General features: G+C 74.3%; 86 protein-coding genes, 7 pseudogenes and 1 riboswitch (1 of these 94 only partly in view). Of the genes and pseudogenes, 40 read left to right on the plus strand and 53 right to left on the minus strand.

Annotation, left to right across the window (positions count from 1 at the left end; genetic code table 11):
• The 3 genes in view from ABD343_RS09750 to ABD343_RS09760 are tightly spaced (at most 11 nt apart) and all read right to left on the minus strand, a layout consistent with a single transcriptional unit that may run on beyond the window.
• A protein-coding gene (locus ABD343_RS09750; protein ID WP_344526192.1) for an ABC transporter ATP-binding protein crosses the window boundary here: on the minus strand, window positions 1–6 show its 5' portion. 768 nt of this gene lie to the left of the window's left edge; 6 of the gene's 774 nt are visible here — the first part of the coding sequence; its start codon is at window positions 4–6; its stop codon lies beyond the left edge, outside the window.
• Complete coding sequence (locus tag ABD343_RS09755; protein ID WP_344526193.1) at window positions 3–1,064, minus strand: peptidoglycan-binding protein; 1,062 nt, start codon at window positions 1,062–1,064, stop codon at window positions 3–5. Before ABD343_RS09755 ends, ABD343_RS09750 begins: the two co-directional genes overlap by 4 nt.
• 11 nt (window positions 1,065–1,075) lie before the next feature.
• Entirely contained in the window at window positions 1,076–1,591 is a 516-nt protein-coding gene (locus tag ABD343_RS09760; protein WP_344526195.1) for a hypothetical protein, read from the minus strand.
• A gap of 136 nt (window positions 1,592–1,727) precedes the next feature.
• On the opposite strand from ABD343_RS09760, the gene ABD343_RS09765 reads away from it, so the two are divergent.
• Together ABD343_RS09765 and ABD343_RS09770 are read left to right on the plus strand one after the other, a co-directional pair.
• The gene (locus tag ABD343_RS09765; protein ID WP_344526198.1) at window positions 1,728–2,393 is read left to right on the plus strand and encodes a response regulator transcription factor; all 666 of its coding nucleotides are present in this window, start codon (window positions 1,728–1,730) and stop codon (window positions 2,391–2,393) included.
• Window positions 2,390–3,574 carry a sensor histidine kinase gene (locus ABD343_RS09770; RefSeq protein WP_344526200.1) on the plus strand — a complete coding sequence of 395 codons (1,185 nt, stop codon included), beginning with the start codon at window positions 2,390–2,392 and terminating at the stop codon, window positions 3,572–3,574. Before ABD343_RS09765 ends, ABD343_RS09770 begins: the two co-directional genes overlap by 4 nt.
• Window positions 3,575–3,812: 238 nt before the next feature.
• On the opposite strand, the gene ABD343_RS09775 is transcribed toward ABD343_RS09770, so the two are convergent.
• The 7 genes from ABD343_RS09775 to ABD343_RS09805 form a co-directional block, all read right to left on the minus strand.
• Window positions 3,813–6,842 (minus strand): helix-turn-helix transcriptional regulator, encoded by a 3,030-nt coding sequence (locus tag ABD343_RS09775; RefSeq protein ID WP_425578144.1) that lies wholly within the window; start codon window positions 6,840–6,842, stop codon window positions 3,813–3,815.
• 86 nt (window positions 6,843–6,928) lie between these two features.
• The gene (locus ABD343_RS09780) at window positions 6,929–7,087 is read right to left on the minus strand and encodes a hypothetical protein (RefSeq protein ID WP_344526204.1); all 159 of its coding nucleotides are present in this window, start codon (window positions 7,085–7,087) and stop codon (window positions 6,929–6,931) included.
• Window positions 7,088–7,244: 157 nt separating this feature from the next.
• A complete protein-coding gene (locus ABD343_RS09785; protein WP_344526206.1) occupies window positions 7,245–7,742 on the minus strand; it encodes a GNAT family N-acetyltransferase in 498 nt (165 codons plus the stop codon).
• Window positions 7,743–7,751: 9 nt separating this feature from the next.
• Window positions 7,752–8,270, minus strand: a complete 519-nt coding sequence (locus ABD343_RS09790) for a hypothetical protein (protein WP_425578131.1) — start codon at window positions 8,268–8,270, stop codon at window positions 7,752–7,754.
• 108 nt (window positions 8,271–8,378) lie between these two features.
• Window positions 8,379–8,876, minus strand: coding sequence for an LURP-one-related/scramblase family protein (locus ABD343_RS09795; protein WP_344526210.1), 498 nt, complete (start codon window positions 8,874–8,876; stop codon window positions 8,379–8,381).
• Window positions 8,873–10,201: a cytochrome P450 gene (locus ABD343_RS09800; protein ID WP_344526212.1), complete on the minus strand. Its 1,329-nt coding sequence runs from the start codon at window positions 10,199–10,201 to the stop codon at window positions 8,873–8,875. Before ABD343_RS09800 ends, ABD343_RS09795 begins: the two co-directional genes overlap by 4 nt.
• Before the next feature lie 4 nt (window positions 10,202–10,205).
• Window positions 10,206–11,630 (minus strand): FHA domain-containing serine/threonine-protein kinase, encoded by a 1,425-nt coding sequence (locus ABD343_RS09805; protein ID WP_344526214.1) that lies wholly within the window; start codon window positions 11,628–11,630, stop codon window positions 10,206–10,208.
• Between the two features lie 211 nt (window positions 11,631–11,841).
• Here ABD343_RS09805 and ABD343_RS09810 point away from each other — a divergent pair, with 211 nt between their 5' ends.
• The 11 genes from ABD343_RS09810 to metE all read left to right on the plus strand — a co-directional run bounded on the left by ABD343_RS09810 (window position 11,842) and on the right by metE (window position 24,853).
• Entirely contained in the window at window positions 11,842–12,495 is a 654-nt protein-coding gene (locus tag ABD343_RS09810) for a tetratricopeptide repeat protein (protein WP_344526216.1), read from the plus strand.
• A 118-nt stretch (window positions 12,496–12,613) separates the two neighbouring features.
• Window positions 12,614–13,558: a GntR family transcriptional regulator YhfZ gene (gene yhfZ, locus ABD343_RS09815; RefSeq protein ID WP_344526218.1), complete on the plus strand. Its 945-nt coding sequence runs from the start codon at window positions 12,614–12,616 to the stop codon at window positions 13,556–13,558.
• 100 nt (window positions 13,559–13,658) lie between these two features.
• On the plus strand, window positions 13,659–14,033 hold the full coding sequence (locus tag ABD343_RS09820; protein ID WP_344526220.1) for a PRD domain-containing protein: 375 nt from the start codon (window positions 13,659–13,661) through the stop codon (window positions 14,031–14,033).
• Window positions 14,034–14,105: 72 nt separating this feature from the next.
• Window positions 14,106–14,465, plus strand: a complete 360-nt coding sequence (locus tag ABD343_RS09825; RefSeq protein WP_344526222.1) for a DUF2620 domain-containing protein — start codon at window positions 14,106–14,108, stop codon at window positions 14,463–14,465.
• 35 nt (window positions 14,466–14,500) lie between these two features.
• Window positions 14,501–15,865, plus strand: a complete 1,365-nt coding sequence (locus tag ABD343_RS09830) for a YhfT family protein (protein WP_425578132.1) — start codon at window positions 14,501–14,503, stop codon at window positions 15,863–15,865.
• A gap of 34 nt (window positions 15,866–15,899) precedes the next feature.
• Window positions 15,900–16,862, plus strand: a complete 963-nt coding sequence (locus ABD343_RS09835; RefSeq protein ID WP_344526224.1) for a phosphotriesterase family protein — start codon at window positions 15,900–15,902, stop codon at window positions 16,860–16,862.
• A gap of 1 nt (window position 16,863) precedes the next feature.
• A complete protein-coding gene (locus tag ABD343_RS09840) occupies window positions 16,864–17,985 on the plus strand; it encodes an aminotransferase class V-fold PLP-dependent enzyme (protein ID WP_344526226.1) in 1,122 nt (373 codons plus the stop codon).
• Between the two features lie 123 nt (window positions 17,986–18,108).
• The gene (locus ABD343_RS09845) at window positions 18,109–19,275 is read left to right on the plus strand and encodes an alanine racemase (protein WP_344526228.1); all 1,167 of its coding nucleotides are present in this window, start codon (window positions 18,109–18,111) and stop codon (window positions 19,273–19,275) included.
• Window positions 19,272–20,504 (plus strand): phosphopentomutase, encoded by a 1,233-nt coding sequence (locus ABD343_RS09850; RefSeq protein WP_344526230.1) that lies wholly within the window; start codon window positions 19,272–19,274, stop codon window positions 20,502–20,504. The genes ABD343_RS09845 and ABD343_RS09850 overlap by 4 nt, the downstream gene beginning before the upstream one ends.
• Window positions 20,505–20,540: 36 nt before the next feature.
• On the plus strand, window positions 20,541–22,076 hold the full coding sequence (locus tag ABD343_RS09855) for an oxidoreductase (RefSeq protein WP_344526232.1): 1,536 nt from the start codon (window positions 20,541–20,543) through the stop codon (window positions 22,074–22,076).
• A gap of 43 nt (window positions 22,077–22,119) precedes the next feature.
• A riboswitch (cobalamin riboswitch) is annotated at window positions 22,120–22,358 on the plus strand.
• A gap of 161 nt (window positions 22,359–22,519) precedes the next feature.
• On the plus strand, window positions 22,520–24,853 hold the full coding sequence (metE, locus tag ABD343_RS09860; RefSeq protein WP_344526234.1) for a 5-methyltetrahydropteroyltriglutamate--homocysteine S-methyltransferase: 2,334 nt from the start codon (window positions 22,520–22,522) through the stop codon (window positions 24,851–24,853).
• A gap of 114 nt (window positions 24,854–24,967) precedes the next feature.
• Here metE and ABD343_RS09865 read toward each other — a convergent pair whose 3' ends face one another.
• Window positions 24,968–25,312: a hypothetical protein gene (locus ABD343_RS09865; protein WP_344526236.1), complete on the minus strand. Its 345-nt coding sequence runs from the start codon at window positions 25,310–25,312 to the stop codon at window positions 24,968–24,970.
• A 34-nt stretch (window positions 25,313–25,346) separates the two neighbouring features.
• Window positions 25,347–26,735, minus strand: a complete 1,389-nt coding sequence (locus tag ABD343_RS09870; RefSeq protein WP_486387847.1) for an LCP family protein — start codon at window positions 26,733–26,735, stop codon at window positions 25,347–25,349.
• A gap of 243 nt (window positions 26,736–26,978) precedes the next feature.
• Here ABD343_RS09870 and ABD343_RS09875 point away from each other — a divergent pair, with 243 nt between their 5' ends.
• Both ABD343_RS09875 and ABD343_RS09880 read left to right on the plus strand, forming a co-directional pair.
• Window positions 26,979–28,352, plus strand: coding sequence for a hemolysin family protein (locus tag ABD343_RS09875; protein ID WP_344526238.1), 1,374 nt, complete (start codon window positions 26,979–26,981; stop codon window positions 28,350–28,352).
• Window positions 28,349–29,389, plus strand: coding sequence for a CNNM domain-containing protein (locus ABD343_RS09880; protein WP_344526240.1), 1,041 nt, complete (start codon window positions 28,349–28,351; stop codon window positions 29,387–29,389). The genes ABD343_RS09875 and ABD343_RS09880 overlap by 4 nt, the downstream gene beginning before the upstream one ends.
• Before the next feature lie 65 nt (window positions 29,390–29,454).
• Here ABD343_RS09880 and katG read toward each other — a convergent pair whose 3' ends face one another.
• Entirely contained in the window at window positions 29,455–31,680 is a 2,226-nt protein-coding gene (gene katG / locus ABD343_RS09885) for a catalase/peroxidase HPI (RefSeq protein WP_344526242.1), read from the minus strand.
• Window positions 31,681–31,951: 271 nt separating this feature from the next.
• Here katG and ABD343_RS09890 point away from each other — a divergent pair, with 271 nt between their 5' ends.
• Entirely contained in the window at window positions 31,952–32,374 is a 423-nt protein-coding gene (locus ABD343_RS09890) for a Fur family transcriptional regulator (RefSeq protein WP_344526244.1), read from the plus strand.
• Window positions 32,375–32,383: 9 nt separating this feature from the next.
• Here the strand turns inward: ABD343_RS09890 and ABD343_RS09895 are convergent, their stop codons facing one another.
• Window positions 32,384–33,121 carry a L,D-transpeptidase family protein gene (locus ABD343_RS09895; RefSeq protein WP_344526246.1) on the minus strand — a complete coding sequence of 246 codons (738 nt, stop codon included), beginning with the start codon at window positions 33,119–33,121 and terminating at the stop codon, window positions 32,384–32,386.
• 272 nt (window positions 33,122–33,393) lie between these two features.
• On the opposite strand from ABD343_RS09895, the gene ABD343_RS09900 reads away from it, so the two are divergent.
• Complete coding sequence (locus ABD343_RS09900) at window positions 33,394–34,923, plus strand: MFS transporter (RefSeq protein ID WP_344526248.1); 1,530 nt, start codon at window positions 33,394–33,396, stop codon at window positions 34,921–34,923.
• A gap of 48 nt (window positions 34,924–34,971) precedes the next feature.
• Here the strand turns inward: ABD343_RS09900 and ABD343_RS09905 are convergent, their stop codons facing one another.
• Complete coding sequence (locus ABD343_RS09905; RefSeq protein ID WP_344526249.1) at window positions 34,972–35,547, minus strand: TetR/AcrR family transcriptional regulator; 576 nt, start codon at window positions 35,545–35,547, stop codon at window positions 34,972–34,974.
• A gap of 70 nt (window positions 35,548–35,617) precedes the next feature.
• Between ABD343_RS09905 and ABD343_RS09910 the strand changes: the two genes are divergently transcribed.
• Window positions 35,618–36,511, plus strand: a complete 894-nt coding sequence (locus tag ABD343_RS09910) for an NADP-dependent oxidoreductase (RefSeq protein ID WP_344526251.1) — start codon at window positions 35,618–35,620, stop codon at window positions 36,509–36,511.
• Between the two features lie 45 nt (window positions 36,512–36,556).
• Here the strand turns inward: ABD343_RS09910 and ABD343_RS09915 are convergent, their stop codons facing one another.
• From ABD343_RS09915 to ABD343_RS09960, 10 genes and pseudogenes are all read right to left on the minus strand, one after another.
• Window positions 36,557–36,931, minus strand: coding sequence for a roadblock/LC7 domain-containing protein (locus tag ABD343_RS09915; RefSeq protein WP_344526253.1), 375 nt, complete (start codon window positions 36,929–36,931; stop codon window positions 36,557–36,559).
• Window positions 36,932–36,962: 31 nt separating this feature from the next.
• A complete protein-coding gene (locus ABD343_RS09920) occupies window positions 36,963–37,475 on the minus strand; it encodes a roadblock/LC7 domain-containing protein (RefSeq protein ID WP_344526255.1) in 513 nt (170 codons plus the stop codon).
• Window positions 37,476–37,513: 38 nt separating this feature from the next.
• A complete protein-coding gene (locus ABD343_RS09925) occupies window positions 37,514–38,350 on the minus strand; it encodes a transcriptional regulator (protein WP_344526257.1) in 837 nt (278 codons plus the stop codon).
• Window positions 38,350–38,754 carry a hypothetical protein gene (locus ABD343_RS09930; protein WP_344526259.1) on the minus strand — a complete coding sequence of 135 codons (405 nt, stop codon included), beginning with the start codon at window positions 38,752–38,754 and terminating at the stop codon, window positions 38,350–38,352. Before ABD343_RS09930 ends, ABD343_RS09925 begins: the two co-directional genes overlap by 1 nt.
• A gap of 204 nt (window positions 38,755–38,958) precedes the next feature.
• Window positions 38,959–39,981 (minus strand): glycoside hydrolase family protein, encoded by a 1,023-nt coding sequence (locus ABD343_RS09935; protein WP_344526261.1) that lies wholly within the window; start codon window positions 39,979–39,981, stop codon window positions 38,959–38,961.
• 49 nt (window positions 39,982–40,030) lie between these two features.
• The gene (locus ABD343_RS09940) at window positions 40,031–41,338 is read right to left on the minus strand and encodes a transporter (protein ID WP_344526263.1); all 1,308 of its coding nucleotides are present in this window, start codon (window positions 41,336–41,338) and stop codon (window positions 40,031–40,033) included.
• Window positions 41,339–41,347: 9 nt separating this feature from the next.
• A pseudogene (locus ABD343_RS09945) lies at window positions 41,348–41,767 on the minus strand (hypothetical protein); the annotation flags it as partial.
• A 791-nt stretch (window positions 41,768–42,558) separates the two neighbouring features.
• Window positions 42,559–44,730: a hydantoinase/oxoprolinase family protein gene (locus ABD343_RS09950; protein ID WP_344526265.1), complete on the minus strand. Its 2,172-nt coding sequence runs from the start codon at window positions 44,728–44,730 to the stop codon at window positions 42,559–42,561.
• Between the two features lie 55 nt (window positions 44,731–44,785).
• Window positions 44,786–46,414, minus strand: coding sequence for an FAD-dependent oxidoreductase (locus ABD343_RS09955; protein WP_344526267.1), 1,629 nt, complete (start codon window positions 46,412–46,414; stop codon window positions 44,786–44,788).
• Window positions 46,415–46,490: 76 nt separating this feature from the next.
• Window positions 46,491–47,564, minus strand: coding sequence for a LacI family DNA-binding transcriptional regulator (locus tag ABD343_RS09960; protein ID WP_344526269.1), 1,074 nt, complete (start codon window positions 47,562–47,564; stop codon window positions 46,491–46,493).
• 314 nt (window positions 47,565–47,878) lie between these two features.
• Between ABD343_RS09960 and ABD343_RS09965 the strand changes: the two genes are divergently transcribed.
• Window positions 47,879–48,658 carry a helix-turn-helix domain-containing protein gene (locus tag ABD343_RS09965; protein ID WP_344526272.1) on the plus strand — a complete coding sequence of 260 codons (780 nt, stop codon included), beginning with the start codon at window positions 47,879–47,881 and terminating at the stop codon, window positions 48,656–48,658.
• A 293-nt stretch (window positions 48,659–48,951) separates the two neighbouring features.
• Window positions 48,952–50,022 (plus strand): iron-siderophore ABC transporter substrate-binding protein, encoded by a 1,071-nt coding sequence (locus tag ABD343_RS09970; protein WP_344526274.1) that lies wholly within the window; start codon window positions 48,952–48,954, stop codon window positions 50,020–50,022.
• A gap of 44 nt (window positions 50,023–50,066) precedes the next feature.
• Here the strand turns inward: ABD343_RS09970 and ABD343_RS09975 are convergent.
• Window positions 50,067–50,495 (minus strand): annotated as a pseudogene (locus ABD343_RS09975) (transposase); the annotation flags it as partial.
• Between the two features lie 230 nt (window positions 50,496–50,725).
• On the opposite strand from ABD343_RS09975, the gene ABD343_RS09980 reads away from it, so the two are divergent.
• The 7 genes from ABD343_RS09980 (at window position 50,726) to ABD343_RS10010 (ending at window position 58,995) form a co-directional block, all read left to right on the plus strand.
• The gene (locus ABD343_RS09980; protein ID WP_425578146.1) at window positions 50,726–51,703 is read left to right on the plus strand and encodes a FecCD family ABC transporter permease; all 978 of its coding nucleotides are present in this window, start codon (window positions 50,726–50,728) and stop codon (window positions 51,701–51,703) included.
• Window positions 51,704–51,735: 32 nt separating this feature from the next.
• Window positions 51,736–52,746, plus strand: coding sequence for a FecCD family ABC transporter permease (locus ABD343_RS09985; protein WP_344526278.1), 1,011 nt, complete (start codon window positions 51,736–51,738; stop codon window positions 52,744–52,746).
• The gene (locus ABD343_RS09990; protein WP_344526280.1) at window positions 52,743–53,630 is read left to right on the plus strand and encodes an ABC transporter ATP-binding protein; all 888 of its coding nucleotides are present in this window, start codon (window positions 52,743–52,745) and stop codon (window positions 53,628–53,630) included. Before ABD343_RS09985 ends, ABD343_RS09990 begins: the two co-directional genes overlap by 4 nt.
• Window positions 53,627–54,250: an MSMEG_1061 family FMN-dependent PPOX-type flavoprotein gene (locus ABD343_RS09995; RefSeq protein WP_425578133.1), complete on the plus strand. Its 624-nt coding sequence runs from the start codon at window positions 53,627–53,629 to the stop codon at window positions 54,248–54,250. Before ABD343_RS09990 ends, ABD343_RS09995 begins: the two co-directional genes overlap by 4 nt.
• Window positions 54,251–54,419: 169 nt before the next feature.
• Window positions 54,420–54,713, plus strand: a complete 294-nt coding sequence (locus tag ABD343_RS10000; RefSeq protein ID WP_344526284.1) for a hypothetical protein — start codon at window positions 54,420–54,422, stop codon at window positions 54,711–54,713.
• 139 nt (window positions 54,714–54,852) lie between these two features.
• Window positions 54,853–55,674: a class I SAM-dependent methyltransferase gene (locus ABD343_RS10005; RefSeq protein WP_344526286.1), complete on the plus strand. Its 822-nt coding sequence runs from the start codon at window positions 54,853–54,855 to the stop codon at window positions 55,672–55,674.
• Between the two features lie 138 nt (window positions 55,675–55,812).
• Window positions 55,813–58,995 (plus strand): AfsR/SARP family transcriptional regulator, encoded by a 3,183-nt coding sequence (locus ABD343_RS10010; RefSeq protein ID WP_344526288.1) that lies wholly within the window; start codon window positions 55,813–55,815, stop codon window positions 58,993–58,995.
• On the opposite strand, the gene ABD343_RS10015 is transcribed toward ABD343_RS10010, so the two are convergent.
• The 3 genes from ABD343_RS10015 to ABD343_RS10025 form a co-directional block, all read right to left on the minus strand.
• Window positions 58,979–59,740 carry an ABC transporter permease gene (locus tag ABD343_RS10015; protein WP_344526290.1) on the minus strand — a complete coding sequence of 254 codons (762 nt, stop codon included), beginning with the start codon at window positions 59,738–59,740 and terminating at the stop codon, window positions 58,979–58,981. The two genes, ABD343_RS10010 and ABD343_RS10015, sit on opposite strands and share 17 nt — an antisense overlap.
• Window positions 59,737–60,675: an ATP-binding cassette domain-containing protein gene (locus tag ABD343_RS10020; protein ID WP_344526292.1), complete on the minus strand. Its 939-nt coding sequence runs from the start codon at window positions 60,673–60,675 to the stop codon at window positions 59,737–59,739. The genes ABD343_RS10015 and ABD343_RS10020 overlap by 4 nt, the downstream gene beginning before the upstream one ends.
• A gap of 125 nt (window positions 60,676–60,800) precedes the next feature.
• Window positions 60,801–61,100, minus strand: coding sequence for a putative quinol monooxygenase (locus ABD343_RS10025; RefSeq protein WP_344526294.1), 300 nt, complete (start codon window positions 61,098–61,100; stop codon window positions 60,801–60,803).
• Between the two features lie 186 nt (window positions 61,101–61,286).
• Here ABD343_RS10025 and ABD343_RS10030 point away from each other — a divergent pair.
• Window positions 61,287–61,412: pseudogene (locus ABD343_RS10030) on the plus strand (GNAT family N-acetyltransferase); the annotation flags it as partial.
• A 33-nt stretch (window positions 61,413–61,445) separates the two neighbouring features.
• On the opposite strand, the gene ABD343_RS10035 reads toward ABD343_RS10030, so the two are convergent.
• From ABD343_RS10035 to ABD343_RS40965, 6 genes are all read right to left on the minus strand, one after another.
• Window positions 61,446–62,315: a universal stress protein gene (locus ABD343_RS10035; protein ID WP_344526296.1), complete on the minus strand. Its 870-nt coding sequence runs from the start codon at window positions 62,313–62,315 to the stop codon at window positions 61,446–61,448.
• 56 nt (window positions 62,316–62,371) lie between these two features.
• Entirely contained in the window at window positions 62,372–63,334 is a 963-nt protein-coding gene (locus tag ABD343_RS10040) for a universal stress protein (protein WP_344526298.1), read from the minus strand.
• Window positions 63,335–63,489: 155 nt separating this feature from the next.
• Complete coding sequence (locus tag ABD343_RS10045) at window positions 63,490–64,344, minus strand: endonuclease/exonuclease/phosphatase family protein (protein ID WP_344526300.1); 855 nt, start codon at window positions 64,342–64,344, stop codon at window positions 63,490–63,492.
• Between the two features lie 56 nt (window positions 64,345–64,400).
• Window positions 64,401–64,946: a YceI family protein gene (locus ABD343_RS10050; RefSeq protein WP_344526302.1), complete on the minus strand. Its 546-nt coding sequence runs from the start codon at window positions 64,944–64,946 to the stop codon at window positions 64,401–64,403.
• A 214-nt stretch (window positions 64,947–65,160) separates the two neighbouring features.
• Window positions 65,161–65,634 (minus strand): carboxymuconolactone decarboxylase family protein, encoded by a 474-nt coding sequence (locus ABD343_RS10055; RefSeq protein ID WP_344526304.1) that lies wholly within the window; start codon window positions 65,632–65,634, stop codon window positions 65,161–65,163.
• Window positions 65,635–65,793: 159 nt separating this feature from the next.
• On the minus strand, window positions 65,794–66,066 hold the full coding sequence (locus ABD343_RS40965) for a hypothetical protein (RefSeq protein WP_425578147.1): 273 nt from the start codon (window positions 66,064–66,066) through the stop codon (window positions 65,794–65,796).
• Between ABD343_RS40965 and ABD343_RS10060 the strand changes: the two are divergent.
• Together ABD343_RS10060 and ABD343_RS10065 are read left to right on the plus strand one after the other, a co-directional pair.
• A pseudogene (locus ABD343_RS10060) lies at window positions 65,948–66,530 on the plus strand (amino acid permease); the annotation flags it as partial. The gene ABD343_RS40965 and the pseudogene ABD343_RS10060 overlap by 119 nt on opposite strands.
• A pseudogene (locus ABD343_RS10065) lies at window positions 66,527–67,399 on the plus strand (arginine deiminase family protein); the annotation flags it as partial. The pseudogenes ABD343_RS10060 and ABD343_RS10065, both read left to right, overlap by 4 nt.
• Window positions 67,400–67,421: 22 nt before the next feature.
• Here the strand turns inward: ABD343_RS10065 and ABD343_RS10070 are convergent.
• The 8 genes and pseudogenes from ABD343_RS10070 to ABD343_RS10105 all read right to left on the minus strand — a co-directional run bounded on the left by ABD343_RS10070 (window position 67,422) and on the right by ABD343_RS10105 (window position 86,321).
• Window positions 67,422–68,711, minus strand: coding sequence for a DUF5933 domain-containing protein (locus ABD343_RS10070; protein ID WP_344526427.1), 1,290 nt, complete (start codon window positions 68,709–68,711; stop codon window positions 67,422–67,424).
• 283 nt (window positions 68,712–68,994) lie between these two features.
• Window positions 68,995–70,872 (minus strand): ABC transporter ATP-binding protein, encoded by a 1,878-nt coding sequence (locus tag ABD343_RS10075; RefSeq protein ID WP_344526306.1) that lies wholly within the window; start codon window positions 70,870–70,872, stop codon window positions 68,995–68,997.
• On the minus strand, window positions 70,869–72,134 hold the full coding sequence (locus ABD343_RS10080) for a glycosyltransferase (protein ID WP_344526308.1): 1,266 nt from the start codon (window positions 72,132–72,134) through the stop codon (window positions 70,869–70,871). The genes ABD343_RS10075 and ABD343_RS10080 overlap by 4 nt, the downstream gene beginning before the upstream one ends.
• Window positions 72,135–72,950: an alpha/beta fold hydrolase gene (locus tag ABD343_RS10085; protein ID WP_344526310.1), complete on the minus strand. Its 816-nt coding sequence runs from the start codon at window positions 72,948–72,950 to the stop codon at window positions 72,135–72,137.
• Between the two features lie 2 nt (window positions 72,951–72,952).
• Window positions 72,953–73,204, minus strand: coding sequence for an acyl carrier protein (locus ABD343_RS10090; RefSeq protein ID WP_344526429.1), 252 nt, complete (start codon window positions 73,202–73,204; stop codon window positions 72,953–72,955).
• 85 nt (window positions 73,205–73,289) lie between these two features.
• Entirely contained in the window at window positions 73,290–77,960 is a 4,671-nt protein-coding gene (locus ABD343_RS10095; RefSeq protein WP_344526431.1) for a type I polyketide synthase, read from the minus strand.
• A gap of 8 nt (window positions 77,961–77,968) precedes the next feature.
• Window positions 77,969–84,898 (minus strand): SDR family oxidoreductase, encoded by a 6,930-nt coding sequence (locus tag ABD343_RS10100; protein WP_344526433.1) that lies wholly within the window; start codon window positions 84,896–84,898, stop codon window positions 77,969–77,971.
• Between the two features lie 403 nt (window positions 84,899–85,301).
• A pseudogene (locus tag ABD343_RS10105) lies at window positions 85,302–86,321 on the minus strand (3-hydroxybutyrate oligomer hydrolase family protein).
• A gap of 370 nt (window positions 86,322–86,691) precedes the next feature.
• On the opposite strand from ABD343_RS10105, the gene ABD343_RS10110 reads away from it, so the two are divergent.
• Together ABD343_RS10110 and ABD343_RS10115 are read left to right on the plus strand one after the other, a co-directional pair.
• A complete protein-coding gene (locus tag ABD343_RS10110; RefSeq protein WP_344526312.1) occupies window positions 86,692–87,279 on the plus strand; it encodes a hypothetical protein in 588 nt (195 codons plus the stop codon).
• 109 nt (window positions 87,280–87,388) lie between these two features.
• Window positions 87,389–88,240 (plus strand): SGNH/GDSL hydrolase family protein, encoded by an 852-nt coding sequence (locus tag ABD343_RS10115; RefSeq protein ID WP_344526314.1) that lies wholly within the window; start codon window positions 87,389–87,391, stop codon window positions 88,238–88,240.
• Between the two features lie 95 nt (window positions 88,241–88,335).
• Here the strand turns inward: ABD343_RS10115 and ABD343_RS10120 are convergent, their stop codons facing one another.
• The 6 genes from ABD343_RS10120 to ABD343_RS10145 all read right to left on the minus strand — a co-directional run bounded on the left by ABD343_RS10120 (window position 88,336) and on the right by ABD343_RS10145 (window position 95,303).
• A complete protein-coding gene (locus tag ABD343_RS10120) occupies window positions 88,336–89,229 on the minus strand; it encodes a LysR family transcriptional regulator (RefSeq protein ID WP_344526316.1) in 894 nt (297 codons plus the stop codon).
• Window positions 89,230–89,419: 190 nt separating this feature from the next.
• On the minus strand, window positions 89,420–90,703 hold the full coding sequence (locus ABD343_RS10125) for an MFS transporter (RefSeq protein WP_344526318.1): 1,284 nt from the start codon (window positions 90,701–90,703) through the stop codon (window positions 89,420–89,422).
• A gap of 150 nt (window positions 90,704–90,853) precedes the next feature.
• Complete coding sequence (locus tag ABD343_RS10130; protein WP_344526320.1) at window positions 90,854–92,755, minus strand: alkyl/aryl-sulfatase; 1,902 nt, start codon at window positions 92,753–92,755, stop codon at window positions 90,854–90,856.
• 166 nt (window positions 92,756–92,921) lie between these two features.
• On the minus strand, window positions 92,922–93,308 hold the full coding sequence (locus ABD343_RS10135; protein WP_344526322.1) for a VOC family protein: 387 nt from the start codon (window positions 93,306–93,308) through the stop codon (window positions 92,922–92,924).
• A 65-nt stretch (window positions 93,309–93,373) separates the two neighbouring features.
• Window positions 93,374–93,913 carry a TetR/AcrR family transcriptional regulator gene (locus tag ABD343_RS10140; RefSeq protein WP_344526324.1) on the minus strand — a complete coding sequence of 180 codons (540 nt, stop codon included), beginning with the start codon at window positions 93,911–93,913 and terminating at the stop codon, window positions 93,374–93,376.
• Window positions 93,914–94,076: 163 nt separating this feature from the next.
• Window positions 94,077–95,303 (minus strand): MFS transporter, encoded by a 1,227-nt coding sequence (locus ABD343_RS10145; RefSeq protein WP_344526326.1) that lies wholly within the window; start codon window positions 95,301–95,303, stop codon window positions 94,077–94,079.
• A gap of 97 nt (window positions 95,304–95,400) precedes the next feature.
• On the opposite strand from ABD343_RS10145, the gene ABD343_RS40970 reads away from it, so the two are divergent.
• On the plus strand, window positions 95,401–95,691 hold the full coding sequence (locus ABD343_RS40970) for a hypothetical protein (RefSeq protein ID WP_425578134.1): 291 nt from the start codon (window positions 95,401–95,403) through the stop codon (window positions 95,689–95,691).
• Window positions 95,692–95,698: 7 nt separating this feature from the next.
• Here the strand turns inward: ABD343_RS40970 and ABD343_RS10155 are convergent, their stop codons facing one another.
• The gene (locus ABD343_RS10155) at window positions 95,699–96,325 is read right to left on the minus strand and encodes a TetR/AcrR family transcriptional regulator (protein WP_344526328.1); all 627 of its coding nucleotides are present in this window, start codon (window positions 96,323–96,325) and stop codon (window positions 95,699–95,701) included.
• A 222-nt stretch (window positions 96,326–96,547) separates the two neighbouring features.
• On the opposite strand from ABD343_RS10155, the pseudogene ABD343_RS10160 reads away from it, so the two are divergent.
• Together ABD343_RS10160 and mca are read left to right on the plus strand one after the other, a co-directional pair.
• A pseudogene (locus ABD343_RS10160) lies at window positions 96,548–96,886 on the plus strand (alpha/beta hydrolase); the annotation flags it as partial.
• Window positions 96,887–97,055: 169 nt separating this feature from the next.
• Window positions 97,056–97,928 (plus strand): mycothiol conjugate amidase Mca, encoded by an 873-nt coding sequence (gene mca, locus ABD343_RS10165; protein WP_425578135.1) that lies wholly within the window; start codon window positions 97,056–97,058, stop codon window positions 97,926–97,928.
• Between the two features lie 8 nt (window positions 97,929–97,936).
• On the opposite strand, the gene ABD343_RS10170 is transcribed toward mca, so the two are convergent.
• The 3 genes from ABD343_RS10170 to ABD343_RS10180 are packed head-to-tail and all read right to left on the minus strand — an operon-like array spanning window position 97,937 to window position 103,408.
• Window positions 97,937–98,533, minus strand: a complete 597-nt coding sequence (locus ABD343_RS10170) for an MBL fold metallo-hydrolase (RefSeq protein ID WP_344526330.1) — start codon at window positions 98,531–98,533, stop codon at window positions 97,937–97,939.
• Entirely contained in the window at window positions 98,527–102,090 is a 3,564-nt protein-coding gene (locus ABD343_RS10175) for a protein kinase domain-containing protein (protein ID WP_344526332.1), read from the minus strand. Before ABD343_RS10175 ends, ABD343_RS10170 begins: the two co-directional genes overlap by 7 nt.
• Before the next feature lie 34 nt (window positions 102,091–102,124).
• On the minus strand, window positions 102,125–103,408 hold the full coding sequence (locus ABD343_RS10180; protein WP_344526334.1) for an amidase: 1,284 nt from the start codon (window positions 103,406–103,408) through the stop codon (window positions 102,125–102,127).
• Window positions 103,409–103,474: 66 nt separating this feature from the next.
• Here ABD343_RS10180 and ABD343_RS10185 point away from each other — a divergent pair, with 66 nt between their 5' ends.
• The 5 genes from ABD343_RS10185 (at window position 103,475) to ABD343_RS10205 (ending at window position 109,485) form a co-directional block, all read left to right on the plus strand.
• Entirely contained in the window at window positions 103,475–104,221 is a 747-nt protein-coding gene (locus ABD343_RS10185) for a GntR family transcriptional regulator (RefSeq protein WP_344526336.1), read from the plus strand.
• A 17-nt stretch (window positions 104,222–104,238) separates the two neighbouring features.
• On the plus strand, window positions 104,239–105,252 hold the full coding sequence (locus ABD343_RS10190; RefSeq protein WP_344526437.1) for an ADP-ribosylglycohydrolase family protein: 1,014 nt from the start codon (window positions 104,239–104,241) through the stop codon (window positions 105,250–105,252).
• A 54-nt stretch (window positions 105,253–105,306) separates the two neighbouring features.
• Window positions 105,307–106,830 (plus strand): purine-cytosine permease family protein, encoded by a 1,524-nt coding sequence (locus ABD343_RS10195; RefSeq protein WP_344526338.1) that lies wholly within the window; start codon window positions 105,307–105,309, stop codon window positions 106,828–106,830.
• Window positions 106,827–107,819, plus strand: coding sequence for a PfkB family carbohydrate kinase (locus tag ABD343_RS10200; RefSeq protein ID WP_344526340.1), 993 nt, complete (start codon window positions 106,827–106,829; stop codon window positions 107,817–107,819). Before ABD343_RS10195 ends, ABD343_RS10200 begins: the two co-directional genes overlap by 4 nt.
• Before the next feature lie 196 nt (window positions 107,820–108,015).
• Window positions 108,016–109,485 (plus strand): FG-GAP-like repeat-containing protein, encoded by a 1,470-nt coding sequence (locus tag ABD343_RS10205; protein WP_344526342.1) that lies wholly within the window; start codon window positions 108,016–108,018, stop codon window positions 109,483–109,485.
• The last annotated feature ends 26 nt before the right edge of the window (window positions 109,486–109,511 follow it).

Consider the following 109,511-nt stretch of genomic DNA (forward strand, 5'->3'; position numbering starts at 1 on the left):
CCTCATAGCTTCGGCACCCCCACCTTCGTCCCGGCGCGCACTCCGCCGCCGCTGATCTCGACGCGGCCCTGTGCGAAGAGGCCGGTCGTGACCCGTACGTTCCGCGCGGTGCCGTGCTCCACGACCTCGACGCCGAAGCCCTTGCCGGGCAGGGCGAGGAGGGCCTCCACGGGCACGGTCAGCACGTCCTTGCGGGTCTCCCCCTCCAGCTCCACCGTCACGGGCGCCTGGTCCAGGGCGCTCACCTTGTCCGGTTCGTCCAGGGTGACGGTGACCGGGACCTTGGGCGTGTCGTCCTGCGGGTCCTCGCCCTTCTCCGCCGTGGTGCCGACGGAACGGATCTCGCCCGGGGCCGACTTGCCGTCCGGGAGGGCGACGGTGACCTTGTCGCCCTCCTTCACCTCGCCGCTCTCGGCGACGTCGAGCTTCATCGTGACGACACGCTCGGAACCGGTCGTGGTCAGCACCGGACGGCCGGGCGCCGCGCTGTCGCCCACGGACAGCTCGGTGCTCCCGACCCGTACGGCGCCGTCCGCGAAGGCGATGTCCCGCTTGCCGACGGTGCCGGTCTGCTTGTCGCCGTTCGCCTTCTGCCAGCGCTTCACGGCGTCGGCGGTGAGGGCGGTGTACTCGTCGTCGACGGTGAAGCCGGTGTAGCCGAGCGCCGCGAGGTTCGCCTCGAACTGCCGTACGTCATCGCCCTCGGTGCCCTTCCTCAGCGTCCGGTACATCGGCTCGGAGCCGTACATCAGCCGCACGGAGTGGGCGTCGATCTCGTACAGCCTGCCGTTCCGTCTGACCGTCGAGCCCTTCCTGGGCGCCCAGGTGAGGGTGCCGGCGGTGGCGGCGTTGATCTTCCTTTCGCCCGCGTGGCCGAGGGAGCCCTCCGCCGAGGTGCGCTCGCTCAGGTCGCCCCGCTCGACGGCGGCGGTGGCCGGGGGCAGTCCCGCGTCGCGGGAGCTGCCGCCGCCGTCGCCGGAGGGGTGCAGCGCGACGAAGGCGGTGGTGCCGCCGACCACGGCGAGCACCGCCAGCGCGGCCATCAGCACGGTGCCGCGTTTCATCCTGGGACGCTTCACCGGATCTCGCTCCCGCAGGCCTTGTGCGCCTTCTCCAGCTTCTTCTTCTCCGCGGCGGTCTTCGGCATCGGGAGCGCCGCGGCCTGCCCCTCCTTGGGCACGGGCACGTCCACGCCGTGCTTCCGCAGGCACTTGGCGCGCGCGACCAGCTCGTCCTTCTCCTTCTGCGTCAGCGGGCTGCCGGGGCCGTTCTTCGGCGCCTTGTCCTTGCAGGCGTCGATGGCCTTCTTCATGGCGCCCTGGTTCTTCCTGTCGACCGTGATGCCCGCCTGTTCCTCGCCGCTCTTGGGCTCGGGCATGTCGACGCCGTTGTCGCGCAGGCACTTGCGCCACGCCACGGCCTGGTCCTCCTCGGTCTTCCCTCCGCCTTGGGCCGCGGAGTCCTTCGTGTCCTTCTCACCGGAGCTGTCGGAGCACGCCGTACCGAGCAGGCCCAGTACGGCCACGCAGGCGACGGCGGCGGCGACGCTCCGGGGAGCGGATGACCTGCGGGGAGCGGATGACTTCTGCATGACGGTGGTCTCCTCATCGACGGCGCTACGAGTGCGGGGAACCCGCACACCGGGACCGTGGCGCAGAAGCACCTTTCGTTTCTCTCAGCACATCCGTTTACGGAGACGAAACCCCCGCCTCCGGTAGACAGGGCCCATGCGTGTGCTGCTGGTGGAGGACGAGGAGTTCCTGGCCGAGATGATCGCCGAAGGGCTGCGCCGGGACGCGGTCGCCGTGGACGTGGCGCACGACGGCCTCGCCGCGCTGGACAGGCTCCGCTTCGGCGCGTACGACGTGCTGGTGCTCGACCGCGACCTGCCGCGGCTGCACGGCGACGAGGTGTGCCGCCGGGTCGTCCGGCAGCGGCTGCTCACCCGCGTGCTGATGCTGACCGCCGCCGGGGACGTACGCGACCGGGTCGAGGGGCTGGGGCTCGGCGCGGACGACTACCTCGGCAAGCCCTTCGCCTACGACGAGCTGCTCGCCCGCGTCCTCGCCCTCGGGCGCCGCGCGCAGCCCGCGCTGCCGCCCGTGCTGGAACGGGCCGGACTGGTCCTGGACACCGCCAGGCGCCAGGCCAGCCGCGAGGGCCGCTATCTCGCCCTGTCCCGCAAGGAGTTCGCCGTGCTGGAGACGCTGATGAGAGCCGACGGCGCGGTCGTCAGCAACGACGACCTGATAGAGCAGGTGTGGGAGGAGGACACCAGCTACCGCACCAACACCGTCCGCGTCACCCTCTCCAAGCTCCGCGGCAAGCTCGGCGACCCCCCGGTCATCGAGACGGTCCCGGGCTCGGGCTACCGCCTGGGGGCCGGGCGGTGAACAGCGAACGGGCCCGGCTGACCGCCCTCTACACCGGACTGCTCATGCTGGTCGGCATCCTGCTGACCGGCCTCGTCTACGTGCTGCTGGAGCAGGGCCTCGACTCCCGGCTCGGCGTGGCCGTCTCCAAGGCCGTGCCCGCGCACTCCACCACGGAGTGGAAGCAGAGCACCGCGCCGATGCGGACGCAGCCCGCCCGGCGTACCGACACCGGCGGGGCCGAGCTGGCCGCGAAGGTCGGCGACGCCGCGGGGGACGCGGCGCTGAGCCGCCTGCTGACCGTGTCCGGCGTGTCCCTGGCCGCCTTCACCGTCGTCTCCGCCGTGCTGGCCTGGTGGATGGCGGGCCGCGTGCTGCGGCCCGTCGGCGTCATCACCGCGCGGGCCAAGCGGCTCACGGGGGCGAATCTGCACGAGCGGCTCGCCCTGCGGGTGCCGCGCGGCGAGCTGAAGGAGCTGGCCGACACCTTCGACCAGATGCTCGACCGTATCGAGCACCTGGTCGCGGCGCGGCAGCGGTTCGCGGCCAACGCCGCGCACGAGCTGCGTACGTCCGTCTCCGTGCAGCGCGCGGCGGCGGAGATCGGCCTGGCGAACGATCCGCCGCCGGAGAAGGTCGCCCGGATGCGGCGCAAGCTGATCGAGAACGCCGACGCGAGCCAGCGGCTCATCGAGAGCCTCCTGCTGCTCGCCGTCTCCGACCAGGAGCTGGCGAACCGGGAGCCGGTCGCCCTGCACGAGGTCACGGCCGACTGCGCGGCGAACCTGGAGGAGGACGCGGCACGGCGCGCGGTCACCCTCGACGTGGAGGCCGGGCAGCCGCTGCCGGTCGTCGGCGACGCCGTGCTGCTGGAGCACGCCGTGCACAATCTCGTCTCCAACGGCATCCGCTACAACCACGAGGGCGGCACCGTCCGGGTGCGCGTCGGCCGGAACGCGCTGGAGGTCGTCAACACCGGGCCGCTCGTGCCGCCCGCCGATGTCCCGCTCCTCTTCGAGCCGTTCCGCCGCGCGGAGCAGCGCAGCCGCGGGGCCGGTGAGGGCGCGGGGCTGGGCCTGTCGATCGTCGCGTCGATCGTCCGGGCGCACGGCGCGGACGTACAGGCGCGCGCGAACCGGGAGGGGGGCATGGCGATCCGGGTGCTGTTCCCTCAGCCCACGGCGAACGCCCCGCGCCGGTAGCGCAGCGGGGCAGCGGGGCAGCGGGGAGAGCCGGGGGGGCAGCGGCCGGTACGCACCGGGAGGAGCCCCGCTGCCCCGGAGGCGGCCCCTGACGGGTGGTGGTCATCAGCGGGTGACCGGGACCGCCTCGTAGGCACCGGGTCCCCTCGGCACGGGGCAGGTACGGGGTGGCCCTGCCCGGCCCGAGGGTCCGATGGGCCCCTCTGGGGAGCCACTACGGCCGGATACCGCGAACGGTTCAATCGAATACGCCCAGCCGGTGCGCGAGGGCCGCGGCCTCTCCCCTGCCCGAAGCCCCCAGCTTGGACAGGATGTTGGAGACGTGCACGCTCGCCGTCTTGGGCGAGATGAACAGCTCCTCCGCGATCCGCCGGTTGCTGCGCCCGGCGGCGACCAGCCGCAGCACGTCCCGCTCCCGGGGCGTCAGCCCCAGCTCCTCCGCCGGTGCGGGCGGCGGGGCCGGAGCGGCGCCGGTGCCGCCGTCGGCCTGCCGCAGCGGGATCCGCGCGCGGCCCGCGAGCGCGGTGATCTCCTTCTCCAGCGGGGCCGCGCCCAGTTCGCGCGCCACCGCCCCGGCCTGCCGCAGCAGTTCGCCCGCCGCCTCGCGGGGCCCGGCGCCGCCCCGCGTGACCAGCGCCTCGGCGCACCGCCACCGCGCCGTGGCCAGCAGCGCCGGGCACTCCAGCGGCTCCGCGGCGGCGACCGCCTCCTCCCAGCGTTCCACGGCGTCCCGCCCCTCGGCGACGAGGAGTTCGGCCTCGGTCATCAGCGCCAGCGCGGCCCACAGCGGGGCGAACGTGGGCTGCCCCTCCCCCGCCGCGCGGATCCGCCGCACCGCCGCCGCACGCCCGGGGGCCGCCACCGCGAGGCCGCGCACGCGTGCCTCCGCCGCGGCCGCCTCGTACAGCAGCGGCCAGCCGTAGCGGTGGTGGCCGGGCGCTATGCCCTCGCCGACCGCCGTCTCCAGCAGGGAACGGGCATCCAGGATCCGGCCGTCGGCCGCCGCCACCACGAGGGCGAGCCGCGCCATGGGCAGGGTGTGCTGCGGTTCCGGGTAGGGCCCCGCGGTGGCGCCGCCGGTCTCCTCGATCCACCGTCCGACCTCGTCGTACGCGCCCCGGGCCAGGGCGAGTTCGGCGCGCTGCTCGGCGAGCTGGCCCCGGACGCGGGCGCTGACGCCGCGCCGCGTGTCGGCCCGTTCGAGGACGTCGTCGGCCTCGGCCCAGCGGCCGAGCTGGATGAGGGACTCGGCGCGGTTGCCGTCGACGAACGAGGCGATGTCCGGCAGGCCGTGCCGCTCGGCCAGCGCGCTGCCCTTCTCGGCGGTCGCGACGGCCTCGGCGTACCGGCCGATGCCGTGCAGCGCCGTGGCCAGATTGCCGTGACCGCGCAGCAGGACATGGGCGTTGCCCGGCTCCAGCTCGCGGTCCAGCACCGCGCGGGCCTGCTCCAGCCCGGCCTCGACGTCGCCCGCGTGGATCGTGAGCCAGGCCAGGGTGTGCCGCGCGGTGAGGCCGGTGACCTCGGCGCCCGTCGCCGCGCACAGCTCCACGGCCTGCTCCGCGATCTCGATCGCCTTCGGCCCCGGCCGGTGCACGACGTACCAGTGCGCCGCGTGCGTCAGCACGTCCGCGTGCACGACGGACGGCGGCAGGCCCTTCACCAGCTCCTCGGCGCGGGCGATCTCCTCCCAGCCGTCGGAGCGGGACAGGTCGCGCGTCAACTGATACCGCTCGGTCCACAGCCAGGCCGCGCGGAGGGGCTCGGCGTCCTCGTCCAGCTCGCGCAGCGCCCGCTTGCACAGGGCGAGCGCCCGCTCCCCCTCCCCCGACAGGCGCGCGGCGACGGTCAGCGCGGCGAGCAGGTCCACGAAGTCCCCCGGCACCGGCATGCCGGGCCCGAGGGCCGGGCACAGTCCGTCGGCGACGGCCTGCCGCATCGTCTCCCCGCGCAGCTCCTCCGGGGTGTCGTCCCACAGCTCCAGGGCCTGCTCCAGCAGATGGTGCTGCTCGGCGAACGCGTGCCGGCCGCGCGCGGCGGCCGCTGCGGCGAGCACGGCGGGCAGGGCCCTCGCGGGGTCGCGCGCCTCGAACCAGTACCGCGCCAGCCGCCCGGCCCGCTCCCCCGGCCGTACGAGCGCGGGGTCGGCCTCCAGCGCCTCCGCGTAGCGGCGGCTGAGCCGGGAGCGTTCGCCGGGCAGCAGGTCTCCGGCCACGGCCTCGCGCATCAGCGCGTGCCGGAAGCGGAAGGACTCGGACTCCTCGCAGGGGCGCAGCACGGCGGCGCCGACGGCGGTGCGGAGCGTCTCGACCAGCTCGTCCTCGGCGAGGCCCGTGACGGCGGCCAGCAGCCGGAACTCCACCTCGGAGCCGCCCTGCGCGACGGTACGCACCACGCGCTGCACCGCGTCGGGCAGCGCCTCGGCCCGGACGAGCAGGAGGTCGCGCAGGGAGTCGCTGATGCCGCCCGGGGAGCCCTCGCGGATGCTGCACGCCAGCTCCTCGACGAAGAACGCGTTGCCCCCGGAGCGCGCGAAGACCCGCTCCAGCACCTGTTCGGGCGGGGCCTCGCCGTCGATCGCGGCGAGCTGGCGGCGGACCTCGGCGCGGCCGAAGCGGGGCAGTTCGAGGCGGGTGACGGTGCGCAGCCGCTCGTACTCGGCGAGGGCGGGGCGCAGCGGGTGGCGGCGGTGCAGGTCGTCGGCGCGGTAGGTGGCGACGAGGAGGAGACGGCCCCCGGTGAGGGCCCGCAGCAGATAGCTGAGCAGCTCGCGGGTGGAGCGGTCGGCCCAGTGCAGGTCCTCCAGGACCAGGACGAGCGTACGGTCCGTGGCGAGGCGTTCGAGGAGACGGGCGGTCAGCTCGAAGAGCCGTGCCCGGCCGTCGGCCTCGGGCCGGTCCCGGTCCATGGCGCCCAGCTCCGGCAGCAGCCGGGCCAGCTCGCCCTCGTGTCCGTCGACGGCGGCGTCGAGCTGGGGGCCGAGGGTGCGGCGCAGGGAGCGCAGGGCGGTCGAGACGGGGTGGTACGGAAGCGCGTCGGCGCCGGACTCGACGCAGCCGCCGACGGCGACGACGGCCCCCTCCTCCGCGGCCCTGCCGAGGAACTCCTGGACCAGCCGGGTCTTCCCGACCCCGGCCTCGCCGCCGACGAAGAGGGCGCGGGGCTCCCCGGCCCCGGCGTGGGCCAGGGCGTCGCCGAGGGCGGCCAGTTCGGTCTCGCGGCCGATGAAGAGGGGACTCGTGTGGCTGTCGTGCACGAGGCCGAGCATCGCATGCCGTACGAGGAGGGGAACAGCGGTTTCGGGGGCGGAGGCCCTGCTGAGCGGGCCCCCGCCCCCGTCGCGCGCTCGCGCCGTCATGCCGCGCGGAGTGCGCGGCGGTGCCGCCGGGGCGTGGCGGCGACGGCGGTGCCGTCCGCCTTCGCGGTCTGCCGTGCCTCCCGGGCCCGGCGGCGACGGGCGGCGCGGATGAGGAGGTCGGTCCGGCGGGCGGCCTGGAATTCGTGGTGCAGCATGGGTTTCTCCTTGGACTCGCTGGCCTCTGTGGTGCTTCCAGCGTCGTTTCCAAGGAGGGGTCCCCACATCGGGAGACTTCCGCATCTTGGGACCGGTGGGGGCCTTAGGCCACGCCTCAGGCCCCCTCAGGCCCCTTAGACCCCCTCAGGCTCCGCCTCAGGGCGTACGGAGATCGCGCGCGTACCAGGTGCCGGGCTTGCCGCCGATGTTCTCCGGGTCGGCCGGGCCCTCCGGGACGAACCCGGCCTTGACCAGGACCCTGCGGGAAGCGGCGTTCTCGTGGGCGGTGGCGGCCCGGAGGGTGTGCAGCCCGTACCGGTCCGCGGCCGTCCGGCACAGCTCCCGGACGGCCGCGGTCGCCACGCCGCGGCCGGTGGCGTCCTGCGCGACCCGGTAGCCGAGCTCCGCGGCGCGGTCCTCGATGTCGATCAGGTTGAACCTGCCGAGCACCGCGCCGTCGTCGTCGACGAGCACGTGGAACGCGCAGATCCCCGCCTCCTGTTCGGCGAGCAGGGCGTCGAACCGTTCGGCGAACTCGGCGAAGTAGGCGTCACCGCGGTCGAAGACCGTGGCCGCGAAATAGGCGCGGTTCGCCCGCTCGAAGGCGAGGACCGCCGGGGCGTGGTCGGCACGCAGCCGCTGCAACTCGGGCACCGTGCGAGCCTAACCGCACCGCCGGCCCCGGTGCCGTTTCGCGTACGACCAGGTCACGGCGGTCATCAGCGCCGGTACGGCGATCAGCGGGGCGAAGGCGAGGGCCCAGACGGTCCGCGGCGTACCGCCCGCCAGGTACGTCTCGCTCTCGACGGTGAGCGCGACGACGAGCTGCCACAGCGCGACCAGGACCAGGACGCCCGAGGCGGTCCAGGCCAGCGGGGCGAGGACCCCGGGACGCAGGGGGCGCCACCGGTCGCCGACGAGCAGCAGCGGGAACAGCGCGGCCAGTTCGGCGAGGACGGCGAGGCCGAGGACGTAGGCGATGCCCCAGCCCGGGATGGCGTAGACGTCGCGCAGCACCTCGTCGCTGTAGCCCACGTAGACGCCCGAGGCCATGGCCACGCGCCACAGGCCGGACGGCACCGCGCACAGCGCGAGAGCGTGGGCGGCACGGCGCGCCCAGACGGGCGCGGGGGCCGGGGCGGGCGCGGCGGCGGCAGGGGGCGGATCGGTCGCTGTCGTCATGCCGTCCACCCTGGCCCCGGACCGGGCCGCCGCGCGTCGTCCGCAGTGCCCCACCGTCTCCGCCCCGCGGGGGAGGACACACCTGGCCGTGAGGCCCGGTCGTCCCCCTCAGTCGTCGTCCTCCTCGGCCTTCTCCAGCAGTCGGTCCACGCAGACCGCGACCGCGATCAGGAGCGCCGCGTCGGCGTCCGGGCGCTGTACGTCGATGGCGTAGGTGTCCCGGACGCGGAACCACTTGCGGGAGATGCGGGCGAGCCGCTCCCCGCCGTACTCGATGTCGTACTCCTTGCCGACGAGATCGCCGCGGATCTCCAGCTCGTCCCCGCCGGGCAGCTCCGCCCGGTAGACGTCGCGCATCGGGGTGAAGCGCTTCTTGCGGACGGTGGCGAGGGTCTCGCCGTCGCGCTCGATCTTCATGGCGTCGCCGACGCTGAGCAGCTTCTTCCGCACGACGGCGACGATCTCGCCCCGCGCGTCCTTCAGCTCGAAGGTCTCCCGCAGCCGCAGCGCCTTGCCGTCCACGAGGAACGCCTTGTCGCCATGCTCGTTCTCGACCCAGAAGTCGTCGCCGATGCCGAAGACCCGTTCGCGTACGAGGTATCTCATGCCTCCACCCTGCCACCGTTGCCGGGTTCGACGGGGAGCGCCGCGAGTCCGTCGAAGTGAAGGCTCGGCAGCCGGGGCGGCGGGAGTTCCCCGTCCCCTTCGGCCAGGGCGAGGTCCGGCAGGGCCGTGAGGAGTTCGGCGACGGCCGTACGGGCCTCCAGGCGGGCCAGGTTCGCGCCGGGGCAGGCGTGGACGCCGTGGCCGAACGCGAGGTGGCCGTGCGGAGTGGCCTCGGGGCGGTCCGGGTCGAACGTGAGGGCGTCGCGCACCCGGGTCTCGTCCCGGTTCGCGCTGCCCAGCAGGGGGAAGACCATGCTCCCCGCGGGGACGGCGTGCCCGGCCAGCGGGCACTCCCGTGTCGTGACCCGGACCAGTCCGCGGTGCGGCGCGGCGTGCCGGAAGGTCTCCTCGACGGCGTGCCGGGCCCGTTCGTGGGGCGCCTGGCGGGCCCACTCCCACAGTTCACGCCTGCGCAGCAGTTCGTAGCAGGTGCCGGAGATCGCGTGCGCCGTCGTCACGGTCCCGGCGACCCAGTGGACGAGAAGGTTGTGCACGACGTTGGCGTACGTCATCGGGGGCGCGGCGCCGGGGCCCTCGCCCTGGCCGTGGAGGTAGACGCTCAGCACGCCCTCGCCGCCGGGCGGCACCGTACGGAGGAAGGCGGCGGCCCAGCGCTCGTACTCCCGGAGCCTGCGGGCCGCTTCGGCCTTGGGCTCCTCCGGGCCGGGCGAGAGGACGGTGGCCATGTCCTGCGCCCACGCGGCGACGCGCGGCACCTCGGCCTCCGGGACGCGCATCGCGGCGGCCATGGTGCGGTGGACCAGCGGGAGGGCGTAGTCGGCGACCAGGTCGGCGCGCTCGCGCGACGCCAGGGCGGCGGCCAGTTCCCGGGCGAGGGCCCGGACCGTACCGGCGAGGGGCTTCACGCGCGGCCCCGACCACGCGGCCAGCACGGTGGCGCGCGGCGCGTCGTGGTCCGGCAGGTCGACGTCGACCACGCCGGAGACGTCCTCGCGCAGGAAGGCGGGCAGTTCGGCGACGACGGCGGGCGGCAGGGTCCGCGCGGGCGGGCCGCCGAGCGCGTACGCGGAGGAGAAGGTCTCCGGGTCGTCCAGGACCGCCCGCACCTCAGGGTGGCCCAGGACGAGCCAGGCGCCGCCCATCGCCTCGCTGCGCACCACCCTGCGTCCGTCCCGCCGCCAGGCGTCGAGCTGGGGCGTGGGGTCCTCGACGGCGGGGTCGATGTCGGCGTCCGTGCCTGTGCGCGCCATGTCCACGGCCTCCCAACGCCCCGTAGGGGGCAGCGAGTTGAGCGAGTTCTCCATGAGATCACTCTCTCGCGTCCGGGCCGCCGCGCACATCCCGGCGGCACGGGACGATTGCCGCTTCCTCCAGCGCGCGGCGCAGTTCGGCGGCGCTCCCGTAGCCGATCCGCGGCCTCTCGGTCAGCGCCCTGTCGAGCACGTCGGCCAGTGCCCCGGGGACGCCGGGGTCGCGGCGGCGGACCGGGACCGCGGGCCTGCGCAGCACCACGTGCCACGGGTCCTCGCCGGGCGGGAACTCCCGGGGCGGCTCGCCGGTCAGCATGCGGTAGAGGCAGGCGGCCAGCGCCCATACGTCCACGTCGGGCGCGGCCCCGCGGAAGTCGACGACCTGCTGCCGCGCCATGAACCGGGGCTTGCCCTCGGTCGCCCCGGTGCGGGTCAGGCCGCTGAGCCCGGCCCGGTCGAAGGCCTTGCCGATGCCGAAGTCGGCGATCTTCGCGCTGAGGGCGCCGTCGGCCTCCTCGTGCAGCAGGATGTTCGAGGGGCTCAGGTCGCGGTGGACCACGCCCTGCCCGTGCGCGTATTCCAGGCCCTTGAGCGCCTGGAGCGCCAGCGGCACCGCCTCCTCGGGCGGCATCCGGCCGCCGCGCGCGTCCAGCAGCCGGTCCAGGCTGCCGCGTGCGCAGTACTCGGTCGTCAGGTAGAAGGCGCCGTTCGCGAATCCGGCGTCGTGCAGGGCGGCGACGTGAGGGTGGGACAGTCCGCGGGTGAGGGCCACCTCGCGCAGGAAGCGGGCCCGCGCGGCGGGGCTCGCGGCCACCTTCGGCAGCATCACCTTCAGCGCCACCACCGTGCCGGTGGCCTCGTGTTCGGCGAGGTGGACCGCCCCCGTCCCGCCCCTGCCCAGCTCGCGGACCACGCGGTAGCCGCGGACGGCCCTCAGATCCTCGTGCCCCTCCCCCGCCAGCTCCAGCAGCAGGGCGAGCAGGGCGGCGGGTTCGGCCCGGCACGCGGCGCACACGATCTCGCCCGTACGGCCGTCCGCCGCGTCCCCCGCGTCCCGGCCGCACGTGGCGCAGCGGGCGCGGGCAGGGGCGGGCGGGGAGACGGGGGCGGGCTGCCGGGAGATGGCGACGCGCAGCACGGTGGCGCCGAGCCGTATCTCGTCGCCGTCGGCCAGATCGTGCTCGGGGTACGTCTCCCCCGCCGCCTCCTCGGGCGTGAGGCCCCGGCGCCGCTGGCCGATCTTCTCGCCGTTGACGTAGGTGCCGTTGAGGCTCCCGAAGTCCCGGACGCGGATGTCGGGCGGGTTGATGTCCAGCAGGCAGTGGTGCCGGGAGACGGTCCTGTGGCGCGCGTCGTCCGGCACCCGCGGCGAGCAGTCCGGGGAGCGGCCGAGCACCCGGGTGGTGCGCTCGCCGAAGACGTGCTCGCCGGGTTCGAGTCCCCCTCGGACGACCGTCAGGGTGACGGTGGCCTGCGGCGTCATCGCTCTCCTTCGCCTGGTGACGGCCCCGCGCCGACGCGCCGACTGTACCGACGCCGGGAATGGTCCTCGATGCCGCGCGGGCAGGCGTATTGCGCCGCTTCGGCGGGAGTTGTTCACTTGCCGCAGGCGCGCGGCGCGGGGGGCCGTCGCGGCCGTACGGGGGTGGCAGGGATGGTCCGTATGCGTACGTCGTCCGCGGTATCGGTCTGACATGCGGGAAGCGGAGTGGTTCCACAGGGCCGTCATCGCCCATCGCGAGGCTGCCGCCGCCTACCGGCGGGCCGGCGACCCGGGCGGCGAGGGGGCGGCGCTCGACGCGCTCGGCCTCGCGCTCCAGCAGGCGGAGCGGTACGACGAGGCGGTTCTCGCCCACACCGACGCGGCCACCGTCCTCCAGGGGGCCGGTGACCCGTGCGGCCGGGCGGAGGCGCTCGACAACCTCGGCCTCGCGCACCAGGGCGCGGACCGGTACGAGGAGGCCGTCGCCGCCCATATGCGGGCCGCCGCGCTCTACAGCGAGAACGGCGACCGGAACGGCGAGGGCCGGGCGTGCGGCAACCTCGGACTGGCCCTGCAGGGGGTAGGCCGCTTCGAGGAGGCCGTCGAGTACCACGTGCGCGGGCTGGAGGCCTTCCGCGAGACCGGCGACGCGGCGGGAGAGGCCGGGGCGCTCGACACCCTCGGCCTCGCGCTCCAGGAGGTGGAGCGCTTCGAGGACGCCATCACCGCCCACGCCCGCGCGGCCGACCTCTTCCGGGAGACGGGCGACGCGGAGGGCGAGGCCGACGCGCTGCACAATCTCGGCCTCGCGCACCAGAGCGCGGGCATCTCGCGCCGGTTCCGCCGCCGCCCGCCGCGACTCTGACCCGGCCCCGACCGCGGCCCTGATCCCGCCCCGAGTCCCTGACCTGGTCCGACGAGGCCGATGAGCCCATGCCCTCCGACCCTTGTCAAATATCCAGGATTCTGGTTACTGTGCGGTCGTGAACGCATTCGACGAGCGGTTCCTCACCCGCAACGGCCTGGCGGCGCGCCAGCTCGCGGCCCTCCTGCTGGGGCACGAGCCGGACACCCGGCTGCCCCGGGTCCGGGACCTCGCCGAGGAGCTGGGCTGCGGGAACGGCACCGTGCAGGCCGCGCTGCGGCTGCTGGAGGAGTCGGGCGCCGTCGAGACGGCCGCCCGCGGCCACCTCGGCACCTTCCTCGTCCGCTCGGACCGGTCCGTCCTGTGGCGGCTGTCCGGGCTCGGGACGCTGCTGGCCGCGATGCCGCTGCCGTACTCGCGGCGGTACGAGGGCCTGGCGACCGGCCTGCGCACGGCCTTCGACGAGGCGGGGACGCCGTTCGCGATCACCTTCATGCGGGGCGCCGGGGCGCGGACCACGGCGCTGCTGGAGGGCAAGGTCGACCTCGTCGTGCTCTCCCGGTTCGCCGCCGACCGGCTCCTGGAGGAGCACCCCGGCGAGCTGGAACTCGTCGTGGACCTGGGCCCCGCCACCTACGTGGGAGCGCACGGCCTGCTGGTCCGCGAGGGCGCCTCGCTGGACGCGCCCGGGCTGCGGGTCGCCGTGGACCACGCCTCGGAGGACCAGCGGATGCTCGCCGAGCGGGCCTTCGCGGGCCGCCCCGACATCGAGTGGGTCGAGGCCTCGTACATGCAGCTCGGTGACCTCTTCGAGCGCAAGCAGGCCGACGTGACGGTCTGGAACCTGGACGAGGTCCAGGGCCGCCCCAGCATGCGCGCCGACGTCCTGCCGCTCGGGGACGAGATAACGCGCGACCTCTCGCTGCGGAACTCGAAGGCGGCCGTCATCGGCCGCGCCGAGAGCGGTACGGCGCTGCGCGCCGTGCGGGACGCCGTCGACCCCGCCCGGGTCACCGCCCTGCAGAGCGAAGTCCTCCGAGGTGAGCGGATGCCGTCGTACTGACCCCGCGCGGGCCGCCGCGGAAGCGGTGAACACCCGCTGGGCGATGCCTCGTTGCCGCCCCGAGAATCCAGAATCCCGATTTCTGTCGAAGGAGACAGCCGTGGACGACCAGCTCGCACAGCGCATCCAGCTCTTCCGGGAGAGCGGCCAGGTCCGGCCCGAGGTGGCCGACTTCGTCACCGGCGAGCTGGCGGCGCTCGCCGACGAGGGCCGGCCCGTGACCGAGGAGAGCGCCGGGATGCTCACCAGCCATCTGATGATGGCGCTCACCCGGCTGCTGAACGGCGAGGCCATCGACGAGTTCAGCACCGACGAGCAGATCGCCGCCGAACTCGCCGACCGGCCCGAGGCCGTGGCCCGCGCCCGTACCACCGCCGAGCGCGCCCGCGCCGAACTGGGCGCCGCGCTCCCCGAGTCCGAGATCAACTTCCTGGCGATGCACCTGGCCGTCCTCGACCAGCGCGTCTCCGGCTGACCGCACGTCCCGCAACGAGCTGACCGCACGTCCCGCAACGACCATCCCTCGAAGACGAGAGAGGCATCCCCCATGACCAAGATCCTCACCGGCGGTGTCGGCAAGAACGAGGCCGCGAACGCGGTCAAGGCCCTCGGCCTCGACGGCGTCGAGGTCACCGTCTCCAGCGACATGGACGCGGCGATGAAGCTGCGCGCCGGGCAGGCCGACTACTACCTCGGCACCTGTCACACCGGCGCGGGCGCCTCGCTGGGCGTCCTGGTGGGCCTGATGGGACAGCCCGCCTGCCACACCTTCGGCCGCTCCGTACCGACCGAGGAGGAGGTCGAGGCCCTTCTCGCCGACGGCAAGAAGGTCTTCGGGTTCTCCATGGACCAGATCGACGCCGTCGCTCCCCTCATCGCCCGCGCCGCCGCACGGCGCGCGGCCTGAGGGACCGGCCACCCCGGGCTTGAGGAAGTGACCCCGTGAGTACCGTGACCGAGCTGGCGGCCTCCGCCTCCCTGGACTTCACCCTGCCGCAGGAGCTGACCGTCATCGCGCTGTGCGCGCTGACCGCGTTCATCTCCCACATGGCTCTGGCCGTCTTCAACGACGGCGTACGCCCCTTCATGCTGGACTTCATCCAGGGGCGCTCCACCCGCCCGGCCACCACGGCGGTCTCCTTCGGGCTCTCCGCCGGGTTCATCTTCGGGCTGGGGGCGCCGATGGCGCTCTCCTCCGGGGTGCTGAACCCCTGGCTGCTGTTCCTGCCCACCGATGTCCTGGGCCTGCTCTCCCCGAAGAAGTGGCTCGCGCCCCTCCTCGGCGGGGCGTGGGGCGCCGTCGTCGTCTTCGCGCTCGGCGGCGCCAACAACCTGGCGCACGACCTGCCGGTGGACTTCCTCACGGCGATGCAGCAGATGTCCACGCCGATCCTGTTCCTGTTCACGCTGTTCCCGGTGCTCGCCATCACCAAGCAGTTCGGCCGCAAATGGGGATCGGTCGCGGGCGTCCTCGAACTGGCCCTCGTCGTGATGACGATGAAGCTGTGGCCCGACATGTTCGCGGGCGCGCTGGCCATGGCCGTGGGCGTGCTGATGCTCATCGGGCTGGCCGTCCGCCGCGACCTCAAGCAGCGCGCGGCCGACCGGGCGGCGGCGATCGAGAACGGCGATCCGGACCCCGCCGAGGGCACGGAGGCCGCCGAGGACCCGATGGCCTCGCTGTTCAGCGCGAGCGCGGCGCGGCTGCGCCGCTACCTGCCGCTGTTCATGGTGCTGGGCGCCGGGGTGTGTCTGCTGGCGCAGATGCGGATATTCGGCGGCGGCGAGGCCACGAGCTTCCTCATCGCCAAGGGCCACATCTCCGAGGCCGCGCAGGTCGACTTCTACCGCGTGTTCGGCTTCATCCCGCTGATCGCGACCACGGCGCTCGCCTCCGGCGCGTACGGCATCGTGGGCTTCACCCTCGTCTACCCGATCGGGTACCTGCTGCCGAACCCGTTCCTGGCGCTCGTCGTCGGCGCGGCGGTCTTCGCCGTCGAGGTGCTGGCCCTCTCCTGGATCGGCCGGATACTCGGACGGCTGCCGAGCGTGCGGGACTCCTCCGAGCACCTGCGCAACGCGATCTCCGACTCGCTGCAACTGGCCATCCTCTTCGGCTCGCTGATGGCGGCGAACGCGATGGGAGCCGGGCTCGGCATCCTCATCGTCGGCGGCCTCTACCTGCTCAACGAGGCCATGGGGCGCCCCGTCGTCCGGATGGCGGCGGCCCCGGCGGCGGTGATCGTCGGCGGGATCCTGCTCAACGTCCTGTACTGGCTCGATCTGTTCACCCCGGTCAAGGGGTGAGCGTTCCCCTCGGCGACCGGAAAGGCACCGCACCATGAGCACACCGCACGCCTCCGGGCCCCTCGTGCGGACCGTCGCGGGACCGCTGTCCTGCGCGGCCGTCCCCGGCCCCGTGCTCGCCCACGAGCATCTCGTCCTCGACCTGGACCTCAAGGGCGACGGGGCGGCCGTCCTCGACGTGCCGCACCACGAGGAGCCGGTCACCCGCGAACTGGCCGGACTGCGCGAGCACTTCGGGCTCTCCCTCGTCGTGGAGCTGACCTGCCGGGGCATGGGCCGCGACGCGCGGGCCCTGGCGCGGATCGCGGAGCGGACGGGCGTGGCCGTGGTGGCGGCGACCGGCTGGTACTACGAGCCGTTCCACACCCCGGAGCTGGAGGGCGCGAGCATCGGACAGCTCACGGACACGCTGCTGGCGGAGGTGCGCGACGGGCTGGACGGCACGGACGTACGGCCCGGGGTGCTCGGCGAGGTGGGCAGTCACGGCGACACACCGAGCGACCCCGAGGCCCGCTCGCTGCGCGCGGCGGCCCGTGCGGCGCTGGAGTCGGACCTGTCGGTGGCCACCCACGCCCAGCTCGGGCGCGGCGGCCTGGCCCAGCTCGACCTGCTGACCGGCGAGGGGCTGCCGCCGCAGCGCGTGTGCGTCGGGCACCAGGACCTGCTCGACGAGCCCGGCGTCCACCGGGAGCTGGCGCGCTCCGGCGCGTACGTCGCCTTCGACACCGTCGGCAAGGAGAGCTACCAGAGCGACGAGACGCGGCTGCGGCTCCTGCTGGAGCTGCTGGAGGCCGGGCACGCCGACCGCGCGCTGCTGAGCTGCGACATCTCACGCCACGGCTACCTGCGTACCGAGGGCGGCCAGGGCTACGGACACCTGTTCCGCTCGTTCCTGCCCCGGCTGCGCGCCGAGGGCGTGGACGAGGACCTCATCGATCTGATGACGCGACGCAACCCGCTCCGCTTCCTGACCGGGGCGAGCACCGAGGAGATCTGACATGTCCGATCCGACGCCACCAGCCCTGCCCCGGACGTATCCGCTGGCGACCGTGGCGGTCGAGGACGCCGTGGCGCGGCAGTTCCGGCTGATCGAGGCCACCGCGGCGCACTTCGCGGGGCAGGAGCTGTTCGCGGCCGACGCCGGTGTCGTGCCCGGGCTGGGACGGCCGCGGACCACCGCCCGCGTCGAGGCCGTCCTCGCCGACTTCTTCGGTACCGAGGACGCCGCGCTCGTGCAGGGCGCGGGCACTGGGGCCATCCGGGCCGCGCTGAGCGCCGCCGTGGGCCCGGGCGAACCGCTGCTGATCCACCGCGCGCCCGTCTACCGCACGACCGCCGTCACGCTGCGCGGGCTGGGCGTCGAGACCGTCGAGGCGGACTTCAACGACCCGGCCGCGCTGCGGGAGGCGCTCGCCTCGGGCCGTTTCCGCTGGGCGTACGTCCAGCACACCCGGCAGCGGCTGACCGACTCCTACGACCCGGGCGAGGTGCTCGCCGCCTGCCGCGAGGCGGGCGTACGCACCCTGGTCGACGACAACTACGCGGTGCTGCGCGTGCCCGCCAGCGGCGTCGAACTGGGCGCCGACGCCTCCTGCTTCTCCCTGTTCAAGCTGCACGGGCCCGAGGGCGTCGGCGTCGTCGCGGGCAGCGCGGACCTCGTCGGACGGGTGCGCGGCGACAACTACTCCGGCGGCGGCCAGGTGCAGGGCCACCAGGCCCTCGACGCGCTGCGCGCCCTCACCCACGTACCGGTGATGTGGGCCGTGCAGTCCCGCACCGGCGAGGAGGCGGCCCGCCGCCTCGCGGCCGGCGAGGTGCCGGGCGTCGCGGAGGTGCGGCTCGCCAACGTGCAGGACCGCTGCCTCCTCGTACGGCTGGACCGGCCCGTCGCGCGGCGGCTCCCCGAGATCGCGGCCCGCTTCGGCGCCGCGCCCTACCCGGTCGGCTCCAACTCGCGCTACGAGATCGCGCCGCTCTTCTACCGGATGTCCAGCTCGACCCTGGACGACGCCCCCGAACTCGCCGACTGGGTCGTGCGGATCAACCCGATGCGCGCGGGAGCCGACCTGGTCCTGAACATCCTGCACCGCGCGCTGAGCCTCAGCGAGAGCGCCCCGTAAGGGGCGCGGGGAACTGCGCGACCAGCCACAACGCACCCGCAGCCTGCGGCGCACGGACAGGGGCACCCCCAATCCAGCCCCCCAGGCACCGCACCGCAACGCACCACGCGAAGGAATGGGAATTTGTTCCTCGACAGCCTCCTCGCCCGCAACCCCCGACTGGCCGAAGCGGCAACGGAGCTCCACCGGCGCGGCGAGATCCCGCCCGACACGTACGTCATGGACCGCGACGCCGTCGAGCAGAACGCCGCGCTCCTCGCCGGGGAGGCGCGCCGGCTCGGCCTGGGGCTGTGGTTCGTCGTCAAGCAGATCGGCCGCAACCCCGAGCTGATCCGGGCGATCGCGCGGAGCATCCCCGCCTACGCCGCCATCGACGCCGACGAGGCCCGCACCCTGCACGGCGCGGGCGCCCGCGCGGGCAACCTCGGCCATCTGGTGCAGATCCCGCGCCGCGCCCTGCCCGAGATGCTCGCCCTGCGCCCCGAGACGGTCACCGTCTACGACCTGGCCAACGCCCGCGCGGTCTCCGAGGAGGCCGAACGGCTCGGCCTCGTCCAGGACGTGCTGGTGAGGATCGAGGGGGCGCCCGGCGCGGTCTACCCCGGGCAGGAGGGCGGCGTGCCGCTCGACGGGCTCGACGCGTTCGCCGCCGCGCTCGAAGCGCTGCCCGGCGTACGGATCGCCGGGGTCACCGCCTTCCCCTGCGTCCTGTGCGACCCGGTCACCGGCGAGCCCGCGCCCACGCCCAACTTCGACCTCGCGCTCAAGGCCCGCGAGCTGCTCGCCGCGCGCGGGCACGGGGGCCTGAAGCTCAGCGCGCCGAGCGCCACCTCCATGGCCACGCTCCCGCTGCTGGCGCGGCTCGGCGCCACCCACGGGGAGCCCGGGCACGCGCTGACCGGCACGACGCCGCTGCACGCGCACGACATGTCCCAGCCGGAGAAGCCCGCGTACGTGTACGTCACCGAGGTCGCGCACACCCTCGCCGACGGCCGCCCGGCGCTCTTCGGCGGCGGCTTCTACCCGCGCTCCCACATCCGTACGGCGCTGCTGCCCCGCACCGGGCTGCGGCTGCCGGTGCAGGGGGCGCCCGCCGAGAACATCGACTACTACCGGCTGCTGGACGCCCCCCGGAGCGGCGACGAGGTCCGGCTCGGTGAGACCGCGCTCCTCGCGTTCCGCACGCAGGTCTTCGTCACCCGCTCCAAGGTCGCCGTCGTCGCGGGCCTCTCCTCCGGCGAGCCCCGGCTGACCGGCCTGTACGACGCACAGGGAAGGGCACTGGCATGAGCAGGACCGTCATCGTCGTCATCGACGGCTTCGGGGTCGGCGCGATGCCCGACGCGGGGGCGCTGCGCCCCGGCGACGCCGGGGCCGACACCTGCGGTCACGTCCTCGACCACGCCCGTACCCGTGGCGACAGGCCGCTGCGGCTGCCCGTCCTCGGCGCGCTCGGCCTCGGCCTGGTCCACCCGCACCCCGACCTCGCCCGGCGCACGCATCTGCCGGTGGCCGCCGGGCGGGCGGCGCTCGGCTACCCGGGCGCCGACACCTTCGCGGGCCATCAGACGATGATGGGCGCCGACTTCAGCCGCGTCACCGTCGCCCGGCTCGCCGCGCACCTGGACGAGGTGACCGGGGCCCTGCGCGCGGCGGGGCACCGCGTCGAACTCCTCGACGGGCGCCCCCTCCTCGTCGTCGACGGCGCCGTCCTCGTCCACGACAACCTGGAGGCCGACCCGGGCATCAACTGGAACGCCACCGGCCGCCTGGAGGACCTCGCCTTCGACGGGATCCTCGCCATCGCCCGTACGGTGCGCGCCGTCGCGCCCGTCGCGCGGGTGATCGCCGTCGGCGGCCACGCGGACGGCCCGCTCCGCGACTACGTACGGGACGGCGACGGCGGCACCGTCGGCCTCGACACCCCCGCGACCGGCGTGTACCGCAACGGCGGGCTGGAGGTCCAGCACCTGGGCGCTCCCCTGGACCACGCCCGGCAGCTCCCCGACCTCGCGGCGCGCGCGGGCATCCCCGTCACGCTCGTCGGCAAGGCCGCCGACATCCTGGCCTGCGAGGCGGCCGTACGGCGCCCCGCTGTGCCCACGGCCGACGTCTTCGCGCACACCCTCGAAGCCGTCCGCGCGCCCGGGGACGCGCTGGTCGTCGCCAACGTCCAGGAGAGCGACCTCGCGGGCCACCAGCAGGACCCGGAGCGTTACGGCCGCATCCTCGAACAGACCGACGCCGGGCTCGCCGCGCTCGTCTCGCTCCTGGACCGGCCCGGCGACCGCCTCGTCGTCACCGGCGACCACGGCAACGACCCGACGATCGGACACGCCTACCACACCCGCGAGTTCGTCCCCGTCCTCATCCACCGCCCCGAGGCCCCGGGCGTCGAACTCCTGCCGGACGCCGCCTCGCTCGCCGACATCGGCGCCACCGCCGCCGCCGCCCTCGCCCTCGACCCCACGGCCCTCGCCAGCGGCACCCGCATCGGCCGGACGGACGAGGTGGCCTGAGGGCGCGGATCCCGCCGGGATCACTACGCTGCACGCGTGCTCTCCTACGACGAGTTGACCGCCCCCGAGCGTGCGGTGTGGGACGCGTTCCCCGAGGGGCGCCAGGTGGATCTGCGTACGGGCGCGGCCGGGGAGGACCGGGCCGAAGAGGGCGGGCGGTGGGGCCCCGCCCGTACGGTCCGGGCCGAGGTGGTCGTGGCGCTCCTCCAGGGCGCCAACCCCGCCGGCGCGGGCGCCGTCGCCTGCCTCAAGCTCGCCGGGGCGCGGATCACGGGGCAACTCGGCCTGGCCGGTGCGCAGATCGACCACGCCCTGTGGCTCGAAGGCTGCTGGTGCGAGCAGGGGGTGGACCTCTCCGGGGCGGCGACGCGGACGCTCGTGCTCGTGGACAGCCGGGTGCCGGGCGTGGAGGCGGGGCTGATCCGGGTCGAGGGGCGCCTGGACCTGCGGCGCTCGCGCGTGGAGAGCGGCGCGCCCTCGCCCCTGAACCGCAGGGCCACCGCGCTGTCGCTCGTCAACGCCCAGGTGAGCGGCGCCGTGAACCTCAACGGGGCCGAGATCCTCGCGCCCGGGGAGTGGGCGGTGTCCGCGGGCGGACTGGTCGCGGAGGGCGGCGTCTACGCCCAGGACGGGTTCGCGGCGCACGGCGAACTCCGCTTCATGGGCGCCCAGATACCCGGCGGGCTGCACCTGCGGGACGCGCGGCTGGAGGACCCGGGGCCGCGCGGGGTGGCGCTCGCGCTGGACAACGCCGTGGCCCCGACGCTCGACTTCTCCGGCGGCTTCACCGCCCGCGGCACCGTACGGCTGCGCGGCGCGCAGGTCTCGGACAGCGTGAGCTTCGCGGGCGCCGTCCTCGACGGGCCGCCCGGCGGCCGCGGGCACGCGCTGTCCGCCCCGCTCCTGCGGGCCGCCGACCTCGATCTCGCGTTCGCCCGGCCGCCGTCCGGCGCCGTGGACCTGCACGGCGCGCAGGTGTCCCGCCTGCGCGACGACGAGCGGAGCTGGCCGGAGGTGATCGAGCTGGACGGCCTCGTCTACGGCGCCCTCGCGGGGGACGAGGCGGGCGGCCGGGACCCGGTGGCCCGCCGCCTGGCGTGGATCGGGCGGAGCCCGGGCTACAACCCGCAGCCCTACGAGCAGTTGGCGAGCTGGTACCGGCGCGACGGCCACGACGACGACGCGCGGCGCGTGCTCCTGGACAAGCAGCGCCGCCGCCAGCACACCCTGCCGCCGGTCGCGCGCCTGTGGGGGTATCTGCTCGACGCGACGGTCGGCTACGGCTACCGCCCCTGGCTGGCCGGGGTGTGGCTCGTCACGCTGACGGTGCTGGGCGCGCTGGTCTTCGGGGCGCACTCCCCCGTCCCGGTCAAGCGCGGCGAAGGCGCCCCGTTCCAGCCCCTCGTCTACACGCTGGACCTCCTGGTCCCCGTCGGCGGCCTGGGGCAGCGCACGGCCTGGTACTGGCCGCAGGACGGGCCGCAGTGGCTGGCCTACGCGCTGATCGCCCTCGGCTGGGTGCTGACGACCGCCGTCCTCGCGGGCGTGACCCGCGTCCTGCAGAAGAACTGACGGCCGCCGCCGGGCGCACTACCCACGCGCGGGGATCTCCGTCTAGGCTGACGGTGCAACTGGTTCGCCCCGCCCGCCAGGTGGGACGCGTCGTAAGAGGGAACCCGGTGCGATTCCGGGACTGCCCCGCAGCGGTGAGTGGGAACGACCGCCGTCATGAGCACTGGGCCCGACGAACGGGGCCTGGGAAGCGACGGCCAGTAGGAGCCCGCCGGGACCGGAGATCCGGCCCGGCACGGTGTGCCCATGAGTCCGAAGACCTGCCCGTTGTCCGTGCGCGCTCCTGCGTGTGCGGTCCATCCCGGTGACCTCGAGGGCAGGTCGGCGCACACAGTTCAGGCGGACAGGCGCATGCCGCGCGTCGCATCCCCGCCGTTCTCCGCCCCCTTCGCGCTCTCGTCCCGTCCCGGGATCCGACGAGACATCTCGCGAAGGAGATCTCCGTGACAGCGAAGTCCGCAGCCGCGGCAGCACGGGCCACCGTGGCCACCGTGTACGGCTATCCCCGCCAGGGCCCCGACCGGGAGCTGAAGAAGGCCGTCGAGGGCTTCTGGAAGGGCCGCGTCACCGCCGACGAGCTGGCCCGTACGGCCGCCGGCCTGCGCGAGGCCAACTGGCGACAGCTCGCAGAGGCCGGTGTCCACGAGGTGCCGACCGGCGACTTCTCGTACTACGACCACATGCTCGACACCGGCGTCATGGTCGGCGCCGTGCCCGACCGGCACCGCGAGGCCGTCGCGGCCGACGCGCTGGGCGGGTACTTCGCGATGGCCCGCGGCACCCAGGACGTGGCGCCCCTGGAGATGACCAAGTGGTTCGACACCAACTACCACTACCTCGTGCCGGAACTGGGCCCGGACACCGTCTTCGCCGCGAACCCCGCCAAGCAGGTGTCCGAGCTGAGGGAGGCCCTGACGCTCGGCCTCACGGCCCGGCCGGTCCTCGTCGGCCCGGTCACCTTCCTGCTGCTGGCCAAGCCCGCGCCGGGGGCCGCCGCCGACTTCGAACCGCTGAGCCTGCTGGAGCGGCTGCTGCCGGTCTACGCGGAGGTGCTCGCCGATCTGCGGGCCACGGGCGCCGAGTGGGTGCAGCTCGACGAGCCCGCGCTCGTCCAGGACCGCACGCCGGAGGAGCTGGAGGCGGCGGCGCGCGCCTACCGTGCGCTGGGCGGGCTCGCGGACCGCCCCAAGCTGCTGGTCGCCTCGTACTTCGACCGGCTCGGGGACGCCCTCCCCGTCCTGGCCAAGAGCCCCGTGGACGGCCTGGCCGTCGACTTCACCGGCCCCGCCGCCGCGAACCTGGACGCCATCGCCGCCAACGGCGGCCTGCCCGGCAAGCGCCTGGTCGCCGGGGTGGTCGACGGGCGCAACGTCTGGATCAACGACCTGGAGAGGTCCCTCTCCACCCTCGGCACCCTTCTCGGCCTCGCCGACCGGGTCGACGTGGCCGCCTCCTGCTCGCTGCTGCACGTCCCGCTCGATGCCAGGGCCGAGCGGGACATCGACGGCGAGGTGCTGCGCTGGCTGGCGTTCGCCCGGCAGAAGACCGCCGAGGTCGTCACCCTCGCCAGGGGTCTCGCCCGGGGCACCGACGCCATCGCCGGGGAACTCTCCGCCAACCGCGCGGACCTGGCCTCGCGCAGCGCCTCCTCCCTGACCCACGACCCGGCCGTACGGGCGCGGGCCGCCGCCGTCACCGAGGCCGACACACGGCGCTCCCAGCCGTACGACCGGCGCGTCGCCGCGCAGCGCGCGCACCTGGGCCTGCCGCTGCTGCCCGTCACCACCATCGGCTCGTTCCCGCAGACCACCGCGCTGCGCACCGCGCGCGCCGACCTGCGCGCCGGGCGGATCGGCACGGAGGCGTACGAGGACCGGATCAAGACCGAGATCCGCGACGTGCTGGCCTTCCAGGAGAAGGCGGGCATCGACGTCCTGGTGCACGGCGAGCCCGAACGCAACGACATGGTGCAGTACTTCGCCGAGCAGCTCAGCGGCTATCTGGCCACGCGGCACGGCTGGGTCCAGTCCTATGGCACCCGTTATGTGCGCCCGCCGGTCCTGGCCGGTGACATCTCGCGCCAGGAGCCGATGAGCGTGCGCTGGACGGCGTACGCCCAGTCGCTGACCACCCGTCCCGTCAAGGGCATGCTGACGGGGCCGGTCACGATGCTGGCCTGGTCCTTCGTCCGCGACGACCAGCCGCTCGGCGACACGGCGCGGCAGGTCGCGCTCGCCCTGCGCGACGAGGTGAACGACCTGGAGGCGGCCGGGACGTCCGTGATCCAGGTCGACGAGCCCGCACTGCGCGAGACGCTCCCGCTGCGCGCCGCCGACCGTGACGCGTATCTGGCGTGGGCCACCGAGGCGTTCCGGCTGTCCACCGGCGGCGTGCGGCCCGACACCCAGATCCACACCCACATGTGCTACGCCGAGTTCGGCGACATCGTCCAGGCCATCGACGACATCGACGCCGACGTCATCAGCCTGGAGGCCGCCCGCTCGCACATGCAGGTGGCCCACGAACTGGCCGATCACGGCTACCCGCGGGAGGCGGGGCCCGGGGTGTACGACATCCACTCGCCCCGCGTCCCCGGCGTGGAGGAGGCGACGGCGCTGCTGCGCAAGGGCCTTGAGGCCATCCCGCCGGAGCGGCTGTGGGTCAACCCGGACTGCGGGCTGAAGACCCGCGGCTGGCCGGAGACCCGGGCGTCGCTGGAGAACCTGGTCGCCGCCGCGCGCGCGGTCCGCCGGGAGCTGCCCGGCCGCGCGGACTGACGCCCGCCCCGAGACCGTGGCCCGGGGCGGTGGGCAGGTGGCCCTTCCACCGCCCCGGGCCACACCCTCCCGTACGCGCGTGCGCTCGCGCCCGTACGCGCGTGCCGCTCGCGGTCAGCCGCCCTCCAGGGCGTCGGCCCGTCGTTCCAGGTCCGCCGCGACGCCGTCCCAGTCGGGGCCGTGCAGCCACAGGCTCCGGGCCGCCTCCCGCATCAGCTCCGGCTCGTCCGGGCGTTGCAGGAGGACCAGCCGGTAGGCCAGGTTGCGGATCCAGACGGGCAGCAGGCCGTCGACGAGGTGGGGGCTCAGCTCCCGCAGCATCGCCAGGATCGCGTCCGGGTCCGCGAAGGTCAGCTCCTCGACGAAGAGGTGCTCGCGGTGCTCCGCCGCGCACGCGGGCGTGTCCCGGTACTCGTCGCCGTAGAGGCACCGGGCGTGCTCCGTGAGGGTGCTGTGCATGCGGCGGAGCTTACGGAGCCCGCGGCCCGGGTCCTCAGCGCAGCCCCTCGTAGTCCGGCCCGACGGTGAGGGTCACGGCTCCCGGGACCACTCCCCCTTCGCCTCCCCGTGTCGCCGGGTCCGGCAGGCGGGAGGCGAGGACCTGGGCGGGGCGCCGCAGCCTCTCGGGGTAGCTCACCGTCGTCCTCCCGACGCGCTTGGGGGCGTTGCCGGTCGTCGTCACGGTGAATCCGAGGGCCCGCAGGTCCTTGGCGACCTCGGCCGCGCGCCCGGAGACGCCGGTCCCGTTGAGGACCTGGACGCGGACGGAGCGGGTGGGGATCGGCTTCTTGCTCGCGGCCTTCAGCCGCTTCTTGTCGACCTCCTTGTCGTGCGCGAGCTTGTCGAACAGCTCGGCGGCCTGCGGGTACTGCCACACGACGTTGGCCCTGTCGCTGGGGACATCGGCCTGGCGCGGATAGTTCGGCACGGTCAGGAAGGTGAGCCGGTCCTTGGGGATGCCCTTGACCTCGTTGGCCAGGTCGTAGAGCGGCTTGAGCCCGGCGAGGTCCTTGTCGGTGGTCAGCGACTTGGTCGTCTCGTCGAGGAAGTCGTAGAGGTCGTCGGGGCTGGTGAGCTTCTTCTGCGCCTTCTCGGCGAGGGCCCGCATGAACTCCTGCTGGCGGCCTATGCGGCCCAGGTCGGAGCCGTCGCCGACGCTGTAGCGGGTACGGACGTAGCCCAGGGCCTTCTCGTCCTTGACGGTCTGGCAGCCCGCCGCCATGTCGAGGTGGGCCTTCTTGTCGTGGATGGGCTCCTTCGGACAGACCTCGATGCCGCCGAGGGCGTTGACCATGCCCTTGAAGCCCTGGAAGTCCACCGACATGAAGTGGTCCATGCGCAGTCCGGTGTTCGCCTCGACGGTCTTGATGGTGCAAGCCGCCGCGCCCGCGATGTCTCCCTTGCTGCCGCCTATCGCGAACGACTCGTTGATCTTGAAGGAGTGCGGCGCGGACTTCTTGCCGTCGCCCCGTTCGCAGGACGGGATGCGGACGTAGGAGTCGCGGGGCAGCGACATCACCGTCGCCCACTTACGGTCGGCCGCGAGGTGCACGACCATCAGGGTGTCGGACTGCATCGTCTCCAGGCCCTTGCCGTACTTCGCGTTCGCGCCCGCACGGCTGTCCGATCCCACGACGAGGATGTTCTTCGACCCGGGGCTGAGATTGTCCGGCCGGTCGTCGCCGAGCCGGTGTTCCAGGTCCGTGGAGGTGATGTTCCCGTCGAGGTGCCGGTACATCCAGAAGCCCGCCCCCGCGACGCCGAGCACCAGCGCCGCCAGCACGCCGCCCGTCCACGCGAGGATCCGCCCGCGACGGGTCAGCCGGGTCTTCGGGCCCTTCTTCTTTCTGCGGCGTCCGCGACCCGGACGCTCGTCACGCACAGCCGGGCTCCGCCCCGGCGCGGCGTATCGCGCTCACGTTCATGAGATCGCACTCTACATAGCTGTAGAACGGTCGCACAGGCTCCCGGGCGCGCCTTCCTCTACAGTGACTGTCGAAGTTACGGTGTCCACCCGGCATGCCGAGCCCCCGCATGCCCAGCAAAAGGAGCGACGGCCCGCGATGAGTGAGCCGCCAAGTACCCGCACCACCACCCCGACGAACGCCTCCCGCGGCGACCACGGATGAGCGCCGTCCTCGGCCTGCTCGCCGTCCTGGTCCTCACCGCGGGCACCGGATACTTCGTCGCCCAGGAGTTCGCCTACGTCGCCGCCGACCGGCTCGCGCTCGCGCGGGAGGCCGAGGCGGGCGACAAGAGGGCCGCCCGCGCCGTACGGGTGCTGGAGAAGCTCTCGTTCATGCTCTCCGGCGCCCAGCTCGGCATCACGGTCACCGGCCTCGTCGTCGGCTTCCTCGCCGAGCCCTCGGTCTCCGCGCTGCTGCGGCCCGCGCTGGAGGGCACGGGCCTCGGTGACGGCGCCGTCTCCGGCATCTCCGTCGTCGCGGGCTTCCTCGTCGCCACCGTGCTCCAGATGGTGCTGGGCGAACTGGCCCCCAAGAACCTCGCCCTCGCCGTCCCCGAGCGGCTCGCGAAGTCCCTGGCCGCCTCCACCCTGGCGTACCTCAAGGCCGTCGGCCCGCTCGTACGGGTCTTCGACAGCGCGGCGAACGCCCTGCTCCGCAGGGTCGGCATCGAGCCCGTCGAAGAGCTGCACCACGGGGCCACCCTGGAGGAGCTGAGCCATCTCATCGACGCGTCCCACGAGCAGGGCGCGCTGCCCCGGCACACCGCCGAACTCCTCGACCACGCCCTGGAGTTCTCCGAGCGCACCCTCGGCCGGGTCATGGTGCCGCGCGCCGAGGCGGTCTTCGTCCGCGCGGACGCCTCCGCCGCCGAGGCCGTGGAGCTGATCGCCGCGCACGGCCACTCCCACTACCCCGTGCTCGGCGGCCACCCGGACGACGTCGCCGGAGTGCTGGGCGTACGCGAGCTGATGCGGCTGCCCGCCGGCCGGTTCGGCGACAGCACGGCCGCCGCGCTCGCCCGCCCCGCGCTGCTGCTGCCCGACTCCCTGCCGCTGCCCGAGGCGGTGGCGCGGATGCGCGAGCGCGACGACGAGTTCGCGGTCGTCCTGGACGAGCACGGCGGCCTCGACGGGATCGTCACCTACGAGGACATCGCCGAGGAGCTGGTCGGCGACATCGCGGACGAGAGCGACACCGTCGTCGAACCCGCGGTCGCCGACGGCAGCGGCTGGCTGGTGGACGCCGGGCGCCGGCTGGACGAGATCGCCGCCGCCACCGGCATCGTGCTGCCCGAGGAGCAGGACTACGAGACGGTCGCCGGACTCGTCGTCGACCGGCTGGGCCGCTTCCCCGCCGTGGACGACCGGCTGACCGTGGACCTGCCCGACGGGGACCGCGCCGCGCTCCACGTACGGACGCTGGACCGCCACGTGCCCGACCGCGTACGCCTCGAACGCCTCCCGGGGCCCGGCCCGTACCTGGAGTCCGGGCCCGAGGCCGACTCCGGCCCCGAGGAGGAGACGACCTCATGAGCTTCCCCCTGGCCCTCCTCGTCACCGTCCTCCTGCTGATCGGCAGCGGCTTCTTCGTCGCGGCCGAGTTCGCGCTCGTCGCCGCCAAGCGGCACCGCGTCGAACAGGCCGTCGCCGAGGGCCGGCGCGGCGCGAAGGCAGCGCTCGCCGGGATGCGCGAGCTGTCCCTGATGCTGGCCGGGGCCCAGCTCGGCATCACCGTCTGCACCCTCGGCCTGGGCTCGATCTCCAAGCCCGCCGTCTCGCACGCGCTGGACCCGCTCCTGGAACGGCTCGGCCTGCCCGCGGGCCTCAGTTACGGCATCGCCTTCGCCGTCGCCATGGTCGTCGTGGTCTTCCTGCACATGGTGATCGGCGAGATGGCCCCCAAATCCTGGGCCATCGCCCACCCCGAGCGCTCGGCGATGCTGCTCACGCCCGCCTTCCGCGCCCTCGTCACCGTCGTACGCCCGCTGATCCGGCTGTTCAACACGGTGAGCAACGCCCTCGTACGGCTGTGCCGGGTCACCCCGCGCGACGAGCTGGCCTCGGTCCACAGCCGCGAGCAGCTCACCCAGCTCGTCGCCGAGTCCGCGCGCCTGGGCCTGATCAGCGCCACCGACTCCGGGCTGCTCACCAGCTCCCTCACCCAGCCCCTGACGCCGGTCGGCGACCTCCGGGTGCCCGCCGCGCGGATCACCTCGGTGCCCGCGGACGCGGACCTCGACACGGTGCTGGGCATCGCGGCCGAAAAGGACCGCACCCGCCTCCTCGTACGCGACGGGGACGCGGTCACCGGCTCCCTCCACGCGCGCGACGCCCTGGTCGCCCGGTCCCGGGGCCGCCGGCTCACGGCCGCGGAACTGGCCCGGCCGGTACCGGAACTCACCGAGGCCACCACCGTCGCCCTCGCCGTCGAGACCCTCCGCGAGGCCCGTACGACCCTCGCCGTCGTCCGCGACGACGCGGGCGAGCTGACCGGCCTGATCAGCCTGGACGACCTCCTGTCCCGCCTCCTCGAACCGGAGCCCGGTCCGGAGCCCGCCGCCGGGCGGTGAACGGGCGTGGGCCGCGCCTCCCGGCGGAGGCGCGGCCCACGGACCGGAGCGTCGGACTCAGCGGGTCAGGACAGCTCGAAGCGGTCCAGGTTCATGACCTTGTCCCAGGCCTTGACGAAGTCCCGGACGAACTTCTTCTCCGCGCCGGCGCTCGCGTAGACCTCGGCGACCGCGCGCAGCTCCGCGTTGGCCCCGAAGACGAGGTCGGCGCGGGTGCCCGTCCAGCGGACCTCGCCGCTCGACGCGTCGCGGCCCTCGAACTCGTCCTGCGCCTCGGAGGTCGCCTTCCAGGTCGTGGCCATGTCGAGCAGATTGACGAAGAAGTCGTTCGTCAGCGTGCCCGGGCGCTCGGTGAGGACGCCGTGCCGCGACCCGCCCTGGTTGGCGCCCAGGACGCGCAGGCCGCCGACGAGGACGGTCAGCTCGGGCGCGCTGAGGGTGAGCAGGTTGCCCTTGTCCACCAGGAGGTACTCGGCGGGCAGCCGGTTGCCCTTCCCCTGGTAGTTGCGGAAGCCGTCGACGGAGGGCTCCAGCGCGGCGAAGGACTCGGCGTCCGTCAGCTCCTCGGTGGCGTCCACGCGGCCCGGGGTGAAGGGCACCTCGACGGGGTGGCCCGCGTCCCGGGCCGCCTTCTCGACGGCCGCGCAGCCGCCGAGCACGATCAGGTCGGCCAGGGAGACCTGCTTGCCGCCGGAGGCCGAGGAGTTGAAGGACTCCTGGATGCCCTCCAGCACGCGCAGCACCTGCGCGAGCTGCTCCGGGTCGTTGACCTCCCAGCTCCGCTGCGGCTCCAGGCGGACACGGGCACCGTTGGCGCCGCCGCGCTTGTCGCTGCCGCGGAAGGTGGAGGCGGACGCCCAGGCCGTGGCGACCAGTTCGGCGACGGAGAGGTCCGTGCCGAGGATCCGCTCCTTGAGGGAGGCGATGTCCGCGGCGTCGATCAGCTCGCCGGTGCGCTCGGGCAGCGGGTCCTGCCAGACCAGCGTCTCGGACGGGACCTCGGGCCCGAGGTAGCGCGCGACGGGACCCATGTCGCGGTGCGTCAGCTTGAACCAGGCGCGGGCGAAGGCGTCGGCGAACTCCTCCGGGTTCTCGTAGAACCGCCGGGAGATCGGCTCGTAGATCGGGTCGTAGCGCAGCGAGAGGTCCGTGGTCAGCATCCGCGGGCGGTGCTTCTTCTCCGGGTCGTGCGCGTCCGGGACGATCTCCGGGGCGTCCTTGGCGACCCACTGGTTGGCACCGGCGGGGCTCTGCGTCAGCTCGTACTCGTACTCGAAGAGGTTCTTGAAGAACCCGTTGCTCCACTGGGTCGGGGTGGACGTCCAGATGACCTCCAGGCCGGAGGTGATGGCGTCCTTGCCTATGCCCGTGTTGAACGTGCTCTTCCAGCCGAGGCCCATCTGCTCCATCGGCGCGCCCTCCGGGTCGGCGCCGACATTGCTGTCGGGGCCCGCTCCGTGGGTCTTGCCGAAGGTGTGGCCGCCCGCGATGAGCGCGACGGTCTCCTCGTCGTTCATCGCCATGCGGCGGAAGGTCTCGCGGATGTCGCGCGCGGCGGCGACCGGGTCCGGGTTCCCGTTGGGGCCCTCGGGGTTGACGTAGATGAGGCCCATCTGGACGGCGCCCAGGGGCTCTTCGAGGTGGCGGTCGCCCGTGTAGCGCGTGTCGCCGAGCCACTCGGTCTCCGGGCCCCAGTAGACGTCCTCCTCGGACTCCCAGGCGTCCACCCGGCCGCCCGCGAAGCCGAAGGTCTCCAGGCCCATCGACTCCAGCGCCACGTTCCCCGTGAGGACGAGGAGGTCGGCCCAGGAGATCCTCTCGCCGTACTTCTGCTTGACCGGCCAGAGCAGGCGGCGGGCCTTGTCCAGGCTCGCGTTGTCCGGCCAACTGTTGAGCGGGGCGAAGCGCTGCTGGCCGGAGCCCGCGCCGCCGCGGCCGTCGCTGATCCGGTACGTACCGGCGCTGTGCCAGGCCATGCGGATCATCAGCGGGCCGTAGTGGCCGAAGTCGGCGGGCCACCAGGGCTGGGAGGTGGTCAGCACCTCGGCGATGTCCCGCTTGACCGCCGCGAGGTCGAGGGTCTTGAACGCCTCGGCGTAGCTCCACTCCTCGCCCATCGGGTTGGTGGCGGGGGGATTCTTGGCCAGGATCTTCAGATTGAGGCGGTCGGGCCACCACTGGCGGTTGCCACCGCCCTGCGTCGGATGCGGCGCGCGCCCGTGCGCGACCGGGCAGCCGCCTTCGGTCTCCGGGGTCACCTGTGCGGCGCTTGCGTCATTGTTCTCAGGCATGGGCATCCTTCCGGGCCGGACGGTTCACTGTGCTCGGGGTCTGAGGGTGTCGGAACGGTCTCGGTGCGGCAGTGCGCCCGGACAGGCCAACTGCCCGGAGGGACACGACAGTTGAACCGTCACCGGCATGCCCTGGCCGCCGTCCTGCGTATTGGCTCACACTGGAACCGATCCTACGATGGACACAATCCAAGTCAATACGAGAATCAGGGCGCGCGGACACCGGTTTCGCAGATCTTCACGTCAGACGACGCACCGATGGGTGGTGGGCATGAGTGACCTGCTGGAACGGCTGCGCGCACGCGGCTGGCGGATGACCGCGCAGCGCCGGGTGGTCGCCGAGGTCCTCGCCGGTGAGCACGTCCATCTCGCCGCGGACGAGGTGCTGGAGCGCGCCTCCGCCCTGCTGCCGGAGATATCCCGTACGACGGTGTACAACACGCTCGGTGAACTCGTCGCGCTGGGCGAGGTGACCGAGGTGTCCACCATCGGACGTGCGAAGCTCTACGATCCGAACGCCCATCGCCCCCACCACCATCTGGTGTGCACCGACTGCGGAACGATCCGCGATGTCCACCCCGACGGCGACCTGCCCGCCGGGCTCCCGGAGTCCGAGCGCTTCGGCTTCACCGTCCACGCGGTGGAGGTGACGTTCAGGGGGCGCTGCGCGGACTGCCGCGCGCTGTCCGGGTGAGCCCGCTCCTCAGCGCAGGACGCGGGGATCGGTGCCGGGCTTGACGCCGAAGACGTAGACGCGGTCGCCGACGCGCAGCAGGCGCCACAGCGCCGCCGCGTCGGGCAGCCGGAGGTTGACGCAGCCCGCCGAACCGCTGCGGTAGAGATAGCGCTCGGTGCCGTGCAGGGCCTGGCCGCCGTCGAAGTACTGGGCGTACGGCATCGGTTCGTTGTCATAGAGGCGGGAGCGCTCGTGGCGGACGCGGCGGAAGATCTTGTGCCAGCCGCCGCGGGTCTCCTGGCCCTGCCGTCCCGTCCGCACGGGGACCGGGCTCAGGACGAGCTTGCCGGTGCGGCCCGTGTGGACCCACAGGATCTGCCGGTCGAGGTCGACGCACACCACCCGGTGGGTGCGGCGCGGGCAGCCGGCCCGGGCGCGGGGGCTGGTGCGGGCCTGCTGGACGAGGACCGTGCGGTAGGTGACGACGTCCGCCGTGCCCGTGGCGGGGATCTTGTGGCGCTGCTGGAAGGCGCGGATGGCGCGGCAGTCGGCCTCGGACTGCCGCCCGTCCACGGGGAGCCTCAGATGCCGCTCCAGCTCCCGCTGGTAGGGGCCGGTGTCGGCCTCGCACGCCGCGGCGGCCCGGCCCGCCGCGCCGCGCGCCTGCGCGGGCGCGGGCAGCAGCGGGAGGAGCAGGAGCGCGAGGAGGAGCACGGGGGCGGTGGCTATGCGGGCCTTACGGGGCCGGCGCGGTGCGGGGCGCATGCTCAACAGGTAGCGGCACGCGCGCCGCGCGACACGTCGGGCGGGGCCGGTCGGGTGTCGGACCCGGCCCCGGGGCCCGGACCCGAGTCCGGGTCCGGACGGGCGCCGGGGGGCGGGCTCACCCGGACGCCGTGTCAAGGTGCGCTTCCGGGCGCCGCCCGTAGCGTGGGTGCTGGCCGGAGCCGGTCCCGGCTTCGCGCGCGGGAATTCCCCCGGGGACCCGCGAGAACGGCACGAGAACGGCACGAGGACGTACGAGGACGGGGAGTCCGGTGGCCCACAGCGCTCGCCCGGGGGAATCGCGCACGACGGGTGGCGCCCCGGGAGCCGGGCGCTGGGCGATGCTCGCCGTGCTCTGCGCCAGCCTGCTCCTGGTGGCCATGGACGCCACGATCCTGAACGTCGCGCTCCCCTCGCTCATCGACGCCATGCACCCCAGCGCGCTGGAGCAGCTCTGGATCATCGACGTGTACGGACTGGTACTCGGCGGCCTCCTCGTCTCCATGGGTGCGGTGAGCGACCGTTATGGGCGCAAACGCCTCTTCGTACTGGGCTTCCTGCTGTTCGGCGCGGCTTCGGTCGTCGCCGCGACGGCCACCGGGCCCTGGCAGTTGATCGCCGGGCGGGTGCTGCTGGGCGTGGGCGGCGCGATGGTCATGCCCAGCACGCTCTCCCTGATCAGAACGGTCTTCCAGGATCCGAGGGAGCGGACGCTCGCCATCGGGATCTGGGCCGCCGTCGCCGGGGCGGGCGCGGCGGTCGGGCCGCTGATCGGCGGCGCGCTCGTCGGCACGTTCGACTGGTCGGCCGCCTTCTGGGTCAACGTCCCCGTCGTCGCGGTCACGGTGGTCGCCGCGGTCCGTCTCCTGCCCGAGTACAAGGACGCGGGCCACGGGCCGCCGGACCGGACCGGCGCCGTGCTCTCGGTCGTCGGCGTCGTGGCCCTGGCCTGGGGCATCAAGCATGTGGCGAAGGGCAGCGTGGCAGCGCCCGATGTGGCGGTCCTGGTCCTCGGCCTCGTCGTGCTGGGGCTCTTCGCCCGCCGCCAACTGCGGCTGCCCGACCCGCTGCTGGACGTACGCCTGTTCGCGAACCGGGCCTTCACCGCCGCCGCGCTCGCCACGCTGCTGGCCATGCTCGCCATCGGCGCCGCGCTCTTCCTCGTCTCCCTGTGGCTCCAGTACGTCCACGGCTACTCCCCGTTCGCCGCGGGCCTGCGGACCCTGCCCGCTGCGCTCGCCACCCTGGGCGGCTCGCTGCTCGCGCCCCGCCTCATGGAACGCGCGGGAGTGCGCGGGGTGATGGCCCTCGGGCTCTCGGCGCTGCTGGCGGGGTTCCTCGTGCTGGCGCTCGCCCCCGCGCCCCTCGCGTACCCGGCCGTCGCGGTCGTCCTCGTCGCGCTCGGCCTCGGCGACGGGCTGGCCATCACCGCGTCCGCCGCCACCCTCGTCTCCGCGGTCCCCGCCCGGCGTGCCGGGCAGGCCGGTGCCGTCTCGGAGACCAACTACGAGCTGGGGGTCGGCCTGGGCGTGGCGCTGCTCGGCTCGGTCCACGGGGCCGTGTACGCGCACCACATGGCGGGGTGGCCGACGCTCGCCCGGGACTCGGTCGGCGGGGCGCACGAGCAGGCCGAGGCCCTCGGCGGCGACCGGGGCGAACGCCTCATGGACGCGGCCCGTACCGCGTTCGACGACGCGCTGACCACGACCGCGTACGTCTCCGCAGGTCTCGTCGCCGCCGTCACCGTGCTGGTGGTCGCCCTGGTGCCGCGGGGCTTCACGGCGCAGTCGGGCCCGCACTAGTCACATCCGGGGCGCGGCTCAGCGGATCCCGGCGGTCTCAGCGGGGGCTCAGCGGGGCGCGGTCTCCCAGGCCGCCTCGATCATCCCGAAGATCTCGTCCACCGCGGCCTCCGGATCGGCTGCCTCCCGGGCGAGCGCGTAGGCGTCGATCGCGAATCTCGCGAGCGTCCGGCAGGCCGTGGTGGTCTGCGGGAGACCGGCGTCCGCGTCGATGGCCGCCGCGAGCGACTCCGCGTGCCGCAGCCTCATCGACTCCTCGTACTCCCGCAGCGCGGCCGAGGAGTCGATCATGTGCCAGATGGGGGCGGCGCTGTCCGCCGTGCAGTGCCGGACCAGGGCCAGGACCTCGCGGCGCAGCGCGGGGACGAGCGGCTCGTCCGGCGCCCGGCCGGTGACCGCCCGCGTGAGGCGCTGCTCGAAGTCCCGGTCCTGCTCGAAGACCAGAGCCTCCTTCGAGGGGAAGTGCGAGAAGAGCGTCGTGACGGCCACGTCGGCCTCGGCGGCGACGTCGCGGATCCCCACCGCGTCGTACCCGCGCTCCAGGAAGAGCCGCAGCGCGGTGTCGGCGATCTTCTGACGGGTCGCGGCCTTCTTGCGCTCACGGCGTCCGGGCGGGGCGGTCATGGGGTCACCCTAACAGGTGCGAATCCACAACAATTCCGAAACCCTAACGGTTAGTGTTACGGTCGGCGGCATGAAGAAAGTGAGCTTCGCCGAATTCGGCGGCCCGGACGTGCTGGAACTGGTGGATGCCGAGGAGCCCCACGCGGGCCCCGGCCTGATACGCATCGCCGTACGGGCGGCGGGGGTGAACCCCGTCGACTGGAGGGTCCGGGAGGGCCAGGTCCTCAAGGCGCACCCGCTCGAACTCCCCTCCGGGGTCGGGCTGGACGCCGCCGGGGTGGTGGACGAGGTCGGCGAGGGCGTGGAGGGCATCGCGGTCGGCGACCCGGTGTTCGGCGAGGGGGCGAGCACCTACGCCGAGTTCGCCGTGCTGTCGGCCTGGGCCCTGATGCCCGAGGGGCTGTCGTTCGAGGAGGCGGCCGGGTACCCCTCCGTGGTGGAGACCGCGCTGCGCGTCATCGGCCAGACCGGCGTCGAGCCCGGGCAGACGCTGCTGGTCAGCGGCGCGTCCGGGGGTGTCGGCTCGGCGGTCCTCCAGATCGCCCGCGAACGCGGCATCACCGTGATCGGCACGGCCGGGGCGGCGAACCTGGACTATCTGCGCGACCTGGGCGCCCTGGCCACGACGTACGGGGAGGGCTGGGTCGAGCGGGTCCGGCGGCTCGGCAGGCCCGACGCGGCCCTCGACCTGGCCGGTTCGGGCGTGATCCCCGAACTCGTCGAACTGACCGGGGACCCGGGGAGGGTGGTCTCGATCGCCGACCTCGGCGCCCCGGACCACGGCGTCCTGTTCTCCGGCACCGCCGGGAGCGTGCCGGACGCGCTCGCCGAGGCCCGCGACCTCATCGAGCGCGGGAAGCTGCACATCCCGGTCGCCAAGTCGTACACGCTGGCGGAGGCGGCGGCCGCGCACATCGACAGCCAGGCGGGGCATACGCGCGGACGCCGGGTCATCCTCGTCTGAGGGCGGAGGGGGCCGCGCGTGAGCGGCGCGGCCCCTGTGCCCCCCTCAGACCTCCAACTGGGACTCGATCCTGCGCAACTGGTGCCGCGCCATGGCGAGATTCGCGCGCTCCGCGTCCAGCACGAGGTAGAGGAAGAGGCCGTTGCCGCTCTTCGCCTGGAGCAGGCGGATCAGGTGGTACTGGCTGTCGAGGGTGATGAGGATGTCCTCGATCCGCTCCTGTATCCCGAGGTGCTCCATCGTGCGCAACTTGGCGCGTACGACATCGGTGTTGCCCGCCGCCGCGACCTCCAGGTTGAAGTCCGTGCCGCCGCCCGCCGTGCCCAGCGCCATGCCGCTGGTGTAGTCGACGAGCGCGGCGGCGAGTGTGCCGTCGACGGAGTTCATCGCGTCCTTGAGAGAGGCTTCGGTATTGGCCATGACGGGTCTCTTCCTTTGCGTTCTCGTGCGGTCAGGGGTTCTGGAGGTTGCGGCGGCGCCGCTCCAGCGGCGGGCGGGCGCCGTTCCGCCCCGGTGCCGCCGGGCGGGGGCCGGCCGCCCGCGCAGGTCCGCCGGGCGGCGGGCCGTCCGCGAGGGCGTGCGCGGCGAGTTCGCCGACGCGGGCGGCGCACCGGCGGCCTTCGAGGTGCAGCCGCCCGACGTTCAGCCGGTCGTCGGCCAGGAGCGTGAGCACGGCGGACGTGCCCGCCGCGTACGTGGCGACGTAGCCCCGCTCCCCGTGGATGAGCAGTTCGCGGAAGGCGCCGCGCCCGGCCGCCTCGTTCATCTGGAACGCCACGCTCAGCGCCGCGGCCGTGAGCGCCGCCAGCGACTCGGGCTCGGGCGGCGGCGCGTCGCCCGCCGACGGCGCGGTGTCCTCGGCGAGGACGAGGCCGTCCACGGTGGCGACCAGTGCCCCGGCGAGCTGCGGGACGTGCGTCCGCAGCCTGCCCAGCTCCTCGCGGACCTCGGCCTCGGCCGACATCAGCACTCTCCTCTCGGCACGCTGTCTGAAGCCGCGGATCACAGGGCCTCCAGGGCGTCTCTGAGCCTGCGCAGCAGGGCGACGTCGGGGTCGTCGAACTCCCGTGGCGGGCCGGGGAGTTCCCCCGGCCCCGAGGGCACGCGGGGCGGCTCCGCCGAGGACACCGCGGGCGCGACCAGCCCGGCCGCCGCGAGCTTGCGCAGGTCGATGAGCGTGTGGAAGGCCGGGCGGCCCAGCGTCCGGGCGATCTCGCAGGCCGTACGCCCGCCGTCGGCCAGGTCGAGCACGGGACGCCGGCGCGCCGGGACGCGTACGTCCGGCGGGCGCGCCGTACGGACCACCGGCAGGGTGTCGGTGCCCGCGTCCGTCCACGCACGGTCGAGGAGCGACCGCCTGCGCACGGTCTCGCGCTCCACCGCCGCGGCCGGTACGGCCCTGAAGGCGCCCAGCCAGTGCCGTACGCCGTGCCGGAAGCGCCCCGGTCCGCCGCCCGGCGCCAGGACGAAGAACGCCGCGTCGTGGAGCGCGCCGATCTGGCACAGCTCCAGCACCCCGCCGGGCACCCGTCCCGTCTCCACCAGGTGGCGGGCGACGGAGCGGCGCGGTCCGGCCTCGGCGAGGGCGGCGCGCCAGGCCTCCCCCGGCAGGGCGCCGCCGGTCGTCAGGAGGACGTCCAGTCCGGGCGCCGCGGGGCTCTCGGCGTGCGCCACCTGCCCGTCGACGAGGAAGAGCGTGCCCCCGGCACGGGTGAAGGCGCCGGTGGCGCGCTCGGCGGCGAGGCGGCGCAGCAGCGGCGAGGCGGGAGGGCCCGCGGCCGGAGGGCCCCCGGCGCCTGCCGGACGGTGGCGCGGGGAGGGCGCGACGGCGGCGGGCATCACAGCACCATCCGCGTGGCGATGTCCTCCAGCCGGAGCCTGGCCATCGCGAGGTTGCCCTCCTCGCGTCCCACGCACAGGTGCAGGAAGACGCTGCTGTCGTAGACGGCGCCGACGAACCGCAGCAGGTGGTAGCTGTCGGCGCTGGTGACGATCACGTCCTCGACCGCCGGGAGCGCACGGGCGCCGGGGCGGGCCCGCTCGTCCTCCGGCGGCGCGAACGTGCCGTGCTCGGCCACCATCCGGGCCACCTCGGCCGCCTCGCACGCCGATGCCTCATGGTCTCCGCCCGGGGCGTCCCCCGCGACGCCCAACGCGAGCCCGCTGATCCAGTCGATCACCGCGGCGCTCCGGGCACCGGGCAATCGCATGGCCTCCCCCAGGCATTCGTCGATTCCGGGCACGCTGAACTCCCCTCCCCGGGCACGGCATACGGCGACGTTCGGCGCGAGGCCCCGCACGACGGGGACCACCGAAAGTGACGCTGAGGCTACGCATCGGAGAGGGGATCAGGTGAAGCTTCCCGCACTTTCCTGTGGAACATGCCAGGTCTGCATGACAGTTGATCGCCGCGCTTACGCGTCTGCCCGTTCCGGGAACGGGAATGATCAGCCGCGGGCGACGGCGATCACGCCGGAGAGCCGCTCCCCCGCCTCGTAGACCATGTACGGGACGCCGCCGTCCGTGCCGAAGGACGGCGCCGCGGCGCGGCCGTTCTCCGGCGCCGCGCTGCCCGAGTCGTAGAGGACGCCGAGGTGGTCGCGGCGGGAGAAGTCGGCGCCGACCTCGGTGAGCAGGACGTTGCCGCCGCTGCCCTTGTCCGTGTGGTATGCGACGTACGTACGCCCGTTCCGGGTGAGCAGGTGCGCGCCGGAGACGTCGGAGGCGCCGACGTCGGCGTGGTCGATCAGCGGTTCGGGGTCGAACGTCCACGCGCGGCCGTCCGCGGACCAGCCCCAGCCGATGTCGCGGTGGTTGGCGTTGTCGTTGCGCATGAAGAGCATGACGTAGCGGGCGTCGCGGCCCGGCAGGTCGTGCCGGAAGGCGCGGGCGTAGGACGTCTCGGTGGTGCCCTTGGGCAGCATCGCGGTGGTGAGCACCGCGCGGTCGTACGTGAAGTGGACGCCGTCCTTGGAGCGGGCGAGCCGGGTCGTGGTGTTCTCGCCGTGGAAGTACAGCCACAGCTCGTGGCGTTCGGCGTGCCACATGACGTGCGGCGACGAGACGTGGCTGACCTTGTAGTGCGGGGCCCACTCGTTGCTGACGATCGGGTTGTGCGGGTACTCGGTGAACGGGCCCTCCAGCGAGTCCCCGTAGGCGAGGCAGATGCCGCCGGGGGCGTCGTGCGGGGCGTAGTAGAGGTAGTAGCGGCCGAGCGGCTTCGCGAGCTTGTCGTACACGCCGCGCACACAGGGGAAGATGATCTCGCCGGTGGGGTTGTACCTCAGGTCCTCAGGCCTCAGCAGGGTGCGGACGTGGCGGTAGTCGGGAAAGCCGCCCGGCGCGGAGACCGGGGCCGGGGCGGACGCGGACGCGGTGCCCGTGGCGCCGAGGCCGAGCAGGCTGCCGCCCGCGGCGACGGTGGCCGTCGCGGTGGCGTTGCGCAGGAAACGGCGGCGGTCGAGTGTCATGAACGTGCTCCCTTCCAGGGACTGTTCGGGGTGGGAGAGCCCGGCGGTCTCAGAGCCGGGTGGCGGCGGTGACGACCAGCCCGCCGGGCGCGACGCACCACACGTACGGCAGGGTGCGCAGCATGACCTGCTGCGGGCTGACACCGGCGTACTGCGCCGCCCACACGGTCTGGGTGCTGGTCGGGTCGGCGACGCCGAAGATCTGGTTGTAGGAGGCGGTCAGCCCCAGCACGGCGGCGGCCGGGTAGACCCCGGCGGAGATGAGGACGCCCGCGGTGCCCGCGCCCAGCCCGTACACGTTGAGCGGCCCCCGGTACAGGCAGAGCGGCGCCAGCAGCGTGAAGACGACGACGAACGCGGCGGGGTGGCCCGGGCTGACGGCCTTGACGAGCGGGTCCAGGGCCTCGATCGCGCCGGGCAGCTTCACGGCGGCCAGCAGGATGCCGATCGCCACGAAGAGCGTGATGGGCGGCGCCGCGACCTCGAACCCGGCGTACAGGGTGCGCAGCAGCCGCTTGTTCATCTCGCGGGGCCGCGTGGTGGCCACCAGGGCGTAGAGGACGCCCGCCAGCATCGAGGGGATGATCGCCAGCTCGAAGCCGAGTGCGAGCACGAGCGGGACGGCGGGCGCGAGCAGCGCGTACCAGGGCGCGTCGCCCATCCGCCGGGCCCGGCCGCGGCGCCGGTCGCCGCCGGACGGCCGGTCCGGGCGCTCGTCGAGGGAGGCCAGCGACCAGGTGTGCTCGACACCCCTGCGGCGGGTCTCGACGAGGACGTAGAGCACGGCGAACACGGCGGCGAAGGGGAACAGCCGCAGCATGAACGACTTCACCGTGTCCAGCGGCAGCTCCAGCGCGGTGGAGAAGAACTGCCACACCGGCAGTTCGAACGGCATGCCCGCCGCGATGCCCATGAGGATGGTCCCGGCCGCCGTCGTCTTCGGCACGCCGACGGCGATCATCGCGGGGATGCCGATGATGCCCGCCATCATGGCGGCGGGCGCGGAGCCGGTGACCGTGCCGACGAGCGCGGAGACGGCGAGCACGCCGAGCGCGACGACGGTGGGGCGGTCGCCGCCGAACTCCACGATCTTCCGCACGAGGGTGCCGGCGATGCCGGTCTCCTCCATCAGCTTGCCGAGCCAGGAGCCGATCAGCACGGCGAGCATGGTGGAGGCCAGCGCGACCGAGCCCTCTTCGAGGACGGTGTCGAGAAGGCTGTTCTTGCCGGTGAGCGGCGCCCCGGCGACGAGCGCGACGGCCACGCCCAGCAGCACGAGGGCGAAGGCGGTCGGCAGCTTGCGGGCGAGCATCAGCCCGACGCCCGCGAGCATGAGCAGGATGATGACGATTCCCATGGCGGTGCCTCAGTCCTCTTCGAGGGCACGGACCGCGCTCGCGAGCGCGGCGGTGAGCAGGAGCGGGGTGCGGCCGAGGCCGCAGCGGGCCGCGGCGTAGCCGTGCGCGGCGAGTTCGTCGGCCCCCGCGACGTGGCCGGTCAGGCGCCGCCGTCCGAGCCGGAGCGCGGTGTGCCCGACGCGTGCGCGCAGCGCGCGGCGCAGCGCCCGGTCGCCGTGCAGCGCGCAGTGCGCCTCCTCGTGCGCGAGCGCGGCCGCGCGCAGGGCGCCGACGGGGTACCACTCCCGCCAGCCGAGCAGTTCGACGACCTCCTCGCCGAGCGCGAGGGTGTCGACGTACAGCTCGACGGCGGGCACGGGCCGCGACACGTACCGCGCGAGCAGCAATCGCTCGACCCCGCCCTCGCGTTCGACGACCCGGAACGAAGAGTGCCCGGCATCTGCGCGAACAGCGCCCGACCGGTCCGGGCTCCCCGGCATGCGCCCGTCCGCCCCGGTACCCGGCCGCCGCGCACCGGGCGTCCCGGGAGCCGACCGGGTCCCGTCCGACGCACGTCCGGCGTCATCGCCGGGCGGCCCCGACGGGCCCGCGCCCGGCATACGCACGGCGAAGCCCCCGCGATCCACCTCCGGCTCCGCGCGCGGCCCACGGGCGGACGACGCCCCGGACACGATCGGGACCGCGCCCGCGCCGGGTCCGGCGCCTTGGCCGTGACCGTGCCCCGCGTACGGCGCCTCGGCCCCAGGCCGGACGGTGCCCGCGCCGGGCCCGTCGCCGTCACCGTCGACAAGGTCCGCGCCCAGCACGAGCCCGCGCACGGCGCCCGCCGCCGCCCGGCGCGGCCCCCGCACGTACGACGCCCCAGGCCCGGACCGTGCCGTGCCCGCACCGGGACCGTCAACGTCGCCGTCACCGTGGCCCGCGCCCGGCGTGGGCTCAATGCCGTCCGGCGCGGGGCGTGCTCCCGGTTCGGGGCGTGCCCCCCTTGTGTGCGGCTCGCCCGGGCCCGACGGGGCCACGCCCGTGGCGAGTTCGGCGCCGAACGAGGTTGCGGACTCGGCCCAGCGGAGGAGTTGGGCCGGGTCGCGGCCCTCGTGGGTCGGGGTGTCGGCGAGGAGGCGGGCGCCGAACTCGGCGTCGTCCAGCATCGCCAGCTCCGCGCAGGCGGCGCGCAGCGCGGCGCGGCGGGCACGGGTCAGCGTCCGGAGCGTGCGGGGGCTCATGCGCGGGCCTCCAGGACCGCGACCACCGGCTCGTCCCCCGCGCGGGAGCGCAGTTCGCTGCGTGCGAGGGCCAGCAGCGGTTCGGCGTCGAGCACGCCCGAGAGGTCCGCGATGCGCGAGCCGAGGAGCAGCCGCAGGGCGGGGGCGCGGACGCCGCCGTCGCCGTACGTGGTGGACTCGCGGATCAACTGCGCGAGCACCTCGGGGGCCTGGGCCGCCGTGGTGGTCGCGATACGGGCGTCGGCGGCGTGCAGCCGTACGACGCCGTCGGCGTCGAGGACGCGGACCGGGTGCCGGGACCGGCGGAAGCGGCGGCGCAGCTCGGTGCCGTAGACGGTGTGCGCCGGGGTGGCGGCGAGGATGTCGACGGCGGCGGGGTCCGTCTTGAGGCTGGCCGCGGCGGCGGAGAGGCGTTCGGCGTCGTCGGCGCGGTGGGCGCGGTCCTGGGTGCGCAGCTCGGTCGCGCCGGTGGCGATGGCCCGTACGGTGTTGGTCTGCGGATCGACCGTGACCTCGACCTCGACGGCCGCGGGGGCGGCGCCCTGCGCGACGACGGCGGCCTCGGCCTCGCTCCGTACGCCGAGGATCTGTTCCTGCGTGGCGCCGGGGATGATCCGTTCGATCTGTTCGCGTACGAGCGCCATCGCGACGCCGATGGGGCTGATGACCTCGCTGTGCGCGGCGATCCGGCCGGTGAGGCCGGTGGTGGCGGCCAGGTGCGGGGTGACGGAGGCGGCGCCGCCCCCGCCGCCGACGAGGACGGCGGTGTCGCGGTCGAGCCGGTAGTCGCGGACCATCGCGTCCACGACCTCGCGCACCTGCCGTACTCCCACGTCCAGGATCCGGGTCGCGGCCCCCGCGACGTCCGTGCCGAGGGCCTCCGCGAGCGGCGCCAGCGCCGCGCGGGCGACGGCGGGGTCGCAGGCGGCGAAGTCGCCCTCGGGCACCCGTCCGAGGGCGTTGGCCGCGCAGGTCATGGTGAGCGCGAAGCGGCCGCCGTCGGCGTCGAGGACCGCGTAGTCCTCCGGGTCGCCGTCGAGGGGGCTCGCGGTGGCGAGCCGGGCGCCCTCCAGTTCTTCGGGCTCGGCGTAACAGGCGTACGGCAGCCCGGCGATGTGCGCGCTGCGCGGCCCGACGGCGTGCACCGCACGGCGCGGCCCGCCGCCCGCGCCGCCCACGCCCCCGCCTCCCCCACCGCTCAGCCGCACCATGGAGCCGCCGCCGACGCCGACCGTGCGCACGTCGAGCGCGGACAGGTAGGAGGTCTTGCCCAGGAGCGTGGCGTGCCGGACGGCGACCTTGCCGCGGCGGATCACGCTGATGTCGGTGGACGTGCCTCCGGTCTCCAGGAAGACGCCCTCGCTGACCCGTTCGCGCATCAGCGCCCCGGCCACCCCGGCGGCCGGGCCCGACAGCACGGTCAGCAGCGGCCGCCGCCGCATCTCGTCCAGCGACATGACGCCGCCGTCGCAGCGCATCACCATCAGCGGCGCGGTCACCCCGGCGGCCGTGATGCTGGAGTCCACGAGGTCGGCGGTGGCGAGCATGCGCGGCAGGATCGCGGCGTTGACGACGGCGGTACGGGTGCGCTTGCGCAGCCCGTAGAGCGAGGTGATCTCGTGCGCGGCGGTCATCGGCAGCCCGTACGGGCGTGCCGTCTCGATCACCGCCTGCTCGCCGTCCGGCAGGTCGACGCTGAACGGCTCGCTGGCGACGAGCACTTCGGCCCCGGCCGCCGCGACCTGTTCGACGGCGGTGCGCACGGCGGCCGCGTCGCCGGGGTCGGGGATGTGCGCGTAGTGCAGCGGGAACCGTTTGCCGGGGACGAGTTCGAGGCGGGCGAGGCCCGCGAGCCGCCGGGTCGGCAGGGCGCCGGGCCCGGTGCCGATGCCGAGGAGGCCGACGGGGGCGACGTCGCCCTCCAGCAGCGCGTTGGTGGCCTGGGTGGTGCCGTGGGCGAGGAACGCGACATCGTCGGGGGCGCATCCGACCTGCTTGAGCAGCCGGTCCAGCGCCTCCACGATGCCGTGCGCGACACCGTCGGCGTGGTGGTGGCTGGTGGGGACCTTCACCTGGGCGACGAGCTCCAGCGTTGCGGAGTCGACGGCCACGGCATCGGTGAAGGTCCCGCCCACGTCGATGCCGACGCGGATGCGGTGCGGTGCCATAGGGGAACACCTCCTTGTGTTCTGCGGGACGGCGCCGGTGGCGCTGCCTGTGCCGCTAGTAGCCGCGTACGTCGGGCCAGTGGCGCTGCACGCCCGCCCGGTCGAGTACGCGGGCGAACTCCTCGAACCTCTTGTCCTCCGCCTGCACCTGGTGCGGCTGCACGCCCTCCTCCAGGCAGTGCGCGGCGAGGGCGCCGGCGGCCTCGCCGACGTTCCACTCGACGGGGTGGAGGCGGTAGCAGCCGTTGGTGATGTGGGTGGTGCCGAGGTTCTTGCCGCCGGGCAGCAGATTGCGGACCCGGCGCGGCACGAGCGCGCCGAGCGGGATCTCGAACGGCACGGAGCCGATGTCGATGTAGTTGTCGCCGCCCGTGGACGGGTGCAGGTCGATGCGGTAGCCGCCGACGCCGACGGAGTCGCGGTGCCGGGTGCCGCCGTACGGGCCGACGAGGTCGATGGCGACGTCGTGCTCGGTGACGGTGGTGACGGCCCGGATCCGCCGCGCCTCGCGTACGTACGCGGACTTGGCCAGGCCGTCGGCGGTCCCGGTGACCTCGGGGCGGAGCCGGAGGCCGGGGAAGCCGGTGCCGCCGTCGGGGCGCGGGGCCTCGGTCTGGAGCCAGTGCAGGACGGAGAGCGACAGCTCCCGTGCCCCGGCGAGCGCGGCGCGGGAGGTCTCCTCGCCCGCGCCGACGTACGGCTTGAGCCAGTAGTCGTTGAGCGGCCAGTTGACGAGGGTGACGTCGGAGTCGAAGGCCCCGGGCCGGAAGAGCTTGCGGGCGAGGACGCGGCGGAAGCCCCACAGCTCCTTGTCGCCCGCGTCGGCGCTCTGGTCGGCAGTCACGTCGAGCGGGTCCACGTCCGGGTTGGGCACGAAGGTCCGCTCGACGGGCGCGAGGGAGCGCGGGTCGGGGGCGAGGAAGCCGAGGAGCGGGCCGGGCCAGAAGTCGGGACGGTAGGAGCGCCAGAAACCGTAGGTGTCCGGGCGGTCGACGGTGTGGTCCTCGCCCTCGTGGTGGGAGAGCGCGAAACAGACGGTGATGCCCTGCTGGTTGAGCGGGTCGGCGGTCTCGGGGGCGTGCGGCTCGCCGTGCTCGGCGTGGGACTCGGCGCCCAGCGCGTGCTCGGCGCCCGCGAGTTCGAGCAGCTCGCCGGTCTCGGTGGCGTCGATGACGTAGGGCGCGGCGACGGTGTGCCGGGCGCCGTCGCGTACGTCCTCGACGGTGACGGCCCGTACGGTGTCGCCGTCGGTCTCGGCGGCGACGGGCCGGTGCTCGGTGAGGACGGTGAGGCGTCCCGCGGCGCGGTGCGGCGCGAGCATGGCCTCCAGCACGGCGAGCGCGACGCGCGGCTCGTGGCACAGCTTGCTGACCCGCCCGGCGCCCGGGTTGAGCCGGGTCAGTTCGCGGGCCTCGGCGCGCAGCGGGTACCAGCGGCGGTAGTGCTCGCGTATCCCCTCGCGCAGCGCCCGGTAGGTCGCGGTGACGCCGAACTCCTCGACCCAGGGGTGCTCGTCGGGCGGCACCGCCTGCGCGGTGAGCTGACCGCCGATCCAGTCGGTCTCCTCGGTGAGGACGGCGGTACGTCCGGCGCGGCAGACGCCGAGCGCCGCGGCCACGCCGCCGAGACCGCCGCCCACGATGAGGACGTCGCACTCGGCGGGGAGGACTGTGGGGTGGGACATGGGGGTGCGTGCTCCTTGCTGGTGTCGTACGGGACTTGTCGGGCGTACGGGCGGATCCGTGCTGGTCAGGTGCCGGTCATGTGCCGGGCGGCGGTCCCGCCGTGTGCCCGGCGCGGAAGGCGCAGGCGACCAGGGGCGGGGAGCCGGGCCCGTCCTCGGCGAGGAGGCCGGTGAGCGTGCGTACGGCGGCGGCGCCCAGCTCGGCGCGGGGGATGTCGAAGCCGGTCGGCGCGGGGCGTCCGGCGAGGTCGGCGGGCGGCGAGCCGAGGAGCGCGAGCGAGACGTCGCCGGGAGCCGACAGCCCGGCCCCCTCCACGGCGCCGAGCAGGGCCCGCCAGGCGGCGCCGGTGTCGGTCTCCTCGGCGACGAAGGCGGTGACGCCCTCCTCCCACCGGCCGCGCACCCACTCCGCGGTGATCCCGGCGGCCGGGTCGGCGGCCCGCACGACGGGTCCGGCGGCGCCGGGCGGGCCCGCGAGGCCGGTCTCCGCGAGCGCCTCGTGGAAGCCGCGTTCGCGGTCGGTGGAGGCGGGCGCGTCGTCGTCCTCGCGGACGAGGACGGCCCGGCGGTGGCCGAACGCGGCGAGCCGGCGCACGACCTCGGCGCTCGCGTCCACGTAGTCGGCGCCGACCCAGGCGAGGCCCGCGAGTTCGTCGCGGCGGCCGATGTGCACGGCGGGGTAGCCGTCGTCGACGAGCCGCCGCAGCCCGGCGGCGGGCGCGTGGCGGCCCAGGAAGAGGCAGCCGTCGGCGAGCCGCACCCGCTCCAGCGCGCCGCCGGGGCTGGACCCTGTGAACAGCACCAGGTCGAAGCCGCGCGCCGCGGCCTCCTGCTCGACGCCGACGAGGAACGGGTAGTACGAGTGCTCCACGGCCGTCGGGAAGGTCGCGGTGAAGCTGAAGACGCCCAGCAGGTTGTTCCGCGCGGCGGCCAGCCGCCGCGCCGCGGGATCGGGCACGTACCCCAGCTCCCGCGCCGCCTCCAGCACCCGCTCCCGCGTCTCGGCGTGCAGCGCGATGCCCTGCTTGTTGCCGCCGAGCACGAGCGAGACCGTCGTCTGCGAAACCCCGGCGAGCCGCGCGACCTCCGCCTGCCGGGGCCGCCCCCGCCTCCCCTTCGCAACCCGCTGCTGCGAACGGTTTTCGGTCATGATCGACTCCTCCAGTCCTCCGCTACTAATACGCATTAGCCCGGGGTATTGGGGAACAGGTGGAGTGCTAATGCGGATTAGCCAGCACCTTGCCCCCGCCCGACAGAGCCGGTCAAGGGTCTTCACGGGCTAATACGGACTAATACGTCAGGGCGCGAGGGTGGCCGGTTGACCGCGCAACCTCGGAGCGGGCGGGCGGCGGCCGAGGAGCGCACGCGCCCGGACCCGCGGCACCGGGCGCGGATAGCCTGGCTGCCGGACGGTGAGCGGCGAGCGGCGAGCGGCGACAGGTACGGAAGGCAGGCGGGCGCGGCGTGGCGAAAGAGGTGCGCGAGCTGCCCGTTGTCGAGGCCGGGGCGGTGGAGACGCCGTTCGGGATCGTGGGGTACGAGGAAGTCGTCGCGTGCGACACGACGTGGGGCGAGCACTCGCACGCGTTCCACGAGCTGCTCTGGAACGAGCGCGGGGCCTCGACCGCCGTCGTCGGGGCGCGGGTCTGGACGATCACGCCGTCGCTGGGGCTGTGGATGCCCGCGGGCACGCTGCACTCCGCGTCGGCCGTGGCGGGGACGTGGCTGCGCGCGGCGTTCTTCGGGTTCCGCACGAAGCCGTCCCTGCCGGACGTGGACCTGCCGGTGACCGTCGAGATCACCCCGCTGCTGCGGCTGCTGCTCGAACGGCTCGACGACCCGGAGCTGCCCCCCGACTCCCGCGCGACGACCGAGGCGATGATCCTGGACGCGCTCGAACCGTCGCCCCGCGAGCTGCTCGTCCAGGCGCCCGCCTCGGCGTTCCTGCGGCCGATAGCCGAGGCCCTGCGGGAGAACCCCGGCGATCAGCGCACGCTCGCGGACTGGGCGGCGGAGCTGGGCGTGAGCACCCGCACGGTGACCCGGGCCTTCAACGCCGAGACCGGGACCAGCTTCGCGCGCTGGGTCGCGTCGGTCCGCGCCCAGCACGCCGTGGCGCTGCTCACGCGCGGCTGGGAGGTGGAGGCCGTCGCGGAGCAGGTGGGCTACCGGTCGGCGAGCGCGTTCGGCGCGGCGTTCCGGCGGACGACCGGCCTCACCCCGGGCGCGTTCCGGGCCGGTTGACGGCCGCGCTTCCGACCGCGCTCCCGGTAGCACTTCCGGCCGCACTTCCGGCCACCCGCGCCCTTTCTCGGAGCGTCTCCTCGCCCCCGTACGCCGGGCTGGATGTCCCGATCGCTACATCCGTTGTCTCATAAGGCTGATTGCGACACCCGCATTACTCTCCCTAGGATGGCAAGGCAAGCCTTACCTAAGTGCTTGTGCAGTGTGGTGCGCACTCCACGACGGCATTCCCGGGACCCAGACGTGCGAGGACCGGCACCTACGGCATACCGGACAAGTGGAGATTCGAGTTCATGCGTACACATCGCCTTCGCCCGCGTCACCTGCGGGTGTTCGCCGCGGCCGCCGCTCTCCTGACGCTCGCGGCGTGCGGCAGCACGTCCGCCGACGACAAGGACGGGGACGGCGGCAGGGGATCGGGCTCGGGGAGTTCTTCGGGGAGCTTCCCGATCACGATCGAGCACGCGCTCGGCAAGACGACCGTCGAGGAGAAGCCGAAGCGCGTCGCCACGGTGAACTGGGCCAACCAGGAGGTCCCGCTGGCCCTCGGCGTCGTCCCCGTCGGCATGGCCTCCGCCGACTTCGGCGACGACGACGGTGACGGCGTCCTGCCCTGGGTCGAGAAGCGGCTCGAGCAGCTCCACGCGAAGACGCCGAAGCTCTTCGACGAGACCGACGGCATCGACTTCGAGGCCGTCGCCGACACCAAGCCCGACGTCATCCTCGCCGCCTACTCCGGGCTGACCAAGAAGGACTACGACACCCTCAGCGAGATAGCCCCCGTCGTGGCCTATCCGGACGCCCCCTGGTCGACCCCGTGGCGCGATGTGATCCGCATGAACAGCAAGGCGATCGGCCTGGGGGACAAGGGCGACAAGCTGGTCGACAGGCTCGACGGCGAGATCGAGCGGACGGTCGCCAAGTACCCGCAGCTCAAGGGCAAGTCGGCGATGTTCATGACCCACGTCGACCCCGGCGACGTCAGTAAGGTCGGCTACTACACGGCGCACGACACCCGTGTGCAGTTCCTCAACGACCTCGGCCTGAAGACGCCGGGCAGCGTCGCGAAGGCCTCCAAGGGCACGAAGAAGTTCGCGCTGACGCAGAGCGCCGAGAAGATCGACACCTTCGACGACGTGGACATCGTCACCGGCTACGGCGACAAGAGCGGCAAGCTGCTCAAGACGCTCCGCAAGGATCCGCTGCTGTCCAAGATGCCCGCCATCGAACGGAACTCCACCTACCTGCTCCCCGGCAACACCTCTCCCCTCGCCACCGCCGCCAACCCCACGCCGCTCTCCATCTCGTGGGTCCTCGACGACTACGTCAAGGCCCTCGCGAAGGCCGCGGACAAGGTCAATTGAGTCCTCCCCGGACTGATGTGGGGACTCCTGGCTCACGCCGCCGGAACGGGCAGCGCGTCGTGGGCCGGGACCACGGACTTCGCCCACCTGCGACCGGTGTCCCGCCGCTGCCGTGCCACCTTCTTGTGGGCCTTGACACGAAGCCGCTTCGCATTGCCGTAGCCCCTCGATCCCGCCTGTCCCTTCTTCGGCCTGCGACGGGCCATCATCCGGTCGTACCTGGCCGGCTTCGCCTGCGCCTTCCGGCCGTGCGCGGCATGCGGAAGGTCGTAGCCGTCGCCGGTGGTGGTGGCGGTCTCCTGCACGCCCCAGTCGATCCCGATCACACGCCCGGTCTCCGCTACGCATTCGTTCCACACCCACCGGCACCGATCCCACTCGTTCGTCAGGGCCGTGCGGGCAGTGGACGACACACGCAGCCTGAAGGTCCACCGGACATGCCCATGGGCCTCCGAGACCACCGCGATCGCCATGCACAGCAACCCGCCCGGGAGGACTGACAGTTGAAGGCAATCCGACCTACCCCTCCTCTGCCCCGCAGGAGCCCGGCTCGTCCTCGGGCTCACATCCAACGCGCCTTCAGAGGAATCCAGTGACACGGTCCGGCATCCGCGAACGGACCCCGGAGGCCGCCCCGCCGCCGGACGCCGATGGCGCCGCCGCACCCTCGCGGCGTCCGGCGCGGGAGCGGGCGCGGACGCGGGTGGGGTGGCTCGGCGGCGCGGTCGGGGTGCTGGCCGTTCTCGTGCTGGTCTCGCTCGCGTTCGGGGCCCGGGACGTCCCCTGGTCGGACGTCTGGGCCGCGCTCGGCGGGGCCGACTCGACGCTCGGGGAGGCGGCGGCGAGCAAGCGGATCCCCCGTACGGTCCTCGCCCTGCTCATCGGCGCGGCGCTCGGGCTCGCGGGGGCCGTGATGCAGGGCGTCACGCGCAATCCGCTGGCCGACCCGGGCGTCCTCGGCGTCAACATGGGCGCCTCGCTCGCCGTCGTCGTCGCGGTCGCGTACTTCGGGCTCACCTCCCCCACCGGCTACATCTGGACGGCGATGACGGGCGCGGCGCTCACCGCCGGGTTCGTCTACGCGGTCGGCAGCCTCGGCCGCGGCGGCGCCACACCGCTGAAGCTGGCGCTCGCGGGGGCGGCGATCTCCGCCGCGTCCGCCTCGCTCGTCACGGCCGTCGTGCTGCCCCGCAACGACATCGCGGGCGGCTTCCGGCTCTGGCAGATCGGCGGCGTGGGCGGTGCCTCGTTCGAACGTACGGGGCAGGTGGCGCCGTTCCTCGCGGCGGGCTTCGCGCTCTGCCTGCTGTCGGCCCGGGGCCTCAACTCGCTCGCCCTCGGCGACGAGGTCGCCGCCGGGATCGGCGAACGCGTCGCCGTGGTGCGGGGCGTCGCCGCGCTGGGCGCGGTGGTGCTGTGCGGTGCCGCGACCGCCGTGGCCGGGCCGATCGGCTTCGTCGGCCTCGTCGTCCCGCACACCTGCCGGCTGCTGGTCGGCGTGGACCACCGGTGGCTGCTGCCGTTCTCCGCGCTGCTGGGCGCCTCGCTGCTCACGGCCGCCGATGTGATCGGCCGGGTGGTCGCCCGCCCGGCGGAGGTCGACGTGGGCATCGTCACCGCCCTGCTCGGCGCCCCCTTCTTCATCTGGATCGTCCGCAAGCAGAAAGTCCGCGCCCTGTGAGCAGCGCCTCTCCCCCGTTGTCCGTCCGCGATGTGGCACGCGGCCGTGTGCGCCGCGCGCTGCGGCGGCGTACGGTCGCCGCGGTGCTGGCCCTGCTCGTGGCCGGCACGTTCCTCGCGTATCTGATGGTCGGCGACACCTTCTACCCGTTCGACGACGTGATCCGGGTGGTGTCCGGCGAGCGGGTGCCGGGGGCCTCCTTCACCGTCGGGCGGCTGCGGCTGCCGCGCGCCGTGCTCGCCGTCGTGGCGGGCTTCAGCTTCGGCCTGGCCGGGGCGACGTTCCAGACGATGCTGCGCAACCCGCTCGCCAGCCCCGACGTGATCGGCATCAGCTCGGGCGCGAGCGCGGCCGCCGCCCTGGCGATCGTCACGCTGTCGCTGGACGAGACGCAGGTGTCGGTCCTCGCGGTCGTCGCGGCGCTCGCGGTGGCGCTGCTCGTGTACGTCCTCGCGTTCAAGGACGGCGTGGTCGGCACCCGGCTCATCCTGATCGGCATCGGGATCTCCGCGATGCTCGACAGCGTCATCTCCTACGTCCTCTCGCAGGCCGCCGAGTGGGACCTGCAGGAGGCCTCGCGCTGGCTGACCGGCAGCCTCAACAACGCCGCGTGGCGCGAGACGGTGCCCGCCGCCGTCGCCCTGGCCGTGCTCGGCCCGGTGCTGCTGGGCCGGGCGCGCCACCTGTCCGCGATGCAGTTGGGCGACGACACGGCCGCGGCCCTGGGCGTCCGCACCGAACGCACCCGGATCACGGTGATCGTCGCCGCCGTCGGGCTGATCGCCTTCGCCACGGCGGCGGCCGGGCCCATCGCGTTCGTCGCGTTCCTGTCCGGCCCCATCGCGGCGCGGCTCGTCGGGCCCGGCGGCTCGGTGCTGATGCCCGCGGGGCTCGTCGGCGCCCTGCTCGTCCTCGTCGCCGACTTCACCGGCCAGAACGCCTTCGGCACCCGGCTGCCCGTCGGCGTCGTCACCGGGGTGCTCGGCGCCCCCTACCTCGTCCATCTGATCGTCCGCAGCAACCGGACGGGAGGGTCCCTGTGACCACGCACCACACGCTCTCCGCCGAGAGGCTCAGCCTCGGGTACGGCGACCGCACCGTCATCGAACAGCTCGACCTGACCGTCCCGCCCGGCCGGGTCACCGCCATCGTCGGCGCCAACGCCTGCGGCAAGTCGACGCTGCTGCGCTCGATGTCCCGCCTGCTGGCCCCGCGTACGGGCCGCGTCGTCCTGGACGGCAAGGAGGTGCACAGGATGGCCGCGCGCCAGCTCGCCCGTACGCTCGGGCTGTTGCCGCAGTCGCCGGTGGCGCCCGAGGGCATCGTCGTCGGCGACCTCGTGGGGCGGGGCCGCCATCCGCACCAGGGGATGTTCTCGCGCTGGAGCGCGGAGGACGACGCGGCCGTGGCCGAGGCGCTGGAGGCGACGGCCACCACCGCGCTCGCCGACCGCAGCGTGGACGAACTGTCCGGGGGCCAGCGCCAGCGAGTGTGGATCGCGATGGCACTGGCCCAGCACACGGACATCCTCCTGCTGGACGAGCCCACCACGTTCCTGGACGCCAGCCACCAGGTCGAGGTCCTCGACCTGCTGACCGACCTCAACCAGACGCGCGGCACGACCGTCGTCATGGTCCTGCACGACCTCAACCTCGCCGCGCGGTACGCGGACCACATCCTCGCGCTCGCGGACGGCAGGCTCCACGCCGCCGGTCCCCCGGCCGAGGTGCTGACCGAGGAGTCCGTCCGCACGGTCTTCGGCCTCGACAGCCGCATCATCGAGGACCCGGTCTCGGGCCGCCCGCTGATGCTGCCGATCGGCCGCCACCATGTGCGGCCGTCGCGGTCCTGCCAGGAGCGGTCCTCCCGGGAGCGGTCCTCCCGGGAGCGGTCCTCCCGGGAGACGGTGCGGGAGGCCCGTACGTGAACCCCGAACCGCCCCTCCGACCACAGGAGTCCCCCGTGTCCCGCGTCTCACCGGACGGTCTCGTCCCGCTGCGCAGCCGGAGCGAACTGCGGGAGGTGCTGGGCGAGCCGCACCCCCTCGTGATCGACAAGGTGCACTCCCGGCTCACCGGGCAGGACACCGGCATCCTCGCCCGTTCGCCGTTCTGCCTCCTCGCCACGTCCGACGCGCGGGGCGCCTGCGACGTCTCGCCGCGCGGCGGCGTCCCCGGCTTCACCCACGTCGTGGACCCGGGCACGCTGGCCCTGCCCGACCACCCCGGCAACCGGCGGGGCGACAGCCTGCACAACGTCCTCGACAACCCGCGCGCCGGGCTCCTCTACCTCGTCCCCGGCAGCCGCGAGGTCCTGCGCGTCAACGGAAGGGCGCGGATCCTCTGCGACGCCCCGTTCTTCGACGCCATGGCCGAGGGCGGGCGGCGCCCGCGGCTCGCCCTACTCCTCGACATCGAGGAGATCTATCTGCACTGCGCCCAGTCGCTGCACCGCTCCCGGCTGTGGGACGCGGGGGCGTACGACCGTCCGGCGGGCGTCCCAGGAGGTGCCGCGCCGGACGGCGTTCCCGCAGGCCGGCGGGGGTGACGTCCCGCGATGTCCCCGGCCGGGGGCTTCCCGTGGCTCCCGGGTCGCGGCCGGGGGAGTCTCGTCGTCGGGCAGGCGGCGCGGGGTCCGCGCCGGACCGTGCCCCACGGCAGACAACGGAGGGACCTCATGAGCGTGAAAGGGGCTGACCCTGCGCTCCAAGACGGAGATGGACTTCAGGGACACCACGGCGGGCGACTTCCTCTGGGGCGTCGAGGGCAAGGAGGGCAAGCTCGTCTACGACATGGCCCAGCCGCACTTCTTCGCCCTGCGGCAGTCGGCCGACTTCAAGTCCTGCCTGGCCACGGACCAGTCGCCGGTGTGTTTCCACAGCACCGTCAAGTTCGAGGTCCACATGCAGCCCGGCAAGCCCATCCTCATCCCGCAGGCCGAGATCTACCAGGGCGACGGCGGCGACGAGCAGCCCGCCGACTGGGACCTGGTCTACAAGGGGGTGGAGTGACCTGACGGCCCGGCGCGGCCCTTCCGGGGCCGCGCCGGGCCCGTACGGGAATCGGGGCTTCCGGGGCCCGGGGAGGCGCTAACGTCTGGACCTGTCGTACCGGTGACGTACTGGTGATTCCCGGAGAGGGGACGGACGGATGGCGCAGACGGCGTTTGACGAGTCCGAGCGTCGGACATGGGCAGGGCGGGCCGACGCCTACGCGGGAAGCTTCGCCAGACTCTGCGCGTATCCGGTGCCCCTCCTCCTCGACGCCGCCGGGGTACGGGAGGGCGCGCAGGTCCTCGACGTGGGCACGGGCACCGGGAGTGCCGCCGCCGCGGCGTGCGCGCGGGGCGCGAAGGTGACGGCGGTGGACGCCGATCCGGGTATGGTCGAGCGGGCGGCCCGGACGGTCCCGGGCATCGATGTGCGGCTCGCCGCGCTGCCCCGGCTGCCGTTCGCCGACGCCGCGTTCGACGCCGTGGTCGGCAACTTCGTCCTCAACCATGTCGGACGCCCGCGCGAGGCCCTGCGGGAGTTGCGCCGGGTGCTCTGTCCGGGCGGCCGGGCGGCGCTCACCGTCTGGGCGGCGCCCCCGGCCCCCGGGCAGGCACTGCTCGGCAGGGCCGTGCGGGCGGCAGGCGTCGGCCGCCCCGCCCATCTGCCCTCCCTCGCCCCGGAGGAGGACTTCCCGCGCACGGAACGGGGCTTCGCCGGGCTGCTGGCCGAGACGGGGCTGACGGGTGTCGAGTGCGACACCCTGGTCTGGGAGCACCGGGCGTCCCCCGAGGAGTGGTGGAGCGGCCCCGCCGCCGGGGTGGCGACGATCGGGCAGGTCGTGACGAGCCAGCCACCCTCGGTCGTCGCGGAGATCAAGGGCCACTTCGAGGCGCTCGGCGCGGAGTTCACCGACCGGGACGGCATGCTGGTGCTGCCGCACACGGCCCTGATCGCCCACGGCCGCTCGCCGTCGGAGTGAGACGCCGCCGGACGCCCCCGGGCAGGCCCGCGCGACTCCCCCGCCCACGGCGCCCGCGAGAGCGGTGACGGCGGGAGGGGCGGCGGCCTACGAACGATCGCTCGGCCCGGCTCCGAACGCCCGTGGCAAAATCGGCGGGTGCGGATCGGGATGCTGGGACCTTTCGAGGTGCGCGCGGGCGACGGCTCCCCCGTCGACGTGCCGGGCGCGCGGCTGCGCGCACTGCTGGCCGCCCTCGCGCTCAGGCCTGGCCGGGCGGTCCCGAAGGCGGCCCTCGTCGACTGGATCTGGGGCGAACACCCGCCCGCCGACGCGGCCAACGCCCTCCAGCGGCTGGTCTCCCGGCTGCGGAAGGCGCTGCCCGGCGGCGCGGTCGAGGGACGCACCGACGGCTATCTGCTGGCCGTCGGGCCCGACGCCGTCGACGCCGTACGGTTCGAGCGGCTCGTCCGCGCGGCCCGGGCCCGCACCGGGGACGTTCCCCGGCGGGCGGCGCTGCTGCGCGAGGCCCTCGGGCTGTGGCGCGGCGCGGCCCTGCAGGACATCGGGCTCCAAGGCGGCGCCGCGTGCGAGGCCGCGGCCGTACGGCTGGAGGAGCTGCGCCTGAGCGCCGCCGAGGAGCGGTTCGACGCGGAGATCGCCCTCGGGCGCGGCGCGGAAGCCGTCCCGGAGCTGACCGACCTGGTGGCCGCGCATCCCGTACGGGAGCGGCTCGTCGCCGCGCTGATGCGCGCCCTCGTCGCCGCCGGGCGCGACAGCGAGGCGCTGCTGGCGTACCAGCGGGCGCGGGAGGCCCTGGCCGACGCGCTGGGTGCCGACCCCTCGCCGGACCTGGCGGCACTGCACGCCGCGCTGCTGCGGGGCGGTACGGGGCCGGGGCGCGCGGGGGCGGCGCGGGAAGAGGTCCGGAGCACCAATCTGCGGGCCGAACTCACCTCGTTCGTCGGCAAGGAGCGCGACGTAGCCGCCGTGCGCGCGCTGACCGCCGAACACCGGCTCACCACCGTGGTCGGGCCGGGCGGCGCCGGGAAGACCAGGCTGGCCACGGAGACCGCCCGCACGCTGCTCGGCGAACTCCCGGACGGCGCCTGGCTGGTGGAGCTGGCCGCGCTCGGCGCGGACAGCGACGTGTCCGACGTGGCGCAGGCGGCCCTCACCGGGCTCGGCCTGCGCGACACGCTGCTCGGCGGCACGCCGCACGCGGAGCCCATGGAGCGGCTCGTCGCCGCGGTCCGCGGGCGGGACGCGCTGCTGGTCCTGGACAACTGCGAGCACGTCGTCGGGGCCGCCGCGCTCTTCGCCCACGAACTCCTCGGCGAGTGCCGCCGGTTGCGGATCCTCACGACGAGCCGCGAGCCGCTCGGCATCACCGGGGAGGCGCTGTGGCCGGCCGAGCCGCTCGCCCTGCCGGACGAGGACGCGGCCCCGGAGGAGATCGCCTCCTCCCCCGCCGTCCGCCTGCTGCGGGACCGGGCCTCGGCCGTACGCCGGGACCTGGCGGCCGACTCCGGCACGCTGACGACGATGGCGCGCGTCTGCCGGGCCCTGGACGGCATGCCGCTGGCCATCGAGCTGGCCGCCGCGCGGCTCCGCACCCTGTCCGTCGACCAGCTCGCGGGCCGCCTCGACGACCGCTTCCGCCTCCTGACCGGCGGCAGCCGCACCGCCCTCCCCCGCCACCGGACGCTGCGCGCGATGGTCGACTGGAGCTGGGAACTCCTCACCCCGCCCGAACGCACCGTCCTCCGCAGGCTCGCGGCCTTCGCGGACAGCGCGAGCCTGGAAGCCGCCGAAGACGTCTGCGCGGACGGCACGGACGGGGCCGGGGCCGGGCGGGACGGGGTGTTCGAGGTGCTCAGCTCGCTCGTCGAGAAGTCGCTGCTCGTGGCCGAGGGGGGCGCGGCGCACCGGTACCGGATGACCGGCACGATCAAGGAGTACGCGGCGCAGCGGCTCACGGAGGCGGGGGAGGCGGAGCGGGCGCGGCGCGCGCATCTGGACTGCTTCACCCGGCTCGTCGAGGCCGCCGACCCGCGGCTGCGCCGCGCCGAGCAGGTGGAGTGGCTGGCCAGGCTGGAGCCCGAGCACGACAACATCGCGCTGGCGATGCGCGGCGCGCTCGCGGCGGGCGAGGCGCAGGCGGCGATGCGGCTGGCGGCGGGCGCGGGCTGGTACTGGTGGCTGAGCGGGCACAAGACCGAGGGCTTCGAGCTGCTCACCGCGGCGGCCGGGATGCCCGGCGAAGTGACCGACGAGGCCCGGGCGATGGTGTACGCGTTCATCTCGACGTTCGTCAGCTCCGGGCGGCGCGGTGAGCGCGAGGCCGCGGAGTGGATCCACAAGGCCCATGAGTTCAGCCTGCGCAGCGGGCGCGACAACCCGTTGCTGGGGCTCGTCTCCGCGCTGGAGCACTTGCTGCGGGAGCCCAGCGCCTTCGTCTCCGCGTACGAGCCCCTTCTCGGCAGCGGGGACCCCTGGGTGCGGGCGCTGGCGCGGCTGCACCTCGGCAAGATGCGGGTCCTGACGGGCCACGGGGGGCGGGAGGCGGACGCGTATCTGGAGCAGGCGGTCGGCGAGTTCCGGGCGCTCGGCGAGCGGTTCGGGATCTCGTTCGCGCTGACCGAGCTGGCCGACCGGATCGCCACGCGCGGCGAGTTCGCCGCCGCGGCGGCCCACTACGAGCAGGCGATCGCCGTCGTCACCGAGGTCGGCGCCACCGAGGACATCATCCGGATGCGCTCGATCCAGGCGCAGCTCCACCGGCTGCTGGGCGACGCGGACGCCGCCGCGGCGGCCCTCGCCGAGGCCCAGCGGTACGCGGAGGGGGTCACCTGGCCCGACGCCCTGTACGAGCTGGCTCTCGCGAGGGCAGCGCTCGCCCGCTGGGACGGCGACGGCGAGGAGGCCCGCCGCCAGTTGGGCGTCGCCATCGCCGTACTGGGCGAGGATGCGGAGCAGGTGGTCAACCGCGCGGCGCTGCACGACGCGTGGGGTTATCTCGCCGAGGACCTCGGCACGGCGCGCGCGCACCGCGCGGCGGCCGTCGAGGCGGCGGCCGAGGCGGAGATCCCGCCGATGACCGCGAACGTCCTCGTCGGCGTCGCCGACCTGGCGCTGCGCCGCGACGACCCGGCGCAGGCCGCGCGGCTGCTCGCCGCCGCCACGGACCTGCGCGGGCTGAAGGACCGCTCCCATCCGGAGGCCGCGCGGATCGAGCTGGACGCGCGCCGCCGCCTCGGCGACGCGCGGTTCGCCGAGGCGGAGCAGGAGGGCAAGGGGTCCGACTGGGCCCGGCTGGCCGCCGTCACGCTCGCTTTCTGAACGTGGAGACCGCCCACGCGTATCCGACGAGCGTGAGCCCGGCGCACCACGCGAGGGCCGCCGCCGCGTCGCCGCCCGAGGGGTCGCCCGCCAGCAGTCCGCGCAGCGTCTCGATGATCGGGGTGAAGGGCTGGTACTCCGCGAACTGCCTCACGCCCGCGCCCATCGTGTCCGCCGGGACGAACGCGCTGCTCAGGAACGGCAGCATGATCAGCGGCACGGTGGCCATGCCCGCGGACTCCGGGGTCTTCGCGGCGAGTCCGAGGGCGACGGTGAACCAGGCGGCGGCGAAGCTGAGCAGCACGAGGAGCGCGAACGCGCCGAGCCAGTCGCGCGGGCCCGCGTCCGGGTCGTAGCCCAGCGCGAAGGCCACCCCGATGATCGCGGCGCAGGCCACCAGGCAGCGCAGCGTGGTGACGACGACGTGCCCGGCCAGCATGGCCGCGCGGGACACGTCCATCGTCTTGAACCGGTTGATGATGCCCTTCGTCATGTCGTCGCTGACGGCGGTCGAGGTGGCCGACAGGCCGTAGCTGATGGCCATCACGAGCAGGCCCGGCGTCGCGTAGTCGATGTAGTCGTCGCCGACGTCGAAGGCGCCGCCGAAGACCTTGACGAACATCAGCATCATCACGAGGGGGAACAGGACGGCGTTGAACACCGTGAACGGGTTCCGCAGGGAGTGCTTGACGTTGCGGCGCAGCATGATCATGGAGTCGCCCAGCGCCGTCCGGAGAGAGCTCATCGTGCGGCCGCCTTCGTGCTCGTACGGTCGGTCAGGGCGAGGAAGACATCGTCCAGGTCGGGTGTGTGCACGGTCAGTTCGTCGGCCTCGACGCCCGCGGAGTCCAGCCAGTCGAGGAGGGACCGCAGCTCGCGCTGGCTGCCGTCGCTGGGGATCTGCACGGTCATCGCCTCGTCGTCCGTGGTGACCTCACGCAGCGCCGCTGCTGCCGCGCGGTAGGCGACGGGGTCGGTGAACCGCAGCCGTACGTGCCCGCCGGGGATCAGCCGCTTCAGCTCCTCGGCGCTCCCCTCGGCCGCGAACCGCCCCTCGCTCAGCACCGCGATGCGGTCCGCGAGTTCGTCGGCCTCCTCCAGGTACTGGGTGGTGAGGAAGATGGTCGTGCCGTCGGCCACCAGTTCGCGGACGATCTCCCACATCGTGCGCCTGCTGCGCGGGTCGAGCCCCGTGGTCGGCTCGTCGAGGAAGATGATGCGCGGGCTGCCGACGAGCGTCATCGCCAGGTCCAGCTTCCGGCGCATGCCGCCGGAGTAGGTGGCGACCCTCCTGTCCGCCGAGTCCGTCAGGTCGAACCGTTCCAGCAGCCGCGTGATCACCTGGCCGCCGGAGGGTACGCGCTTCAGATCCGCCATCATGCGGAGGTTCTCCCGGCCGGACAGCAGCTCGTCCACCGCGGCGAACTGGCCGGTGACGCCGATGGCCGCGCGTACGTCCTCGGTCGCGGTCGCCACGTCGTGCCCGGCGACGCGGACCGAGCCCTCGTCGGCCTTCGCCAGCGTGGTCAGCACGTTGACCGTGGTCGTCTTGCCCGCCCCGTTGGGGCCGAGCAGGGAGTAGACCGATCCCGCGGCGACCTGGAAGCCGATGCCGTCGAGCACGACCTTGTCGCCGAATGCCTTGCGCAGCCCTGAAACCGCGATTGCCGAACTTTTCATGCCCCCACGGTCCGGCCCCCGCCTGACACCGCCCTGTCACGGCGCTGACACCGCCGACGCCCTCGTCGCCGTCGGCACCGGCACATGGAGCCGGTGAGCCGGTGAGCCGGTGACATGAACGACGGCTAGTCGCGTGGCTCGGCGAGCATGTCGTCGGTCACCTCGCAGCGGGTCTCGGGGAAGTACTCCTCGATGGCCTCGCGCATCGACTCCAGAGCCTCCGGGTCGGTGCCCTGGCACCGTTCGCGGGTGGCCGCGTCCGGCCATCGGGCGTAGGCCACCCAGGTGCCGTCATCCGCGCGGTGCAGCCGGGAGCCGTAACTGCCGCAGCTCTCGTGGATGGCCGTCGTCATACGGCGCCAGCTCGCGATGAACTGCTCCTCCTTGCCCTGCTTCAACCGCCACTTGTAGATCACTGCAAACACGGCAACCTCCTCGGGAGTTCCTGAACGCCGGGGAACCCGCCCGCACTTCCGGTCCGACCGGGTCCCTCGCACAGCCCAATGATCGCTTCCGGTGATCGAAGCGAGGATCAGCCGACAGCCGCAGCTCGGCGGTGACCTTGGGCCTACGACATTTGGCCCAGGCACCCGGGCCCTGCGCCTCACGAGGAGGCGGGGGCCCGGACCGTCGATCTCACCTCGCGCCCTTCCCGGCAGGCGGCGAACCGGCTGTACGAACGCCTGGGCTTCGAGCGCCGCGACTCCCAGGTCCTCCGGTTCACCGTACGGCCGTAGCCCCCGTAGCCCCCTCGCCCCCGGCGGGCTCCGTCAGTCGTGCGGGACGACCGCGACCGGGCAGGGCGCGTGGTGGAGCAGGGCGTGGGCGACCGGACCGATCCGGGTGCCGACCGCGAGGCGCGGCGTGTGCCTGCCGACGGCCACCAGCGACGCGTCCTGCGCGGCCTCGGCCAGGCAGGATCCGGCCCGGCCCGCCCACACCTGCTCGGAGACCTCCACGGCCGGGTACGCGTGCCGCCAGGGCCGCAGGGCCGAGGCCAGCTCGCGGAAGCGGTCCCGTTCCAGCTCGGGTCCGGTGCCGGGCTCCATGATGCCCGGGTCGTAGCCGTAGCTGAGCGGCAGCCGCCAGGCGTGGACCACGCGCAGCGGCACCCCGCGCTCCGCCGCGCTGGTGAAGGCGAACGCGATCAGGTCGTCGCAGGGTTCCTCCAGGTCCAGCCCGAGGACCACGGGCCGCTCCCCCGGGTCCTCCTCCCACCCCTCCCGTACGAGCACCACGGGGCCGGGGGCGTGGGCGAGGACGGAGAGCGCGACGGAGCCGACCATGAACCCGGTGAAGACGCCGAGGCCGTTGGAGCCGAGCACCGTCAGCCCGGCGTTCTCCGAGGCCTCCTCCAGCGCCTGCCGCGGCTCCGCTGACCGCTCCTCGGCGGTGACGTCCAGGCCGGGGTGGCGCGCGGCGATCCGCTCGCGCGTGGCCCGCAACGCGTTGCGGGAGTGCTCCAGCGGGGTGAGCGCCTCCGGCGGCGGGGACGTGTCCGGCGCCCCGGCCCCGAGCCCCTCGTCCGCGAAGAGCAGCCGCAGCGGGCTCTTCCTGCGTACGGCCTCGACCGCGGCCCATTCCGCCGCGGCGACGCTCTCCGGGGAGCCGTTGATCCCGGCGATCACGGGGAGACCCATGACGCCACCTCTCTTTCTTCCTGTCGTCGGTACGCTGCCCCCGTCGCCCCCGTCCCTCAACGGTCCTCCGCCGACCCGACGGGCACCAGCACGACCGGGCAGTGGGCGTGGTGGAGCAGCGCGTGCGTGACCGGGCCCAGTTGGAGGGAGAGCCGGTGCCGGGGGCGGTGCGCGGCGAGGACGACGACATCGGCGCTACCGCTGGCCTCCAGCAGTACGGGGGCGGGGTCGGCGCAGGCGGCGCCGGTGTCCACCATGACGTCGGCGTACTCCTCGCGGAGGGGGCCGAAGGCGGACCGGGCGACCTGCTCGGCCGTCCGGCGGTACTCCTCCAGGTCCAGCGCGTCGTGCTCCGAGGGCGGCGTGCGCGTCCCGCGCGGGATCGGCGGGTACAGCCAGGCGTGCAGCACGCTCAGCTTCGCGGCGCGCCGCCGGGCCTCCTCGAAGGCGAACCGTACGGCGGGGGCGTCGTCGTCGCTCTTCACGCCGAGCAGCACCGTGCCGGCCGGGTCCTGGGCCTCTCCCGCGCCCTCTCCCGCGCGCTCTCCCGCGCGCTCTTCCCGGCCGTCGCCGCGCACCACCATCAGCGGGCCCTCGCAGTGCGCGGCGACGCGCAGGCCGACCGAGCCGAGGAGGAGCCCGGCGAAGCCGCCGTGGCCCCGGGCGCCGACCACGGTCAGCGGGGCGTCCCGGCTCGCGCGTACGAGCGCGGGCGCGGCGGCCTCCTCGGTGAGGGTCGCCGTGACCGGCATGCCGGGGTGGCTCTCCCGGACGTGCGCGGCGCGCGCGTCGAGCGCGGCCTGGGCCGTGTCGCGGTGGGCCACGGCGTCCAGGGCCGCGTCCATGGCGAGGCCGGGCCCGCCGGACGCCGGGTACGCGTGGGGCGACCACGGCCAGCCGCACAGCACGTCGAGCCCGGTGTTCCGCCGGGCCGCCTCGGCCGCCGCGCGGTCCACGGCACGCGCCGCCGGTGCCGAGCCGTCGTAGCCGACGACGACATGGCCGGGAGTGTCCGTCATACGCTCTCGCCTCGTTCCAGGTGGGTGACGCGGGTGCCGCCGGCCCCTCGGAGCCGTCCCGAGTGCCCGGGCCCCTGGAAGGATCGTCGCCCGTCCCGGCCTCAGGAAGAGCGACCGGCACGCGGAACGGGCGGCGTCCTGGCCCGCCGCCCCGGTCAGCCGGTCCGGCCCACCTCCAGGTCGGCGACGACGCCGTAGTGGTCGCTGGCCCGCACTCCCTCGGCCGAGGGCTCGTCGAAGGCGAGGCGGGCCGCGCGCACGCGGGCGAAGGCGTCCGGGTGGGCGTGCGGCGAGCCGATGAAGACGTAGTCCAGGCGGCGGCGGTGGCCGGGCTGGCCGACCAGGATCCCGATGTCCTCCGCCGCCAGGGGGTTGTCGGCGGTCCAGGTGTGACCGGGCCCGGAGCCCGCGACCTCCCACGCGTCGTGGAAATGTGTGCTGCGCCCGGAGAGCGACTGCCTGCCCGTCAGATAGCGGATGCTCGACGCGTCGGGGTCCGCGTTGAAGTCCCCGGCAATGACCGTGGGCAGGGCCGTCCGGTGCCGGGCCTCCAGGTCGGTCAGGGCCAGCACCTGGCGTTCCCGTTCGGCTTCCGCGTCGGGCCAGAACGACGTCGTGGGCGCGATGAAGAGCACGTCCCCCGGGCCGCTCCCCTCCGGCCCGTCCCCCACCGGTACGTGAGCCGCGAGCGTGAGCCAGGGGACATCGGGGGCGTTCGGTCCGCGCTGGTCGAGGACCTCGACGACACGGTGCGGCCGCCGCGTCGCGATCGCGGTGCCGCCGTAGCGGTCCACGTAGGGCGGCGCCGTCGCGGACGTCCCGGACTGGTGCGTGCCGTGCAGCCCGGTCCCGTCGGTCAGGCCGGGCAGTTGCTCCGGCAGCACCTCCTGGAAGGCGACGAGATCGGGCTCCAGCCGCCGCAGTTCGGCGTTGATCAGTGCCATTCGCGCGGCGGCGTCGCCCCGGGTGTTCCATACGTTCAGGGTCACGACGCGCAGGTGCGTCACCATCGGGTTCCTCTTCCGGATGTGCGGGGGTTCAGTGCTCGGTACTCGGCGCTCGGCGCTCAGTGCTGCCGGATCGCGACGACGTCGCACTCCAGTGTCACCTTCGGGCTGAGGAAGACGGCGGTGAGGGCGTTCCAGTTCGCGCCCCAGTCGCTGCGGTCGAGCGTGACGCTCGCCCGGAATCCGGCGTAGAAGTCGCCCTCCATGCCGGTCCCGCCGTCGGTCAGTTCGACGTCCAGGGTGACGGGTTTGGTCACCCCGCGCAGGGTGAGGTCGCCGGTGAGCCGGTAGTCGCTCCGGTCGAGCTGCTCCACGCCGGTCGAGGCGAAGGCGAGCGCGGGGTGGTTGTCCACGTCGAGGAACTTGCTCCGCAGCAGGTCGTCGCGCAGCCGGTTGCCGGTCTGGATGCTCTTGGCCGGGATCGTGAGCCGCACGCTGGAGGCGGCCGGGTCCCCGCCGTCGAGGTACGCGCTGCCCTCGAACTCCTCGAACCGGCCGCGCACTCTGGTGGCCATCGTGTGCCGCGCGACGAAGCCGATCCTGCTGTGGCCGGGGCTGAGGGCGTAGTGACCGGTCAGTTCGCTGAGGTTGGTGATCGTCGACATGCTGAGGCGCTCCTGGAGGGATGAGGTGGTGGATAGGCCGGCTGCGGGCGGGCGGTGGGCGGGCGATGGGTGAGGGGCGGTACGGGCGGTCCGAGCCCCGTGCCCCGGACCGCCCGTACCGGGCGTACGGGCGGCGGCGATACGGCCGACAGCCGCGGCCGTAGCCGTGGCCGTGGCCGTGGCCGTGGCACGTACCGCCGCCGCCCGTCTCAGATCACCCGAACTGGCCGGGCTCGTAGTCGCCCGCGGGGCGCTGCGCGATGACGTTCAGTCGGTTGAAGGCGTTGATGAGGGCGACGATCGACAGCAGCGCGCCGGCCTGCTCCTCGTCGAAGTGCGCGGTGACGTTCGCCCAGACCTCGTCCGGGACGCCTCCGGCCGAGTCCGCGATGCGGGTGCCCTCCTCCGCCAGCTCCAGCGCCGCGCGTTCGGCGTCGGTGAAGACGGTGGCCTCGCGCCAGGCCGCGACCAGGTGGAGCCGCTGCTGGGTCTCCCCCGCCTTCGTGGCGTTCTTGGTGTGCATGTCGACACAGAAGCCGCAGCCGTTGATCTGGCTGGCGCGCAGCACCACCAGCTCGCTCGTGCTGGCGGGCAGCGACGACTCCGCCACGGGCTTGCCTGCCGCGGCGATGTTCTTCACGACCTGGGACGCGACCGGGTGGGCGAATATGTCAAGACGGGCTTCCATAAGGTTCTCCACTTCGTGCCTGCCGCTCCTCGTCCGGACGGAACGGCTGTTCGCCGGAGCGTGATCGCTCCAGCCCCTACGACGAGACAGGCACGCGAAATGTGAGGCGGGGCTGCGGAGCCGAGGGCACACGCCCCCCCGGCCCCTCCCGGGCCGCCGTCACCCGCACGGGTCAGTGCCGCCGCTCCCCGCGTGCGGTGGCAGGTCCCGACCGGTGGGGTGGGGGTTCATGAGCGCTGCCTCCAGGGGGACGGCCGGTTCGGGCGAGGCCGCTCCGGCCGCCGCCGAGCTGTCGCTGCCGACCATGGTCGCGATGGTCGTCGGCTCGATGGTCGGCGCGGGCGTGTTCTCGCTGCCGGGGCGGTTCGCCGCCGAGACGGGTGTCGCCGGTGCGCTGATCGCCTGGGCCGTGGCGGGCGCGGGCATGCTCATGCTCGCGCTGGTCTTCCAGCGGCTCGCGCTGAGCAGGCCCGACCTGGACGCGGGGGTCTACGCGTACGCCAAGGGCCGGGTTCGGCGAGTACCTCGGGTTCTTCTCCGCGTTCGGCTACTGGGCGAGCGCCTGCGTGGGGAACGTGACCTACTGGGTGCTGTTCATGTCCACCCTCGGGGCCGTCGTGCCGGGGCTCGGGGAGGGCGACACCGTCCTGGCGGTCGTGGTCTCGTCCCTCGGGCTGTGGGGCTTCTTCTTCCTCGTGCGGCGCGGGGTGAAGGAGGCCACGGCGATCAACCGGATCGTCACCGTGGCGAAGATCGTGCCGATCGTGGTCTTCATCGTGCTGGCCCTCTTCTACCTGGACACCGGGGTCTTCGCCGACAACTTCTCCGGGTCCGCCGACGCGGGCTCGCTGTTCGAGCAGGTGCGCGGGACGATGCTGGCCACGGTCTTCGTCTGGCCACCTCCGACCTGCCGGCCGAGTTCCGCTCCCCGTACCTCGCGCTGGCCCGCGAGTCGACGGGCGTACGCGAGTATCTGATGCCGCCGCTGCCGAACACGCTCTACACCCGGGACACCACCTGCTGGCTCTACGGCGGCGTCACGCTCAACCCGCTCTACTGGCCCGCGCGGCACGACGAGACGCTGCTGATGAAGGCGGTCTACCGCTTCCACCCGGACTTCTCCGGCGCGCACGTCTGGTGGGGCGATCCGGAGCTGGACTGGGGGCAGGCCACGTTCGAGGGCGGCGACATCATGCCCGTCGGGGGCGGCGTGGTCCTGATGGGCATGAGCGAGCGGACCTCGCGGCAGGCCATCACCCAGGTCGCCGCCGCGCTGTTCCGGAACGGGGCCGCCGAGCATGTGATCGTCGCCGGGATGCCCCGGCTGCGCTCGGCGATGCACCTGGACACCGTCTTCACCTTCGCCGACCGGGACGTCGTCACCCTCTACCCGAAGATCATGAACGCGGTGCACGCCTTCTCCCTGCGGCCCGCCGACCGGGCACCGGGCCTGGAGATCACCGACGAGGGGTCGGCCGCGTTCGTCGACGTGGTCGCCCGGGCGCTCGGCTTCGACCGCCTCCGGGCGATCGAGACGGGCGGCGACGTGTACGCCTCCGAGCGCCAGCAGTGGGACAGCGGCAACAACGCCGTGGCCCTGGAGCCCGGCGTCGTCGTCACCTACGACCGCAACACCCAGACCAACGCGCTGCTGCGCAGTGCCGGAGTCGAGGTCCTCACCATCGTCGGCGCCGAGCTGGGCCGGGGCCGGGGCGGCGGGCACTGCATGACGTGCCCCCTCCTCCGCGACCCGGTCGACTTCTGAGCGGACACCCGGCCGACGGCCCTCAGGCCGGCTCGGGCTGGGGTTCCGGTTCCGGTTCCCGCTGCTGCTTCGGCGTGCTCCTCGGCTCCGGGGCCCGGGTGAGCCGCACATAGAAGTGGATCACCGAGCCCATCGCCAGGAGGAGCAGCGGCCCGAACACCCAGGGGTGCGCGGCCATCTGCGTCGGCAGATAGCGGTACGAGACCAGGAACGCGGTGAAGACGGCCGTGCCGTAGGCCACGAACTGGATCGTCTGCCGGTTCCAGCCGTTGTCCTGCGCGAGCGCGCGCATCGCGGCCTCGATCGTGATCGCGAAGACGACTCCGGCGACGAGGTCCACGCCGTAGTGGTAACCGAATCCGAGCGTCGCGCCCAGCGTGGTGATCAGCCAGAGCGTGCCCAGGAGCCGCAGCAGGCGCGGGCCCTGGCGGGAGTGGATGAATATCACGACGGCCCAGGCCGTGTGGAGGCTGGGCATGCAGTTGCGCGGCGTGATCCCGTCGTGCGGCATCGGGTGCGGGGCGGTGAACGGCGGGGGCGTGTCCGGCCAGAGATTGGCCAGGGCCCAGTGCCCGCCCTCGGCGCCGTAGGCGTAGATGGGGCCGACCACCGGGAAGATCATGTAGAACGCGGGCCCGAGGAGGCCGATCACCAGGAAGGTGCGCACCAGATGGTGGCGGGGGAAGCGGCGCTCCTTCGCCACGTTCCGCAGTTGGTACGCGGCGACGGCGACCGCGCCCACCGCGAGCTGGGCGTAGACCCAGTCGAGGATGCTGGTGCCGACCGGCGCTGTGGCCTCGACGATCCTGCCCACCAGCCACGAGGGGTTGCCCAGTGCGTGGTCGGCGGTCGCCACGTACTGGTCGAGCACCATCGGGCGGGTCTTCGACGTGATGACCAGCCAGGTCTCCCCCGTCTTGCGCCCGGCCACCAGCAGCAGGCCGAGCCCGACGCCCTTCAGCAGCAGGGCCCGTTCCTTGCCGGTGCGGCGGACGAGGGCGATGACGCCGAGGCCCAGGACCACCCACAGCGCGCCGTTGCCGAAGTACATCTTGGCGTCGAACGCCCACCGGAACGGCAGGTAGACGAGGTCGATGCCGATCGCGACGGCGGCGGCGACCGCCCGCTCCCGCCAGGTGAGGACCACCATCGTCAACGCGAGGCTCGCGTACAGCAGAGGACCCGACTTCGGGGTGAGGATCACCTCGCGCACCTGCATGGTGACCGGCCCCGGCAGGCCGTAGCGGCGCGCGGCGATCTCCAGCCCGACGAGGAAGCCGAGGGCCGCCACACCTGCGGCGGCCCAGAGCAACACCCGTGGCTGCCGCCACCATGCGGCGCCTTCGTTTCTGCTTTTCGCTCGCGAGAATCTCCGCGATACTTTAGTTATCAATTTTTCGGCCGATTGTGTTGAGTTCTGCGGAACGGTCAGGCTGATCGTCGTAATTTCGATCATGCTAGCGGAGCGGACGGCTGGAGTTGGCTGGTCGAGGGAGCCCCGAAGATCTCTCAGTCCGGCACCGCGGCGACTGACCATGAAACCCCCGACGTCCGGCGGACGTCGAGGGTTTTCCCAGGCCGGCCAGTGGCTCTCGTCACAGCGGAGCGCGCGGACCTGCTCCCTGCTCGGCGGAGAGGAGCTGGCTCGCGGCGAACTCGCGGTAGAGGCCGTCGTCGTCCATCAGCGAGCCGTGGGTTCCCACGGCGCGGACCCTGCCGTGTTCGAGGACGACGATCTGGTCGGCCTCGACCACCGTGGACAGCCGGTGCGCGATCAGCAGCACGGTGCAGCGCCGGGAGAGGCCCGCGACGAGTTCGCCGAGCGCCTGTTCATTACGGGCGTCGAGCTGCGCCGTCGCCTCGTCCAGCAACAGCACCTGGGGGCGCCGCAGGAGGGCCCGCGCGATGGCGAGCCGCTGGCGCTCGCCGCCGGAGAGGGCGACGCCCCGCGCGCCGACGGGGGTGTCGAGGCCCCGGTCCAGCCGGGCCAGCAGCGCGTCGAGACGGGTGGCCCGCAGCGCCTCGGCGATCTCCTCCTCCCCGGCGTCCGGCGCCGCGTACAGCAGGTTGTCGCGCAGGGTCCCCGCGAGCGCGGGCGCGTCCTGCTCGACGTACGCGATGCGGCGGCGCACCTCCGCGCGGGGCAGGGACGCGATGTCCTGGCCGCCGATGCGCAGGGACCCGGCGGTGGGCTCGTAGAACCGCTGGAGCAGCGAGAAGAGCGTCGTCTTGCCCGCGCCCGACAGGCCCACCAGCGCGGTCTGGGTGCCGCCCGGCACGGTGAAGCTCACGCCGCGCAGCACGGGTGAGCGCCCCGGGTAGGCGAACTCGACCCCGGCGGCCTCGACCGCGGGCGGCGGCCCGGACCCGGGTCCCGGTCCGGATCCGGGTCCCGGCACGGGTCCGGGTCCCGGCACGGGTCCGGGTCCCGGCGCGGAGAGGGCCGCCGGGGCCGGGTCGATGTCGTCCTCGACCGCCATCTCCTCGACCTCGTCGATACGGCCGACGGCGCCCAGGCCCTGCTGGAGCATTCCGGCGCCGCCCACGAGCGAGGCGACGGGGCTCGACAGGAAGAAGACGTACAGCAGGAAGGCGATGAGCGCGGAGGCGTCCATGTCGCCGTTGGCGACGAGCATCCCGCCGAGCCCGAGCACCACGAGGAACGCCGTCTGGATCGACGCGCCGCCGAGCATGGTCACGACGGCGCTGTAGCGGGCGCCGACCAGGCCCGCGCGGTAGGAGTCCTCCACCGCGTCCCGCGCGGCGCGCGTCTCGCGGCCCTCGGCGCCGTTGGCCTTGACGGTGCGGGTCGCGCCGAGCGTGCGGTCGAGGAGGGAGCCGACGGCGCCCACCGCGCTCTGCTCGCGCGCGACGGCCCGCCGGATCCGGGGCAGCACGACGGTCATCACGAGTCCGACGAGGGCGAGCACCAGCAGCGTCGCGAGCAGCAGCCCGGCGTGCAGCGTCGCCATCATCACCAGGGTCCCGACGAAGGTCAGGGCCCCGTTGACGGACATGATCAGCCCCTCGGTCGCGGCGCTCTTGAGGAGCGTGCTGTCCGCGGTGACCCGGGCGATGAGGTCGCCGGGAGGGCGCCGGTCCAGTTCGGGCACGCGCAGCCGGATCAGCCGCCCCACGAGATCGCGCCGCACCTGCCGGACCACGCGCTCCGAGGTGCGCTGCTGGAGCCAGGCGTTCGCCCCGGTCAGCAGCGCGCCCCCGACGAGCAGCACGGCGAGGGCGCCGATCGGCCGGGCGACGCTCTCCCCCGTGGCCAGCCGGTCGAGGATCTCCTGCGCGAACTTCGGCTGCACGAGCCCGGACACGCTGGCCAGCAGGCTCAGCACCAGGGACAGCGCGAGGGCCCGCCAGTACGGCCGCGCCCGCCGCAGCAGCGAACCGAAGGACCCGGCCGGTGCGCCCTCGTCGGCGGAGGGGCGGTGCTCGGCCGGTGCTCCGGGGGATGCCGTCATCGGGCGGGCCTCCGGTCCCTCGTCGCGTTCCCGGGGGCATGCCCGGGCGCGGCCCCGGGTGCGTGGGACAGGGGTGGGAGGAGGGCTTCGAGGTGATCGGCCGCGGCCGCGCTGCCGCCCGCCTCGCGGAAGGAGCGGGCGATGGCGCGGGCCGCCTCGCGGTGTCCGTTCGCCGGGTCGAGCAGCGCGGTGACGGCCTCGGCGATCCGCGGCGCCCCGGCCCGGGCGAAGCGCAGCCGCACGCCCGCGCCCGCGTCGGTGACCTGGCCCGCGACGAGGGGCTGGTCGTCCCTGATCGGCGCGACGGCCAGCGGGACGCCGTGCCACAGCGCCTCGCACACGGTGTTGTGCCCGGCGTGGCAGACGACGGCGTCGGCGCGGGCGAGCAGCGGGAGCTGGGGCACATGGGGGCGCAGCAGGACGTTGCCGAAGGCGTCCGGCACGGTGCCCGCGGGGTCGACGACGACGGCGCGCACCCCGGACGCGGCCATTCCGGCGAGCGCCTCGGCGGCGGCGTTCAGGAACGGCCCGCCCGCGTCCGCGTTGGCGGTGCCCAGGGTGACCAGGACCGTGCGGTCGGCGCCGTCCAGCCACTCCCAGGGGAAGTCGTCGGGCGTCACGCGGTCGGCGACCGAGGGGCCCACCAGCCGGACCTGACCGGGGAGTTCGGCGGGGCCGAGCAGGGCGCGGGTGGTGTACGCGACGACGCCGTACGGGGACATCCGGGGGTCGGCGGTGCCCCGGCCGCCCGCGATCCTGCCGCGCAGCTCCTCCAGCAGCCCGTCCAGCCAGGCCGCGACCTTGGGCATGCCCGCGAGGGGGTCGACGAGTTCGGCGGAGGTCGTCGCGGAGGTGGCCCAGGTCAGTCCGAGCGCGTCGGCGACGAGGCCGCCCGCGACGGTCTGCTGGTCGGCGACGAGGACGTCCGGGCCGAACTCCTCGACGGCGTCCCGCACCAGGGGCGCCATGTGGTCCGCGAGCGGGACGAGGAAGCTCTCCCACAGGAACTGGAAGGCCGCCGGCCCCTTCAGCCTGGCCGTCCGGCCCTCGATCCGCCCGTTCCCTTCGAGGCCGGGTCCGGGGCCGGGGCCGTCGGGGACGCACGGGTACACGGACGCGTCGGGCCCGGCCAGCCGGCGGACCAGGCCGGGCGGCCCGGCCCAGGCGATGTCGTGGCCGCGCGCCGCGAGCGCGGCGGCGGTGCCCACGGCGGGGTTGACGTGGCCGACCAGGGGCGGCACGACGAACAGGAACCGGCCCATCTAGCCCGCCTCCGGTCCGGTGCGGCGGCGGTGGAGGCCGTCGCCGAGCCAGTCGAGCAGCAGACCGGCCGTCTCCTTGGTCCGTTCCACGAGCACCGAGTGCCCCTGGCCCGGGAGGACGACGGTGCGGCAGTGCGGGAGCGTGGCGGCGAGGTCCCCGGCCTGGGCGGAGAGCTTGGAGTCGGCGCCGTAGAGGGCGAAGACGGGGCAGCGGATGCCGGTGAGAGCGTCGTCCAGGACGCGGCTGCGCGGGATGTCCTCGGCCAGCGTGGTGGCGTCGAGGATGCGCCCGGCGAGCTGGAAGGGGCGCGCGTTGCGCTCGGGGTCCTCGGCGAGCCAGGTGCGCACCTCCTGGACGACGAGGCCGCCCTCCTCCCCGTTGAGCCCCTCGGCCATCTTCGCGGCCCAGGACGCGACCGGGGGTTCGGACTCGATCGCGACGACGGAGCGGACACGGTCGGGGCGCGCGGCGGCCAGCCCGTAGGCGATGGCGCCGCCGAAGGAGTTGCCCACGACGTGCGCGGGGCGCTCCTCCCCCAGCGCGTCGAGGAGCCCGTCGAGGTCGGCGACGAAGTCCTCCAGACGGTAGCCGGTGGCGGGGCGCCCGCTCCGGCCGTGCCCCCGCAGGTCGTACATGAGGACGTCCATGCCGCGTGCGGCGAAGGCGGGGCCGAGGGAGAAGTAGTAGCTGGCCAGGCTGTCGATGAGCAGGCCGTGGACGAGCACGACCAGGGGCGGCGGCGTACCGGCGGGCGGGTCGGCCGCCGCCATCCGCTGCACGTGGACGTCGAGTTCGCCGACGCGGATCTTCGCCATGCTCAGACCGCCTCCGCCGGGCGCGAGGCCACGACGTGCCGGACGAGGTCGCCGACGGTCAGCGCGATGATCTCCTCCAGCCCCCGGTCCGCGATGAACGCGGCGAAGTTGACGGAGTCGCCGTAGTGGCCGCGCAGCGCAGCGGAGAGGGTGACCAGGTCGATGCTCTCCAGTTCGAGGTCGTCGTGGAACAGGGTGTCCATGGTGATCTCCGCGTCGTCGAGCCCGTACTCGCCGAGCACCTCGTGCAGCATCCGGGTCACGTCCTCCAGCACGGCCTGCTCGGCGCGCGCCTCCCGCACGGTCGGGTTGAGCCGGACGGCTCCGGCTCCGTGGGCTTCAGCGGTCATCTTCGCTCTCCTCCTCATGGGCGGCCGTCCAGCCCACGACGTAGTCCCGGGCGGGCAGTCCGGGCGGATTGCCGACCCTCCGGTGATGGACCTGGTAGATGCCGCCACCGGTGCGCACGGTCAGTGCCGTGCCGGTGGCGCCGGTGATCTCGAACGTCCTCGGGGCTCCGGCCAGTCCGGTGCCGCGTGCCTTGCCGACCGCTTCCTTCGCGACCCAGAAGCGGGTGAACCACAGGGCCTCGCCCTCGCCGGTGTCCCGGACCAGCGAGGCGAGCAGCTCCCGCTCGCGCTCGCCGAGCGCCGCCTCGTGGGTGCCGTCCGGGCGCTCGGCGACCTCCTCGATGTCGATGCCGCAGGGCGCGTCACCGTCACCGTTTCCGTCGGCGGGGCGCGTGAGGGCGACGGCGGCCTCGGCACGGTGGGCGAGGGAGACCCGGAGGGCGGGGAGCGTACGGCCGTAGGCGCCGGTGACGTACGGGCGTCCGGCGGCGTCGTTGGCGACCCGCAGCTCGGCGGGGAAGATCCCGTCGCTCCCCTCGTCCCAGAGCCGTTGCCGCACCGCGTCCTTGACGGCGATCCGGCCCAGCAGCCACTGGCGGCGGCCCCGGGGGGCGTGCGACTCGTAGGCGGTGCGCTCCTCGCCCGCGAGCATGTTCCGCATGATGAGTTCGCGGGTGGCCAGGTCGGGCCACCGCTCGTGGACGAGGGCCCAGCCGCCTTCCTGGATCTCGGACAGGGTGTGGTGCTCCGGCTCGCGGTCCACGCGGCGGATCCTCGGGTCGCTGTCGAAGCGGCGGTCGCGCCAGCCGCCGAACTCCGCCCAGACGCGCCCCTGATGGACGAGCTGCATGTCCGCTTCGAGCGTGGTGTCGGTGACGGAGACGATGCGGACCAGGCAGTCGAGCCGCTCGCCCGGCGCGGGATGCGGGCCGTGGAAGCGGATCTCGCGCATGCCGACGGGGAAGACGGTGGTGCGGGTGGGGAGCCGGGACATGATCCAGTAGCCGAGCATCTGGCCGACGTTGTCGAGCAGGGCCCCGGGGGCGGGCGGGGTGGTGAGCGTTCCCCGTACGTGCGTGTCGCCGACGGCGGTCAATTCTGTGACGCCCTGGAAGCCCGGGCCGTGGAACATCCAGCGCCGCTCGTACAGTTCGCGCGCCGTCAGCTCGCAGGGGCGCTCGTCGTCCGCGTCGAAGGTCCAGGCGGCGGACGGGGCGTGCCGGTGCTCCGGGGCGAGTTCGACGGTGGCCCGGGCGTACGGCCCGAGGGAGGCCGTCACCCGGGCGCCCCCCGAGGGGTGCGGGGGCTCGGGGACGACATGGACGGGGAGATCCACGGCGGGGACGGCGGTGATCCACTGGTTGAGCCGGACGTCGTGGACGGCGACGGCGCGCAGGCCGGGCGCCGCCTGCTCGGCGAAGTCCATGAGATGCCCGATGACGGTGGTGCCGGGGACGACGGGCCACCCCTCGGCGGGATCGGCCCGCGGGGGCTGCTTGAAGAAGCAGTGGTCGCGCAGGTACGGCATCGCGTCGAGGGAGACGCGCAGGGTGGCGCGGAGTTCACGGGGGACGGGGGGTGCGGCGGGGACGGGGGGTGCGGCGGTCATGGCGGGCGCGGCAGGCGCGGCGGTCGTGGCGGAGGGCGCGCACGGGGGCGGTGGTACGTCGCCCCGCGCGGGCCGCGGTGCGTTGCCGCTCGCGGGTGGCGGTGCGACGCCCCGTGCGCTCGTGAGGACGTCCGCCGCCAGCGCCGCGGTGTCGTCGAGCAGCGCGGAGAACTCGGCGGCCAGCGGGTCCCGGGCGCGCAGGGCGTCGAGCGCGGAGGGGCGCGTGCCCACGGCCGTACGGGAGGGCGCGGCGGCCAGCGCGGCGCCGACCTCGGCGCGGGTGGGCCCGTCGAGGGAGACGAGCGCGCCGCCGAGATCGAGCCGTACGGGCGGCGCGGGGCGGCGGGCGCCCGTACGCCCCGGAGCGGGAGCGGAAGCGGGTTCGAGGGCCGCCGCATCCGGCTCCGCCCCGTCCGCCCACAGCGCGAGGGCCACGCGGCGCAGTTGGGGAAGGCCGGAGCGGTGCGCGGAGTGGGCGGGGACCACGAGGTGGTCCCGGCCGCGCAGCGTGTCCGCGATCAGCGAGCCGAGCTGACCGGCGCCGAGCTGGACGAAGGCCCGGAACCCGGCGGCGTGCAGGGCCTCGGTCAGCAGCCGGAAGCGGACGGGCTCCAGGAGATGGCGGACGAACAACTCCCGTACGTCCTCCGGGCGCGACGGGTACTCGCGCAGCGTGGTGGCGGACCAGACCGGGAGCCGCGCGGGATGCAGCGTGTAGGTCTCGGCCGCCTTCCGTATCGGGTCCAGGTACGGCCGGAGCATGGGGGTGTGGAAGCCGGAGCGGAACGGGAGGACCTGGGAGATCGCGCCCTCGGCGCGGAACCGGGCCACGTACTCCCCGACGGCCTCCGAGGGGCCGCAGATCATGGACTGCTGGGGGGCGTTGTCGTGCGAGAGCACCACTTCCGTCTGGCCCCTGAGGGCGTCCAGGACGCGTTCGGCGGAGGCGCCGATCACCGCGAAGGCCAGGCCGGGCACGCGCAGCGCGTCCGGGTCGAAGGAGGCGAGGAAGGCATCGACCTCGTCCTGGGCGTGGATGCCCGCGGCGGCCATGGCGGTCCACTCACCGAGGCTGTGCCCGGCGAGCGCGTCGGGCACGACGCCCGCCCGCTCCAGCGCGGAGTGCAGCAGCCGCCCGAGCTGGAAGACGCCGGTGCCCTGGCGGCCGACGTCGCCGACCGTCGTCGCCGTGCCGGAGAGCGACCAGGGCAGTCCGAAGTGCCGGGCCACGTCGTCGCAGTCGGCCTCGAAGTCCGCTTCGAGGCCGGGGAAGACGAAGGCGAGCCGTCCGCGCCCGGGGCCCAGCAGCGGCGCGGGGGCGAACCAGACGTCGTTCCGGCCGCGCCACGGCCGCCCCCGGCCGACGGCCTTGCGGGCGAGCGCGAGCCGCTTGGCGGTCGGGGCGGCCACACCGAGCCGGACGGAGCCCTCCGGCGCACGGGCGGGGTCGTCCGGCACGGAGGCGAGGAGGTCCGCGTCGTCCTGGTCGAGGATCCGGGCGAGTTCGTCGGGCGTATCCGCGGCGAGTCGCAGGAAGCGCTCGGGCTCGCGCACCACGGCCGCGGGGCCGCTGCCCGCGAGGGTGGGGGCGGCAGCCGCGGGGGCGGGGGCCGAGGCGGGCTGTTCGAGGACGACGTGGGCGTTGATCCCGCCGAAGCCGAAGGCGTTGACCGCGGCGCGGCGTACGGGCCCGAACCGCCCCTCCTCCCACGGGACGGCGGTGTCCACGGTGGTGAAGCGGGTGCGGGCGAGCGCCGGATGGGGCTCGTCGCAGTGCAGCGTCGGCGGCAGCACCCCGTGGTGCACGGCCAGCGCGGCCTTGATGAGCCCGGCGATCCCGGCGGCGGGCATGGTGTGGCCGATCATGGACTTGACCGAGCCGATGACGCCGCGCGCCGCGTCGTCCGGCAGGCCGTCCGGCGTGCCGAACACGTCGGCCACCGTGGCCAGTTCGGCCGCGTCGCCCGCCGGGGTCGCCGTGCCGTGGGCTTCGAGCAGCCCGAGGGCGCCGGGCTCGGCGGGGTCCCGGCCCGCCCGGCGCCAGGCCTCGCGGATCGCCTCGGCCTGGCCCGCGGAGTCCGGGCTCATCAGCCCGCCCGTACGGCCGTCGCCCGCGACGCCCGTGCCGGTGACCATCGCGTAGATCCGGTCGCCGTCGCGCTCGGCGTCCGCGAGCCGCTTGAGGACCACGACGCCGGTGCCCTCGCCGATGAGCACCCCGTCGGCGTCCCGGTGGAAGGGCCTGACGCGCTCGCTCCGGGAGAGCGCGCCGAGCTGCGAGAAGACGCTCCACAGCGTGATGTCGTGGCAGTGGTGGACGCCCCCGGCGAGGACGACGTCGCAGCGGCCGGTCTCCAGTTCGCGGACGGCGTGGTCGACGGCGATGAGGGAGGAGGCGCACGCGGCGTCCACCGTGTAGGCGGGGCCGCGCAGGTCGAGGCGGTTCGCGAGCCGCGACGCGGCCAGGTTGGGCACCAGGCCGATGGCCGACTCGGGGGCCTCGGGGCCGAGTTGCCCGGTGAAGGCGCTCCGCACCCGCTCCAGCCGCTCCTCGTCGAGGTCGGGCAGCAGCTCCCGCAGGGTCCGTACGAGCTGGCCCGCCGTCCGCACCCGCTGGTCGAGGCGGACCAGGCCCGGGGTGAGGTAGCCGCCGCGGCCCAGGATCACGCCCGTACGGCGCCGGTCGGCGAAGAGCCGCGCGGCGCCGCCCGCGTCCTCGACGGCCTGCGAGGCGACGCGCAGCGCGAGGAGCTGGTCGGGCTCGGTGGCCCGGACGGAGGCGGGCATGATGCCGAACGCGGTGACGTCGACCTCCGCGAGGTCGTCGACGAAGCCGCCGCGCCCGCAGTAGACGCGGTCGGCACGGCGCGCGCCGCCGGAGTCGGGGCCGCTGTCCGGATCGTAGTGCTCGGCGTCCCAGCGGGAGGCGGGCACATCGGTGATCGCGTCGACGCCCCGGACGAGGTTGTGCCAGTACGTGGCGAGGTCCGGCGCCCCGGGGAAGAGCGCGGACATGCCGACGACGGCGACCGGGAGGGCTCCGGGCGGCATCGCGGCGGTCACCAGCCCGAGGCGGTGTAGACGACGGCGGTGTTCTCGCGCGGGCCCCAGGCCAGTTCGCGCAGCAGGCTCATCGTGCCCTCCTCGGGGTCGATGAGGCGTACGCCGCGTGCCGCGTAGCTGCGCATCAGCTCGGGGGTGACCATCCCGTTGTTGGTGCCGGTGGGCGCCCAGGGGCCCCAGTGGACGGTCAGCGCGCGCTGCCCCGTGGCACGGGCCCAGTCGCGGCCGAGGGCTTCGAGGGCGTCGTTGGCCGCCGCGTAGTCGGTCTGGCCCCGGTTGCCCATGGCCGCCGCGACGCTGCCGAACAGCACCGCGAAGCGGGGCCCTCCGGGGAGCCCGCCGACCGCGTCGAGCAGGTGCCGGGCGCCCTCGGTCTTGGTGCCGAAGACCCGGTGGAAGGAGTCGGGGGACTTCTCGGCGAAGAGCTTGTCCTCGATCACGCCCGCCGCGTGGACGATCCCGTCGAGCCTGCCGTGCTCGGCGTGCGCGTCCTTCACGGCCCGCTGCACGGCCTCCGCGTCGAGCACGTCCACGCAGTGGTAGCGCACCCGGCTGCCGAGCCGGGTCAGCCGGTTCACGGTGTCCCGGACCTCGCGCGCGGCCTGGATCCGCGCGACCGTCCGCTCGACCCAGGCGGGGGACTTGAGGCCCCCGGCCAGCAGCGCGGAGCGCAGCTCGGCGTCGGTGGCGGCGGCGAGTTCGGGGGTCTCCTCCTCGGTGCGCATGGGGGTACGGCCGAAGAGTTCGAGGCGGCAGCGGGCGGCCGTGGCGAGCGCGGTGGCGAACCGCGCGGTGATGCCGCGCGCGCCGCCGGCGAGGAGCACCACCGACTCGTGGCCGAGGCCGAGGGCCGCGGCCTCGGCGGCGCCGTCGTCGGAGGGCCCGGCCCCGGCGCTGCCCAGGGCGCCCAGCCCGGTCTCGGTCGGCCGCAGCCCGCGCCGCGCGCCGGGCGTACGCAGCACGACGGGCTCGCGGTCGGCGGTGGCCAGCTCCGCGACGAGCGCGTCGGCGGCGGCGGACGGGGCCGTACCGGCGGGCTGTTCGACGACGCGGGCGACCGTCTCCGGGTACTCGCGGGACAGCGAGCGGAAGAAGCCCCGCAGCCCTCCGGAGGCCCCGGCGGCCAGCACCCAGCGGGGTCGCACGGCTAGCGCCGCGCGGTAGAGGGGGACGGCGCCGGGCAGCACCGGCTCGGGCGCGGGACCGCCGTCCGGGGAGACGAGGTGGATCACCCCGTCGAAGCGTCCGCCGTCGGGTATCCCGGTCACGGTCACGGCCCGCGCGCCGAGCGCCCCGAGCCGTTCGGTGACGGCCGAGGCGAGCGGCCCCTCGCCGACGATCAGGAACGTGCGCCCCGACAGCTCCTCGGGATCGGCGGCGGCGGGCGGGAGGTCGTACTCGGTCATGAGCAGCCGCTTCGGGGCGGTGACGACGGGCTCGGCGTCCGGAGACGCGGGCGACGGCTCGGGGGCGCGGGCCGTCGCCGACGGCGGTGCCTCGCCCTGCCGCGCCGCGAGGAGGAGTTCGGCGATGCCCGCGGCCGTACGCGCCCTGGACAGCTCCTCCGTCGCGGCGTCGTCGGCGGTGGGCAGTCCGAGGCGCTTGGCGAGCTGCCCGGCGATCTCGGCGCGCTTGATGGAGTCGACGCTGAGGTCGGCCTCCAGGTCGAGATCGGGCTCGATCATCTCGGCGGGGTAGCCGGTGCGTTCGCCGATCACCTCCAGTACGGCCGCGAGGACCGCTTCCTCGGTGAGTTCGCTCTGCTCGGCGGGAGCGGATTCCGGGGCCTGAGCCGGGGCCGGGGCCTGAGCCCGACTCGGAGCCGCAGCCGAAGGGGCGGCCGGTTCCGGCGCGGGTTCCGCGTGCGCCGTCAGCTCGCGCAGCGTGTGCTCCATCGGCACCGCGGCGGGACGTACGCCGGGCGCGGTGCCGAGGTAGCCGAGGAGGACGTCGCGCTGGGCGGCGAGCATCTCGCGGCTGGTGCGCAGGAATTCGCTGATGAGGGCCTCTCCCCCGGTCGCCGCTGCGCCGGGGAGCGGCTGTCCGTCGCCGCCGGTACGGGTCGTCACTGGGGCCTCCGGAATGCGCTGGGCGGGGTGCAGGGCGGTAGCGGGGATGGCGCCGTCGGCGGTGCGGACGAAGTGGCCGTCGACGGTCCAGCCCGCGCGCCTGCGGCGGGGCGCGTGCGCGGCGTCGACCGCGTCGCGGCCCTGGAAGAGCCAGCCGGTGCGGACGTCGGCGCCGGAGACGGCCAGTTCGGCGAGTGCGGTGAGGAAGCCGGGCAGGCCCGTACGGGCCCGGGCCTCCAGGGTGACCGTGCGGTGGGGGCGTTCGCCGAGGATCTCGGCGACCTGCCGGGTGAGCACCGCGCCGGGGCCCGCCTCGACGAACGTGCGGGCGCCCGCCGCGTACATGGCCTCGATCTGCTCGACGAAGCGGACGGGCGAGCCGATCTGCGCCGCGAGTTCGGCCCGTACCGCCTCGGGTCCGGCCGGGTACTCGGCGGCGGTGCGGTTGGACCAGACCGGGATCGCGGGTGCCTCCAGGGGCACCGTGGCGAGCGTCGCGGCGAAGGTGTCGCCCGCGGCGGCGACCAGGGGGCTGTGGAACGCGCAGGCGACCGGGACGCGTTTGGCCTCCAGGCCCTGGGCGCGGAGCCGTTCGACGGCCTTCGTCACGTCCTCGGTGGGGCCGGAGATGACCGTCTGGCGGGGCGAGTTGTGGTTGGCGACGACGACGGAACCGGCGCAGCCCGCCTCCTCCAGCGCGGCGCTCACCTCGGGCGCCGGGGCGGTGACGGCGGCCATGGTGCCGGGGTCGTCGGAGCCGGTGGCGGCGAGGACGGACTCGGCGCGGGCCCTGCTGCACCACAGCAGTTCCTCGGGGCCGAGGACGCCCGCGGCGGCGAGCGCGGCGAGTTCGCCGTAGCTGTGGCCCGCCGCCATCGCCGGGCGGACGTTGGCGCGGCCGAGCAGGTGGTGGACGGCGAGTCCGGTGATGCCGAGCGCGGGCTGGGCGACGCGGGTGTCGGTGACGCGGCCGGCCTGGGCGCGCCGCCCCGCCTCGTCGAAGGCGGTGGGCGGGAAGAGGGCCCCGGCGGCGGCGCGGTCGAGGCGCAGATAGCGCTGGAGCTCGGGGAAGGTGACGAACAGCTCGGCGAGCATGCCGGGGCGCTGGCTGCCCTGGCCGGGGAAGAGGAAGGCGACCTCGCCGGGTTCGGCGGCGGCGTCCGCGAGGTGGATCCCGTCGTCGGGGGCGTGTTCGCCCTCGACGGCCCGGCGCAGCGCCCCGGCCAGCTCCGGCACCGAGGAGGCCAGGACGGCGATCCGGGTGGGCAGGCCCCGTACGGCCGCGTCGTCGGCGCGGCGGGAGGCGGCCAGCGCGAGGTCCCGCAGCCGAGGCGGGCGGAACGCCGAACCGTCCGCCTCGGCCAGTGCGAGCAGCTCCCGCGCCGTCCTGGCCGCGGCCTCGTGGTCGGCGCCGCGGAAGGTGAACAGCTCGGTGGGCCACGCGTCGCGGCCGTGCGCGGGCGGCGCGCCGTCGTCGTGGGCGCGCAGCACGACGTGGAAGTTGGTGCCGCCGAAGCCGAAGGCGCTGACCCCGGCGACGCGTTCGGCGCGCGGCGCCGTCCAGGGCCGGGCCCGGGTGTGGAACGCGAAGGGGCTGGTCTCCTCGTCCCAGGCGGGGTTGGGCTGCCGCAGGTGCAGCGTGGGCGGCTTGACGCCGTGGTGGAGGGCGAGCGTGGTCTTGATCAGCCCGGCGAGGCCCGCGGCGCACTTGGTGTGGCCGATCTGGGACTTCACCGAGCCCAGCGCGCAGCCCCCGGGCTCGGCCCCGGCCTGCGCGAACACCTCGGTGAGGGCGCCCAGTTCGGTGCGGTCGCCGACGACGGTCCCGGTGCCGTGCGCCTCGACGACGCCGACCTCCGCCGGGGAGATCCCCGCGTTGCGGTACGCGCGGGTGAGCGCCCTGTGCTGGCCCTCCGCGCGGGGCGCGGTGAGGCCGAGGGCGCGCCCGTCGCTGGAGCTGCCGACGCCCTTGATGACGGCGTAGACCCGGTCGCCGTCGCGCTCGGCGTCGGCGAGGCGCTTGAGGACGACGCAGGCGATGCCCTCGCCGAGCGCGATGCCGTCCCCGGAACGGTCGAAGGGCGCGGAACGGCCCGAGGGGGACAGGGCGTGGGCCGAGGCGAAGAGCAGGTAGTCGTTGATGCCGTTGTGCAGGTCGGCGCCGCCGCACAGCACCATCTCGCTGGTGCCCGCCGTCAGTTCCTTGCAGGCGACGTCGACGGCGGTGAGGGAGGAGGCGCAGGCCGCGTCGACCGTGTAGTTGGCGCCGCCGAGGTCGAGCCGGTTGGCGATGCGCCCGGCGATGACGTTGGCGAGGATGCCGGGGAAGGAGTCCTCGGTGAGGTGCGGGAGCTGCGCGTCCAGGGCGGGCGGGAGCTGCCCGAGGTAGGAGGGCAGGACGGTGCGCAGCGTCATGGCGTTCGACAGGTCACTGCCCGCCTCGGCGCCGAACACCACGGACGTACGGTCGCGGGCGAACGGCCGCTCCGCGTACCCGGCGTCGTCGAGCGCCCGGCGCGCGACTTCGAGGGAGAGGAGCTGGACGGGCTCGACGCTGGGCAGCGAGGCGGGCGGGATGCCGTAGTCGAGCGGTTCGAAGGGGATCTCGGGGAGGAAGCCGCCCCACCGCGAGGGGGTGCGCTCCCCCGCGCCGTCCTCCGCGTAGTGGACGGCGGGGTCCCAGCGGGAGGCGGGCACCTCGGTGACGGCGTCGGTGCCGGAGAGCACGTGCCCCCAGAAGGACGCGAGGTCGGGCGACTGGGGGAAGGCGCAGGCCATGCCGACGACGGCGATGTCGAGCGGTTCGGGAGCCGGGGCCGGGGCCTCCTCGCCGAACCCGAGGCCGAGTCCGGAGCCGAGACCGGAGCCGGGGCCGGGGCCGATGCCGAGGTCGGCCCGGCGCGCGTCGAGGAAGTCCCCCGCCCCGGCGGTGACCGAGGTGTGGAGCGCGGCGACGGTGGTCACCTCGGAGCGCAGCACGGCGACCTGACCGGCCATGAACATGCCCTCGGCGAGCTGGCGTTCCTCGCCGACGTCGCGCAGCGCGTCGCCGACGCGTTCGATGCCCTTGCTGGCGAGCCGCAGCCTGCCGACGTTGAGCCGCTCCAGCCGCTCCCACGCGTCCCGGTCGGGCACGGCGTCGGCCCGCAGCTCCGCCTTGAGCGCCGCGAACTCCTCGGTGAAGGGGCTGGGCACGCAGCGGGTGACGTGGCCCGGCGCCGTCTCCAGGAGCGCGGTGGTCCCGGCGTCGAGCATCTGCCGCTGGAAGAGCGGCTGTACGGCGCCCGCGGCGACGGCCTCCTCGGTGAAGAGGTAGGCGGTGCCCATGAGGACGCCGACGGCGACGCCGCGCGCGGCCGGCGGCGCGGTCATCGCCGCGACCATGGCGGCGGAACGCGCGTCGTGCACGCCCCCGGCGAAGAGGAGCTGGAGTGCGCCCGCGTCCTCTCCCGAGTCGGCGAGGAAGTCCGCCACCACGTCGAGCTGGGCCTGCCACAGCGGGAAGCTGGCGCGTGGCCCGACGTGGCCGCCGCACTCGGAGCCCTCGAAGACGAACTTCCGCGCGCCCGCCTCCAGGAACTGGCCCAGCAGCCCGGGCGAGGGCACGTGCAGGAAGGTCGAGATGCCCGCCGCCTCCAGCGCCGCGGCCTGTGCGGGGCGGCCTCCGGCGATGATCGCGTGCGAGGGGCGTACGTCCCGGATGACCTCCAACTGGGCCTCCTTGACCTCCTCGGCGGCGAAGCCGAGGACGCCGACGCCCCAGGGCGCGTCGCCCAGCGCCGCCCGGGTCCCCTCCAGGACGGCGCGGGTCCGCTCGGCGCCGGACAGGGCGAGCGCGATGAACGGGTGACCGCCCTCGGCCGCCACCGCGGCGGCGAACGCGGCCTGGTCGCTGACCCGGGTCATCGGCCCCTGGGCGACGGGGAGTTCGGTCCCGAGCGCGCGGCTGCCCGCGCCGCCGGGGCCGAGCACGGGCACGTCGGCGGCGAGCGCGCCGGTCACGGCCTCGCGCACGCCGCGCACGGCGCCACCGACCGTGCCCCATCGCCGCTGGAAGCGAGCGGCGAGAAACGCGTCCTGGCCGGCCTCCAGCGGTTCGCCGCCGCTGCCGGGGCCGGGCGCACGGCCCGGAGCGGGAGCAGCGCCCGTACCGGGGACGCCGTCTGCGCCGGGGAGGCCGCCCGGGCCGGGCGCGCGGCGCCGCAGGGCCCGGCGGCCGTCGGTGACAGTGGTCTCCGAGCCGTCGAGGCCGCCGAGCACGGCGGTGATCTCGGCGGGGAGTTCCGCCTCGGCGAGCAGCGCGGTCTGGGTGTCGAGCACCACTCCGGCGGCTCCTCCGGCAACGGCCGCCGCCGCGGTGTCCGGGCCGATGCCGCCGCAGGCCCATACGGGCAGTCCGCCGCCCTCGTCCGCGAGCAGCCGCTGCGTCAGCACGAAGGTGCTCAACTCGCCGCAGGGGCCGCCCGCTTCGTGGCCCCGGGCGATCAGCCCGTGGGCCCCGGCCGCCACGGCGGCCCGGGCCTCGGCGCCGCTGGTCACCTCGGCGAGGACGCGCCGCCCGGGGAAGTCGGCGGCGGTCGCCGTGGCGCCGTGGGCCAGTACGACGGTGTGGGCGCGGTCGGGGAGGGCGGGCCCGGCCTCGGCCAGCCGTAAACCGAACCCGGCACGCGACCACTCGGCGGCCCGCTCCGACTGCTCGCGGGCCGCCCGCCCTCCGGCGGTGAGGTCGAGGACTCCCAGGCCGCCCGCGCGGGAGGCGGCGGCGGTGAACCGGGCCGACGCGACGCCGAACGGGTGCACCGCCAGGACGAGGTCCGTCATCGCGGACGTACCCCCGTCGGTACCGGCGTGGGGCATACGCATGTGAACACTCCAGGGGACATGGAGGCGCATGAAGTTGAATATCCAAGAAACAACGGCAGCCGCTCCCTTTGCGATATGCGCGCAGGCGCACGCGCAACCGGGCACGGACAGCGGAAAAGGGAGTGCACTGCCATGAATCAAGCGCCTCAAGGGTGGGGGGTAAGGCGTTCCAGGGCGAGTCGCGGCGATCGTACTACGGAGTACGGCGATTGACACGACCCCCTCAACAAGAAGTTGAAGCGACGTCTGGGATTGCCCGGTTCCATCCGGATCGCGGCACTCGCGACGGGACTTAACCCGGTCGCAACACGGATTATCAAGATCGCAGCAAAATTTCCGAAATCACCCGGAGCATGCCCGTATTGAATGCGCATTCATGGTCCACATGAATGCGCATTCATAGCTCATCGGTCGAGGTAACGGAATGAATAATTTCGCTACACTCCACCGACCTCTTCCGGCCGCCCAGAGGACAGTTGTCCAGCAGATACGCGGAGTCCGCCCCGGCGGGCCGCGCGACCGTACGGGACGCGGGCAGGCGGTGATCCGAGGCGCTCCAGCGCTCCAGCGCTCCAGCGCGGCGAAGGCGGTGCGGTGACAGGGCGTCAGCGGCCGGAGCCGTTCCGGGAACGTGTCGAACTGGGAGTCGGTGTGGGTGCCGCCCTCGATCCGGTAGTAGCGGTGCAGTCCGCCGCGGTCGCCGCCGCGCACCATGCCGGCGTAGACATCGGAGTCCTGACGGATCGGCAGCAGGACGTCGAGCGTCCCGTGCAGCGTGATCAGCGGCTTGCCGATCCGCCCGGTGAGCGCGACCTTCTCCACCGCCCGCCTGACCCGCGCGGGACGTGAGCCGTGGGCGTAGTCCGCGTCGCAGTCCGGGGTGCCCGCGGCGTACACCGGGTAGTGGCGCAGCGCCCGGGGCAGGAAGTCGAGCTGCGTGGGGCCGTCGGTGCGCCAGAGCGCGCCCTCCCAGTCCCCCCCCCCGTCGTACAGCGCGGATGACGAACTGGGCGGCGTGGTCCCAGCCGTGAGTGCCATTGGTCGTGGAAGTGTCGGGAAACCAGCCGTCGATCTGGACGCCGGGCACGCCGCGCGGCACCGGCAGCCCCTCCGGCGTCAGCCCCGCCCAGTCGGCGGGGTCGGTGTGGCCCGAGGCGACCGTGCCCGCCGTGGTCAGCTCGTCGAGGCAGGCCACGCGCAGGTGTTCGGCGCCGGGCACCCGTGGCGTCCGTGGCCCCCATGGCTCCCGTACGCGGTCCGGGCAGCGGCCTTCGGCGGTGGCGCGGGACCCGTGAACGGTCCGTTCCGCGCGGGCTGCCGGGGCGGCGGAGGGAGCGAGGGCGAGGGCCGCGAGAGCGAGCGCGGCGAACGGGCCCGCTTTCCGGAAATGCGGGGCGGAGCCGTGGAATAGGCGCATCGACTGCCTCCGAAGTCAGAAGTCGTGTGCGCCGACGCGCGGAGGTTAAGCACGCACGGCCTTCAGAGGTATGGACCGGAGACCCACTCTCCGCGTTCCCGCTCTGGTGCGCCACCCCATGCCGGGAATTCACCCACGCGGTCTTGCCCCGCGCGCGCTCCTCGTGAATACCTGGATCCCCTGACGGCGAAAGCAGAACCCGTCCGATGATTCGCGCCGCGCACTCACCCGGGTATCCGGGACCCCGTACGCACGAGGTGATTGACGCGCTCACGTCAACTCCATTACGGTCCGCTGAATTGACACGCCCCACCCCCCACTTGGCCCCCGTCTCAGCGGTCTGAGGCGGGAGCTGGAAGGAGATGTTCCTGTGTCGAGCCTGCCGAGAGAGCCGAGATCCCGCTCCCGCTCCCAGTCCCGCAAGACGGTCACCCGTACGGCCATCGGTGTCGTCGCCGGTGTCCTGCTCGCGGGCAATGTGACGGCCGGGACGGCGTTCGCGAACACCGCGTCCGCCGGGAGCCCCGACGACTCCCGTCACCGCGCCAACGCCGAGATCCTCGACTCCCGCTGCGCCGTCCCGCCGGACCGCGACCTCAGCATCACCCAGACCGTCCACCGCATCGCCACCGAGCGCGGCGTCACCGAGAAGGTGCTGCTCGCCGCGTTCGAGGCGGGCTGGGTGGAGTCCCACATGAACAACCTCAACTGCGGCGACCGCGACTCGCTCGGGGTCTTCCAGCAGCGCCCGAGCCAGGGCTGGGGCACCCCGGAGCAGTGCATGGACCCGGTCCACGCGACCCACGCGTTCCTGGACCAGGCCATCCCGAACGACGCCAACAACCCGGGCTACACCGCGGGCGAGCTGGCCCAGAGCGTCCAGCGCTCCGCGTACCCCGAGCGGTACGACCAGGCCGAGGGCACCGCCCGCGCGATGATCGCGGAAGTCCAGGGCTGAGACACCCCCCGTAGTTCGCCCCCGAGGGGGCTGTCGTTTCGCGTACCCACGTGTCTACGCGCATCGACAGCCCTCCACCTCCCCTTCCTCACCTCACCAGGAGTCAGGAATGCGCTCTTCACGAGCCTTACGCGCCCGAAGATCCCTCACGGCCCTCTCCCTCACGTTCGCCTCCGTCTGCCTCGCGTTCACGGCGGCGCCCGGCGCCCAGGCCGCCGACGACGGCGGGAAGCCCGCCGCCGCGGGCAAGTACGTGGCGCTCGGCGACTCGTACGCCACGGCGCCCGGCACCGGCGAGTACGACAACCCCGACGCCCCGTGCCGCCGCGGCCCGTCGACGTACTCCCGCCTCTGGGCGCAGCAGCACTCCTCGTACGCCTTCGTGGAGGCCTCGTGCTCCGGCGCGACCACCGCCGAGGTGCAGAGCCAGCAGGTGCCGCAGCTCACCGCGGACACCACGCTGGCGACGGTGCAGGTCGGCGGCAACGACGTCGGCTTCGTCGACGTGCTGAAGAACTGCATCCTCACCGCCGACGACAAGGACTGCATCGCCGGGGTCGAGGCCGCCAAGGCCGCGGCCACCGGCAAGCTGCCGGGCGCGCTGGCCGGCACGTACGCGGCGATGAAGGCGAAGGCGCCGAACGCCAAGGTCGTGGTGATGGGCTATCCGCGGCTCTACACGATCGGCGGTAGCTGCGGCATCCTCGGCCTCAGCGACGCCGAGCGGTCGGCGCTCAACTCGGCCGCCGACACCCTCGCCTCGGTCACGTCCGAGCAGGCGAAGAAGGCCGGGTTCACCTACGTCGACCCGCGCGAGGCCTTCGATCCGCACACGATCTGCTCCGACGGCGACGCCTGGGTGACGAGCCTGGAGTGGAGCGACCTCGACGAGTCGTACCACCCCAACAAGGCCGGGCACCGTGACGGGTACCTGCCGCTGCTGAACGGGGTCACGGGCTGACCGGCCCTCTCCCCCGGTGGTCCGTACGGCGCTCCCCGTGCCGTACGGGCCGCCGCTCAGCCGTTCCGCCGTTCCGCCGTTCCGCTCAGCTCAGCTCAGCTCAGCGCGAGGGTGCCCATGTCACGGACCACTCGGGCGAGCGCCCGGACGGTCTCGGACTCGGCGTCCGACCGCCACACCAGGCCCCATCGGAGCAGGTGGGAGTCGGTGACGGGAAGATAGGCGATGTCGGGGCGGGCTGCGTAGCGGGCCGCGTGGGCGCTGGTGAGGTCGATGGCGTCGGACGTGGCGACGATCGTGGGCACCTCCTCGCAGGCGGTGACCGTGTGCACGCGTTCGATCGGGCGGCCCGAGGGCGTGGCGAACGGGCTGTAGGCGTCCTCCCAGTACGCGGGCTGCGCGGCACCGGCCCCGAACAGCCCGTGATCGCCGAACGTCTCCATCGACACGTACTTGTCGGCCACGAGCGGATGCCGCGCCGAGACCATCGCGACCATGGGCTCGGTGCAGATCACCGGCCCGACGCTCAGGTCGGGCTCCTCGACGGGCAGCCACGCGACGAGTACGTCGATGTCGCCGCGCCGCAGCGGCTCGAAGGGCCGGACGAACGGGCTGAGCCGGACGCTCAGCCGCCACTGGGGATGGCGCGCGCGGAACGCCTCCCAGAAGGGCAGGAGATCGTGGGCGTTCTCCCCGATCATGCCCACCCGCAGCACGGCCGTGCCGCCGCGCGCGGCCCGGGTCGCCCGGTCCAGGCTGCGCCGCAGCGCCCCGGGGATCGGCTGGAGATCGTCGCGGAGCCGGCGGCCCACGTCGGTGAGCCGCACCGTCCTGCTGGTGCGTTCGAAGAGCAGGGCACCGATGCCGCGCTCCTGCTTGGCGATGGACTGGCTCACCGACGCCTGGGCCATGCCCAGGCGTTCCGCGGTGCGGCCGAAGTGCAGTTCCTCCGCCAGGGTCAGGAATATTTCGATATCACGCAACTGCATGGTGCGGTTCTCTCCATCGATCGTTCACTGTGATCACAGCGATGGCGGAATCATCCTTGATGAACCGCCTCCCCTTCAAGCAGAGTGTTCCCGGACTCCGCGCCTGACCTGCGGTTTCTTCACGATCCAGGCACATTTCCCCCAGAGACGGGAACCGATGATGAATCTCCCGGACGCACCGGAGAACGGATCAGCGAAGTTCGGTTTCGACCCCGGATGGCACGGCCCCCTGGACGACTGAGAATTCGGGCGGGAAATTTCCGTCGCGCCCGCGCGGAATGAACAGCGCCGCCCCCGCGGACAGTACGGGCGGCGCGGCGGCCAGGGCGAAGCAGAGCGGCAGGGGCAGGTGGCCCACCGCGTGGCCGACGGCGGCCGTCGCCGCGGACGTACCGGCGTTGAGCGCGGTGTTGACCCAGGCCCCGGCCCGGGTACGGGCGTGCGGCGGCGCGGACTCGTCGGCGAGGAGATACGCCGTCGTGATCGCCGGGGCGACGAAGAGCCCGGCTGCCGCCGTCCAGCCGATGAGCGCGTACGGGCCGGGCGAGAGTCCGGCCACGGCCAGGACGAGCCCGAGGGCGGCGGCCAGCAGGGGGAGCCGTGCCGCGCTGCCGAGGCGCCACGGGACGGCGCCGTGCACGAGCCCACCCACGGCGCTGCCCGCGGAGAGCGCCGCCAGGGCCCAGGGCACCGTGCCGGGGGCGTGGTGTGCGTCGGCGAAGGCGATCACGAGGAGGTCGAGCGCCCCGAGGCTCATGCCCACGCCCGCGGCGGCGGTGACCGCGCGCGCCAGCCCGGCCCCGCCGAGCGCAGGCCCGGGCTCCTCCTCGCCCGCTTTTCGGCCGTGATTTTTACGGCCGTACTGCTCGCGGACCGCCGGGGCCGTGGCCAGGGCGAGCGCCCCGGTCAGCACGAGAACGGCGCTCACGGCGAGGCCCGCCGAGGGCGGGGAGAACCTCACCAGCAGGCCGACCAGGAGCGGCCCGGTCACGAGAAGCAGCTCCTCGGCGACCCCGTCCAGGCTGTACGCGCGCCGGAGCAGGTCGCGTTCGGGGACGAGGACGCTCCACAGGGAGCGCATCACGGGGCCGAGCGGCGGGGCGCAGGAACCGGCGGCCCCGGCGAGGAGGGCCAGCGGGAGCGCGGGCAGGCCCCGGCCGGACGTCGCGAGAGCGAGCACCACCAGCAGCGCCGCGTACACGGCGGCCATGGGCGGCAGCGCGCGGCGCGGCCCATGGCGGTCGATCAGCGCCGCGCGCGCCGGGGAGAGGAGGACGGCCGTCGCCCCGAACGCGGCCATGACGCCGCCCGCAGAGGCGTACGAGCCGGTGACGTCCTTGGCGGCGAGGATCAGCGAGAGCGGGACCATGCCGTAGGACAGCCGGCCCAGCAGGGCCGCGCCGAACGTACGGCAGGCGGAGGGGGTGCGCAGCACGGCGGCGTACGAGGGCGCCGCGGGGCGGGGTGAAGGCATGAGGGTGTTCCCGGGAGGAGGCGGCGCCGGACGGGCGACGCCGCGCGCGTGCGGGGGTCGGCGAGGGCCACGCCCGGTGGGCGTGGGCGGCACCGGCTCCTATGCACGGGGGAGGAACATGCCCGAGAACATAGCAGAACGCGCGGCGGGTCAGGGAGTGACGATCGCGAAGTCCGGGTCGGGCGTGGAGAGATGGCCGAGGAGGGCGGCCAGCTTCCCGGGGTCGCCGGAGACGGTCACGCCCGCGCGCCCGGCGAGGTCCTCGGGCGGCAGGGTGCCGAGCAGGACGGCGCGCAGGTCGGCCTCGCCGCCGGTGATCTCGACGTCCGGCGGGGCCACGGCGGGCCCCGTGCCGGTGAGGTGGGTGAGGACGCCGTTGAAGAGGCGGAGGGTGAGGGGCTCGCCGTCCGGGAGGTTCCAGCGGACCGTGAGGTCGGCGTGCCAGCTCCGCGGCCCGTCCACCCGCACGGCGAGGGCGTCGCACAACTGGTCGAGGGTCAGGGCGCCCAGGAAGTCCGGGGAGGCGGTGGCGGTGGGGGTGCCGACCGGGCCGTGGCGCAGCTCCAGCGCCCCGGTGAGGTAGAAGTTCCGCCAGGGCCCGTTCTCGCAGCCGTATCCGAGCTGTTCCAGCGCGTCCGCCTGCAGGGCGCGGGCCTCGGCGTTGCCGGGGTCGGCGAACAGGACGTGGTGGACGAGCTGGGCCACCCAGCGGAAGTCGCCCCTGGCGTACGAGGCGTGGGCGTGACGCAGCACCTCCTCGGCCCCGCCCATGCACGCCACGTACCGCTCGGCGGCCTCGACGGGCGGGTGCTCCCACAGGTGCGCGGGATTGCCGTCGAACCAGCCCATGTAACGCTGGTACACGGCCTTCGTGTTGTGGCTGACGGAGCCGTAGTAGCCGTGGGTGTGCCAGGACCGCTCCAGGGCCGGGGGCAGCTCCATCCGCTCGGCGATCTCCAGCGACGTGAGGCCCTCGTTGAGCATGCGCAGCGTCTGGTCGTGGAGATACGCGTACAGGTCGCGCTGCTCGGACAGGAAGGCCAGCACCCGCTCCCGGCCCCACACGGGCCAGTGGTGCGAGGCGAACGCGACGTCCGAGGCCGCGCCGAAGAGCTGCACGGCCTCCGTCAGATAGCGGGCCCAGACGCGGGGGTCGCGGACCTCGGCGCCGCGCAGGGTGAGCAGGTTGTGGAGGTTGTGGGTCGCGTTCTCCGCCACGCACAGTGCCGCGTGGCCGGGGAAGTGGATGTTCAGCTCCGCGGGGGCCTCGGTGCCGGGCGTGAGCTGGAAGACCATCCGGATGCCGTCGACGGTCTCCTCCTGCCCGGTGCGGACGACGTCCCGCGTCGGCGGGATCAGCCCGACCGTGCCGGTCGAGGTGGTCTGGCCCAGGCCGGTGCCGATCTGCCCCCGCTCGCCCTTGGGCAGCGCGGCCCCGTACATGTACGCCGCGCGGCGCGCCATGGCCGTACCGGCGTAGACGTTCTCGCTGACGGCGTGGTCCAGAAAGCCCTCCGGCGCGAGGACCGGGACGCCCGCCGCGACCTCGTCCGCGGACACGACGCCCTTGACGCCGCCGAAGTGGTCGACGTGGCTGTGGGTGTAGAGGACGCCCGTGACGGGCCGGTCGCCGCGGTGGCTCCGGTAGAGGGCGAGGGCGGCGGCGGCGGTCTCGGCGGAGATCAGCGGGTCGATCACCAGGACGCCCCGCTCGCCCTCGACCACCGTCATGTTCGACAGGTCGAAGCCGCGCACCTGGTAGATGCCCTCGACCACCTCGAACAGGCCGTGGTCGGCGGCCATCCGGCTCTGCCGCCACAGGCTCGGGTTGGCCGTCTGCGGGCAGTCCCGCTCCAGGAACCCGTATGCCTCCAGGTCCCACACCACGCGGCCGTCGGCGCCGAGGATCGCGCCGTCGGAGGTGGTGCCCAGGAAGCCGCGCCGCGCGTCGTCGAGATCCCGGGTGTCCTCGAACGGGAACCGCCGCTTCACCGCCTCGTTGGCCTCGGCGATCCCCGGTTCCGCGGGCCTGGAGTGGTCGTTCCGGGGCATCGGTTCTCCCTCGCGGACGGCGGACGGCGGACGGGGGGCACGGGCCCGCCCCACTCTCGCGCGGCGGACGGCACGGGCACCACCGGGCGCGGCCCGTCCGGGTGACGGCGGGCCCGTGCCCCGTACCCCGCGCTCCGTGTGCCGCGCCCGGCACCCCGTACCGCGTTCAGCGAAGGGCGCCGCTGACCACCCACAGGTGCCCGAACGGGTCCTTCACCCGGCCCTGCCGTTTGCCGTACGGCCGGTTCTCGACGGGGATCACGAGTTCGGCGCCCAGGTCCACCATGCGCCGGGCCGCCGCGTCCGGGTCGGCCGCGTCGAGCGTGAGGAGGACGGGCGAGCCGCCCAGCGAGACGGGGTCGTGCCACCCCCACTCCTCGACGCTCTGCGCCAGGGCGAGGGTCGCCCCTCCCACGGTGAGTTCGGCGTGGTGCACCATGCCGTCGTCACCGGCGACGCGGAGGGCCACATCGGCCCCCAGCGCCTCGGTGTAGAAGTCGATCGCCGCGTCCGCGTCGGACACGAGCAGCTTGGGGAAGAGTGCGCTGTTCATGCCCCCGATGCTGGCAGGAGGAGGGGGCGGCGGCCTTGTACGTTTCGGCGCTCGTGGTGTCGCCCTCACGCCGTGATACGGGCGATGGCCTCGACGGTCAGGGCGCGGTCATGAGGCTCGTCGGCCAGCGCCCGGTGCAGGGTGAGCCCCTCGATGAGGGCGTCGAGCTGGCGGGCGGTGTGCGGGTCGAAGTGCTTGCCGAGATGCACCCGGCTGCGGCGCATCCACTCCTGGGTCAGCTCCCGGAAGGAGGGCTTGCGGGCGGCCAGGGTGTACAGCTCCTGGGTGAGGACGAGGTCGCGCTGGCTGTCCTCGGAGAGCAGGTGCACGAGGTCGGCCACCGCCTCGCGGGCCTCGTCACGGTCGGCCGGTGCGGCGAGGTGCGCGTCGAAGACGGCGACCATGTGATCCGTGAACCGGCGGAAGGCCTCCCTGACCAGCTCGTCGATGCCGCCGAAGTGGTACGTCATCGAGCCCAGCGGCACCCCCGCGCGCGTGGCGATCCTGCGGTGGGAGACGCGCGCGAGCCCCTCCTCCGCGATCAGGTCGAGGGTGGCGTCGATGATGCGGTCACGGCGCTGCGGGTCCGTGTGTCCGGTGGCCATCGCGGACGGCCTCAGCGGACGCGCGCCGCGGCGCGGAGGCGGGGGGCCTGCGAGAGGCGTTCCGTCGGCATGGGGCGATCGTAGCCGCGCGCACGCGAACGTACGGACGTACGGCTCCTCGGGCACACGGCCTCGCGGACATACGGGCTCGCGGGCGTACGGCTCACCGGCGCTTCGGCTGGAGCACCCCCGCGCACAGGATCGCGAGAAGTCCGGCGGCGGGGACCACCAGCAGGCCCGTCCTGAGCCCGGCCGCGTCGGCGACCATGCCGACGAACGGCGGCGAGAGGAGGAAGCCCAGCCGCATCAGCCAGGAGACGATCGCGAGGCCCGAACCGGGCTTGAGCCCGGGCAGTTCGTCGGCCTCGTGCATCGCCGCCGGGACCAGCGTCGCGACGCCGAGCCCGGCGGCGGCGAAGCCGAGGACCGTTCCGGGCACCGTGGGAAGGGCCAGCGCCAGGCCCATCCCGGCCGCGACGACGAGGCCCCCGGCGCGGGCCACGGCACGCTGGCCGAAGCGGTCCACGAGCCGGTCCCCGAGGATCCGGCCGACGAACTGGGCGCCCACCAGGGCGATATAGCCGGACGCCGCGAGGGTCGCCGGGGCGTGCAGCGAGTCGGAGAGATAGAGGGTGGCCCAGGAGTTGCCCGCGTCCTCGACGAGGGTTCCCGCGATGGAGAGGAGGACGAGCACCCCCAGCACGTACGCGGTACGCCTGCCCGCGCCCGGGGAGACCCCCGGCGAGGCGCCCGTCTCCGGCGTCTCCGGCGTGCTCGGCGTCTCCGGCGTCGGCTCGTCCTCCCCGTCCGGCCCCGGCAGGCAGAACCGCAGCGCGACGCACGCGGCGCTCGCGAACACCACGCCGGAGACCGTCAGATGCCACCCCGGCGGGACGTCGAGGGCGATGGCCGCCGCGGCCATCGCTCCGCCGGTGACGGCGCCGACGGACCAGATGGCGTGGAGGGAGTTGATGATGGAGCGCCCGTAACGGCGCTGGACGCGCAGCCCGTGGGCGTTCTGCGCGACATCGGTGATCGCGTCCATCGCCCCGGCCACCAGCAGCGCCGCCGCGAACAGGGCCGCCGAGCCCGCGAACCCGGCCACGACGATCCCCGCGCCGGTCAGCAGCGTGCCCGCCACGGCAGCGCGCGCCGAGCCGAGGCGGCGGATGACGACCCCGGCCGCCAGCCCCGCCGCTATCGCACCCGTGGGGAAGGCCGCGACGGCGAGCCCGTACGTCGCGTTCGCGAGGCCGAGGTCCGCCTTGATCTGCGGATACCTCGGGAGCAGGTTCGCGAACAGGGCGCCGTTCGTGAAGAACAGCGCCGCGACGGCCACCCGGGCGTGCCGCTCCGCCCGGCCGGGCCGGACCGGTGTCTCAGTGGTCATGCGGGGGATCCTACGACCAGAGCGTACGAACGTACACTCCCCTTCTCCCCGCCTCCCGGCGCGCCGGACGGTGACCTCACGACTGCTCTCGGGCCCCATGAGGGCCCTGCTGCCCCTGGATGCCGTGCCCCGGCTCGCCGGGGCGGTGGGTCTCGGAGCCGCGGTCGGCGCGGCCCCGGGCCGGGCCGTGCTGTGGCCGATGGGGGGCGGGGGCGGGATCGACTTCAACTCGGACGAGCCGCCCACGTACCGGGACCTCTTCTCCTTCAGCTACGACCTCGGCATGATCCGCGCGATCGTGCTGCGCCACACGCTCCTGGCGTACGTCTTCGGCACGAGCATCCTGGCCTGCGCCATCAACCTGGTCGTCGGCCTCGTCACGGCCTGAGGGAGCGTCAGCGGACCGCGTAGCCGGCCAGGGGGCCTTCGAGGAGGCCGAAGACCTGCTGGGCGGCCCGGTTGAGGGCGGCTGCCGCCTTCCGGTCGCCGAACCCCTTCAGGGTCAGGTCCACGGCGTGCTGGAACAGGGTGCGGTGGGCCGTGGCGAGCTGGGCCGCGGCGGCGCGCGGCGTGAGATCGCCCGGCGTGGCCCCGGTGTCGGCGGCGAGGACCTCGGCCAGGGCGTCCTCGCGCCGGTCGTGCAGGTCGCGCAGCCGGGCGGTCAGGGTGGGGCTCTCGGTGACCATCCGGGCGAAGGGGGCGCCGGTGAAGCCGACGAGGGGGTCGCGCCGCTCGACCGCCGCCCGGAACGCGCGGCGCAGCGCGTCGAGCGCGGACTCGCCCGTACGGCGGGAGGCCACGGTGCGGGCCAGACAGGCGGCGAACTCCTCGTGGTGGTCGAGGGCGAGGTCTTCCTTGCGGGGGAAGTAGTTGGTGACGGTCATCTTGGAGACCTGCGCGGCCGCCGCGATCTCGGTGATCGTCACCGCTTCGAAGCCGCGCTCCAGGAAGAGCCGGGTCGCGGTGTCGGAGATCGCCTGACGCGTCTGCTGCTTCTTGAGCGCGCGGAGTCCCTGGGTCATGCGGCCCACCCTAGCGAGGCCCGACCTAAGAAGTCGCTCGACATATTTTTAGGTCTGACCTAATCTTTTCCTCGTTCCGCACGCACACCGCCCCGCAACACCCGGCAGAAGGAGCCCTCTTGCACATCCCCGCCGCCCCCGGCGACGCCGCCGCCCGCCGACGGGGCGCCCGGGCAGTGGGTCGACGCCTCCGGGCGTACGGTCTCCGAGGCGGGCGCCCTGCTGTACGCGCACGGCGGCGGGTTCGCGCACACCGAGCCCCGGGCCGAACGGGCCCTGGCCCACCGGCTGTCACGCGCCGCCGGCCGCCCGGTGTTCCGGGTGGACTACCGGCTCGCCCCCGCGCGCCCCTTCCCCGCCGCGCTCGACGACGTCCTCGCCGTCCTCCGCCATCTGCGCGCCCAGGGCGTTCCGCCGTCCCGGACGGTCCTGTTCGGGGAATCGGCGGGCGGCACACTCGTGCTCTCGGCGCTGCTCGCGCTCCGGGAGGCCGGGGCCGGGGAGCCGCTCCCCGCCGGGGCCGTCGCCGTGTCCCCGCTGACCGATCTGACGCTCCCCGGCCCGTCGCTGGAGGCCAACGACGGACCGGGCGGGCGGGAGCGGACGTCACGCTCGACGTCTACGAGGACATGCCCCACGTCTTCCCGCTGGCGGCGCTCCCCGGGGAGCCCCCGCCGGCCACGACCACGTTCTTCCGCCGCCTCGCGGAATGGACCGACGAAAGGTGTTCATGAACCTGCGCCTGATGAGCGTCCACGCCCACCCCGACGACGAGTCGAACAAGGGCGCGGCGACCCTCGCCAAGTACGCCGCCAAGGGGGCCGACGTCCTGGTCGTCACCTGTACGGGCGGCGAGCGCGGCGACATCCTCAACCCCGCCATGGACCGGCCCGGCGTCCGGGAGAACCTGACCGCCGTCCGGCGGGCCGAAATGGCCGCGGCCCGCGACATCCTGGGCGTGCGTCAGCGCTTCCTGGGGTTCACCGACTCCGGGCTGCCCGCGCAGGGCGAGCCGCTGCCGGACGGCTGCTTCGCGGCCACGCCGCTCGAGGAGTCCGCCGGGCGGCTGGTCGCGCTCATCCGCGCGTTCCGCCCGCACGTGGTCGTGACGTACGACGAGACCGGCGGCTATCCGCACCCCGACCACATCAGGACGCACGAGGTCACGGTGGCGGCGTTCGACGCGGCCGGGGACGCCGCGCGGCATCCCGGCACCGGCACGCCCTGGCAGCCGCTGAAGCTCTACTACCAGCAGGCCCTGTCCCGCGCGTGGTTCCAGGCGCTGCACGACGGGATGACGGCGCGCGGGCTCGACTCCGGGATGCGGGACGTTCTGGCGGAGCTGCCCGAGGGGCCGCCCGCGCTGGAGACCACGACCCGCGTGCCGTGTGCGGACCACTTCGCCGTACGGGACCGGGCACTGCTCGCCCACGCCACCCAGGTCGACCCGCACGCCGGGTTCATGCTCCACGACCGGGACGTGGAGCGGGAGGTGTGGCCCACGGAGGACTACCACCTGGCCCGTACGCACGTCTCCGTGGACCTCCCCGAGGACGACCTCTTCGCGGGGGTCGGGGTGGCGGGGGCCGCGGGGATCCCGTAGCTCCCGGCTCAGAGCGACTCGCCGGGCCTCAGGTACCGGTAGCCGCGGGTCTCCTGGGCGAGCCAGCCGTGGACGCTCGCGAGGCCGCGCTCGTTGACCTGGGCGTCGTGGATGCCGAACGACCGCTGTGGTGCGACGGCTCGGACGAAGGCGATCGCCTCCGCCGTCTTCATCCACGAGCCCTGGACGGGGACCAGGAGCGTCTCGACCGGCCGGTCGGGGACGTGCAGCGCGTCCCCGGGGTGGTAGACCGCCTCGTCCACGAGGTAGCCGAGGTTCGCGCAGTCCGGCATGCCCTCGTGGACGGGGGCATGACGGCCGCCGACCGCCCGTACGCGGAAGCCCCCGGCAGTGAACTCCGCGCCGCAGGACACTCCGGTCGCCCCCACCCACGGCGGGATGTCCGCTCCGGCGGGGGCGTGGACCGGGACGCCGAGCCCGGCCAGGCGCCGGGCGTCGATGTGGTCGGCGTGCTCGTGCGTCACCAGCACGGCGTCCGCGCCGGTCAGGGCGGCCGGTTCGCTCCACACCCCCGGGTCGACGACCAGCACGCGGCCCTCGTGTTCGAGCCGTACGCAGGCGTGGGTGTACTTCGTGATCAGCACAGTTCCCAGTCCACCTCCCACAGGGTGACGGGCTTGGCGGTCTTCCCGTCGGGTGCGCTCAGCACGAAGTCCAGGTCCGGGGTGGCCTCCAGCCAGGCCGCGCCGTTCCGCTCGTCGAGCACCCGCACGCACTCCCCTCGTTCCAGGTCCCACAGGCACACCAGGTCCAGGCCTCCGGAGACCGCGTACCGGTTGTCCGCGCCGATCCGCAGCACCCGTACGTCGTCCTCCCTCGGCGCGAACTCCCGTACGCCGTTCCCCGACGCCAGGTTCCGCAGGCGCAGGGTGCCCCGGTGGGCCGTCAGCAGATGACGGCCGTCGGGGCTGAGGCAGAGGGCGCCGGGGTACCCCTCGGTGCGGACCGTGCGCAGGCGGCGGCCGCTCGCCACGTCCCAGACCCGCACCGTGCCGTCGGGGACGGCGCGGGCGAGGGAGGCGCCGTCGCCGGTGAGGTGGTCCAGCGCGACCGGGTGGCCCGTGTCCAGATGGCCCGGCCCGATTCCGGTCGGCGCGTGCGCCCCGGTGTCCAGGTCCCAGCGCACGATCCCCCGGGCGGCGTCGCCGACCAGGGCGTGGGCGCCGTCCGCGGTGAACCGGAGCCAGTCGGCGTCGCGTGCGTGGTGCTCGCGGCCGGTCCGGTCGAGCCGCAGGACGCGCAGGCACTCGCCCGTACCGGTGCGCCACAGCCGTACGGTGCCGTCGCGGCCCGCCGAGAGGGCGAGCGCGCCGTCCGGGCTGAGCCGCACCCGGAGCACCTCCGCGGTGTGACCGGCGAGCTTGCGCAGTACGGTCCCGCGCCGGACGTCCCGGACGGCGACCTCCTTGCCGAAGGTGCACTCGACCGCGGTCGTGCCGTCCTCGGACAGGTGCACCTCGGTGGTGCTGGGGATGAAGCCGTCGTAGCTGCTCGCCGCCCAGTGGCCGCGCGGCCCGGTGCGCGGCAGGGCGCGGCCCAGGGCCCGCCAGGCGTCCCTGACCCGCGCCGAGCGCTCGTGGCCCGGCAGCGCACGCGCGCGCTTCAGGGCGGCGAGCGCGTTCGCGTGGGCGCCCCGGGCCAGGGCCCGTTCCGCGCTGTCGACCAGGTGCTCGGCCTCGGCGGCCAGGCGGCTGACCCGGCCGGGGCGGCGGGGGCGGCTCGGCCGGGGCGTGGCCACGTGGCCGCCCGGCATGGTCCACGTCCGCAGCGCGTCGTCCTGGCCCGCCGACAGGAAGAACCCGGCGCCGGGGTCGAGGTGCACGGCGCTCACCGCGCCCTCGTGCCCGCGCGCCGTGCGGACGCAACGGCCTTTGCCCGGCGGCAGGTCCCACAGCCGGACGGCGCCGTCGGTCGGCCCGCCGCCGGTCACCAGCCACCGGCCGTCGTCGCTCAGCGCCACCGCCGTGACCGGCCCGTCGTGGTCCCGCAGGGTGCGTACGCACCGGCCCGTGCCGAGGTCCCAGACCTCGGAGACGCCGAACCACTTCGCGGTCGCGAGGTACCGGCCGTCGGCGGTGAAGGCGCTCGCGACCACCTTGCCGCCCTCGCCGTCGAGTTCACGCACGAGCGAGCCGTCGGTCAGGTCCCACACCCGGGCCGACGGGGACTGCGCCCAGCCGCCCGCCACCACGAGCCTGCCGTCCGGGCTCAGGTCCAGCGCCCCGGGGCGCTCCCTGTCCTGGATCGTCCGGCGCGGCCTGCCCGTCTGCAGGTCGACGACGAGGATCTCGGAGGAGTGCGGCATCGAGCAGACCACCACGGGCTCGCGCGGGCTCAGCCGCAGCGACCAGACCGTGGCCCCGAAGACGTCGCTCACGGTGCCGGAGGCGGCGTCCCACAGCCGTACGGTGTCGTCGCGGCCCGCGGAGACGACGTACCGCCCGTTCGGCGAGATGTCGACGCTGTGGACGCGCCCGGTGTGGCCCTCGAAGACCCGCACGCACCGGCCCTCTCCCGTGTCCCACAGGCGCACGGCGCCGTCCGGGCTCCCGGTGACGGCGAGCCGCCCGTCGGCGGAGAGGCGGACGGCGGTCTCGTCGTCGGGGTGGCCGGGCCTCCTGGCCTCACCGAGCCCCCAGCGGACCTCGCGCACGGAGTCGCGGTGCCGGACGGCCGCCCGTTCCCGGTCGAGGGCCGCGCGGGTGCGCCCCAGGTCGGGATCGTCGGGACGCTCGCGGGCCAGCGCGTCGAGGAGTTCGCCCGCCGCCTCCTGGTCGCCCCGTTCGAGATGCACCTCGGCGAGGGCCAGTCGCACGCGGCCGGGGACGTCGGCACCGGCGGCGGAGGACGCGCCGTCGGCCGGATCGGCGGGGACGGCGACTTCGGCGCCGGTGTCGGCGTCGGCGTCGGCGGAGTTGGCGTGGACCGTGTCGAGCGCGGCGAGCAGCCGCTCGTCGGTGATGCCCGAGGCCCGCCACATGCGCAGCCCCGAGTTGTAGGTGGCCTCGGGGTGCTGCGGGTCGGCCCCCATCGCCTCGGCGTACGCCTCGTCCGCCTCCCGGGCGCGGCCCAGGTCGATCAGGGACAGCGCCCGGTTGTTCAGCTCGTCGGCACGCAGGTCCGCCGCGACCGGTGCCGGGCGGGGGTACGGCCGCCCGGTGACCTGCCGGTGGACCTCGGCCAGCCGCTCGGCGGCCTCGGCCGACGAGCCGGGCCGCCGCCGCGGGTCGTGCTCCAGGCACGCGGCGAGGAGTTCGGCCACGCCCTCCGGCATCCGGGGCGGCGCGGCGCCGCCGCCGAGGCCGCCGGGACCGCCCGTGGCGCCCGGGTCCCCGGCCAGGTGACCGGCGAGGACCTCGCCCGCGGCGGAGCCGGTCAGCCAGGTGCGGCCTCCGGTGAACAGCTCCAGGACGCAGACCGCGTAGCTGTAGATGTCCGTACGGCGGCCCAGCGGTTCGCCCGCCAGTTGCTCGGGCGAGGCGTACTCGCGGGTCATCAGCCCGCCGTGCGGGGCGTACGCGCTGGTGCCGGACGCGGAGAGGCCTGCCGCGGACGCGGAGACCTCCTGCCCGGGCCCGGAGGTCTCCGCGAAGGCGCGGGCGATCCCGAAGTCGGTGACCTTGACGGTGCCGTCGGTATCGACCAGGACGTTGGCGGTCTTGACGTCCTGGTGCACCAGCCCGCACCCGTGGGCGTGTTCGAGGCCCCGGGCGATCTGGACGGCGACATCGAGGACCCGGGCGAGTACCTCGTCCGGCTCGCCCTCGTACAGCCGCCCGTCGAGGATCCAGTCGTGCAGGCTGCCCCCGGCCACGTACTCCGCGAAGATCCGGGGCACGCCGTCGAGCGTGCGTACGTAGGCGCAGGAGCAGATGTGCGGGTGGAGGCCCAGCGACACCCAGCGCTCGGCCTCGGCGACGAACGCCTCCCGCTCCTCGGTACGGGCGAACAGCTCCGGCAGCGGGCTCTTCACCGCCAGGTCGGTCCCCCAGCCCAGGTGCCGCACCTGGTGCACGGTTCCCATGCCGCCGCGCCCGAGCAGCCGCGTCACCTCGTAGCGCCCGTCGATCCGGTCGCCCGGCAGCCAGCGCCTGGCCGTTCCGTCCGCCGCCCCGCCGCTCACCACAACCCAACCCCCCATGTGCCGCGCGTGGTTGGCCCGCCGCGCGGGCCCGTCACGGATCAGGGGTCAGGCTAGTGCGGAGCCGTCCGGCCCAGGCGAGCAGGGCCTCGTCGTGTCCCGGGCGCGCGGCGCACTGGAGGCCGAGGGGCAGGCCGTCGGCCGCGCGCCCGGCGGGGAGGGAGAGCGCGGGCCAGCCCGCCCAGCTCCAGGGGAGGCACATCACCGGGTCGCCGGTGGTGTCGAGGGAGCGCGGGGCGGGGCCGGTGGCGGCGGGGCTCAGCCAGATGTCGACGCCCGCGGCGTCCGTCGCCTCCCGCAGGGCCCGCCGGAAGGTGGTCCGGCGGCTCCGCGCGCGTTCGTACGCGTCCCGGCTGAGTGCCCGGCCCTCGCGGACGGTCGCCGCGGACCGCTCCCGGTAGAGCGCGCCGTGCCGGGGGAACCAGTCGGCGTGGCTCCGGGCGGCCTCGTAGCGGTTGAGGACGGTCACGTCGTCGGCCGTCCGCGCGAAGTCCGCGAAGAGGGGCACGCGGCGCACGGTGAGCCCGGCGGCGGCGAGTGCGGCGGCCTGCCGCTCGAAGGCCGTACGGGCCTCCTCGCCCGCGCGGTCCAGGTAGGGCCCGTCGGGGACGCCGAGGACGGGCGGCTCCCCGCCGGTCCCTCCCGCCCGCCAGCCGTCGCAGAGGACGGCGGCGGCCGTCGTGGCCATGGTGAGGGAGGCGGCGAAGAGGCCGAGGGTGTCGAGGGTCGGCGCGTTGGGGATCACGCCGTCGTACGGGACGCGGCCCACGGTCGGCTTCAACCCGACGACGCCGCAGTACGCCGCCGGGCGGATCACCGAGCCGAGTGTCTGCGTGCCGAGGGCGAGCGGCACCAGCCCCGCCGCGACGGCCGCCGCCGAGCCGCTGCTGGAGCCGCCCGGCGTGCGGGCGTGGTCGTGCGGATTGCGCGTCGGGCCCGGGGCGCTCATGGCGAACTCCGCCGTCACGGTCTTCCCCGCGACCAGCGCCCCGGCGTGGCGCAGCCGGTCCACGGCGCTCGCCTGCCGCCCCGCGAACGTCCCGGCGGGCAGCCGCGAGCCGCCCCGCGTGGGCAGCCCGTCGACCCGCACGATGTCCTTGACCGCGACGGGGACGCCGAACAGGGGCGGGCGGCCGGCCTCCCGGGGCCAGCGGTCGCGGGCGGCGCGCAGTTCGCCGCGCAGGCGCCGCCGCCGTTGCGCGTACGTCTCGGCGTCCGCGACGAACGCGCGCAGCTCCGGGTCGTGCGCCTCGATGGCTTCGCACAGGGCGTCGAGCGCGGCGGGCGTACCGGTACCGGCGGCGGGAGTGCGCTCCATGACGGGCAATATACGAGTGCCCGCAGACTATGGACCTGTCCAGTCCTGTCCAGTTAGAGTGCAGACATGCCTGGACAGGTTCGCAAGCAGGGTCATCAGCAGGTCCACAAACATCAGCGCATCGCCCGCACGCTCGCCGACGAGATCAGGGCCGGTGTGCACAGCACCGGTGAGCGGCTGCCCGGCGAGCACGCGCTCAGAGAGCGCTTCGGGGTGAGCCGTACGACGCTGAGGCAGGCCCTCCAGGTCCTCGGCGAGCAGGGGCTGATCGCGACGCACCCCGGCATCGGCTCGTTCGTCACCTTCGACGGGACGCCGCTGGACAACCGGCTCGGCTGGACGCGCGCCCTCCAGGGGCAGACCACCGAGCTGGTCACGGAGGTGCTGCGCTTCGCGTCCGTGACCGACCCGGAGCTGGCCGCCGAGCTGGGCACCGGGTCCGGCGCGTTCGTCGCGCTCGACCGGGTGCGGCGGCTCGCCGAGGACGGCCGGGGCGTCTCGCTGGAGCACAGCAGGGTGCCCGCCGTGGGCGCCCTCGCGGACCTGCCCGAGCGGGGGCTGACGGAGGGTTCGCTCCACAGGACCCTGCTCGCCGCCGGGCGGATCGCCGCCACCGGCGAGGGCGTGGTCTCCATGCGGGGCCTGGAGGTGGACGAGGCGGAGACGCTGCGCCGCTCCCCCGGCGAGCCGTTCCTGCGGCTCGCGCAGGTCTACCGGGCCGCCGACGGCTCCGTCGTCGAACAGGTGACGAGCCTTCTCGACCCCGCCAGGTTCCAACTGCACGTCCGCTCGGGGCGAGGAGAGCTTCAGTGACGACCGCCGGTATACCCGTGACCACCGATCCGACCACCCTCGACCGCGCCGTGGGCGCCTTCTACGGGCTCGCCCTGGGCGACGCGCTCGGCATGCCGACCCAGGTGATGTCCCGCCGCGACGTCGTGCGGGCCTACGGCACGCTCACCGGCTTCGCGCCCGCCGGGCCCGGCAACCCCGTCAGCGCGGGGATGCCCGCGGGGTCCGTCACCGACGACACCGAGCAGGCCGTCCTGGTCGGCAGGCTGCTGGTGGAGGGCGGCGGTCACATCGACCCGCTGCGGCTCGCCCACGAACTCCTCGACTGGGAGAAGGAGATGCGGGCCCGGGGCTCGCTCGACCTGCTCGGACCCTCGACGAAGGCCGCGCTGGACGCGGTGGCGCGCGGGGTGCCGCCCGAGGAGGCCGGGCGCAACGGCACGACGAACGGCGCGGCCATGCGCGTCACGCCGGTCGGCATCGCCTGCCCCGTCCGGGAGACGGGGGACCCCGGCACCGCGTTCCTCGACCGCGTCGTGGAGTCGTGCCAGGTCACCCATGACACGACGCTCGGCATCGCGGGCGCAGCGGCCGTGGCGGCGGCGGTCAGCACGGGGATCGGCGGCGGCACGCTGGACGACGCCGTGACCGCGGCCGTCGGCGCCGCGCGGGCCGGTGCCGAGCGCGGCCACTGGGTCGCGGGCGCGGACATCGCGGCCCGTATCGCCTGGGCGTCCGAGCTGGTCGCGGGCGTTCCCGAGGAGCAGGCGCTCGACCTGGTGTGCTCGCTCGTGGGGACGAGCGTGGCGAGCCAGGAGTCCGTACCGGCCGCGTTCGCGGTCCTCGCCGTCGCCGACGGCGACCCGTGGCGCGCCGCGCTGCTCGCCGCGAACCTCGGCGGCGACAGCGACACGATCGGCGCGATCGCGGGCGCGGTCGCCGGTTCCGTGGCGGGGCTCGGCGCGCTCCCCGCCGACGCCGTCGCCACCCTCCGCGCCGTCAACGATCTGGAGCTGGAGCCCCTCACGGAGCGCCTGCTCGCGCTGCGCTGATCCGACGGCGCACCCGCACCCCTCTCCCTCCGCACCACGCAAGGAGGTTCCGCCATGGCCGATTCGACGACGAACGAGCTAGCGGGAACCCAGGACCCGGCCGACGCGGCCCCCGCGGCCGACACAGCCGGTGCCGTCGGCTCCGTCGAGACCCGGGGCATCGAACCGGTGCCCGACGGCGAACGCCACGGCCACGCGAGCCAGATGTTCTGGACCTGGTTCGCGGCGAACATCTCGATCCTCGGACTGCCGCTCGGCGCGACCCTCGTCGCCTTCCGCGGCCTGAACATCTGGCAGGCGGTCCTCGTCGCCGTGCTCGGCTCGGTCGGCTCCTTCGCGCTGGTCGGCGTGCTCAGCCTGGCGGGCAAGAAGGGCGGCGCGCCCGCCCTCACGCTCTCCCGCGCGGTCTTCGGGCAGCGGGGCAACGCCGGTCCCACGCTCATAAGCTGGCTCAGCCGGATCGGCTGGGAGACGATCTCGACGACCACGGCGGCGTACGCGCTGCTCGCCCTGGTCCGGTGGGTCTTCGGCTGGGAGCGGAGCACGGTGCTGACGCTGCTGTGCCTGCTGGTCTTCATCGGCTGCACGCTGCTGATCAGCGGCCTCGGCCACGCCACCATCATGTGGATCAACAAGTGGGCGACGGTGGCCTTCGGGATCCTGAACCTGGTCGTGATGGGCTTCCTCGTCGCGACCGTCGACTGGGACAAGGTGCTGGACGCGCGGGCGGGCCCGGTGAGCGGCGTCGTCGCGGGCATCGGCTTCATCGCGGCCGGTACGGGCATCGGCTGGGCCAACGCGGGCGCGGACTACGCGCGTTATCTGCCGCGGAGCGTCCCGGGCGGCAGGCTGATCACCGCGTCGGCGTTCGGCGCGGGGATCCCGCTGGTGCTGCTGATCTCGCTCGGCTCGCTGCTGTCGGCGGGGGACGGGACGCTGGCACAGGCGTCCGACCCGGTCGCCGCGATCAACGGGATGCTGCCCTCGTGGATGGCGGTCCCGTATCTGATCGCGGCCTTCGGCGGGCTCCTGATGTCCAACCACCTCTCGACGTACTCGGCTGGCCTGACCATGCTGACGCTGGGGCTGCGGGTGCCGCGTGCGCTCGCGGTGGCGCTGGACGTCGCGCTGATGTTCCTCGGCGGCGTCTACTTCATGCTGATCGCGAAGGACTTCTACGGCCCGTTCACCACGTTCCTGACCCTGCTCGCGGTGCCCATCTCGGCCTGGGTCGGGGTGGTCCTGGTGGACTCGGCACGCGGACGTGCGTACGACCCGGCGGCCTTGATGGACACGGCACGGGGCGGCCGCTACTGGTACACCGGCGGCTTCCGGCTGCGCGCCGTCCTCGCGTGGGCGGCGGCGATCGTGTCGGGCCTGCTCTTCACGGAGGCGGCGGCCGGCGAGGACGTATGGTTCACCGGCCCGTGGGCGCACACCTGGCTCGGGACGAACGGGCTCGGCTGGGCGGTCGCGATGGCCGTCGGCGCCGGTGTCTACGCGGTGTGCGGCCGGGGCCCGGACCCGGCGCGTACGGAGTCGCCCTCGGCGGCCGAACTGGAGGAGGTGGCCCGGTGAGCAGCCGCATGGTCCTGGCGGGCAATGTGATCGCCGACCTGGTGATCGAGGTGCCCGCGCTGCCCGAGCGCGGCGGCGACGTCGTCGGCACCCGTACGGAGCTGACGGCGGGCGGCGGTTTCAACACCCTGGCCGCGGCGGGCCGGCTCGGCGCGGCGACGGTGTTCGCCGGGCTGCACGGCACCGGCCCCTACGGCGACCTGGTCCGCGCGGCGCTCGCCGCGGAGGGCGTACGGACGCTGCTGCCGCCCCGTACGGACGGCGACACGGGCTTCACCGTGGCGCTGGTCGACGCGGACGGGGAACGGACGTTCGTGACGAGCTTCGGCGTCGACGCCCGGATGACCCCGGCCGAGGCGGAGAAGATCGCGGCCGAGATCCGCCCCGGCGACCTGGTGCAGGTCTCGGGCTACGGCCTGGTGATGCCGGTCAACGGCCCGCTGCTGGCCTCCCTCGTGGACCGGCTCCCGGACAGCGCCACGGTCTGCCTCGACCCGGCGCCGCTCGTCGCGGACATCCCGGCCGGGGTGCTGGAGCCGGTGCTCGCGCGCACGGACTGGCTGAGCGCGAACGCGCGCGAGGCCGCCCTCATGTCCGGCTCCGCCGCCACGGACCCGGCGCGGGCGGCGGCGGCACTGCGCGCACGGCTCCCGCGCGCGGGCGCCGGAGTGCTCGTCCGCGCCGACCGGGACGGCTGCTGGCTCGCCCCGCCCGACGGCGCGCCCCCGGTGCGCGTGCCGGGCCTGCCGGTGACGGCCGTGGACAGCAGCGGCGCGGGCGACGCCCACGTGGGCGCGTTCCTGGCCCTGCTGGGCGAGGGCGCGGACCCGTTCGCGGCGGCACGCGCGGCCAACGCCTCGGCCGCGTACGCGGTCACCCGCCGGGGCCCGGCCACCGCGCCGACAAGGGAACAACTCCGTTCCTTCGCCGCGGAGATGGGCGCGGAGGACGTGGTGGCCCTGCTCGACGGGCGCGCGGCGGAGGCGTAAGTCCCCCGGTGCGCGGGGGCGTTGCCCGGTGCTCGGTGTTGGGGGGATGTGTTGTCCTCCGTAATTTTTCTATCGATTCCGCAACCGTTCGCCTTTCGGTTCTGTCTCCTTTCACATCCCTTCGTGCTCGATCTCGCGGGGGCCACGAGGACGGTCGGGGCGGAGGGCGACCGATGCGTGACCCGATGGAGGAATTTTGCGCAACAGAACGAGAGGCGTGGTGGCCGGTGCCGTCGGCGCCGCGGTCGTGGCGGCCGTGGCAGCCGGGGCGAACGCGGTCGTGACGGACGACGACGGCCAGGACCAGCCCTCCGCCAAGGCCGCCAACGCCGCCGGGCAGGGCAAGGCCACGGCCGGCGACATCGACGGTGACGGCCACGCCGACCTCGGCGTGGGTGCCCCCGAAGGCACCGTCTCGGGCAAGTCCAAGGCGGGCTACGTGGGCGTGACGTACGGCGCCGGGGACGGCGTCGACACCGCGCGGCACACCACCCTGACGCAGGCCAGCAAGGGAGTCCCGGGCACCCCCGAGGCCAAGGACGGCTTCGGCTCGGCCGTGGTCCGCGGCGACGTGGACGGGGACGGCTACGCGGACCTCGTCGTCGCCGCGAACAACGAGGCGATCGGGAGCACCGGCCAGGCCGGTTCCGTCACGGTCGTCTTCGGCGCCAAGGGCGGCCTGTCCGGCGACGCCATCGCCTTCCACGCGCCGAAGGTCACCGAGAACGCCCACTTCGGCGACCAGATAGCCGTCGGCGACTACAACAAGGACGGCCGCGACGACCTCGCGATCTCCGACGGCGGCAAGGTGCAGCTCGTCGACGGCGCGGAGAACCTGCGCGACACGCCCACCCCGAAGATGAGGGCCGTCACCCCGCCCGGCGGCGGCGTCGCGGTCGGGAACCTGTCCTCCGGCGACATCAACGGGGACGGCTACGCCGACCTCGTCAGCGTAGCCTCCCAGGACTCGCCCTCCGACGAGGGCACGCTCGGCGTGCTGCCCGGCTCGTCCGGCGGCATCAAGACCACGCCGCTGGGCAAGACCGTCTCGCTGTGGTTCGGCCAGTACCGCGCCGTGGTGGGCGACATCAACGGCGACGGCAAGGACGACGTCGTCACGGACACCGGCTTCTCGGACGGCCCGGACGAGCAGAAGCTCCGCACCTACCCGGGCACGGCCGACGGCATGGACACCGGCAAGCCGGTGGACTGGAAGGGCGAGAAGCAGGAGGGCGAGGCCATCCGCCTCGCCGACTTCGACGGCGACGGCCACGACGACCTCGTGGTCAGCAACACCGACGCCGAGGCCCCCGGCGGCTACAACAGCGCCGGTGCCGTCAACGTCCTCAAGGGCACCGAGAACTGGCTGACCGACGAGGGCGCGCAGACCTTCTCGCTCGACACCGAGGGCGTCCCCGGCGAGATGGCGGGCAACGACAAGTTCGGCACGTCCGTCTCGCCGGCCGACTACAACGGCGACGGCAAGGCCGACCTCGCCGTCGGCATCCCGAACCGCACGGAGGGCGCGGGCGCCGTGGCGCTCCTGTACGCGGGCGCCGACGGGCTCTCCGCGAAGGGCTCGGCCCTCATCGGCCCGGGCGACCTCGGCTCCCCGAAGACGAAGGCCCGCTTCGGCACCGAGCTGACGAACCCCGCGACCAGGTGACGGCACCCGCACGCTGACGCGCCGCA

Source organism: Streptomyces albiaxialis (assembly GCF_039530985.1).
GTDB lineage: Bacteria > Actinomycetota > Actinomycetes > Streptomycetales > Streptomycetaceae > Streptomyces > Streptomyces albiaxialis.

Bases quoted from the DNA above. Each gene is read 5' to 3' on its own strand.
- ABD343_RS09755 (WP_344526193.1), bottom strand. From the start codon at position 1,064: ATGAAACGCGGCACCGTGCTGATGGCCGCGCTGGCGGTGCTCGCCGTG.
- ABD343_RS09760 (WP_344526195.1), bottom strand. From the start codon at position 1,591: ATGCAGAAGTCATCCGCTCCCCGCAGGTCATCCGCTCCCCGGAGCGTC.
- ABD343_RS09765 (WP_344526198.1), top strand. From the start codon at position 1,728: ATGCGTGTGCTGCTGGTGGAGGACGAGGAGTTCCTGGCCGAGATGATC.
- ABD343_RS09775 (WP_425578144.1), bottom strand. From the start codon at position 6,842: ATGCTCGGCCTCGTGCACGACAGCCACACGAGTCCCCTCTTCATCGGC.
- ABD343_RS09780 (WP_344526204.1), bottom strand. From the start codon at position 7,087: ATGCTGCACCACGAATTCCAGGCCGCCCGCCGGACCGACCTCCTCATC.
- ABD343_RS09790 (WP_425578131.1), bottom strand. From the start codon at position 8,270: ATGACGACAGCGACCGATCCGCCCCCTGCCGCCGCCGCGCCCGCCCCG.
- ABD343_RS09795 (WP_344526210.1), bottom strand. From the start codon at position 8,876: ATGAGATACCTCGTACGCGAACGGGTCTTCGGCATCGGCGACGACTTC.
- ABD343_RS09800 (WP_344526212.1), bottom strand. From the start codon at position 10,201: ATGGAGAACTCGCTCAACTCGCTGCCCCCTACGGGGCGTTGGGAGGCC.
- ABD343_RS09805 (WP_344526214.1), bottom strand. From the start codon at position 11,630: ATGACGCCGCAGGCCACCGTCACCCTGACGGTCGTCCGAGGGGGACTC.
- ABD343_RS09810 (WP_344526216.1), top strand. From the start codon at position 11,842: ATGCGGGAAGCGGAGTGGTTCCACAGGGCCGTCATCGCCCATCGCGAG.
- ABD343_RS09825 (WP_344526222.1), top strand. From the start codon at position 14,106: ATGACCAAGATCCTCACCGGCGGTGTCGGCAAGAACGAGGCCGCGAAC.
- ABD343_RS09835 (WP_344526224.1), top strand. From the start codon at position 15,900: ATGAGCACACCGCACGCCTCCGGGCCCCTCGTGCGGACCGTCGCGGGA.
- ABD343_RS09840 (WP_344526226.1), top strand. From the start codon at position 16,864: ATGTCCGATCCGACGCCACCAGCCCTGCCCCGGACGTATCCGCTGGCG.
- ABD343_RS09850 (WP_344526230.1), top strand. From the start codon at position 19,272: ATGAGCAGGACCGTCATCGTCGTCATCGACGGCTTCGGGGTCGGCGCG.
- ABD343_RS09865 (WP_344526236.1), bottom strand. From the start codon at position 25,312: ATGCACAGCACCCTCACGGAGCACGCCCGGTGCCTCTACGGCGACGAG.
- ABD343_RS09875 (WP_344526238.1), top strand. From the start codon at position 26,979: ATGAGCGCCGTCCTCGGCCTGCTCGCCGTCCTGGTCCTCACCGCGGGC.
- ABD343_RS09880 (WP_344526240.1), top strand. From the start codon at position 28,349: ATGAGCTTCCCCCTGGCCCTCCTCGTCACCGTCCTCCTGCTGATCGGC.
- katG (WP_344526242.1), bottom strand. From the start codon at position 31,680: ATGCCTGAGAACAATGACGCAAGCGCCGCACAGGTGACCCCGGAGACC.
- ABD343_RS09890 (WP_344526244.1), top strand. From the start codon at position 31,952: ATGAGTGACCTGCTGGAACGGCTGCGCGCACGCGGCTGGCGGATGACC.
- ABD343_RS09895 (WP_344526246.1), bottom strand. From the start codon at position 33,121: ATGCGCCCCGCACCGCGCCGGCCCCGTAAGGCCCGCATAGCCACCGCC.
- ABD343_RS09905 (WP_344526249.1), bottom strand. From the start codon at position 35,547: ATGACCGCCCCGCCCGGACGCCGTGAGCGCAAGAAGGCCGCGACCCGT.
- ABD343_RS09910 (WP_344526251.1), top strand. From the start codon at position 35,618: ATGAAGAAAGTGAGCTTCGCCGAATTCGGCGGCCCGGACGTGCTGGAA.
- ABD343_RS09915 (WP_344526253.1), bottom strand. From the start codon at position 36,931: ATGGCCAATACCGAAGCCTCTCTCAAGGACGCGATGAACTCCGTCGAC.
- ABD343_RS09920 (WP_344526255.1), bottom strand. From the start codon at position 37,475: ATGTCGGCCGAGGCCGAGGTCCGCGAGGAGCTGGGCAGGCTGCGGACG.
- ABD343_RS09925 (WP_344526257.1), bottom strand. From the start codon at position 38,350: ATGCCCGCCGCCGTCGCGCCCTCCCCGCGCCACCGTCCGGCAGGCGCC.
- ABD343_RS09935 (WP_344526261.1), bottom strand. From the start codon at position 39,981: ATGACACTCGACCGCCGCCGTTTCCTGCGCAACGCCACCGCGACGGCC.
- ABD343_RS09940 (WP_344526263.1), bottom strand. From the start codon at position 41,338: ATGGGAATCGTCATCATCCTGCTCATGCTCGCGGGCGTCGGGCTGATG.
- ABD343_RS09950 (WP_344526265.1), bottom strand. From the start codon at position 44,730: ATGGCACCGCACCGCATCCGCGTCGGCATCGACGTGGGCGGGACCTTC.
- ABD343_RS09955 (WP_344526267.1), bottom strand. From the start codon at position 46,414: ATGTCCCACCCCACAGTCCTCCCCGCCGAGTGCGACGTCCTCATCGTG.
- ABD343_RS09960 (WP_344526269.1), bottom strand. From the start codon at position 47,564: ATGACCGAAAACCGTTCGCAGCAGCGGGTTGCGAAGGGGAGGCGGGGG.
- ABD343_RS09970 (WP_344526274.1), top strand. From the start codon at position 48,952: ATGCGTACACATCGCCTTCGCCCGCGTCACCTGCGGGTGTTCGCCGCG.
- ABD343_RS10000 (WP_344526284.1), top strand. From the start codon at position 54,420: ATGGACTTCAGGGACACCACGGCGGGCGACTTCCTCTGGGGCGTCGAG.
- ABD343_RS10005 (WP_344526286.1), top strand. From the start codon at position 54,853: ATGGCGCAGACGGCGTTTGACGAGTCCGAGCGTCGGACATGGGCAGGG.
- ABD343_RS10015 (WP_344526290.1), bottom strand. From the start codon at position 59,740: ATGAGCTCTCTCCGGACGGCGCTGGGCGACTCCATGATCATGCTGCGC.
- ABD343_RS10020 (WP_344526292.1), bottom strand. From the start codon at position 60,675: ATGAAAAGTTCGGCAATCGCGGTTTCAGGGCTGCGCAAGGCATTCGGC.
- ABD343_RS10035 (WP_344526296.1), bottom strand. From the start codon at position 62,315: ATGGGTCTCCCCGTGATCGCCGGGATCAACGGCTCCCCGGAGAGCGTC.
- ABD343_RS10040 (WP_344526298.1), bottom strand. From the start codon at position 63,334: ATGACGGACACTCCCGGCCATGTCGTCGTCGGCTACGACGGCTCGGCA.
- ABD343_RS10045 (WP_344526300.1), bottom strand. From the start codon at position 64,344: ATGGTGACGCACCTGCGCGTCGTGACCCTGAACGTATGGAACACCCGG.
- ABD343_RS10050 (WP_344526302.1), bottom strand. From the start codon at position 64,946: ATGTCGACGATCACCAACCTCAGCGAACTGACCGGTCACTACGCCCTC.
- ABD343_RS10055 (WP_344526304.1), bottom strand. From the start codon at position 65,634: ATGGAAGCCCGTCTTGACATATTCGCCCACCCGGTCGCGTCCCAGGTC.
- ABD343_RS40965 (WP_425578147.1), bottom strand. From the start codon at position 66,066: ATGAGCATGCCCGCGCCCGCCACGGCCCAGGCGATCAGCGCACCGGCG.
- ABD343_RS10075 (WP_344526306.1), bottom strand. From the start codon at position 70,872: ATGACGGCATCCCCCGGAGCACCGGCCGAGCACCGCCCCTCCGCCGAC.
- ABD343_RS10080 (WP_344526308.1), bottom strand. From the start codon at position 72,134: ATGGGCCGGTTCCTGTTCGTCGTGCCGCCCCTGGTCGGCCACGTCAAC.
- ABD343_RS10085 (WP_344526310.1), bottom strand. From the start codon at position 72,950: ATGGCGAAGATCCGCGTCGGCGAACTCGACGTCCACGTGCAGCGGATG.
- ABD343_RS10090 (WP_344526429.1), bottom strand. From the start codon at position 73,204: ATGCTGCACGAGGTGCTCGGCGAGTACGGGCTCGACGACGCGGAGATC.
- ABD343_RS10095 (WP_344526431.1), bottom strand. From the start codon at position 77,960: ATGCCGCCCGGAGCCCTCCCGGTCGCCGTCGTCGGCATGTCCGCGCTC.
- ABD343_RS10100 (WP_344526433.1), bottom strand. From the start codon at position 84,898: ATGCCCCACGCCGGTACCGACGGGGGTACGTCCGCGATGACGGACCTC.
- ABD343_RS10115 (WP_344526314.1), top strand. From the start codon at position 87,389: ATGCGCTCTTCACGAGCCTTACGCGCCCGAAGATCCCTCACGGCCCTC.
- ABD343_RS10120 (WP_344526316.1), bottom strand. From the start codon at position 89,229: ATGCAGTTGCGTGATATCGAAATATTCCTGACCCTGGCGGAGGAACTG.
- ABD343_RS10125 (WP_344526318.1), bottom strand. From the start codon at position 90,703: ATGCCTTCACCCCGCCCCGCGGCGCCCTCGTACGCCGCCGTGCTGCGC.
- ABD343_RS10130 (WP_344526320.1), bottom strand. From the start codon at position 92,755: ATGCCCCGGAACGACCACTCCAGGCCCGCGGAACCGGGGATCGCCGAG.
- ABD343_RS10135 (WP_344526322.1), bottom strand. From the start codon at position 93,308: ATGAACAGCGCACTCTTCCCCAAGCTGCTCGTGTCCGACGCGGACGCG.
- ABD343_RS10140 (WP_344526324.1), bottom strand. From the start codon at position 93,913: ATGGCCACCGGACACACGGACCCGCAGCGCCGTGACCGCATCATCGAC.
- ABD343_RS10145 (WP_344526326.1), bottom strand. From the start codon at position 95,303: ATGACCACTGAGACACCGGTCCGGCCCGGCCGGGCGGAGCGGCACGCC.
- ABD343_RS40970 (WP_425578134.1), top strand. From the start codon at position 95,401: ATGAGGGCCCTGCTGCCCCTGGATGCCGTGCCCCGGCTCGCCGGGGCG.
- ABD343_RS10155 (WP_344526328.1), bottom strand. From the start codon at position 96,325: ATGACCCAGGGACTCCGCGCGCTCAAGAAGCAGCAGACGCGTCAGGCG.
- mca (WP_425578135.1), top strand. From the start codon at position 97,056: ATGAACCTGCGCCTGATGAGCGTCCACGCCCACCCCGACGACGAGTCG.
- ABD343_RS10175 (WP_344526332.1), bottom strand. From the start codon at position 102,090: ATGGGGGGTTGGGTTGTGGTGAGCGGCGGGGCGGCGGACGGAACGGCC.
- ABD343_RS10180 (WP_344526334.1), bottom strand. From the start codon at position 103,408: ATGGAGCGCACTCCCGCCGCCGGTACCGGTACGCCCGCCGCGCTCGAC.
- ABD343_RS10185 (WP_344526336.1), top strand. From the start codon at position 103,475: ATGCCTGGACAGGTTCGCAAGCAGGGTCATCAGCAGGTCCACAAACAT.
- ABD343_RS10195 (WP_344526338.1), top strand. From the start codon at position 105,307: ATGGCCGATTCGACGACGAACGAGCTAGCGGGAACCCAGGACCCGGCC.